This window comes from Mycobacteroides sp. LB1 (genome assembly GCF_013449725.1).
In the GTDB taxonomy this organism is placed as follows: domain Bacteria; phylum Actinomycetota; class Actinomycetes; order Mycobacteriales; family Mycobacteriaceae; genus Mycobacterium.
The window spans coordinates 57,672-172,317 of the sequence record NZ_JACCFF010000003.1; the positions used below are offsets into that span (position 1 = coordinate 57,672).

Here is a 114,646-nt window from a genome sequence, read left to right on the forward strand (position 1 = left end):
CCGCAGGCAGGAAATAGCATGAGTGACATCGATTTTCAGGTCGCGATCATCGGCGCGGGTCCCGGCGGTATCGCAGCCGCCCATTACCTGCTGGAACAGGGTATCGACGATTTCGTGATCCTGGACCGCGCCGACGACTTCGGCGGCACGTGGCGTGACAATACCTATCCGGGCCTCGGTGTCGACATCCCGGTCCTGTTCTATCAGTTGAGTTTTGCGCGAACAGGGCAGTGGAAGAGGCTGTTCGCCGACGGTGCCGATATCCAGCGTTATCACCTGTCGGTGGTGGAAAACCTGGGACTGCGCAGACATTTCCAGGGTGGCAGCGCGGTCACCGCGCAACGGTGGAGTGAAGACGGTGACCACTGGGAGCTGACGATCGCCGGGAGACCGGGCATCCGGGCCCGATATGTCATCAGTGCGGTGGGCGGATACATCGACGCCAAACCCGGACCCGATATCCCCGGTCTCGACGACTTTCGTGGCAGAACCATGCGGCCCAACGCGTGGGATCACTCGTACGATCACGCCGGCAAGCGCATCGCGGTCATTGGGACCGGCTCCAGCGGCATCCAGATTGCCCCCGCCGTCGCGGAAACGGCCGCATCGGTCACGACATTCCAGCGCACTCCCGCGTGGATCATTCCCAAACCCAACCCGGATCTCTCGCCGCGTGCCCAGCGGATCCTGAACGCACCCTTCATCCTGACCGTCATCAACGCGGTGATCGTCGCGGCCATGGACGCCGCGCAGGCCATGTTGTTCCACCTGCTGCCACTCCTACCGGAATCGATACTGCGCGTATTGATTCCCCGCTACGACGATATGGCACGGCGCTGGTACCGCGCGCTACTGCGCGGCACTGTCAGAGATCCCGCGCTGCGCGACGCCCTGATGCCGAGCTACGGAATCCTCGCACGACGCACCGTCCTATCGAACGATTTCCTGCAGGCGGTGGACGCCGGAACCGTGCGCCTGGTCACCGAACCCATCCTGCGGGTCACCGAAACCGGCATCGAGACAGCGAGTGGCGCGCAGCACGAGGTCGATCTCCTGGTCTTGGCCACCGGCTACGAGATATACACCGACCCGGAGCACTACAAACCGGGAACCATCGAGGGCCGCAACGGGTTCGACCTCGGCGAGTACTACCGCGACCATGAGATGCGGACCTACGGTGGCTCGGCGCTACCCGGCTTGCCCAATCGATGGGTGCTGGTAGGCCCCGAAGGCAACCAGGGGCAGGGGTGGCACGCCATGGTGGAGGCCAATGCGCGCCACGCCGCACGCGTCATCGCCGAATCGAGTCGCACCCACCGCGAGGTTGCGGAAGTCAGTCAGCGAGCCTTCGACAAGTGGGTGCGGCGAATGGCCCATCAAGGCAAGGCGATCCGGCTGTACGCCACCGACTGCCAGCCACCACTAAGCACCTATTTCGTCAACTCCAAGGGGGAGGCGCGGTACTACCGGCCCCAAACGGTGAGTGAAATGAACTGGTTTTCAAAGCATTCCCCGCTTTCCGACTACTCCTTCCGCCCCGCGACCATCCGAGAAAAGGTGTCCGATGACAGCCCAGTCAGCCCAGTCAGCCCAGTCAGCTCAGCGTGATAAGCCGCTCACCGGGCGGGTCGCCTACATCACCGGGGCTGGGCGCGGCCAGGGCCGTGCCCATGCCATCCGGCTCGCTGCTGACGGCGCCGATATCGTGGCCATCGACACCTGCGACAAGCCGTCGCCCTATAACGAATACCCGGCAACCACGGCCGAAGATTTCGACGAAACCGTTTCCGCAGTACAGGATCTCGGCCGGGAGATTATCGCCGAACGCATCGACGTGCGTGACCTCGCCGGACAGCAGAAGGTGATCAACGAGGCCATCACCCGATTCGGGCGCCTGGACATCGTGGTCGCCAATGCGGGCATCGCCAGCTGGGCGCGGCTCTGGGAGATCGAGCCCGACCAGTGGCGTGACGTCATCGACATCAACCTGACCGGTGTCTGGAACACCATAAAGGCGGCGGTGCCCGCGATGATCGAAGCAGGTAACGGCGGGTCCATCATTACGGTCAGTTCCTCGGCCGGGATCAAGGCCATGCCGGGCTGCGGACACTATGTCGCAGCCAAGTTCGGTGTCGTGGGTTTGACCAATTCGTTGGCAGTTGAGCTGGGGGAGTATGGGATTCGCGTCAACTCCATCCACCCGTACGGAACCAACACGCCACTGGCGGCCGACGAGTCGGTGTTGAGGATGTTCGAGAAGTACCCGGGATACCTGCAGAGCTTCAGCCAGACCCTGGTGGACAACGACAGGCTTGTCGAACCCGCGGAGATCGCCGAGGTGGTGGCCTGGCTTGCAGGCGATGCATCCGGCGTCATGACCGGCGCGCAGGTTCCCGTCGACAAGGGGTATCTCAAGCGATGACCGTCTGTCCGTTCGCGCCGGGGTTCGATTTCACCGACCCTGACCTCATTCAGCAGCGAATCCCCGTCGAGGAGTTCGCGTATCTCCGCAAGACCGAGCCCATCTGGTGGAACGCCCAGCCCAGGGGAGTCGCCGGGTTCGACGACGACGGCTACTGGGCGGTCACCAAACATGATGATGTCAAAGAGGTATCGCGCCTCAATGAGGTGTTCTCCAACAGTGCGAACACGACGGTGGTGCGCTACAACGAGGACATCACCGCCGAGCAACTTGACATCCAGCGCGAGAATTTGCTCATCGACATGGACGAACCCAAGCACCGGATCCTGCGGCGCATCGTGTCACCGCTGTTCACACCGAAGGCCGTCAATGGACTGCATGAACGGCTTGTCCTCCGCGCCCAGGACATCGTGGAATCGGCCGCCGAAAAGTCCAGCGGCAATTTCGTTTCCGATATCGCCTCAGTGCTGCCCATGCACGCTATCGCGGATCTGGTGGGCATCCCGGAGGCGGACCGCCAGCAGGTGCTGGACTGGACAAACCAGATGTTCGCCTATGACGACCCAGCCATCGGCAAAGATTCTGCCACCGCCGCAACTGTTTCCATGCTGGGTTACGCGTACGCGATGGCCGAAGAGCGGCAAAAGAATCCGCAAGACGACATTCTCACCGGGCTGGTCCAGGGCGCCTACGACGACCGTCCGCTGACCCCGCTGGAGTTCGCCTACTTCGTCATCCAGCTCATGGTCGCGGGCAATGAGACCTCGCGCAATGCCATCACACACGGGGTGCTCGCCTTCGCGGACAACCCCACCCAATGGGAGCTGTATCGGCAGCACCGTCCGCAGACCACCGCGGACGAGATCATCCGATGGGCCAGTCCCATCATCGCCTTCCAGCGCACCGCGCTGCAGGATGTTGAACTCGCCGCAGTGCACATCAGGAAGGGGCAACGTGTCGGAATGTTCTACGCCTCGGCCAACTTCGACGAGGAGGTATTCGACGACCCGTTCACCTTCAACATCGAGCGCGACCCCAACCCGCACCTCGCATTCGGCGGCCACGGGATTCACTACTGCCTGGGCGCGAACCTCGCCCGGCTGGAGATCGGCATCATGTTCGACGCCATGGCCGACAGGCTGCCGGACCTGACACCGACCGGTGCGGCCACCCGGTTCCGGTCGGGCTGGATCAACGGCGTGGTGTCGCTGCCCGCGAGTTACCTCGGCTGAGCGGCGACTTCGGTGCGCAACCGGTACGCGGGTCACCCCTTTTCCACCCCTACGCAGGAGATCGCCGCGGCTCTCGAGGCCGTTAGCATCCCCACTCTGTTGTTGTCTCTCGTGCACATCACCGGCGATCCGCGCTACATCCGCGAGTTCAAGCAGGCCGCCACCTTCCTCAACGAAGTCCAGGGCTTCATGTCCGAGGAGGATAAGGAGCGGGCGCGGAAGGTGGCCCTTGAAGCAATCGTCGAGTACCGGGAGCGGGGATGCCCGGAGCCGGCGCCACTGGATGCGGACCTTGTCCGAGAGATGATGAATTGGGCAGCATGCGAGGAGGTTCCGAACGAATATCTGCCGCTGATTCTGGAGGAACTCGATCTGGACGGTGTAGATCCACGACGCGCCGCGCCGCTGGATTCAGGCCACACCGACACGCTGCCCGTCGTGGTGATCGGCTGTGGGGAATCGGGGATCTTGGCGGGAATCAGGCTCGCACAGGCCAACATCCCCTTCACCATCGTCGAGAAGAACGCCGGTCCCGGTGGAACATGGTGGGAGAATACGTATCCCGGCGCCCGCGTGGACGTCGCCAACCATTTCTACTGCTACAGCTTCGAGCCGAGTGATGGCTGGAGCCACTACTTCGCCGAGCAGCCCGAGCTACGTGAGTACTTCCAGACCGTCGTCGACAAGCACGGTCTGGATGAGCATGTGCTGTGGGAATCCGAGGTCGAGTCGGCCACCTGGGAGGAACAGGACGCGCTATGGGTGGTCCGGGTCCGCGCGGCAAGCGGTGAAATACAAGAGCTTCGGGCACGGGCCGTCATCAGCGCGGTGGGTCAGCTCAACCGCCCGAACATCCCGGCCGTCGACGGCGCCGGCGCCTTCGCGGGTCCGGCCTTCCACTCCGCGCGGTGGGATGGCTCGGTGGATATCACCGGAAAGCGCGTCGCCCTTATCGGTGCGGGCGCCAGTGGATTTCAGATTGCGCCCGCCATCGCCGAGAAGGTCGAGCACCTCACGGTGTTTCAGCGCACCCCGCAGTGGATGTTCCCCAACGCCATGTACCACGACCAGGTCGAGGACGGCGTGCGATGGGCCATGAAGCATCTTCCGTTCTACGGCCGCTGGTATCGGTTCCTCCTCATGTGGCCCGGTGCCGATAAGGGGCTCGACGCCGCCGAGATTGATCCCGACTATCCCGACCAGGGCTATGCGGTCAGTGCGATCAACGCTGCGGCCCGAATGATGTTCACCGACTGGATAACCCGGCAGGTGGGCGACGACGAACAGCTTCTCGCACAGGTACTGCCCGATTACCCAGCGACCGGTAAGCGAACGCTCCAGGACAACGGAAGCTGGTTGCGAACCCTGCGTCGCGACAATGTCGAGCTGGTACGCACATCCATCGAACGGATCGAGCGGGATGGCGTCGTCACCGAGGATGGCACGATTCACCTCGCCGACGTGATCGTGTATGCCACGGGATTCAGGGCCACCGAGGTGCTGTGGCCGCTGCGGATCGTGGGACGTGACGGCGTCGAGCTGCGCAGCATGTGGGGTGACCGGCCCTACGCGCATCGCGGAATCACCGTCCCCGGATTCCCCAACTTCTTCATCATCTACGGGCCCGGCACCCACCTGGCGCACGGCGGGAGCCTCATCTTCCAGTCCGAATTGCAGATGCGGTACATCACGCAATGCCTCGAACGCTTGGCCGGTGAGAGCCGACTGGCGATGGAACCGGAGCCGCAGCCCGCGGCGGACTGGCACCGGCGCACGCAGGAGCGGATCAACAAGATGGTGTGGTCGCACCCGGCCGTCGAACATTCCTACTTCAAGAATGCAGATGGGGAGATACACACCGTCAGCCCCTGGCGTCTGCCCGAGTACTGGCACGCCGTTCGGCGTCCCGACTGGTCGGAGTACGTGTTCACCGGGGCCGGACGGCCCTGACCTGCGGTGTCGCTGGCACAGAGTGCGCACGATTGCAAGGGCCTAACTTTACTTTTCTCACCGAACTGTAAGCGGTAGCATCGCGGCATGTCCGAACACTTTGACGTGCTCATTGTCGGCGCCGGCATCTCCGGAATCAGCGCGGCCTGGCACATTCAGAACCGCTGCCCGTCCAAGACCTACGCGGTGCTCGAGGCCCGCGACGATATGGGCGGTACCTGGAACCTGTTCAAGTACCCCGGTATCCGGTCTGACTCGGACATGTACACCCTGGGCTTCCGGTTCTCGCCGTGGAACGACAGCCGGACCCTGGCAGACGGCCCGTCCATCCTCGACTACGTGCACAAGACCGCGGCCAACGCCGGTATCGACGGACACGTCAAGTACCGGCACAAGGTTTTGGGTGCGGCCTGGTCGACCGAGACTCAGCAGTGGACCATCCCGGTGGATCGCGACGGCGAAATCGTCGAATACACCTGTTCGTACCTGTTCTGCTGCAGCGGCTACTACGACTACGACCAGGGCTACCAGCCGGAGTTCCCCGGATTGGCTGATTTCAAGGGCACGGTGGTGCATCCGCAGCATTGGCCCGAGGACCTTGACTACAAGGGCAAGAAGGTCGTGGTTATCGGCTCCGGCGCCACCGCCGTGACATTGGTGCCGGCGATGGCGCCCGATGTCGGACACATCACCATGCTGCAGCGTTCGCCCACCTACATCCTGTCGCTGCCCAACGAGAACCCGATAATCAACGGTCTGCGAAAGATATTGCCGGCCAAGGCTGCTTACCCGGTTGCCCGCTGGATCAACATCGCACAGCTGATCTTTAGCTACCAGGCGAGCCGAAAGTTCCCGCGCGCCGCGCGGCGAATCATCATGCAGCAGGCCAAACTTCAGCTACCCAAGGGATACGACTACAAGACCCACTTCGGCCCCAAGTACAACCCGTGGGACGAGCGTCTCTGTGTGGTGCCGAACGGCGATCTGTACAAAGCCATCCGCAAGCACAGGGCCGATATCGTCACCGACCACATCGAGACCTTCGACGAGACGGGCATCAAGCTCAAGTCGGGCAAGCACCTCGACGCCGACATCGTCATCACCGCGACGGGTTTGAACCTGAAGTTCTTCAGCGGCGTCATTCCGACGGTCGACGGTGTGCCCGTGGACCTGCCCTCGCAGACCGTATACAAGGGCGCGATGCTCACCGGTGTCCCGAACATGGCGTTCACCATTGGGTACACCAACGCCTCATGGACACTCAAGGCCGACCTGGTGTCCGAGTACGTGAGCCGTTTGCTGAACTACATGGACGAGAATGGTTACGTCACAGCGGTTCCCGAGCTGGCCGACGAGACGATAGAGAAGCAGCCGTTCATGGACTTCACTCCGGGTTACGTGCTGCGTGCGCTGGAGGAACTTCCCAAGCAGGGCGACAAGCACCCGTGGCGTTTGAAGCAGAACTACGCCTATGACATCGGCATGATGCGGCGCAGCCGGATCAGCGAGGGCATGCGCTTCGGCAAGAGGAAGGCCGCGGCCACTTCATCGCCCGCTGAGTCGGTTGCTGTCAACAGCTAGGTGACCGAGCTCCGAACGGAGATTCGGGACGGGGTAGCGGTACTTACGCTGCACGGACCGGCGACACGTAACTCCTTCACCGCCGATCTTGGACGCGATCTCGGCGCCGCTTATCGGCGGCTCGACGAGGATGCCGCCGTGCGCGTCATCGTGCTCACCGGCTCCCCACCCGCATTCTGTAGCGGTGCACTGATCTCGTCCGACGCGGAAACATTTGCGGCGCCGGACAATCCGGACTTCTCGGCGTCTCCGGTGCGGCCCGCCGCGTTCGAACTGAGCACGCCCGTGATCGCGGCGGTGAACGGGCACGCCATTGGTATCGGGATGACACTGGCACTGCACGCCGATATCCGCATCCTCGCCGAGGAAGGTCGCTACGCGATACCCCAGGTGAGATTCGGGGTGGCGCCGGATGCCATGGCGCACTGGACGTTACCGCGTCTGGTGGGCACCGCGGTGGCGGCGGAGCTGCTCCTCACCGGCGCGCCCTTTTCGGCGCGGCGGGCAGTGGAGACCGGATTGGCCAACCACTGTCTGCCTGCCGAGAAGGTACTCGGGACCGCGCTGGAGATGGCGCACGATATTTCGGTTAATGTGGCGCCCCAATCCGCGGCTTTGACCAAGCGGCTGCTGTGGGACGCGCAGCTGACGGCGATGTCCGCGGCCGAGGTGGCGGCGCGGGAGACGGCCGATCACCTGCGGCTCATGGGGTCGGATGACGCGGTCGAGGGGCCACGCGCATTCGCGGAAGGCCGCGCGCCGCGCTGGATCGGGCGCTCGTAATACCAGGCAGGTGGGGCTTGAATCTTGGACCTCAACCCGCCTAAAGTATATCTGGGTACATATTGTACCCAGATAATTGACCTGGTCATTGGGAGTGCATCGTGGGAAAACACAACTCTCCCGTCGCCACGGACGACTGGCCCAGCGAGTTCGTCTGGGACAGCGAGATCACCGGGACATCCCCCGCAGTGATTGATTCCGACCTCGATTTCGTCCCGACACCGCCGCCCTGGTTCAGGGCCTGACGGGCCCCAGCAGCCGGCTGAGGTATCCGCCGCTGAACATGCCTGCGGGATCCAGCCGCGCGCGGACATCCTGGAATGTCTGCCACTCCGGATACCGCTCGCTCAGCTGATCGGCGGTGAGCGTGTGCCGCTTGCCCCAGTGCGGGCGGCCGCCCAGCCCGATCAAGATGGGCTCCAGGTCTCGGAAGTACGGTTCCCACTGGCCGTGAATCGTTTGATGCACCGCCAGATAGACGCTCTCGCGGCCATAGGCGGGGGCTAGCAGCGCATCATCGGCCTGAGTGAAGCGGACCTCCAAGGGAAAGGCCACGCGATGACGGTTCCGTTCGATCGTGGCCAGCGCGGTCTCGATCGCCTCGCCGGCATTGGCCAGCGGAAGCGAATACTCCATCTCGGTGAACTTCACCTTGCGGGGGCTCGCAAACACCGCGGCGCTCTCATCCTGCGACTCATTGGAACCGGCCAGGGCCGCAACAAGTTGAGATATCCGTGGGGCGGCGGCCGGTACCCGCCCGGCCGTCCACATCAACGCACCGAGCGCACCGTTCTCCACGAGGTCGCGCTCCACCCAATGCTTCACCGGGTGACGGGGCCACGGACTCTCGTCGGTGCGCGTCGATTGCAGTAGCAGCACCCGCCGCGTATGCGGAAACAGATACAGCTCAAGGTGATCGGTATCTGCTAGTAGCGCGGGTAGATCAGCCAGCACGGAGTCCAGATCGTGCACAGACTGGCGGCGGTACAGCCGGAACGACGGCACGCATTGCAGGGTGAACTCGGTGACCACACCCAGTGCACCCAGAGAGATCCGCGCCGCGCGCAGCTCGTCGCCGCCGGTGATCTCGTGAACCGTGCCGTCGGCGGCCATGATTCGCACCGACACGATGGTCTGAGAGATATTGCCGAACCCCAGGCCCGTCCCATGGGTGCCGGTGGCGGCGGCCCCCGCGAGAGTCTGGGTGTCGATATCGCCGAGATTGGGCAGCGCCAGCCCGTGCCGCAACAACTGGCGATTCAGCTCATGCAGGGTGATACCGGCCTGGACCCGCATCCGGTCCTGCTCGTCCACCGAGATGACGTGACGCAGTTCCGCGATATCGATCTGTACGCCGTCGGTGACGCACAGCTCGGTGAAGGAATGCGACGAGCCGATCGGGCGCACCGTCCGCCCGGCAGACCTTCTGAGGGTGAACGCCAGCTCATCCTCGGTGCGCGGGCGGGCCACCAGCGCTGGGGCACAAGATGTTTGCCCGCTCCAGTTACGCCACTCGCTCACAGGAACATCATTCCCTCACCGCGATACGTGGATACCGATCCGGCATGCTGACCGTCCTCGACAAGCTGTAGTTCGGTGAAGTGCTCACAGAGCTCACCGGCCTTGGCGTGCCGGAACCACACCACGTCGCCGATCTGCAGCTCGCGCGCCCCGCGTAACGGAGTCTGTACTTCGCCGGCGCCCTCGGATGTCTCGAATGACAAACCCGTGGGCCACGACGGCACCGGAACCCGACTCGGCCCGGCCGGGCCGCTGGCGATGTACCCGCCGCCGAGCACCGTGGCAAGCTCCGGCGCCGGCTTGCGTACCACGGGCAATGCGAAGGCGGCGGCCGGATCCAGGTCCAGGTTGCGGTAGTTATCGAAAAGGGCGGGGGCGAAGAAGCCCGAACCGGCGGCCAATTCGGTGGCGAAACCCAGTCCCGCGATGCGGGCCAGGCTGCCGGTTCCGCCGGAGTTCACCAGTTCTAGCGGCGGCGCCCCGGCGGCCCGTAGGCGGGCGGTCACCGCGTCCAGAACCCGGGGGAGACGGTCCCCGAGGTCGCGCAGCGAGGACGCCTGCATGCCACGAACCGCCAACTGGTACCAGGGATTTCCCGGGACGATATCGCCGACGCCGGCGATCTGCCCGTCGTAGGCCATGACCGCCGCCAGCCGCAGCCCGGGCGTGGCGCACACCAGATCGGTGAGTGCTGCCGCCTGCTCGGGGGTGCGCACTGGCGATCGCTTCGGACCCAGATGCACCGGGCCGCTGAGAGGCCGCCACCCGGCATCGATATCGAGGCATACCGGGATGGGCGCGTTGGTCTCCTGTGCAACGGCGGCGAGCAGACGCACGTGGTCGGCCGAATCGATCAGCGGGCGGATTACGGAGCGGTGCCGGGCCGCCGTCGCCAGTGCCCCACGGTCGACACTGGGGTAGGCGATGAGCAGGTCGTCCACACCGGCATCGGCGAGATGCACCGCCTCCGCTGGGGTGAAGGCCAGCACCCCGCGAAATCCGGGTATCTCCAGGAACTTCCGGATCAGTGCGGTGCTGCGTATCGACTTACTGGCCACCCTGATGGGTAGATCGGATGCCGCGCTGACCAATGCCGCGGCATTGGCTCGTGCGGCATCCATATCGACAGCGGCCAGCGGTACGGGTGCCCCTCGCAGCGCTTCCGCCAGCCGTCGTACCGACATCAGGCAGGAACCACCACGACGCCATCGTGGTCGGCGTAACAGATCGCCCCCGGCGTGAAGTCGACGCCACCGAAGGTCACGACGATATCGCGTTCCCCGGCACCGGTTTTGGTGCCCTTCCGGGGGTTGGTGCCGAGGGCCTTGACCCCGATGTCCATGGTGGCCAGGGTGGAGCTGTCGCGAACCACCCCGTTGATCACCAGACCGGACCAGCCGCTATCGACGGCGATCCCCGCGATGATATCGCCCACCAGTGCGCAGTGCAGCGAACCGCCTCCGTCGATAACCAGCACACCACCCGAACTAGGCTCTGACAGAATGGATTTCAGCAGTGCGTTGTCATGGTGGCAGCGCACCGTGGTGATTGCCCCGGCGAATACCGGCCGCCCACCGAACTGGGCGAGCTGAAGGTCGCAGCTGGCCATCTCGATGCCCAGCTCGTCTCCCAGGTCGGCGGTCGGTCGGGGGGTGATAGGTGCGGTCGTCATACCCCGAGTTTATTGCGCGGGCTCTACTCGGTGGCGGCCTTATCGTTCGAGGCGACTACGACATCGTGCAGCCACTGCGCCAGACCGGGCTCGGTGTCGTCGTAGTACACCCGGAACCGGTCGTCCTCGACATACATCTGTGCGAGACAGACCTGCATGTGCGGGGAGCAATCGAAGAACTCGTCGATGCTGTGCCGATGGGCCTGCGCCAAGGCATCGGCCCGTTCCGACCCCGGTTCGACGCCCTCGCGTTTGGCAGCCGCGAGGTCGGCGAGCAGGCGATCTCCCTCGGCCTTGATCCGGATCCAGTCCTCCTTGGTGTACCGGGCGGAGCGTTCCTGGCTCTGTTTCCAGACCGAGGTGCCGCCCCAGAGCTGCTCTGCTTCTACCGCGTACTCATCGACGAATCGACTGTCGCCGAAGATCTCGATCTGCTCCGCGACGGACAGCTGAACACCGCTTTTGTGAGCGTTCATCATGTTCTCCACTGCCGCGACCATGTGGTGCAAGCGGTCAATACGGTCCAACAACAGTGCGCGCTGGCTTTCCAGGTGCGTGCGCCTATCGGTATCCGGATCGTCGAGCAGGGCCGCTATCTGCTCAAGACCAAACCCCACCTCCCGGTACAGCAGCGCCAGATGGAGCCGCTCGATATCGGTATCGGTGTATCCGCGGTAGCCGACCGCGGTGCGGGCACGGGGTGCCACCAGGCCGATTTCGTCGTAGTGGTGCAGCGCTCGCACCGATAGACCGGTCAGCTCGGATACTCGGCCGACCGTCATGAGGTCGGTATGGCCGGTTGTGCGTGGGTTCGATTCCGCCGTGCTCATAGGGACACTGTGCGGCCTCCCGTGGCGTGAGGGTCAAGCCCTTTTCGACGGAGTCAGTCCTGGCGGGCAGCCGCCGCGGGATCAGTCCGATTCAACGGAGTCGCCGTTGCGGCGCCGGCGCCGCAGCAGCAACAAGATGAAGATCGCGAACGCGGCACCGACCGCGATCTTCAGGTTCGGCGATTGACGGCCCACTTCCGACGCGGGGCCGGGAATCGGTGGTGGAGCCGAGTCGACAGTCGACTTCGCCTTGGCGGCAGCCTCCCTGGCCGCCGCCACGAGATCGGGCTGGGCGGGCTCAGGTGTGGGCGCGGCGGTGGGAACTTCCGGCTTGGGAGCCGCGGCGACAGGCCTTGGTGCGGGTGCAGGCTTGGGGGCGTCGACCGCAGGCTTTGGTGCGGGGGGCACCTCGGGCTTGGGCGCGGCCGCTGCCGACTCCGCCGCGGGCTGGGGTGCCGGTGTTGCCGCGGCCGGGGGCTCGGGCTTGGAGGGCTCGGCGGGCGGGGGTGTCTCCGGTGCCGGTACCTCAGCGGGCTTCGCCTGTGCAGCCGGCTTCGGCGCCGCGGGCGGCTTCGGACCCGGAGCGGGTTTGGGACCGGAGTCGGCCTTGGGACCAGACTTCGGCGGTGCCGACGAGCCTGCCCGTTTGGCGGGCGCGCGTTTGGCCGCGGGACGCTTGGCGGCCTTCGCGGGCCGAGACGGGGCCGCGGGCGGTGACGCCTCGCCCGCAGCGGGATTCTCCGGTGTCGGGTCGGGCTCGTTAGCCGAATTGTCCTGGTCCGCCATGCGCCTGCTCCTTCGCAAGTTTCTGTCGTACTCGGGTGCTCGCGGCCACGATGAGCGGCTCACACCCGAATGTCTGCCGCCCTGCCGTCATCCATCATGCCGTTACGGCGGAAAAGGCCAGTCGAGCCCCCCAGAGATCTACGACCGACGACGCTGCGTCCAGAAGAGCGCGACACCCACCGAGACCACCACACCCACGACAAACGGCCACATGGGCATGTCCCCGTCGGTCGGATTCGGCGACGTCGCCGAGGAGCTCGCCGTTGTCGATGGCTGCTGCGACACCGCGGGCGCACCCGCGGAGGCCGGTGCCCCCGACCCGGTGATGGTGAACGGCCACGATCCATCGACCGCGTGCCCGTCCTCGGAGATCACCCGAAAGTTCACCGCGTACTTCCCGGCGGGGGCGTCAGACTTCATACCCACCGAAATCATCGCGCCGGATACCACCGGGTCGCCCGTCTGCCACTGATCGGTCTTGCCGTCCGGGCCGGTGACCGTAATCGCCGCGAAACGCTTTTGCAGCGGCTCGTTGAAGGTCGCACTGACCTGGGCAGGAGGCCCGGACAAGACGGCGTTCTCGGCCGGATCGGAGGCCACCTTGACCGCGTGCGCCGACGCCACACCTGGCAACGCCAGGCCCAATGCCATCGCTATGAACACCGGAAATATGAACGCGGAAAAGAGCACCGACACCGACTTGCGCAGAACTGTCATCACTGTTGCCTCCGCCGATTCGTCACTGCAAGCGCGAGTGCGCCGGCACCGAGGATCAACCCGATCCCGCCGAACCACCGAGCCGTCTTATCTATGTGGGTACCGTTCTCCCCGGATTCAGGGTTTGCCGATACCTGAGGCGCATGCGCCGAATGTCCGTCGTGGTCGGCCTTGCTTTGCGTCAGGTCCAATGCGGGAGCCGGGTGCTCCGGCTCGGCACCGCCGGGCTGCGCCTGCTGATCCCACCTGACGACCTGACCGTCGGTATATGTCTGGGTTGCCGGGAAGGTCACCTTCTCGGTGTCGGGCAGCTTGACGCGCACCCGGAACAGAGCGAACTGATCGGGCCCAATCCCGTTGCCGGCAACCGCTTTCCACGTCACCGACCGGACCGTGCCCTTGGCGGTGTCCCGATCGACGGTGCTGGTCCAGCCGGGTAGTAGCTCGGTGCTCGCCGAGCCGACATCGGGCAATTGGATGGTCAACTCAGTGGTCAGTGCCTTGGTCTGGGACTCGTTGGGAACCGAGAACTCCAGTGTCGCGTAGCCGCCGCGTGCGGTGTTGTCCGTGGTCACGCGTACGTGAGCGAAGGCCGGAACCGCAAGAGTCAACAGTGCGACAGCCGTTGCGGCCGACGCCACCAACAGCCGGGGGAGTACGCGCATCGGTTACCTCACTCCAAGTCGTGCCAACAGGTCGGCGTCAATGCCATCGAGCTCGCGGGCGATCGCCGAGTGCGCCGCACGACGACGGGTCGGCGGCATGTGCTCGGCGGCCCCCACTGCGGTACCCAACTCATCGAGCCGCGCACGGACGGCTGAGGTGAACTTCTTGGTCTCCGCGTCCTTGGGCGCTCGGTCCAGCACGGCCTGTACCGACTGCTCCGCCCCGGCGATACGAGCCGACAACTCCGCGCCGAACCCCGAGTACTGGCCAAGCTCAGCAAGCGGTATGCCGAGACGATCGGCGCGGCGCTGATCCAACACTCCGCGGGCCGCGATGGCCGCTTTGTACAGCAGCGGCAGCAGCACCGGAGCCAGCAGCCGCACCACCGTCAACGTGCGTTTGATCCGAGTGGGGGAGAGCAGCTTGCCTTCGCGGACCGCCCTGAGCTGATCCTGGGCGATCAGCCGCTGGGCCTTCAACGTCGCCAGATCGGTCTTGCGCGAGTCACGCCGGGCGGCAGATTCCGATCGCGCTTGTATGCGCATCCGCCGTCGGTCGTTTCGCGCCGCCAGCCTGGCTTCGAGCTTGGCCTTCGCCTTCAGCGCCTGAGCCTCGGCCCGTTTCGTCGAGCGGCTCTTGCGGCTGGTGAGTAAACCCATCCCAGCGGCCTCCGTTCATCGCGTTGCGAGTGTGGCGCTAACCCTAGCGCGCCGACCCTCGTCGTCCCCGTGCGGATGGGAGTCCTAATCCACCCCATATCGGTGAGGTCGTATGGCGCACTGCAAAGGTTCCCGACCGGTCCCAGCGAAATCCTGACGGCCGCGATTTGAGCGGTGCATAGGGTGTGAAGGCCTGGATCTGCGCTTGAGATTTGACCCGCGAGCAAATTCCCGTCATGCTAGTCGCCGTGGGGCGACATCGAGCAAAACCGAGCAGGCGAAGCCAGCAGCTGAAGCGTGCGTCGGCACGCGCGGCTGTGGTGACGGTGCTCAGCTCGGGGACGCTGATGGGGGGATTCGGGGTCTTCGCCATCAATACCCCGGCAGCGGATGCAAATCCGGGCGGTGGATCAGGTAATGACCATGACCACGACCACGGTTTGGCTGGTGCAATCCACAAGATCACCGGTGGCCTGTTCGGCGGCGGTGTCGGTGGCGGCGGTGGTCCGGGCAGCGGCGGCACCCGCAGCGCACCCTCATCCCCGTCATTCGGCAAGAGCCTGCACGGCGCGTCCGGATCGGACGGCGCCGAGGGCGGCAGTTCCAGCGACTCGGACAAGGGCAAGGGCGACAAGGACAAGGGCCCCGGAGCGAACGTTCCGAAGCCCGGTTCGGCGGGCGCCAACGGCAAATCGTCCGACAATGCCGCAGGCACCCCCGGTGCGGGCGGCAGCACTCCCAACAGCACGAACACCAACACGACCGGCACAGGCATCGGGGTCAACCTGCCGCACTCCGGCGGCGCCGCAGGCGTCCATACCGGCACCACCCCGAATGTCACCAGCCCGTCCGCCGAAAGCCTCTCTGCTGAAAACCCCAGGGGCACAACGACTCAGACCGAAGAGCATCCCAGCTTGAAGGGCGCCCTCGGCGCGGTGACCGGTGCGCTGGCCCCTAAGACTCAGACCGCCACGACGCCCAAGACGGATACCGCGACGTCACCGCACACCGCGACCGCACCGGGCGCGACGGCCGACTCGCCGGCCTCCGGCTCCACACAGACGGAGCACGAGGCGTCGTCCGAGGAGCCCAAGGTTCCGAGCGGCACCGTCACCATGGGTGGGCGCACCATCGTCATCTGGAAGAAGAAGCCGAGTACCGCCGCGCACACTCCAGGTGCCGGTGGCGGAACGACTCCCGTGCACGAATCCGAGGGTGACCACGATCACGTGATCACTCTGCCCGGGCTTCCCAACATCGGCGGCCTGCCGAATCCGGACGCTCCCTCCGGTGGCGCGGCCGGAACGCGACCCCCGAGCGGAAACCCCGGAATCCATACCGGCCCCATTTCTCCGCCGACCGTACCCACGCCCAAGACACCTGCCGTCGCGATCGCGACGCCACCCGCGCCGCCGGTCATCGCACCGCTGTCGCCCGTCGTGCCTCCGGCGCCGCCGGTCGTCACCATCAAGCAGGTCGAGGCTGGCCGCGGTGGCGATGTTGTCGTGACCGCGGGCGGCGACAAGCGACCCGAGGCGGTCACCAAGCCGATCGAGCAGTTCGTCGCGGCCGAGACCATCGCGCCCCGCACCGGCTATGGCGACTATCTCCGACTGACGAAGACATCCGAGATCGCCGCGATGGCCATTCCGGGTGCCGCCGGCATCGCGATGATGACCTTCATCGGAGCCGCGCTCGGATACCGGCAGGCCAAGGCCGGGCACACGGTTCGCGCCTCCGCTGCCGCCCGCTTCCTCGAATAGGGGAGAATCGATACAGCACCCCGCTAGGGGTCTGTCCGGGAAGGCACCGCAGGACCCGAGACAGGGTCCTGCGCAGGAAGGCACACGGTGAGGGGAGAGGCACATGGGCGCAAGCCGTCGTGTGACCGATGCCGTCAACACCGTCCTCGACTTGGCCCCGCGTAAGGGCGAGGTAACACTCACCGCCCTCGTGGAGGCCGTCGGCCGCGACCGTGACCGGTCCATTGAGATCATCTCCGCGGACCTACCGCCCGGTGTGTGCGGTCAATGGCGTCAATACGAGAACGAAGACATCTTCATCATCCAGCGCGGTCTGCCCACTTGGGACCGGACGCTCGCCCACGAACTTGGCCACGTCGTGCTGCGGCACGAGGGCGCCTCGGTGGTCGAGATGGCTAGGGACGAAGCCGAATTCGCCAGCGACGACCTCATCGCCTACATGCTGTCCCAGCGCACCGGATGCATGGGTGCGGCCGGTATGGAAGCCGAACAAGAGGCCGAGGATTTCGCGGCGCTGCTGCTGTACCGGCTGGGACGGCTGCCATCTGATCGCGCATCCATAGTTCAGGTAAGGCTCGGGGAGGCCTTTGGGTGATCGCCTGGGTAATTGCCGGGCTGCTGGGGATGGCGACGGGTTTGCGTATCGGGTGGGTGCTTGTCCACAAACAATCCCCGGTGAGCACCGGAATGATCGTCGCGCTGGGAAGTCTGGCTCTGGTATCGGCGCTGAACTGGGAACCGCTGACGATGCTGGTGGACAGCTCGTTGGGTTGGCCCAATATCTCGGTGGCTGTGAGCCAGGCCGCGCTGACGGCCTGCGCAGCGGGCAGCTGCGTGATGATCACCAGCATGTCCGCCAGCCGTACCTCGACTGCCAATAAGCGGTGGGCGCGTTGGCAGTACCTGGCCGCGACCGTAATCGCCGGTGCCAGCCTGGCCGTGTTCTTTTCCCGCGGTCCGCAGCCCGAGATGACGCCTCGCGAATTCCTCAAACACGACCTGGGCGGATTCGCTTCCGGCACGGCCTGGCTGATCCCGATGCTCTACATCGCGGTAGCGCTGTCGGTGGTGCTCTGGGCGGGAATGGCCTACTCCAACCGCACCCGTCGGGGTCGCGCCCTGTTCCTCTTCACCGTCGGGATCAGCCTGCTGGTGCTGGCTGTTTTGGTGGTAGTCGGTGTCGCGGTGGCGGAGTCGGAGTACGTGACGATCGGCACCGCGGCCACGCTGATCGGCTGTGCGATGGCGATGGTGGCGGTGGGGTCGCTGCTGCCGACCTTTGAGACCTGGCTAGTGGCGAGGCGCGAGATGTTCGTGCTGGCACCGCTGTACAAGGACCTCAAGAAGCGTCAGCCGGACGCCGCGATTGGGGTACGGCCGCGTGGTCCGTTGGCGTTCCAGGTGGCTGACCGGATGGCCTATATTTCCGATGCGCTCTTCCTGGAGGCGATGCATGCTCAGGGGCTTGACCCCGAATCGGAGGGTGAGGGCAATATCGAACTCGACGTGGAGCCAGTGCAGCTCGATGCGCTGCCCGATGAGCAGGCCCACGCGGTGGTGAAGTGGGTCATGACCGAGGGCGATCCGAAAGAGAATTTTCCAGGCCCAGAATGGCTACACCAGCCTGACGGATACTCCGATCGCGAATGGATCCTTGCGATCGCCTCCGAGTACCGCAGGCTGGTGCGTGCCGAACGTTCTTAAGTTGTGAACAGCTCCGTCCCCCTGTGCGTTCCAGCCGGCTCGACGAGCGGGTAGAACGCCAAACTGGCCGATCCCTCCCCGAGTGGACCGGCCAGGCAAGCGGTGGACTAGCTGTCGAGACCCTCTTTGCGACGGTATTCGTCGACGGCCTGCGTGATGCGATCCTGTGCCTCGACGGACAGCCCCACAGTGCGGGCTGCGATCCGGCGGACACCCTCGTCGCGCATATTGGCGAGCCAGGTCAGCTCCTGATCGAGCTTCTCGTAGTACTCGTCATCGGTGAAGTACGCCGGCTTGATCCGGAAGAAGTTGGCGAGCGCCTTCATGGTTGCCGAAGAAGGGTTGGTCCGGTTACCCGACCGCAGCTGCGACAGGTACGGCGCAGACATAGTGATGCCCTCCGAACGAAGGGCCGCGATCACCTCGGCAGAGGTGTGGGGGCCGCGCCCGGGGGGGTACACGGTGTCGAACAACCGATTCAAACGTGCGGTGAACGTGGTGCTCATCGAGCCTTACCTCCACAAACAGAGAAAGTTGCTAATTCGGGGGACGTATTTGCTGCCCATCGTAACCTTAGTTTTGCCTGCAGCCAAGCGCAACCGTCAAGTTCACTCAGGGTGGACGTGGTGTTCGGTTATCCAAACCTGCTAGCTCAGGTACATTCGTGCAGCGTCGAATGTTCATGACGATCTGGGAATCTTCGTTCTCAGGCAAATGATTGATGAATCCCCACGGCGACGGCGCAACGGCCCCGGCGCGGCCCGTGTGGATAGATCGCATTCGTTTCCTATGCAGACCAAGATCGGTGTCCAGCTGTATAACCTGCAGAGTTGCTACTCGCACCAGCACCGCGCTTTCTCCGCGCACGCCACGCTGACCTGGCACGATGTCATGTCCGTGACGATAACGGCAGCTTGCGATTATGGTGGGAATCGCCGCGCAGAGGTAACGGTTAAATAGTGGAACGTCGACCGCAAGTGTGGCCGTCAGCAGGGCATCCCCTCTGACCAGCGGTGAATCGGCGCCGACGGACTGTGATCAAGATCACAGCAACCATGGTGAACCCGATAAGCGTCACAGCCACCCAACGCAACCCGAGCGCGCCGTCGAAGATCATCCAGAACCCGAAGATCGCGAAGAGCACCGAGGCGATGTTCTGAAGCAGATGGGCCGGAAGTGAGCGGTGTAGTAGGGCGCCGACCAGAATGGCGACCGCGTCAGCGCACACCATGCCCGTCGTCGAGCCCAGCCACACGCCATTCCACTGATGGTCGCTGGCGAGTGCGACGGTGGCCAGCATGGTCTTGTCCCCGAGCTCGGCCAGAACGAATGACGAAATGATCGCCAGGAAGGCGAAACGAGTTGTGCGGGCGGTCGCTGGTTCACCGCCGTTGTTTGCGTTGTTCTCACGCCATGTCCAGATCGCGAACCCGAGAAACGCCAAACCCGCACAGAAGGCGATGGGCCGTTCGGGGAGAGTGGCACCGAGGAAGTGCCCGACGGCGACGGAGAGACCGTGAACCACGACCGATGACACCGCGATACCCGAGAGCACCATCCACCACCGATAACGCAGGGCGTAGGTCATGGCCATCAGCTGGGAACGGTCGCCAAGCTCCGCAAGGAATACCACGCCGAAACTTACTGCGGCGGCTGACAACATGGCGGACCTTTCGACAAGGCCAGGGTTAGCACCCGGGCAGTTGCCGAAGGTCTCGCCCACCGAATGTTATCGGTTCGCCGGCCGGGCGCGTGGCGCCAGTATGTCGACCGTGCGATTGGGGGCTACTCCCCTTCGCTTACTTCGCCACGATAGCGCCGTGAGACCGAAAATGCCAGCAGGGGAGATGGTTTCGGGTGCCCGAAACCATTGCTTCGAGTAGCGGGAAGGAGGGTTGTCGAAAACCGTTACGCGGCAAGCAGCATTGCCAATACGGCCGTGTCGGGATCGCTGATCGGATCGATGCCCACCCGGCTCACCACGGACGTCACAGTACCGTCCGACTCGGCCTCGACCCATGCCGCGCGATGTTCCAGACCCAGATGCGGCAATCCGGGAAGGAGTAGACAACCCGACGCTGCCCCAAGGCATTCCGGAAGGGTGGGGTTGGTCTCGGATGGTGGATGAAGCATGAGAAGTGCCGGGGGTTGGTGTTCCGCGAAATGCCCAGGAGTGACTGCCGATTCGCCGAGTACCGTGCCTTCTGCGATGACCAAACCGACCATACCGGGCATCGGGTCGTCGGGCAGGTCTTCGCGGGCGCCAAAAATTGTTGTGGTGGAGAGCAATCCGGGCAATGTGGCGATGCGCACCGTCACGATGAGTAGCTGCATCCATTCCTTGGTGGAATCGGGCCAGCGGCCGCACACCACAAATCCTCTGAGCGACCCGCCCGCATGGAAGGGCGCGATCTCGATCGGGAGATCGGAACCATTCGCCATATCTGCCTCCGCGACATCACAATCCACATTGCGCGACGCTGCTCACTCCAGGATTACCATGCGCGGTACCGCACCGCAATCGCTAGCGGACACGCCGGAAATACACTTGGGCCCCGGATTCGTAACGAACCCGGGGCCCAAGCGAAACCAACGCGATCAGCCGAAGATGAGACCCGACGTCTTGGTGGTGGCCGCGGTGTACCGGTCCTGTACGTCTGCCCAGTTCACCACGTTCCAGAACGCCTTGACGTAGTCCGCCTTAACGTTCTTGTACTGCAGGTAGAAGGCGTGCTCCCACATGTCCACCTGGAGCAGCGGGATGATGCCCAGAGGAACATTGGCCTGCTGGTCGTACAGCTGGAAGGTCAGGAGCTTCTGGCCCAGGCTGTCGTAGCCCAGCACGGCCCAGCCCGAACCCTGCAGGCCGTTGGCTGCGGCGGTGAACTGCGCCTGGAACTTGTCGAAGGAGCCGAACTGGTCGTCGATGGCGGCGGCCAGGTCGCCGGTGGGCTTGTCACCGCCATTGGGCGACAGGTTCTTCCACCAGATCGAGTGGTTCACGTGGCCGCCGAGGTGGAACGCCAGATTCTTCTCGTTGAGGAAGATCGCGGCGTGGTCGCCCTTGTCACGTGCCTCTTCTAACTTGGCGACTGCGGAATTGACGCCCGCCACATAGGCCGCGTGGTGCTTACTGTGGTGTAGCTCGTTGATCTGTCCCGAGATGTGGGGCTCCAGGGCGCCGTAGTCATAGTCCAAATCGGGCAGTGTGTACTCAGCCACGAGATTCCTTTCCGCTTGCTTCGTATCCGCGTGTGTGCAGATCCACTCAATAGAAGACACGGTCAAACCGGTTACTCCGGAGTGCCGGCCTACCGATTCAACCCTGCTCTATTGCGCAACGCGTCGCAAGGATGCAGACATCCCCGATTTGGTTACCGAATGTTTGACGGAGTGGGTGACCCTGCCGGATCGGCTAGATCAGGATGAGAAACGCGAGGCCGGCCGCGAGCACGAGAGCGATGACAAGGGCGCGGAATGCCGCAACGCGGTATGAGGTGTTGTAGCAGCGTGGCGTCAGCTGCCAGCCTGAAGTGGGCATCGATTCATGGCCTGCCGACTGCGCTGTCATCGCTGCCTTTCCTGCTAACTATTGCAAGCACCTCCACGGTGAGATGAGTCACAACATCTCTCGTGTGACGGTCATCATAGCTCCAAATCGCGGTGCGTGAAAATTCATGCTGCATATACCTGGAAACCCCAGCTAGACCAGCAAATCGGGGGCACACCGCGGCGTACCATCGAGAGCATGGCTTCTTGGGCGGATAACGTTCGCGATCAGATCTTGGGACGGCTCGATGTGGGGCTCAAACCGGGAAAACCGGCAATCGTCGAGGAGGGTGCAGCCCTGCCCGGGCGCTCCACCCCCATTCGGGTATCCGGCACACATTTCGTCAACGGGCACGTGATCGTGCCGCCCTTCCCCGAGGGGCTCGAGACCGCGGTGTTTGGGGAAGGGTGCTTCTGGGGGGCCGAACGTGGGTTCTGGAATCTTCCGGGCGTCTACTCCACCGCGGTCGGGTACGCCGGGGGTTACACACCCAACCCCACGTATGACGAGGTGTGCTCGGGGCGCACCGGCCATACCGAAGTCGTGCTGGTGGTGTTCGACCCTCGCGAGGTGACGTACGAACAGCTGTTGGTGCAGTTCTGGGAAAGCCACGACCCGACCCAGGGCATGCGGCAGGGCAACGATCGCGGCACCCAGTACCGCTCGGTCGTCTACACGACGAATGAGAGCCAGGCGGCCGAGGCTGCCGAGAGTGCCACACGCTACGGATCGGCCCTTGCTGACGCCGGATTCGGAGAAGTCACCACGGAGATAGCCCCATTGGATGGGCCGGTGGGGCATGCGTCCCGGCGCTTCTTTTACGCCGAGGAGTACCACCAGCAGTACCTGGCCAAGAACGCGAATGGATACTGCGGACTGGGAGGGACGTCGGTCTCCTGCCCGGTCGGCCTGGATGTGCCACCCGGCGATCCAGCACAAGCGTGAGCTATCCCACGGCAGCGGAGATGAATTCGCTAACTATGCACAGGCAGTGCTACGGTTCCCCGTCGCTCGCCCTGCTGGGCGGCTCTACGGAGTCCTGGCCAGCGCAAATGCAAATGAGCAGCCTGTGGTTTGTGGATCAACCTGTGGATACTGTGGATAAGCCGACATTGCTGTGGCGTGGGTCACACTGCGAAAAGTTGCAGGGCGCGCAGCTGCCCTACCGATCGAGCGACAGGAATAGACGATGAGTTCTCCCTCGGGCGACGAGGTTCCACAGGTCGGTATCGACGAGATCTCGGCCGCGTTGGATCTTGGTGTCAAGTTGCTTGACGTCCGCGAAGATGACGAGTGGGCGGCCGGCCATATCGACGGCGCGCAACATATCCCGCTCGGCGACGTGCCCTCCCGGATGGACGAGCTCGATCCGGATGCTCCGCTGTGGGTGATCTGCCACGCGGGCGGGCGCTCTCAACGCGCCGCCGCCTACCTGGACCGCAACGGTTTCGATGTCAGCAACGTTTCTGGCGGCATGCTTGCGTGGGTACAGGCAGGTAAGCCGACCATCAGCTGAGTTTCTGGCGACCTACCCCGCCGATTGGCTCCACTGCGCTACTCGCTGCCGGTTGCAGCCTCAGGCCGTTACGCTGGACGAATGATCCAGGTGTGCTCCCGCTGCAGTACCCAGTGGAACGTGCGTGAGCAGCGTCGATACTGGTGCCCGCGGTGCCGTGGCACTCTCCTTGAACCGGGGATGACCGCCCCGCCCCGTCTCTCCGCCTCCATGCCGCAGCCCTCCGCTGGGGCTCAGCTTCCTGGTGGCAAGTACTGGGTTCCGCCGACTCAGCAGACCTCCGTGGCAACGTCCGCAATGCGCCCTCCGGCCCGTCCCACACGGCTCCCTGCGGGGTACCGGTGGATTGCCGTACGCCCCGGCTCGCCCCCGACACCGGCGCGTCGGCGACGTCCGCTGGGACCGACGCCGCGCTACGGGTACATCCCCCGCTGGGGTCTGGTGGACCACATTGAGCCCGCAGGTTCGTCGCGGCAAGGGATAGCCGGGGGGCACATCCCCAGCCGTGTGCTCGAAAGGCTTCTACTCGCCACAATCATCACCCTGGCAATCGTTTCGTGTGCGCATTTTCTTCGATATGCGTTGATGGCTTACAACCGCGGAGCGCTGATCCCGCGGTTCGTCGCCAGCACGTCGAATGGGCTAGTGCTCCTCAGCGTGTCGCTGGCCTTTGCGGTCATGGTGGCCACCGCGTGGTTCCTCACCGACTGGATGATCGGGCGCCGCGCCGAGACGTACCGGGACCTCGGATTCGACGATCCGAGGCGTCCATGGGAGATCCGCGTGGGCTGCCTGGCACCCATTGTGAACATCGTGGGTGTGCCGCTGCTGCTCCTGGAGCTCGCCAAGATCGAGAACCGGTGGTACCGGCAGTACCGAAACATCGTCTGGTGGTCGATCTTGTGGGGCACCACATGGCTGTTGGTACTCGTGGCATGGATGGTCCGAGATTCGGCGACTGTGCAGGGAATCGCCGACAACGCACTGTTCACCGCCGTCGATTACGCGGTGGCAGCGGTCGCGGCGTGGTGGCTCCGCAGGGTGTACCAGGGCTTCACCGCGCCGGAGGGACATCACCGGGCGGTGCGCTGGCTGGCAGTGGAGTCGCTGCAGCGACCGGTGCCCATCGATGCCGATCGACCGGATGTACTGACGACACGCGAGGGCAATTCCGGCGCTGCGGTTGAACCAGCGGGGCAAGAACCGGCAGCATTGGAGCGTGACCGAGTCGTCGGAGCCTGGTGATGAGCCGCTTGCGCGAAGCGGCGAGGACATAGACGGCAGGGGCGAACGGCATCCGTTCGTCGTCGCGCATCGGGGCGCGTCGGCGGACCGGCCCGAACACACCCTTGCCGCGTATGAGCTTGCCCTCGAAGAGGGAGCCGACGGGGTGGAATGCGATGTCCGCCTGACTCGGGACGGACAACTGGTCTGTGTGCACGACCGCAGAGTGGACCGCACGTCCAACGGGACCGGCCTGGTCAGCGAGATGACGCTGAGTCAGCTGCGCGCGTTGGATTTCGGTGGCTGGCACCCCGGCGGTGTGGAGGCCGGCTCGGGCACCGGGCTGCTGACGCTCGAGGAGCTGGTTTCGCTCGTACTCGACTGGAACCGCCCGGTGAAGCTCTTCATCGAAACCAAGCATCCGGTCCGCTACGGGTCATTGGTGGAGAACAAGGTGCTCGCACTGCTGCACCGGTTCGGCATTGCTGCGCCAGCCTCGGCCGATATGTCGCGCGCGGTCGTCATGTCGTTCTCGGCTGCCGCGGTCTGGCGGATACGTCGTGCCGCACCCATGTTGCCCACGGTGCTATTAGGCGAGACGTCGCGATACCTTGGCGGCAGCGCGGCCACCACGGTGGGCGCTACCGCGGTCGGCCCGTCCGTGGCCACACTGCGTGAACATCCGGAACTCGTAGACCGGGCCGCGGCGCAGGGCAGGGCGACCTACTGCTGGACGGTCGATCATTACGAGGACGTCGAGTTCTGCCGGAGCATAGGTGTCGCCTGGATCGCGACCAACCATCCCGGCAGGACCAAGGCATGGTTGCAGCGGGGACTCACGGGTACCGCGCCCTAGCTGATCTCTCCACCCGGCAGTCCGCCAGCGAGGAAGACTTCGACTTCGAGTCCTTGCGCGGGCGAACCGATGAGGTCTGTATCCGCGCCTTTCCTAGTGCAAGTACGACACGGGCAGCGTGGCGGTAAGGAACCTGCGCTTGGCGAACTCCTCGGCGTAGGGCTCCAATTCGCCGCTGAGATGCTCACCGTATCGGTCCGCCAGCTCATGTCCAGTGGTCGTCTGTGCCAGCCAACCGTGCCCCGAGAGCCACTCGCTGGATCGTGTTCGCTCCTCATGCGTGTGAGCGCGCATGAGTTCCGAGGCGTTGAATGCCTCGGCCTCGAGTGCATCGCGTACATCCGCCCACGATTGACCGGATGGTGAGATCCCGTCAGTGTCGGTAGCGATGGTGCTGCCCAGTGCGGACAATTCGATGACCCGCTCAAAGAGAGCATCGTGACTCGGGCCCGGCAGATGGGAGATGAGTGCTTCGGCGAGCCATGCGGTCGGCAGATCGGGATCGAAACCTGCTGCCGTCAAATCAGACTGCCACGGCCCGCTCAGGAACGTGCCGACCTGCCGCCGCGTTGTACGGTGTGTCGCTCCGGCCTCCGCGAGAACGTGCTCCTTGAAATCGAGCAACTCCGGGTAGTCGACCTCGAATAGCGTTGTGTCATCGGGCCAGTCCAGCCGATAGGCGCGGGTGTCCAGCCCACCGGCCAAGAGCACCACCTGGCGGACCCCCGATTGCGCCGCGGCCTGGAGGGAATCGTCGTAGTGGCGTGTCATCAGGGCGCGGCAGCGGGCGATGAAGATGGTGCGGTCTGCCGCGGCGTCATGGGGAGAGTCGTCACGGGTCGACTCGAGAAGCGCCAGTGCGTAGGGATCGCCCGAGGCCAGTACCAACTGCTCGGCGAAGACGTCGACAAACAGGGGGAGTGCTCGGTGTGACTCGATCGCGCGGGACGCGGTCAGCGTCAGTTGAATTTGCCTACCGCGGAACAACCTTTGCACCCCTTTTCGCTGTGCCGGCAAAAGCGACTATCCCCGCGACCCGGTCAAGGTTATCGGAAAGACGCAGACAGCGAACATAGGTATTCGACAACCCGCGAAACAAAGATGTCCCCCACCTCGGCGACGGGCCGAAGTGGGGGACATCTTTGTTGAGTGCCTAGAGTGCGCCACCCGCTGCTGGGGGTGCAGTCGCATCGGCGGTTGACTCGACGCTGATCTCGCGGGCCACGAACTCTTCAAGGTCGAAGTAGTTATCGCCGGCACGCTCGGCGACCGTGAGCAGTGTGTCCATGAGGGCGACCTCTTCCACCTGTTCCTTGAGGAACCACTGCATGAACTGCTCGCCGATGTAGTCGCCTTCGTCCCGCGCGGTGCGCGCGAGCTCGGTGACCTGATCGGTGACTGTCTGCTCCTGAGCGAGTGCCAGAGCCAGCGGCTCACGCGGTGCCGTGAACCCGTTGGTCACTGCGCCGGCGCCGGGGATCTCGACCGAGACCCGCCGATCGATGAGATAGCGGATGATCATCATCGCGTGATTGCGTTCCTCGACCGCCTGCTTGTAGAAATGCGCGGCGAGCTGCGGGAGATCGGCGTCATCGAAATACGCGCCTATTGCAATGTATTGCTGTGAGGCGGTGAACTCGTGGCCAATCTGATCGTGGAGAAGCGCGTTGAATTTCGTTTTAGGAGTGTCCGTCGCGGTCATGGATTTGACAATAGACCAGGTCAGGGGCCTTGTCAGCCAAGGTCAGCCTTAATGAGGTTATCGTCACCTAAGTAATAGGCGGATATCGCGGAGGCTAATTGGATAAGTGCTTAACTTAACCAAAGTTAATTTCTGCGCATCGCTAATTGGAAATCGTCGTGCACAAAATTGATTAGAGTGCGCCCCCGGCGGCCGCGGGCGCGGTCGGATCCTGGCCGACGAGCCGATTGAGCTCGCGTTCCACGAAATTCTCCAGATCGAACAGGTCGTGATCGGCTCGGTCGACCACGGTCAACAGCGTATCCATGGTGGCGACCTCTTCCACCTGTTCCTTGAGGAACCACTGCATGAACTGCTCGCCGTAATAGTCGCCCGACGAGCGGGCCGCGCGAGCGAGTTCGGTGATCTGATCGGTGACGCGCTTCTCCTGTTCGAGGGCCAGGGCGATGGGCGCGCGCGCGTCGGCAAATTCGTTGACGACGGGATCGATGCCCGGGATCGCCACCGCGACGTTCTTGTCGATGAGATAGCGGATGATCATCATCGCGTGGTTGCGCTCCTCGACCGCCTGCGCGTAGAAGCGCTTGGCCAGCTGCGGCAGATCGGCGTCGTCGTAGTAGACCGCGATAGCGATGTACTGCTGGGAGGCCGTGAATTCATTGCGTATCTGGTCACGCAAGAGTTCGAGAAATGGTGAGGATGCACGCGCATGCAGATCGGTGGTAGCCACAACGAAAAGCCTAGTGCGTCAAGGGGTCGGTGTGGCCGGGTCGGGCAACAGGTCAGCAGGAACTTGTTGACCGGTGCGAAGGGCGTCGAACAGCCGCCCGGCGGCCTCCTCGTCCCAGGAAACGATGTCACCTGACCAATTCGAGGAGAATGAGCCGATGGGCATCGTCAGGTTCTGCACGGAACCTGCTAGGGCCCAGCCCAATTGGGCCAAGTTCCAGCTGTGATCGCCCTGAGCGATGGTGATGGCGTCGGCGGTCGATGTGGCGAGTGGATACCAGCGGAAGGGGTTGGCCCATACCGTCGGGCCGCTCACCCGGTGAAACAACGCAGCCATGAACTCGCGCTGATGCGTCATGCGGTCCAGATCGGCACGCGGCGTGGCTCGGCTGCGTACGTATCCAAGTGCATTGGGCCCGTTTAGCATCTGACACCCGGGCGCCACGTTGATCCCGGCCAGTGGATCGTCGATGGGCTCATCGAGGCACATCGAGACGCCGCCGACGGCATCGACGACCGAGGCGAATCCGCCGAATCCAATCTCTGCGTAGTGGTCGACGCGCAGCCCGGTGGCCTGTTCGACGGTTTGGGTGAGCAATGCCGGGCCGCCGAGCGTGAACGCGGCATTTATCTTGTCGCTGCCGTATCCGGGGATGGGTACGTATGAGTCGCGGGGGAGGGACACCATGGTGGTCGCTCCCCCGTCGTAGAACGCGGGTATGTGCACCAACAGGATGGTGTCGGTGCGTCCATCGCCGGTGTCTCCACCGGTGGCGAGCTCCGCCTCCTGCTCCGGGCTGAGGGCTTGACGGCTGTCGGAGCCGACGAGAAGCCAGTTGGTGCCGCTGCCGGGCGCGGGTCGTTCCGGATAGTCGGTGAGCGCATCCACGCGGTGCAACCGTCCGTCGATCCAGAACGCCGTACCGATGATTGTGCAGAACCCAACGAGCACGAAGGTCATTGTCAGGACGAATGTTCGTCGTATCCACTTGCCCCACTGCCTTTTACGCTGCGGACGCGGCGGTGGAGCGGGGGGAGGGGGCGGGGCTGGAGCCGCGGACCGCCGCGGCCGGGGATCACGGGACCTGGGCCGCGGTGGCGGCATTTGCCCTCGGCGAGGAGGTGGGGGACCCTGCCGCGGGAGTGGAGTGTCGCGTGGTGGTGCCGGTTGCGGATGCCGACGGATGACCTGGCTGTCCTCCTGTTGGCGGGGGTGCCGTCCACGGAAGGGGATGGTGGGTTCGGTCATTGGGCTCGTCTCATCGGTTACCACGAGGCTAATCGAGCCACCCCAGGTGTGTCCGGAGCAACGCGAACCCCACGAAGGCCACGGTGTCGATCACGCCATGGGCGACGACCAGCGGCCACAGCCGTCCGGTGCGGTGCCAGACATACCCGAAGACCAGACCCATCACCAGATTTCCGATCCCTGCCGAGACGCCCTGATATAGGTGGTAGCAACCGCGCAGCAGCGCCGACGACGTGATGGCGGTCGCCGCGCCGTATCCCAGTTGTCGCAGCCGGGTCTGCAGGTACGCGATAACCACGACTTCCTCGGCCCACCCGTTGGTGAACGCGGACAGCACCAGCACCGGTACTCGCCACCAGGTGTCATCGAGGGAGGCGGGAATTACTTGGACACTCAAGCCCATCCAGCGTGCGCCGACATACAGTGCCAGACCCGGAAGCCCGATGAGGGCCGCGAGTCCGAGCGCGCCAAGACCGTCGGCCCGCCAGCGCCAGCGGCCGAGCCCGATCGATGATGGACGGAATCCGCTGCGCCACAACAGGTAAACTGCCAGCGCGCCCCACGCCGCCAACCGTGTGATCGACACCAGGTTCAATCCGAGGTCGATCAGGCTGAGCTCGGCGCGCCGAGGGTTGAGCGCGACGGTTTGTTCGGACAGTCCCGCCAGGGCGGCCGCGGCGAACTGCAGGATGGCGCTGAGGGCGCTCATCCCGAAGGTGATGGCGAGCACGATCCCCATCTCGATGCGGATTGTGCGCGGTGACATATCCGATTCGGCCACGGCGCTCATTGTGGCTGGTATTGGTGGAAGAGTGTCCGATGTGGTGAGCACTCTCCGCTATGTGGCGTCGCCCGATGGGGTGCGGTTGAGTCTGACGGTGTCAGGTGCGGGTCCTCCGCTGGTGGTGGTGCATGGCGCGATGGATTCCGGATCGAGCTGGTCCGATGTCGCTGCGGCGCTGGACCGGGATTTCACCTGCTTCCTCATCGACCGGCGTGGTCACGGTGCGAGTACCGACGCGGAGGAACACAGCCTGGCGCGGGAGGCCGACGATGTGATCGCGGTGGCGGCCGCGGCGGGACCCGATGCGGTGATACTCGGCCATTCGTTCGGCGCCGTCGTCGTGCTGGAGGCGTTGCGCCGTGGACTCGATGCGGCGGCCGTGGTCCTTTACGAGCCACCGCTTCCGGTATCGGCTGGCGTGGCGGCGGCGAATCGGGAAGGGAGTGCGGCGGTTCGAGCGCGCTCGGTGACCGTCTCACGGGAGTTCGAGGCGCTGGATCGATGTGTCGAGGTGCTCGGTGAGTACACCCGGACGGTCACCCCGATGCTGCTTCTCGAAGGAATGAACTCGCCGCCGCAATTCCGCGAGCCGGTGGGGTATCTGGCTCGGCGGGTGGTTGGCGCGCGAGTGAAAGAGCTTGTGGGACAAGATCATTTTGCGCATCGGAATGCTCCGGCAATGTTCGCCGGGGTGCTACGTGAGCTGTTGCTGGGTTAGATCTTGCGCGCGCGCAACCCGTTGAGGAATGGGCAGCCGGCCAGGATACGCAGGGCCTGGCTCAGGCCCGCGGTGTCGTCGACGGGCTGGTTGAAGGGCAGCCGGACGTCGTGATCGCCGTCGGCGCCCTCGACCCGCAGCTGGATGCCGTAGCGATCGATGCCGAGTAGCCGCACCTCGCCGTGTTGCAGATTCAGCGGAAGCCGGCGCGCCAACCGTTCGACGAGATCCCGGTGGTCTTGGTCGATATGCGACAGCCACCCGGCCTCAAGTGCGCAGAAGGGATCGGGTCGGGCACCGAGTAGGGACGTGACGTCCACCGATTCGGCTCCTGTCGAATCGGCGACGACGACGGATTCCACGGTCAGACACAGCAGCACCGAGCCCGGCTCCGTGCGCAGCCGCATATCGGTGCGGATATCCAGGAGTGCCGGATCGGGTGTGCGGCTGGCGATGACATCGACGATGCCGCGAGCCTCCCGATCGGAGGCGGCTACCACGTTGCCGCGCACCCAGACCAGTGATCTGACCGGCTCACGCAGCGGAAGTGGCGCCTGATCGGTCAGTTCCAGGAGTGCTGGCATCCCTGGTCGGCCTGCGGTGATCACCGTCGCAGCGATGGCACTTTCCGATGGGACCGCGATGGCGAAGGTGCCGTCGTCGAACAGATGGTGCAGCGACGTGCCGACGACATCGGCACCGGCAATGGCGAGGGTTGAGCTCACGGCCCGTGCGCAGGCCGAACGAACGCGCTCGGCGGTGGTTGGCGGTGCTGCGGTCATGGTGACCCTTTCCTTTTCGAACCCTGAAGAACCCGACGAACTGAGGTAAGCCTAAGTTAACAACGGGCGGCGGAGAGTGCAAGGGACACCTGTGCTGCCGCCTGTGTCGAGGGTTCGCCGGGCGGTCGAACGCCTAAGGTTTGAAGTGTGCAGCGCATCACATACCTCGGGCCGCAAGGCACCTTCTCGGAAGCTGCGTTGACCAGGCTGCAGGCGTCGGGCCTCATCCCCGGGGCGGATTCGGTGGAGCCGGTCCCGGTCGTGAGCCCCCGCGAGGCGTTGGAGCAGGTACAGAAGGGCGACGCGTCCTATGCCTGCGTTCCGATCGAGAGTTCGCTTGAGGGACGAGTAGTGCCGACCCTTGACACGCTGGCGGGCGGTGCGCCACTGCAGATTTTTGCTGAGACCGTGCTTCCGGTGTCCTTCAGCATCGTGGTGCGACCGGGCACCTCGGCGGATGCAGTCAAGACCGTGGCAGCTTTTCCGATCGCCGCTGCGCAAGTGCGGGAGTGGTTGGCCATCAACCTGCCCGATGCGGAGTTGGTGCCCGCCAATTCGAACGCCGCCGCCGCCGAGGACGTGCACGCCGAGCGTGCCGACGCCGGCGTGTCTACGGAATGGGCCGCCCAGCGGTGGGGACTGCACACCCGCGCCAGCGGTGTGGTGGACGAGCCCAACGCACACACCCGTTTCGTGTTGGTAGGGCAGCCAGGATCGCCGCCTCCGGCCACCGGATCGGATCGGACCTCGATGGTCTTGGCGCTGAGGAATGTGCCGGGAGCTCTTGCCGGTGCTCTGAACGAGTTCGCAATCCGGGATATCGACCTGACGTTCATCGAGTCGCGGCCTACCCGCACCGGTTTGGGCGTTTACCGGTTCTTCCTGGATTGTGTCGGCCATGTCGACGACATCGCTGTCGGCGAGGCACTGAAAGGACTGCATCGTCGTTGTCAGGATGTGCGGTATCTGGGATCGTGGCCACGAGCGGCGGCATCCGGGGGGGCCAACCCACCGGTGCTGGATGACGCCTCGGAGTGGCTCAACGGGTTACGGGAAGGGGAGGTGCTGTGAGTGGACGCCTGATCCTGGTGCGGCACGGACAGTCATATGGAAATGTCGAGCGCCGACTGGACACCAAACCGCCGGGTGCGCCGCTGACCGAACTCGGAATGCAGCAGGCCCGTCTCTTCGCAGAACAGTACGAGGAGCGCCCACCCGCGGTGCTGGTGCATTCGGTGGCGTTACGCGCCATACAAACTGCCAGTGGAATCGCCGAACATCTTGGGGTGCCGGCACTTCAAGCCGAGGGTTTACATGAGGTGCAGGCCGGTGAATTGGAGGACCGCAGCGACCTGGAGTCCTTTGAGATCTTCGACCGGGTGTACGAGCGCTGGCATTTCGGGGATGTCGATGCCCGGATGCCCGGCGGAGAATCCGCTCAGGACGTGTTTGACAGGTATCTACCCGTGGTCGCCGATCTGCGTCGGCGCCATCTCGAAAACGACGCGTCAGGCGGCGACGTGGTGATTGTGAGCCATGGGGCGGCGATCCGATTGGTGGCCGCCGCGCTTGCCGGAGTTGATCCGGGCTTCGCGGTGAACCGTCACCTGCTCAATACGGAAGCGGTTGTCTTGGCACCGATTACAGACGGACGATGGAGCTGCGTGCATTGGGGCGAGGCGGCGGCGCCCTTCCCCCATCAGGAAGCGGCCAGTGCCGAGGAGTTGGCGCAGTCGGCCGATCCGATGGGCTAACCGGCCAGCTGTATCTGCCTACCGCAATCGCATTGTGCGGTAACGCAATCAATGACGAGGCTGTGCCGCAGTAGGTGCGGCCCGTCGCAGTCGAATGCGGTGCAGTCGGCGTGACGGTAAGGATGCACGATCAACGTGCCATGGCAATGGTCGATATCGCGGGCGCAATCGCGGCATGCGACACCGCAGTGGATGGCGTCGCGCCACTCCGGTGATTTCTTCATACCCGAGTTGTAGCACCGGATACCGACAAGTCGCGGTAGCCGAGCGGGCGGTTCTCCGGCTAGTAGGCGTCGACCGACGTGTTCGTGGTGTTGGGCGTGCGGTGTGTGCTGACCCTGTCGGTGCGTCCGAGATCCGCCAGGTCGTGGACTGCTGGCGCCGGGTAGCCCGCGCCACCTGCACGTAAGACCGACAAGATCATCGAGACATGGCAGCGCCTTCTCGCAAAGCGGCGGCCCCGCGGCGTGTTGTCCGCCTACTCCAGGCCGAGGCTTTTGAGCGCGTGCCCCATCCGTTGCGGGGTCGCGGGCGTCAACGTCGCCCACAGGGCGCCGTCGCTGGAGGTGCTCGGGGTGGCCATGATCCGCCCAAAGGCGGTGTCGTACACGGCAACTCCGCCCGGTGCGCGATCGGTCACGCCGTCGATCCGTCGGATCGCGGTGATCTCGGTCATCGCGCCGCGACGAGCCATCGCCTTCGCGACACTTACCGCGTCGACCTTGGTGGCGCCGAGCGCCATGAGTCGACGGGCCATATCGCCGGGCTCGGCATTGAGCGCCAGTGCCAGCTGCTCAGCGGGCGCGTTGATCGACCCGAACTTCAGCGGTGTGGCATCGCCCAGGTAGCGCCACAGTTCGGCGCCGAGTGAACCCGTCACCGACCGCATGGCGACACCTTCGCCGTCGTTGACCAGCAGCACATGCGCCTCGCCGTGTTCGACCAAGCACAGCCGCAGCATCTGCGATCCCGCCCAGCGCCGCACTGCCACCTGGCCGGTGGCCCTGCTGGCCGAGGTCAGCATGTCGCGCAGCGTCGGGTGAAGGTCCTCGCCCTTCAGTAGGTTGCGTTCCTTGAGCCTGGAACGCGCACCCTCCAGGGCATCTCGGTGAGCGACTTCGTCCTCGTGGCGCGGACCCGCTGCCAGCACAACCGGCAAGAGATCGTTCCCGGTGATCTCGCGGGTCAGTTCCAGTTCGTCGAAGTCCAGGCGGACGGTCACAGCTCCGCGCTCGCGCCGAGAACCGGTGGCGCCACCGCCCCCTTCGAGCCTCCGCGCTCGAACAGCGATGCGGCGTCGACACTTTCGAAATCGGCGACCTTATCGCTACCGGACTTGTTGGTCAGGATGTCCGGCAGCTCGACGGGCTTGCTCTCGTCACCCATGAAGACACCGGTGGCGCCGATGGCGGCGAGCTTCTCGTCGTCCTCGTTCTCATCCTTCTTGCCGCCACTGCCGGCCTTGATGCCCTTGCCTGCGCTGGCAGCCAGCGCACCACCGGCCATCATGCCGGCCATCGGGGCACCCATCCCGCCCATTCCAAAACCGCCGCCACCGGCGGAGATCGGGTTGGCAGTCATCGATACGGCCGCCGCGCGGGCGCTTTGCACACCGGGAATCGAGTCCGGGCTCAGCGGGCTCGGGCCCATCTCGGACAAGCCGACGCCTGCAGCGCTAACACCGGTGTTGCCGCTGTTGGCCTCGGACTTCTCTTCCGGGTACTTGATGATCTCCGGAGCGGGCGGGAATTCGACTACCTTGGCTGCGGGCTCGCTGGCCGACTCGTAGGTCTCCATGGCCTTGGCGGCCTGCAGATCGAGGTCCTGTTCCATGCCCTCGGTGGTGGCGGAGAGCCCGAAGAGCGGTCCGCCCGCAGACAGTGCCTCGGACTTGGCCTTCTCAAGCTGAGCCAGGTCGCTGATATGCGGCATATCGAGGACCGCGGTGCTGTACGACTCGGCGTACGTGTTCGCGGTGTCGCTGACCTCCTGGGTCAGTCCCGCCATCTTCTCGACCCATTCGGTGAACGGGGTCAGCTTGTTCAGTGCGTCCTCGGCGTGCGGCCCGCGGTACCCCTCCGTGAGCAGCTCGCTGACGCGCAGGCTGTTTTCGTGCACCTCGGCGAACGCGGTGCTGATCTCTTGCCAGGACAGCGCGCTGTCGACGACATGGGTCGGGCCTGCACCCGTGGTCAGGTCTAGGGCCAGCTTCTTTGCCTTGCGGGCCACCCAGTTGACACCAGTGAATCCGGTCATGATCTATTCCCCCACACCATTGAGACGGGCGGCATTGTTGCGTTCGAGGTCGACGAAGGCCTGCGAGTTCCGTCGGAATGCCTCGGCGATGCGCTTGAGCTGCTCGATGCCGTCCTTGGCGACCTTCTCGAAGTTCTCGTTGGTCTTCGCGGAGGCGTTCGCAACGGCGGTGGACACCTCGTCACGGCCCGCCGAGCCGAACTTCGCCGCCTCGAGCTGCTTGTCGAGAGCGTCCTGCAGTCGGTGCGCCATCGCGTCGTACTCGACAGCGGCATCCTTCATCACATCCGGATCGACCTGCAGAACAGTCCCCGGCTGGCTGGCCAGATCCCAACGGATTTCCTCACGCTGGGCGGGCGCCGGTACATCAGCCATCTTCTGTCCCCTTTCCCCCACTTGTCTCGCGTCGTCCTAAGGGCAGATTTGCCCTTTCACTAGAGAAGGACGGCGGATCCCTCTATTCGGTTCCATCATTCTCCAAGATTTTTGCGTTTTTTTCCAGCAAACCCCAGCCGCATCTTTAGCCCCAGCCCAGCTGGTGTAATCGCTCGTCGTCGATACCAAAATGATGAGCGATCTCGTGAATCACGGTGATCGTCACCTCATCGACCACCTCGTGTTCGCTGGAGCACATCTCCAGCAACGGCTCGCGATAGATCGTGATGGTGTCCGGAAGTGCACCGGCGTAGAAGCTGTCGCGTTCGGTAAGCGCGATGCCCTCGTACAGCCCGAGGAGGTCCGAATCCTCTGGATGACGGTCCTGAACCAGTACCACCACATTGTCTATGGCAGCGGCGAGCTTCGGTGGTACAGCGTCGAGAGCGTCGGATACCAGCTCCTCGAACCGTTGCTCGCTCATCTGGACAGGCATTAGGCGTCGGCGTCGGAGGCAGGCACAGCTAGGCCGGCCCGGGTGGCGGAGCCCCCGCAGGCGCCTGCCCCGGTACCGCTCCCTCCATCGGCGGCCCCTCCATGGGGGGACCGTCCATCGGTGGGCCAGCCGGCGGCGGTGGTGGACCCGCGCCCGGAGGCAGCGTCGTCACGATCGTGTTGCCGGGAGGGTTGCTGGGGTTCGGCGCGGCAGAGGATGTCGGTGGTTGAGACGTCCGTGTCGGCTGCTGCGTCGTCTGCTGTGTTGGTTGTTGGGTGCGGGTTGGCTGCTGCGTATACGTCGGCTGCTGCGTGTAGGTGGGTTGCTGTGTCGGAGTGGGGGCCGGGGTGGTCGACAGCGGGATCGGCGGCATGTTCAGCCGGTCTGCGGGGATATCCGGCGGCGGCACCGGCGGCTGCCCGTTGATCAGCAGTGGCCCGCTCTTGGCGCTGTTGACCAGGGTCGACCATGCGCCGTTACCCAAGGTAGAGCCAATATTGCAGCTCACCTGCCGGCTACCGGCGGTCCAGCTGGGCAAGGTGATTGTGTTGTACGACAGCGTCAGCGTGGTGGCGCGGAACCCATCTGGGTTGCCCATGTATTCGTTGGTCAACCGGGTGCAGTTGTCCTTGATGAACGCGTCCTGATCGGGCTCGGGCGGAACCGACCCCGGGAACTGTTCGGCCAGGCTCACCGTCCCGGTGATCTCCATGGCGTGGGCCTTACTGCAGTCCACCGGGAGCTCGGTGGGCAGATTCGTGGTGGAGTCGATGCCCAGACAGGTGCCCACCGGCCAGATCTTGGACTGATCCTGCTCGGCCACCCTGCCGCGGAACAGTTGTTGCTGGTTGTCGGCGCCGGGGAGTTGCAGTCCACACAGCACTCGGCGTTCACCCGCCTCGGACCAGCCCTTTTCGCCGGACCACAGCATGCCCATGGTGAAACGGCTATTCGGGTCGTACCGATCTGCCAGGTACCGGTTGATGGCGACTTGGCACTGCTCCTGGCTGATCTCCTGGATGCGACCCATCGTGGGTGGCGGTGAATCCGGGCCGTACTCCTTGCCCGGGAAAGTGCGCAGGTCAATGGATTCGGCAACCTCGAAGCGGTGATCGCTCACACAGTCGACGATGCTGACATCGGCGGTGGAGGCGGGCCAGTTGAGGCACTCACCGGCCTTGGCGGAGTTGAAGGTGCTGTTGCCCGGGGCGCCGGTACTCGGCACGGGGTTGGAGTCGATCTTGTTGACCAAACGGTCCGCCGAGGTCCAGCCATCCGGCAGCGCTTGGGTAAGGCCTGCGATGAACAGTCCGCCAAAGGTGACGAGCAGCAATGCGCGGTGTGTGGACCGCTCTTTGAGCCCCTCTTTCAAGCCTTCCCACCAGTGGGGTTTCTCGGATTTCGGCGCGGCGTCGTTCTGGTCCTCGAGCTCGTCGGCGTGAGCCTTGTCGGCATCGTGGATATCTGGGTATTCCAGGACTTCCGCCTGTGGCGATTCGGCGGCCTCGGCAGATTCGGTGGGGGTGTCTGAGGCTTCCACGGGCGGCGCGGCAGCATCCGGAGACTCGGCTGTGGAGTTTCCGGATGTGTCGTGGCCCAGCTCGTCGTTGGCGGATTCGCCCGCGGCGGACTCTTCCTGTTCGACGTTCGGCTTGGGTTCGGCTTCGTCACTCATACTGCAGTCATTGTTACAGGTGACGACAAGGGTTAGCCCAGCGATGCAGTCCGTATGCGCGGCTAGATTGAACTCTGTGACAACGATGGGACCTGACCGTTATGACGGCGACGACGCCGGGGACACTCCAGCGGGCGACGCAGAGCATCAGGCCCGCGTCGCCGAGCAGGTCGCCTCGCTCGCCCACGAACTGTTCGATATGGCCAGGGAAGGCAATGCGTCCACTCTGGCTGCCTACCTGGACTCCGGCGCACCCGTGGACCTGACAAATGAGGCCGGCGACACCTTGGTCATGCTCGCCGCCTATCACGGCAACACGTCAACGGTCCGGTCGCTGATATCGCGAGGCGCCGATGTGAACCGCGCCAATGACAAGGGGCAGACCCCGTTGGCGGGGGCGGTGTTCAAAGGCGCCGACGATATCGTCGAGATCCTTGTGAAGGCGGGGGCCGATCCCGCGGCGGGGACGCCGTCGGCTCTCGATGCGGCACGAATGTTCAACAAGGCCGAGTACCTGAGCCTGTTCGGGGCCTGACGTCCCCGTAGTCTTCAGTGCGTGATCGACCTGAAGTTTCTGCGTGAAAACCCCGACGCGGTGCGTGCCTCGCAGCGTCTGCGGGGCGAGGATCCGGCGCTCGTCGATGTGCTGCTCGATGCCGATGTCGCGAGGCGGTCCGCCGTTTCCGCGGGTGACACCTTGCGTGCCGAGCAGAAGGCCGCCAGTAAGAAGGTTGGCCAGGCGACGCCCGAGGAGCGCCCCGCACTGCTGGCGGCCGCCTCCGAACTTGCGGCGCAGGTGAAGGCCGCCGAGGCCGACCAGGTTGTTACGGAGGCCGCGTTCACCGAGGCGCACAAGTCGATCAGCAACGTGGTGATCGACGGAGTCCCTGCCGGCGGTGAGCAGGACTTCGTGGTCCGCGAGCTGGTAGGTGAGCCGACGGCCATCGAAAACCCCAAGGATCATGTGGAATTGGGTGAATCGCTGGGGCTGTTCGACATGGAGCGCGGTGCCAAGGTGTCTGGCGCGCGGTTCTACTTCCTCACCGGGTACGGCGCACTGCTACAGCTGGGCCTGCTGCAGCTGGCCGTACAGACCGCGGTGGCCAACGGCTGCACCCTGCTGATCCCGCCGGTGCTCGTCAAGCCCGAAATCATGGGTGGCACAGGATTTTTGGGTGCGCACGCCGATGAGGTGTACCACCTCGAGGCGGACGATCTGTACCTGGTAGGCACATCCGAGGTGCCGATCGCCGGGTACCACTCCGGGGAGATCCTCGACCTGGGTAACGGGCCGTTGCGCTACGCGGGGTGGTCAAGCTGCTTCCGTCGTGAAGCCGGCAGCTACGGCAAGGACACCCGCGGCATCATGCGTGTGCATCAGTTCGACAAGGTCGAGGCCTTCGTCTACTGCAAGCCTGAGGACGCCGAGGCCGAGCACGACAGAATACTGGGCTGGGAGCGGCAGATGTTGGCCCATATCGACGTGCCCTATCGCATAATCGATGTTGCAGCAGGTGATTTGGGTTCGTCCGCGGCGCGCAAGTTCGACTGTGAGGCATGGGTACCCACGCAGCAGGCCTACCGAGAGCTGACCTCCACCTCCAACTGCACCACCTTCCAGGCACGTCGGTTGGCGGTGCGCTACCGCGACGAGAATGGCAAGCCGCAGACGGCTGCGACTCTCAACGGCACGCTGGCGACCACCAGGTGGCTGGTGGCCATCCTGGAGAACCATCAGCTACCCGACGGCAGCGTCAGGGTGCCTCAGGCTCTGGTTCCGTTCGTCGGAACCGAAGTGTTGGAGCCCAAGTGATCGAGCTGGACCTCGGGGAACTGCGTACCTGGTTCGGCTTCGGGGTGGCCGGGAACTTTGCCGGCCATCTCGAACAGGCCGGGGAGTCAGCGGATTTCGTGAATGTCGTCACGGATACTCCCGCCGGGACATCCGCCCCCAAGGGGATCTTCCCCTGGTACGCCCCCGGCGATAGCGGGTTCTTGGGACACTTCCCGCTCTCGCACGACGCGACGGTGCTGCCGGAGAGCGATACCCCGCTGAACCTGCAGATCGAGCCCGAGGTGGGCTTGGCGTGCCGGGTGCACTGGCGCGGAGACATCGTCGCGTCATTGGAGCCGTTCGCGCTGGGTGCCTTCAACGACTGCTCGATCCGGCGGCCCAACGCACCGAAGATCAGCTATAAGAAGAACTGGGGTGCTGCGTCGAAAGGTGTTGCGCAACAGTTCTTTGAGGTTGGCGATCTCACCCCGGACGGGCCGACCGCCACCCTGCGGCTGAGCTGCCAGCTGCACACCGCGGATGGGCAGGAGCATGAGTACGGCGTCGACAGCCCGTTGCTCGGATACTCCTACTACGGTGAGGTTCTGCTGGACTGGATCACCGAGCGGCTGGACAACCAAAAGGGTTCTCCGGATACGCCGCTGGAGGACGTGGGCGCACTCATGGTGGCCGCCGGGCATCCGACGCATGTGCTGATCGGCATCGGCGCGACCAAGTACACACCGCTGGGGGAGTCCACGTATCTGCAGGCAGGTGACGAGGCGGTGGTGCGCGTCTACTCCACCGAATCCGATGAGGTGTCTGAGCTGCGGCAGCGGGTGCGAAGCGTCCACTAGGCGGGAGAGTTGACGCGGTGCGGCGGGGTTCCCGCTAGCGTCGACGCATGACCGAAGGTGTGACCTCGGATACCTACCGGGAACTTTCTGAAAGTGGTGTGCAGAAACACAATAACCGGATGATCAAGCTGCTCCGCGAGAACGGCGGCAAGCTGCCGGGAGTGCCGGACAGTGAGATGTCGGTGCTTATCTTGAGGATCACCGGCGCCAAATCGGGAATTGAACGGCTGACACCGCTGGGCTACTTCGAGCACCTGGGGCGCAGGTTCATTGTCGGATCCAATGGTGGGCAGCAGAATCCCCCGGCGTGGATCTTCAATGTGCGCGCCAATCCCGCGGTCAAGGTCGAGGTGGTTCCGGATACCTACGATGCCGTCGTGTGCGAGCTGAATTCGGCGCAGCGCGCGGAGATGTTCCCGGCGTTGGTGGCCAAGTACGCGTTCTTCGGCGATTATCAGTCGCGCATCGACCGGGTGATTCCGATGTTCGAGCTGGTCCCGAGCTAGCTGAGCCTCTTCGATCTGAGCTCGTGTCCCTTGGAGGTCAGGCAGCGGCCGTTCTCCAGGTTCCACTCCCACCCGTGCAGGTTGCACGTGAGCGTCTTTCCCTCCACCACGCCAAATTTCGACAAGTCGGCCTTGAGGTGGGGACAGCGGCGCTGCAGCTCCCAACCGTCGAGCGTGATCGATGAACTGTCGTCGTGGGCCTCGGCGAACCAGCCGTCGGCGTAGGCGATGCGTTCATTGGTGAGGCATTTGAAGAACGTGTACAAGTACTCGTTGTAGCCACCCACCCGCCAGGCCTTGAAACGGGTGGACAAGAAGATGGTGTTCACCCAGTCCGGCTCGTCATCCCGTAGCACCGTGCGCACCAGCTCGGGTGCGATCGCGAAGCCGTAACGGTACTTCTCATTGGGAATCGGCTCGCGGACAATGCGTTTGGGAAAGTCCAGCACCACCGTCTCGGCGCCGAGTCGCAGCTCCACCGGATAGCCGATGCCATCGCAGATCTGATCGGTCTGTGTCATGATCGGCTCGAATTTGGCACGCAGTGGGCCAAGCAGTGGCTCGCCCTCGGCGGGCGCCCAGGACGCCTTCTCGCCGGCCAGCACGGGAGCCATCCGTTGAGCGTATGCCTCGATGTATGCGGCCTTGCCTGCGCCGAAGATGTGTTCGGCCTCCTCGTCGGACACCGGGTGCGTCAACGAATTCAGTTCGGAGCCAGTGAAATCGGCGACAGTGCCCGGAATCATCAGCAAGCCCTTGTCGTGGCCGTGCCGGCGCATCTGGTCCAGGAAGACCAGCTGGTCCGGGAAGATGTTCGCTGGATCGTCCTGGTCGTCGTTCAAGTCGCGCAGCTCGGGATCCAGGAAGCATGGTGGCCCCGCGGATGGGATGACCCAGGTGGCGCCAACCTGTGCGATGTACTGACGGCACCGATCCATCTGGCGCTGGCGCTTCTGTGTGCCGAAGGCCTCTTTGGCGCGGGCGGGCATGTCGTAGACCATCGGGTACCAGATGGCACCCGAGTACTGCAGCATGTGCACGTCGATATGGCCGAATTCTTCGGCCAGGACGTCCAGATCCACAGGGCGTGCATCGTTCATGTTGAAAGCCGTTGTGGTGCCGTCGGATACTACGAGGCCGGAGTCCCCGATGGGCCCATCGGCCGGAGCCCTCAGCGCGATGATCATGATGTCCAGATCGCCCTTGGGGCCGCTGATGCGATGCTTCACCGAGTCCTGGGTTTCCACGAAGGTGTGGAAACCCAGCCCTTCGAGCTCGCGCCGAAGGTCCGGCACCGGGTAGTCGGGCAGCAGCACCACCGTGTCCTTGTTGACGTGCTCGGTGAGGTTCTTTGGGTCGTAGTGGTCCTTGTGCAGGTGCGAGACGTAGAGGTAGTCGCAGTTCCCGAGTCGGTCCCAGTCCAGGGTGCTGTTATCGGGGAACGGGAACCAGGAGGCGAAGTACGCAGGGTTGACCCAGGGGTCGCAGAGGATGCTGCCTGCCGCCGTCTCGATGAAGAATCCGGCGTGGCCGACACTGGTGACTCGCATGGCTCCCAGCCTATCGAGCTGCGGTTTCGGTGCAAAAGTGTGCGCGTACCGCGGGAAAATGCACCGAAATCCTCTAGACCAGAGATAGATGGTTAGAGAAGCTACGTAAAATTGGGTTCGTGACCACCACCGATGGCCTTACCGCCGACGTCCTTACCGTGATCGCGCGGCTCAACCGCTGGGTGTCCAGCCAGGCCCAGCTGCCCGTACCCACCGGACAGGCGCGGCTTCTCGCTCTCGTAGGTGAGATGGCGGACGCCCGGATCTCGGAGCTGGCGCTGGCCGATCACTGCAGCCAGCCGACCATGACGGTGCAGCTGCGGCGACTGCAGGACGCCGGATACGTCGAACGCCGTGTCGACCCCACCGATAAGCGGGCGCAGCGGATCACGCTGACCCCGGCGGGGGGTGAGGCCCTTGTCGCCATGCGCGCCGAGCGTCAGTCCGTTCTCGATCCGTGGCTGAGCACGTTGCCGTCCGATGAGCAGCGCACCCTCGCCGAAGCCGCCGCGATTCTCGAAGGCCTTACCCACCGGATGTCCGCGCAGTCGAGCGGCATTTAGCGGAGGAGTGCTGCGTCAGCAGAGCCCGGTCACGGCGCCTCGAACAGGTGGCGCAGATAGGACTGCGGATCGGCCAGGAACCGTTGCCAGTGGATCACCATCTCCAGGTTCTGCCAGTCCTGTCGCTGAACGCCGTCCTCGCTGAACTCCAGGATGGTGGCGCCGGGGAATGCCGCCAGAACGGGGGAGTGGGTCGCCATGATGACCTGAGACCCCGCGGCGACGACGGCGTCGAGCATCGCCATCAACTGCAGGCACGAGGTGAAGGAGAGCGCAGCTTCGGGCTCGTCGAGGATGAAAAGCCCGCGCTCCATATCCCGCTCGGCAAGGAAGGCCAGAAACGACTCACCATGAGAGCGCTCGTTGAGGTTGCCCGTGAAGATCTGCTGGGGGGTGCGCTGGTCGACCGTGGTGAAGTGCTGGTGCATGGCCTCGGCGCGCAGGAAACATCCCCCGCCGGGGCGTGGATGCTCGGCGTCGAATGTCACCGCCCACGAGAGATCGGTGTCTTCACGGCCGGGTGGTGGCGCCCAGTATTTGACCGCACCCGGAAGCCGCGTCGGGTTGCCTAGGGCGTCGATACCGCCCCATGACGTGGCCACCGCCTCCAGGAACGTGGACTTGCCGGAGCCGTTCTCCCCGACGATCACGGTGACGCCGGTGGTCAACCGCAGGGGCTCCGCTGCGATCTGCGCTATCGAGGGAATCGCCAAATACCAGGCGGCGGTCAGCCTTTCGCGCTCGATCGTGATCTGACGCAGGATCACTCGTAGCGCCCATACCCGGTGATGCCCAGGTCATCAGTGGCCGCATAGGTCGACAACCCCACTCCGCGGCCCTCGCCGCCCCCGACGGTGGTGAGGGTGCCGTTGTCGTTGATGAGCACGATGTTGACGTGCTGGCCCTTTGGGCTCGGTTCGTCGTACAACACCATGTCGCCGGGCCGCGGCGAGTAGTCGCGGGTCTCGTATCGTCCTTGGTCTTTGAGATACGAGGTCAACGTCAGCACCCCGGGGATGCGCCAGTGCCCTGAGTTCGGGTTGGCGAACGGCGTGCCCGACGCGCGCATCACCCAGCTGGTGAAGTCGGCACACCACGGCTCGTCGTTGCCCTCGGAGTACTTCGCCATTCCCGCCTGCTCGGCGTATTCCTGCCCGAGGATGCGGACGACGGCTGCGCGTCCCGGCGACAGTGCAGAGGTGTTGACGACGGGAAACGCCGGGGTTGCGGTGCGGGAACGGTAGAAGCCGATGGCACCGCTCGCCACCACCACAAGGGTCGTGACGAGTGCCAGCAGGAGCAATGCCCGGCGGGTCGGAGGACGCATGCACTCCAGATTACGGAGATTTGCCCGCCGCCCCGGGCACTAGTCCTCGGCATCCCAAAGCCGCCGGTAGTAGGCCATGCGTTCGGAGTCTGCTGTGACGCCGTAGGCCTCGAGGAAGGTCGCATCCCACCCGGCGCCGTAGTTCCATTCCAGCGACCAGCTGGCCACCGCGAGGTCGGCCCAGCGATCGGCGATGCCCAGGTCGCCGAAGTCCACATGCCCAGACCAGTTCCCGTAGTCGTCGAGGAGAGTGTTGGGCGCACAGGCATCACCGTGGCAGACCACCAGGTGATCGATCGGCGGGTGCGGTGTCAGGTCGGTGTGGTCCGCCACGCGGGCCAGTCTGTCGGCCACCGACCAGCTGTACGGACAGCCTTCGACGGGCAGCCGGTCGTGCAGGGCACGCAGCCCGGAACCGATGGCGCGGACTGCCGTTTCAGGGTTGTCGACCCAGCGGGGCGCCACCGCGCTATCTCCGGGGATGCCGGCGGTGTGCAGCCAATGCAGTGGTGTGTCGGTGTTGACGCCCAGCACGACGGGAACCGTCATGTATTGGCTCGTCCAGGTGAGCTTCTCGGCCTCAGCCTGTAGGTCGATCTCCGGGTGCGGCGCCGATACCTTCACGAACTCGCGGCTGGGCCCATCGCCGATTTGGAAGGTGCGACCGCCAATTTCGTTGTTCCACACCGGGAGTATCGAGCGTCCCGCCGCGAGCTGCGACACGATTTCGGGGATGGCCACCGGCTCGGTCGGAATCGTCACCGTTTCAGTCTGCCGGTTGTTGGCCAGCGAGTAGCGTGCCGAGCGTGAACCTCAATGACTTCCAAGCGCTTTACGACCTGTCGGGCCGCACCGCCATTGTCACGGGCGGTACCCGGGGAATCGGGTATGCGATCGCGGAGGCCCTCGGTGCCTGCGGGGCATCGGTGGTGGTGTCGAGCCGGAAGGCCGACGCCTGCACTCAGGCAGCGAGTGAACTGCACGACAAGGGGTATCGAGCGCTCGGTGTGCCCGCCCACATGGGAGATCTCGAGGATATCGACAGGCTGGTCGCGAGCACGGTCGACGAGTACGGCGGTATCGACATTGTGGTCAACGCGGCCGCCAACCCGATCGCGCAGCCCATGGGCGGTTACACGCCCGATGCGCTGGGCAAGTCGTTCGACGTCAACGTGCGTGGGCCGGTGTTCCTGGTGCAGGCGGCGCTGCCCCACCTGACGGCCAGCGAGCATGCCTCGGTGCTCAATGTGGTGTCGGTGGCGGCATTCCAGTACGTGCCGATGCTGTCGATGTATGCGGCGATGAAGGCCACGCTCATGTCGTTCACTCGGTCGATGGCGGCGGAGTACACGGGCCGCGGTATCCGGGTGAACGCCTTGGCCCCCGGCACCGTCGACACCTACATGCTGCAACAGAACCCGCAGGAGATCATCGATGCCATGGCCGCGCAGTCGTTCATGGGACGCCTGGCCTCTACCGACGAGATGATCGGGCCGGCGTTGCTGCTGCTATCGGATGCGGGTTCGTTCATCACCGGTCAGGTGATCGTTGCCGACGGCGGCGGGCTCGTGCAGCGCTAGGCCGCCGGTCCCTGTTCGGCCACCACTACAGAATCACGCCCGACATGGGCGGCCAGATCGCTGAAGAAGACGGCCGGATCGATGGCGGTCTCCGGCGGGTGCACACCCGGTGTGCGGGCGGAGTCGACAAGTAGTTGCGAAAGCCCGAGCGCCAGCGGAACTCCGGTGGCCTCGGCCATATCGGGCGGCATCGCGATGGGGTCGATATGGGCCACCGATGTCCAGGGTCGGCCCGCTTTGCGTCCGGTAGCGGCAGCGAAAAAGTGCGGCAGCGTGCCCGCGGTCGCGTACTGCCTCCCCTGCCATAGCGCGCGCATTCCGCGGACCAGCGTCGGCTTGTGGACGAGGCGGGCTGCGGTGTCGTTGGTGAGCAGGCCACGGTCGATATCGCGACGGATCGCGTCGAGGTACGCCGCGGTCGCGGGTTTGAGCAGCATCAGGTTGGCGGAGGCGCCGGTGGGCCGCAGGGTGCGGCTCAAGGTGATCGGCTCGGGGTGCCCCACCGTGTAGGCGGTGCCCGCGCGGTCACCCGGAAGCCCCAGCTGTATCGCCTGTAGCGGTGGCTCATGCGTCAGTGCGCCCGAGCGCACCACCGCGACTGTCCCGCTGATCTGCTGCATCCAGTGCAGTGCCGCCGCGGTGGGATTGCCGTCCGGGGTGGCGAACGGGTCATCGGAGTTGGCGGGCTGGGCGACGTCCACGGGCCAGGCGGTGTAGATGTCCTCGAGCGCATCGAGTTCGCGCGCGGCGTGGGTGGCCAGCAGGTTGGAGACGCCGGGGCTTGCGCCCATGCCGACAACGGCGCAGACACCGGCTTCACGCGCGGAACCGTCCAGCGCGAGCATCTCGATGGTGGGCTCCCAGTCGTCGCAGATGTCGATGTAGTGGGTGCGGGTCTCGATGGCCGCTTGCAGCACCGCGAGGCCGAACCGGTAGTACGGGCCGACGGTGTTGACGACGATGTCCGCATCGTCGAGCGCCGCGCGAAGCATTGCGGTGTCGGTGACGTCGACACGGGTGGCGCTGACGTGGGTGCTCGATTGCGAATCAAGCTGCGCAGCAAGGAGTTCTGCGGCGGCGAGGTCGCGGTCGGCGATGACGAGCTCGTCGATATCGCCGCGCAGTGCCGTGACACGCGCCGCTACTGCGCCCATGGCTCCCGGCCCGCCCAATGCGATCACCCTCATGTTGCAACCCTTCTCCAAATGATCAAAGTAAATACGATCGTATCAACTATGAACGATATAGGCTTGAGTGACCCTAGGACGGGTATCTCGAGTGCGCGAAGCGGACGGTCAGCGCTAGGCTCGTCACGTGGAGCCTGTCTATGGAACGGTGATCGGGCTTGCCCGCACCGTATGGGCTGTTCAAGGCCTGAAGTTCACCGTCACGGGTATCGAGAACCTGCCGACTGAAGGCGGGGCGGTGGTGGCGATCAACCACACCGGGTACATGGATTTCACCTTCGCCGGACTGCCGGCGTTCCTTCAGAAGAAGGGGCGCAAGGTGCGGTTCATGGCGAAGAAGGAAGTCTTCGACCATAAGATCGGTGGGCCGCTCATGCGCTCGCTCGGCCATATCGAGGTCGACCGCACCGACGGGTCCGCCTCGTACGCCGAGGCGGTCGAGAAGCTCAAGGCCGGTGAACTCGTCGGGGTGTACCCGGAGGCCACCATCAGCCGCAGCTTCGAGATCAAGGAGTTCAAGTCGGGGGCCGCGCGGATGGCCATCGAGGCCGGCGTGCCGATAGTCCCGCATGTCATCTGGGGCGCGCAGCGCATCTGGACCAAGGGGCACCCCAAGAATCTGGGGCGTAGCAACACTCCCATCTCTATCGCGGTGGGCACACCCATTCAGCCGACCCTGTCGGTCCCGGATCTGACCGCGCTACTTCATGCACGCATGCAGCACCTGCTGCTCGAGGTGCAGGACGATTACGGCCAGCATCCGGCCGGTGAGTACTGGGTGCCGCATCGGCTGGGTGGATCCGCGCCGACGCTGGCCGAGGCCGCCCAATGGGACGCCCAGGACGCGGCCGAACGTAAAGCTCAGCGCGCCGCACGTGAGGCAGAAAAGCAGGCCCAGAAGGAAATCTAGATGGAACCGGTTTACCGACTCCTCGAGATGACCGCCAACACAGCGGTCTTCCTGACCGGGGCCAAGATCGAATATCGAGGCCTGAAAGAGATTCCGGCCAGTGGTGGTGCGGTGATCGCGATCAACCACACCGGTTACGTCGACTTTCTCCCGGCTGCGTTGGCGAGCGTCGAGGCGGGCCGCCGGTTGCGTTTCATGGTCAAGGCCGAGATGCAGGAAGTATCGATCGTCAACTATCTGATCAAGCACACCAAGGCGATTCCCGTCGACCGCAGTGCGGGCCACGGGGCCTACGAGGCCGCAGTGGGCAGCCTCCGAAGCGGTGAGATCATCGGTGTGTACCCGGAGGCGACCATTAGTCGCAGCTTCGAACTCAAGGAGTTCAAGACCGGCGCCGCCCGCATGGCCCATGAGGCAGGCGTGCCGATAGTCCCACTCGTCGTATGGGGTGCCCAGCGCATCTGGACCAAGAGCCATCCAAAAAATCTGCGCCACAGCAAGATTCCTGTCAATGTGGTGGTAGGGCCGTCGTTGGCCGCAAGCGAGGATTTTGAAAGGACCACCACGGCATTGCGTAACGTCATGGAGCAGTTGTTGGAGCAGGCGCAGGCCGATTACTCACGTGAGCCCGGTGCCTACTGGTTGCCGCGTCGCCTGGGTGGCAGCGCGCCGACGCTGGAAGAAGCTCAGCTCTTGGATCAGGCTGAACTGGCAGAGCGTGCGCGTAAGAGGACAGACCCGGGTCGCCGATGACCCATCCCGCGCTCATCGCGTCCGACGTGGACGGGACGCTGATCGATTCCGACGAGGTGCTGTCCGGCCGGACTCGTGCCGTCATCACTGCCGCCGTCGAATCCGGCACCCACTTCGTGCTTGCCACCGGACGTCCACCCCGCTGGATCACCCCGATCGTCGATGCGCTCGGTTTTGCGCCAATATCAGTGTGTGCCAATGGATCCGTGTTGTACGACGCTGATAAGGACCGGATCATATCGGCGGCGACGCTGGAAGCAGAGGAGCTGGCCGTGCTCGCTGAACTCGTGCAGTCGGCCATTCCCGGGGCGGGTCTGGCGGTGGAGCGGGTGGGCCGTAGTGCACACGACGCCGCGACGCCGCAGTTTGTGAGCTCGCCCGGATACGAGCACGCCTGGTTGAACCCCGATAACACCGAGGTGTCCCTGGTCGATCTGCTGAGCTTTCCGGCGGTGAAGCTATTGGTGCGCAAGGCCGGAGCGCGCAGCTCGGATATGGCGGCGGTGCTGGAACCACTGGTGCTCGCGGCTGGTGCGGCCATCACCTACTCGACCGATAACGGGCTCATCGAGGTGATGCCCGCCGGGATCAGCAAGGCCAGCGGATTGGCCGCTGTATCGGATCAAGCGGGGGTGCAGCCGGATTCGGTCATTGCCTTCGGCGATATGCCCAATGATGTGGCCATGCTGCGCTGGGCCGGCCATGGAGTGGCGATGGGCAATGCGCACCCGGACGCGCGCGCCGCGGCAAACGAGGTCACGGCCACCAACGATGACGACGGTGTGGCTAAGGTTCTCGAACGCTGGTGGGGCTGAGGCGTTTACGCCCCGTCTCGCTTCCGGCTGATGCCTAGGCGGCGGGAACGAACTGCTCCATCGGCGGTGGCGGAGGCGGAGGGGCTGGCGGGGGTGGTGGCGGTGCCGCGGGGGGTGCGGGTGCTGAGAACTGTTCAGGTAAGCCGTTAGGCGCCACCGGTGCCACCCCGAGCACCTCACGGGTCTCCCCGCTGACCACACTCGATACCCGGCCACTGGCCCGGTCGTAGATCAGGGAGCCGTTCTGGAAGTTCTGCACGATGATGTTCGGCTCGCTCAATTCATCGGTCACCGGTAGGCCCAAAGGCCCACGTTCAAAATCTGTTTCGGCCCAGGCGTGGTAGATCGCCCCGACGACGGGATGCGTGCTGGTGCCGGGGGAGAAGTACATCGCGCCATTGCGGAAGGTGGCGAAGCGGGCGTCGCCGGCGGCTTGCTGCTCAGTGGAGGTGGGTGCACCAAGGTCGCTGTCGGTGCTGCCGAGCCGCATCCAGGTGTCGTAGATGGCGCCACCGCGCATCGAATCCACCAGATCGGGCGGGTCTCCATTGGCCGCACCCGCCGCGATATCGCGCAGCCGGGGCATCAGACGGTAGGCGGCCTCACCCGGGCATTCGGTGTTGCCAACGTCGCGGTGCGTGAAAATCGTTGGCAGCGTGACGACTTTTCCGCCAGGCACCATGGTGAACGGGCCGCCCTCCGAAGCCAGGTCCACTTGTCCGCGCGGATCCACCCCGGCCAGCCGCAGCCGCCAGCCCAGCATCCGGCCGGCGGATTGCAGCATCGCGGGGGAAGGCTCGTCACGGGTGAAGTCGCCGATCAGCGCGAGGCCCCAACTGTGCTCGTTGAATCCACCGGTGTGTGCGCCCTGCACATTGTTGGTGATCCCGCCGAAGCGGCCCTCGAAGATCTGGCCGTACTTATCCACCAGGACGTTGTACGCGATATCGCACCACTTGAGAGTTTTGGTGTGATACGCGTAGATCGCTCGGATGATGGCGGCCGAATCGTATGGCGAGTAGTTGTTGCTTCCGGCGGTGTGGTGGACCACCCCCGCGCGCACGTCCCTGTTGAAAACCGGTGGGCAGCGGTCCGATTCGTTGGCGCCCCATTGGGCGCGGGTGACGATCCGTGGTCCCGCTTGTGGCAGCGCCACCGGTGCCGACCACCGTTCTTCGAACCGTCCGCCGTCGGGTGCCAGCTTGGGGCTGATGAGGATGGCATCGAGTCCGGTGGTCAGCGGCTGCTCGATGCTCGCGGGCCGGTAACCCAGACTGGGCGCGGCCGCACCGGCGGCCTGCGCCTGGCCACTCGGGGGCTTGACGTTCGCGCCGTATTTGGGTTGCACCGCGACCTGCGCCGAATGGGTGGAGCCGACGAACACCGGTTCCGTCGCTGCGGGGATCCCCTTGTGCTCGGCGGTCGGATCACCGGATTCCACGGGATCGAGTTCGTACCACTGCCCCCATTTGCCGTCGGTCTGTTGTGCCCGTACCGACACGTCGACGGAGGCGAGGTCCCCGCCGCGCACCGCGATGAGGCTGAAGGAGTCGGCCTGATGAATGTCGTGCACGGTGGCCGGGGTGCTCGGGCCGGGCAGCCCCACCTCAGCGGTCAAGACGTCATGAGTCGCGGCATTCTGCAGTGACTGCGTGGTGATGGCGGTCTCGTCGGCCTGTTCGGTCTTGAGGTGATCGACCACGCTGACGGTCATTACCGTCGCGGTCGCGGCAACGGCCAGCGCAAGCTGCCGCTTCACGGGCATCTTGCTGAGTCGTACTGGTCGTACGCGCACGTCTTATCTCCTGGATGACACCGGACGTGTCACACGGAGTGACACGACCACCAGGAATGTTACGTATGAGACAAATGTGACTGGTGATTCGACACGCGCCAATGGGCGATCTTGATATTTGACGGGTTCATCACACGCAACGACACCGCAGAGCCTCTGTGCCCTGCGGTGTCGTTTCGCTATCTAGCTTGTGTGGATCAGCCGGCCGGAGCCGGAGCCGCCGCGGAGGCGGCCGCCGGGATGGCGCCCTTGATGAGGTCGACCGCCTGGGTGATACCCAGCTGGTTGACGGCCGACATGGCATCGCTGATCAGGCTGCTGCCGCCGCCCAGTCCACTGCCGCCGCCGAGCCCGGGGGTACCGAGGCCCGCAAGCGCGGGATCGGCCAGGGCCGGGTTGGTCAGGCCGGTGCCCAGCGCCGGGTTCGGCGTGATCGGGATTTCACCGGCGGGGGATGTCAGCCCCCCGGTCGCGGCCGGGTCGGTCAGAGCCGGGTTCACACCCGTCGCACCGGTACCCGCTGCGGGAGTGAGCCCCGCGGTCGTCGCCGGAGCGGCTGGGTTGGTGAGGCCGGGGTTGGTCAACGCCGAGTCGGTAAGACCCGGGGTAGTGGATCCGGTCGGACTGGTAAGGCCCGGGTTGGTCAGCGCTGGGTTGGTCAGCGCCGACGGGCTGGTCAGACCGCCCGGCGTGGTGAGGCCACCCGGTGAAATCGCCGAGTTGGCACCGCCAAGCGCGCCACCACCCAAACCGGGGATGTTGAGACCGGACAGACCGGGGATCTGGACGCCGAACTGCGACGTCATCTGTTGAACTGCACCCATGACCTCACCGGGCAGGTCGGACACGATCGCGGCCTGCACGAATTCCTGCTGCGAGGGCGCGGGCGCGGCGGCCTGGGTCATGTTGGTCGCGAGGGCGATGGCAAACGGACTTGCAACGGCCAGCGCGGCGACCGAGCTCAAGGCTGTCGAAAGCCGGCGGCGGCGACTATTAGGCACGGAAGTCTCCTCAATATCGGGTCGATCACTTATGGTGTTCTGCGGTTTTGCGTGTGATGTCGCGGGATTTCCCGCGGGTGTCGGATCGGCGGATCGGCACCGGAACCAACGCTTTCGATGGTAACCAGAGTTACTGGTGTTACTAGTGGGACGAAATCAAATCGTGAGCCAATTGCGATCAGATGGGTACGTCGCGCTGGCGGCCGCGAGCGAGCGCCCTGCCCGGCGATGGCAGGGGGGTCCAGTACCCTGACTGCACGTGACCGGAGAAAACCAACAGTTCGACCTGATCGTCGTCGGATCCGGGTTTTTCGGCCTCACCATCGCCGAGCGTGCCGCCACTCAGCTGAACAAGCGAGTGCTTGTCGTCGAGCGCCGCCACCACATCGGCGGCAATGCCTACTCAGAGCCGGAACCGCAGACCGGTATTGAGGTACACAAGTACGGCGCCCACCTGTTCCACACCTCTAATAAGAGGGTCTGGGACTACGTGCGGCAGTTCACCGACTTCACCGGATACCAGCACCGCGTCTTCGCGCTGCACAAGGGGCAGGCGTACCAGTTCCCGCTTGGTTTGGGGCTGGTGTCGCAGTTCTTCGGCCGTTACTTCACCCCCGACGAGGCCCGGGCACTTATTGCCGAGCAGGCCGCCGAGATCGCCACCGAGGACGCCACCAACCTCGAGGAAAAGGCGATATCGCTGATCGGGCGCCCGTTGTACGAGGCGTTCGTCAAGGCCTACACCGCGAAACAGTGGCAGACCGATCCCAAGGAGCTTCCCGCCGGGAACATCACCCGGCTGCCGATGCGCTACACCTTTGACAACCGGTACTTCAACGACACCTACGAAGGGTTGCCGGTCGACGGGTACACCGCATGGCTGCAGAACATGGCGGCCGATGAGCGGATCGAGGTGCGCCTGGACACCGACTGGTTCGAGGTCCGGGAAGACCTGCGCACGGAGTCGCCCAATGCGCCGGTCGTGTACACCGGACCGCTGGACCGCTACTTCGATTACGACGAGGGCCGATTAGGTTGGCGGACGTTGGATTTCGAGGTCGAGGTGCTCGATACCGGAGACTTCCAGGGGATCCCGGTGATGAATTACAACGACGCCGATGTGCCCTACACGCGGATTCACGAGTTCCGTCACTTTCATCCGGAGCGGGCCTACCCGACGGATAAGACCGTGATCATGCGGGAGTTCTCGCGGTTCGCCGAGGGGAGTGACGAGCCGTACTACCCGATCAATACCGAATCCGATCGGACCGTCCTGGCCGCCTACCGCGCCCGAGCGAAGCAGGAAACAGCTTCGGGCAGGGTGCTATTCGGTGGCAGGCTAGGTACCTATCAATATCTCGATATGCACATGGCGATTGCCAGTGCGCTGAGCATGTACGACAACGTGCTGGCGCCGCACCTGGCCGACGGTGCGCCCCTGTCCGGAGGTGACGACAATGAGTGACATCCCATTTGGCCCCATCGATTCGACGGAATCGCATGCGGTAAGCCTGCTGTCGCGGGTGATCTTGCCCCGCCCGGGTGAACCGCTCGACGTGCGCAAGCTGTACATCGTCGAGTCCGACACCAATGACAGACGGGCACACGCACCCACCCGCACCACGCTGGAGATCGGCGCGGAGTCCGAGGTGTCCTTCGCCACCTATTTCAACGCCTTCCCGGCGAGTTACTGGCGCCGCTGGTCGACGCTGGAAAACGTGGTGCTGCACATCGAGCTGTCCGGTGCCGGTCGCGTTGATGTGTACCGGTCCAAGGCCACCGGCGCGCGGATCACCGTGGGCGGCACTCAGTTCAGCGGGGCGAACACCGTGACTGAATTCGAGGTCGGCCTCGACGCGTTCGAGGACGGTGGCTGGATCTGGTTCGACATCACCACCGATACCGAGGTCGCGGTGCACAACGCGGGCTGGTACGCGCCGACGCGGGCACCCGGCCGGGCCAGCATCACCGTCGGCATCCCGACCTTCAATCGCCCCAATGACTGCGTAAATGCGCTCAAGGCGCTCACCTCGGATCCCCAGGTGGACAAGGTGATCACCGCCGTCATCGTGCCTGACCAGGGCACCAAGAAGGCCAAGGACCACCCCGAGTGGGATGCCGCCGCCGGGCCGCTCGGCGACCGGCTCCGGGTGTATGACCAGCCGAACCTCGGTGGTTCGGGCGGCTACAGCCGGGTCATGTACGAGGCGCTCGAGAACACCGACTGCGAGCAGATCCTTTACATGGACGACGACATCCGGATCGAGCCGGATTCGATCCTGCGGGCGCTGGCGTTGAGTCGTTTTGCCAAGTCCCCCATGCTCGTCGGCGGTCAGATGCTCAACCTGCAAGAGCCTTCGCACCTGCACGTGATGGGCGAGATGGTCAACCGCGACAACTTCATGTGGACCAGCGCGCCGTTCGCCGACTATGACCACGACTTCGCCGAGGAGCCGTTGGCGGAATCGCCGGACCTGCACCGGCGTATCGACGTCGACTACAACGGCTGGTGGATGTGCATGATCCCGCGCGTGGTCGCCGAGGAGCTGGGGCAGCCACTGCCGCTGTTCATCAAGTGGGATGACGCGGAGTACGGGATACGTGCCAACGAGCATGGGTTTGGCACCGCATCCATGCCTGGCACCGCGATCTGGCATATGGCCTGGAGCGATAAGGACGACGCCATCGACTGGCAGGCCTACTTCCACCTGCGTAACCGGTTGGTCGTCGCGGCACTGCACTGGGACAACAACATTCGCGGTCTGCTGGGGAGCTCACTCAAGGCCACCTTCAAGCACCTGCTGTGCCTGGAGTACTCGACTGTGGCCATCCAGAACCGGGCTATCGACGACTTCTTGGCCGGACCCGCGCACATCGCGTCCATCCTGGAGTCCGCGCTGCCCGATGTACGCAAGATGCGTCAGGAGTTCCCGGACGCCGTCGTGCTCCCGACAGCCACCTCGCTGCCGTCCCCGTCCGGACGCCGCAAGGTACACAAACCGCCGGTCTCCTTGCCCGCCATCGGGATCCGGCTCTCCCGTGGTGTGATCCACCAGCTCAAGAAGGAAGACCCCGCGCATCACGTGCGCCCGGAGCTGAATGTGGCGACCCAGGATGCTCGCTGGTTCCTGTTGTGTCGTGTCGATGGCGTCACCGTGACCACCGCCGACGGGCGGGGTGTGGTGTACCGCCAGCGCGACCGCGCCAAGATGTTTGCGCTGCTGCGCGCGTCGGTGCGCCGCCACCTGCAGCTGATGCGTAATTTCAACAAGATGCGCAAGACCTACCGCGACGCGCTGCCGACGCTGACCAGTAAAGAGCAGTGGGAGAACATCCTTGGCATTGGTAAGGACAACACGGCGCCGCAGTCCGTGAATCCTGGGGTGAGTGCATGACCGGTCTGCTGCCGGGCGAAGTCACCGCGCCGCAGGGAGAGACCGCGGTTCTCGTCGCCGTGCAGTCGGCACTCGCCGGACGGCCCGGGGTGCTCAGCACTGCCCGCGGGTTGTCGCATTTCGGCGAGCACAGCATCGGATGGGTGGCCGCGGCATTGATAGGCGCCGCCATCAACAAGCGCGACAAGCCCCTGCGGCGCAGCTGGCTGGCAGCGGGGGCCGGCGCCTTCGGTGCCCACGCCGCCTCGGTGATCATCAAACGTGTGGTGCGGCGTCGCCGTCCCAGTCATGAGGCGGTGCGGGTGAACGTCAGTACCCCGAGCCGGTTGAGCTTCCCCTCCTCGCATGCCACCTCGACCGCGGCGGCCGCTGTGTTGCTCGCGCCGCTGACGGGATTGCCCTTGCCCGCGCTGCTGATTCCGCCGATGGCGTTGTCGCGGTTGGTTCTTGGTGTGCACTACCCCACAGATGTGGCCGCGGGTGCGGCTCTCGGGGCGGTTATAGGGTTGGTCGTGCGTGAAGCAGACCGTCGGATTGCGTCCACGAAGGAGCAGCGATGAGTGAGGAATCCCCCGCGAGCGGGAGGGACCCCCAGGTTCAGTCTGCCGGTCCGCCGAAGAACCTCGCCTCGGGGCTCGTCAAGGCCGTGCGCCCCCGCCAGTGGGTCAAGAACATTCTGGTCTTCGCGGCCCCGCTGGCGGCCCTCGGCGATATCGCGCCGCACGACTACCGAAGCATTTTTATCCGGGTCGCCATTGCCTTTGTTGCCTTCAGCATGGCCGCATCCTCGATCTACCTGATCAACGATGCCCGCGATGTCGAGGCCGACCGCCAGCACCCCACCAAGCGTTTCCGGCCCATCGCCGCGGGTGTGCTACCGATACCCGCCGCATACGGGCTTGCGGTGGTGCTGGCCGCCGGGTCGCTGGGCATCGGATCTCGGGTCAACATCAATCTTGTCATCGTTATAGCGATCTACATCGCCATCCAGCTGGCCTATTGTTTTGGGCTCAAACACCAGCCGGTCATCGACATCTGCATCGTCTCCTCGGCGTATCTCATTCGCGCCATCGCCGGTGGCGTGGCGGCCGGGGTGTACCTGTCGCAATGGTTCCTGCTGATCATGGCCTTCGGTTCGTTGATGATGACTGCAGGTAAGCGGTATGCCGAGCTGCAGATCGTCGAGAAGACCGGTGCCAAGATCCGTAAGTCGCTCGAGGGTTACACCTCCAGCTATCTGCGATTTGTGTGGACGCTATCGGCCACGGCAATCGTGGTCTGCTACGGCCTCTGGGCCTTTGAGCGCGATCACCGCGCTGGATCGTGGTTCGTGGCATCGATGATCCCGTTCACCATCGCGATTCTGCGGTACGCGGTCGATGTCGACGGGGGCGAGGCGGGTGAGCCCGAGGAGGTCGCCTTGGGAGACAGGGTGCTGCAGTTCCTCTTCGTCGCATGGATCGGATCCCTCGGTGCGGCCTTCTACTTCTCCTAAAACTCAACCCGGCCCGGGTACGAACGGGCTGACACGCTTCACGGTGTGGGTCAGCGCCCTCACCGTGGTGGCACTGTTTGGATGTGGCGCTTGGCAGCGGCGCTGGATTGCCGATGACGGACTCATCGTGCTGCGTACGGTGCGCAATCTGTTGGCGGGCAACGGCCCTGTGTTCAACAAGGGCGAGCGGGTGGAGGCCAACACCTCCACGGTATGGACGTACCTGACGTACCTCGGGGGTTGGGCCGGCGGCGGTATGCGCCTGGAGTACGTGGCGCTGACGTTGTCGCTGGTGCTGAGTTTGGTCGGCGTCGTGCTCGCCATCTTCGGCACCGCTCGGCTCTATGCGCCGTTACTTGCCGGGCGTGCGGCGGTGATGGTTCCTGCCGGAATGCTGGTGTACATCGCCATTCCTCCGGCGCGCGATTTCGCGACCTCCGGCCTCGAAAACGGTTTGGTGCTGGCGTATCTGGGTGGGCTGTGGCTCATGATGGTGATCTGGGCGCAGGCGGTGCGCATGCCGGTGACCCTCGATCGACGCGGCGGCCCACATCAGCCGGTGGACCCCCGAATCGTTCATACCGATCGAAAAGACCGGAAAGATGTTGTCGGCAAGCGGTTCACGATAGGGCTGGCCTTCATGGCCGGGCTGAGTGTGCTGATCCGCCCGGAGCTGGCGCTTATCGGCGGCGGCTTCCTGGTGATGATGCTGATCGCCGCGCGAGGGTTCACCAGTCGGGTGTACATCGTGATAGCCGGTGGCGCGCTGCCGGTGCTGTATCAGGTCTTCCGGATGGGCTATTACGGCCTGATCGTGCCGAGTACGGCGATCGCCAAGGACGCCTCCGGCTCCAAGTGGGGTCAGGGTTTCGTCTATCTGCAGAACATGAACTCGCCGTATCTCATCTGGATTCCGACGGTTCTTCTCATCGCGCTCGGCGCGGCGGCCTTCCAGGCCCGTCGCGGCCAATGGTGGGTGCGTCAGGTGGCTGCCCCCGGCTACGGCTGGCTGGCGCGGCTTGTTCAAAACCCCACGGCTGTAGTCATTTTCATGCTTGGCAGCGGTCTCATCCAAGGCGTCTACTGGATACGTCAGGGTGGGGACTTCATGCATGCGCGCGTGTTGTTGACCCCGGTGTTCTGCCTGCTGATCCCGATCGCGGTGGTTCCACTGGCGGCTCCAGACAGTGCGGCCTTCACCCGCAGGCAGGCCGGTCTGCTCACCGGGCTCACCGTCGGGTTGTTCGCTGGTATTGCCGGTTGGGCGGTGTGGGCGGCCAACTCTCCGGGAATGGGCGGTGACGGCACCAAGGTCACTTACAGCGGCATCGTCGATGAGCGGCGTTTCTATGCACAGGCGACCGGTGTCGCACATCCGCTGACCGCCGCGGACTACCTGAACTACCCGCGTATGCGCGCGGTATTGGTGGCGATCGACAACACGCCAGATGGAGCGCTACTGCTCCCGTCGGGGAACTACGACCAATGGGATGTGGTGCCGGCCATCCCGCCGCCGCCTCCGATTCCGCACGGGTATCGCGGGCCGCACGCGGTGCTGTTCACCAACCTGGGCATGCTCGGCATGAATCTGGGGCTGGACGTGCGGATTGTGGACCAGATCGGCCTGGCGAATCCGTTGGCGGCGCATACGGCGCGCATCACGGACGGGCGTATCGGCCATGACAAGAATCTCTTCCCGGACTGGGTGATTGCCGACGGGCCCTGGCTCAAGCGCTATCCATATATCCCTCGGTACATCGATCAGGACTGGGTGGCGGAGGCCGTGGAGGCGCTCAAGTGTCCTCAAACGGACGCGATGCTGAGTTCGATCCGTAAGCCGCTGTCACTACGGCTGTTTGCCTCGAACCTGCTACACGCCTACGAGTTCACCACCTATCGGATTGACCGTGTTCCGCGCTTTGAGCTGGTCCGATGCGGTTTACCGGTACCGAAATTGGATACTCCTCAGTACACTGGCCTACCGGCAACCGGCCCTTAATCGCGCGCGTATAAGACCACGGCCTGCGGATTTCCGTGTCCGATTTGAGATCCCAATTAGGTAACGCCGCGGCCCCGCTGCGGCGATACGAAGACGACCGTGTCAGACACTTCAGATGCAATGGTGCGTGACAGAAGTGACTGTTGTGACTTTCCCCGAATGAAACGGATGGACCCCAGATGAGCGTGCGAGTGAAAACCCGCCGCGTGCTGACGGCCCTGTTGGCGGCCTTTGTGATGCCTGCGGTGGTTGTCTCGGGCTTGGTTGTTGTTCCCGCGACTGCGCACGCTTTTTCACGTGAGGGACTTCCGGTCGAATACCTGGACGTCTACTCGAACTCGATGGGGCGCAATATCCGCGTCGAATTCCAGGGCGGTGGGCCGCATGCGGTCTATCTACTGGACGGGCTGCGTGCCCAGGACGACTTCAACGGCTGGGATATCAACACCGCAGCATTCGAGTGGTTCTACCAGTCGGGTATCTCGGTGGTCATGCCCGTCGGTGGGCAGTCGAGTTTCTACACCGACTGGTATTCGCCCTCGGCGCTCAACAAGCAGCCGTACACATACAAGTGGGAAACTTTTCTTTCACAGGAGCTGCCCGCGTACCTTGCCACTAATAAGCAGGTGGCAGCCACGGGCAACGGAGTCGTAGGGCTCTCGATGAGTGGCGGCGCGGCACTGATCCTGGCCGCATATCACCCGGCTCAGTTCAAGTACGCCGGCTCGCTGTCGGGGTTCCTGAACCCCTCGACCATCTTCATGGCCAACGCGATCCGGGTCGCCATGCTCGATGCGGGCAGTTACAGCGTCGACAATATGTGGGGTCCGCCCTGGGATCCGGCGTGGAAGCGCAATGACCCCACGGTGCAGGTCCAGGCGCTGGTCGCATACGGGACCCGCCTTTATGTCTACTGCGCTCCTGGTGGCTCGACACCCATCGACGAAAACGGCGATGCCGGTGTGGCCCTGAGCGCTAGCAGCTTGGAGTCGCTGGCGGTCAGCGGTAACAAGAGGTTCCAACAGGCGTATGCCGCCGCCGGTGGCAGCAACGCCACATTTGTCTTCCCCGCGTCCGGGAACCATTCCTGGCCGTACTGGGGACAGCAACTGCAGGCGCTTAAGGGTGATCTGATTGCCACTCTCAACAGCTAGGGCCTCTCGTCGGATTGAGGGGCCAGCAGGCGTACATAGTGATGGTTTTGGCAGGTCCAGGGATGTGGTTGACTACCGCCGAGCATGCGGTAGGCATCCATCAAGCTCGTTGGCCTGACGTGGGAAATCGATTGAAACAGATGGGAATACGAAGTAAATGAAGCTCTTTTCGAAGATGCGCGGTGCTTCCGCGCGCCGACTGGCTGTTGTGGCGACGGCCGCGGCCGTGCTGCCGGGTCTCGTCGGCGTTGCCGGCGGTTCGGCTGTTGCGGGCGCCTTCTCGCGTCCGGGGCTTCCGGTCGAGTACCTGCAGGTGCCGTCGGCGTCGATGGGCCGCGAGATCAAGGTCCAGTTCCAGCCCGGTGGCGCCAAGGCCGTTTACCTGTTGGACGGCCTGCGTGCGCGCGACGATTTCAACGGCTGGGACATCGAGACCACGGCGTTCGAGGACTACTACCAGTCCGGTATCTCCATGGTGATGCCGGTCGGCGGGCAGTCCAGCTTCTACACGGACTGGTACAACCCGGCCAAGGGCAAGGACGGCGTCTGGACCTACAAATGGGAGACGTTCACCGCTCAGGAGCTCCCGGCGTACCTCGCTGCCAACAAGGGGCTCTCGCAGACCGGTAACGCGGTCGTCGGCCTCTCGATGGGTGCCTCGGCCGCGCTGACCCTGTCGGTCTACCACCCGCAGACGTTCATCTACGCGGGGGCGCTCTCGGGCTTCCTGAACCCGTCGGACATGAAGTTCCAGATCGGCCTCGCCATGGGTGACGCCGGCGGCTTCAGCGCCTCCGACATGTGGGGCCCGGATAGCGACCCGGCCTGGCAGCGGAACGACCCGTTCGTGAACATCCAGAAGATCATCGACAACGGCACTCGCCTGTGGCTGTACTGCGGCACCGGTGACTCCACCGACCTGGATGCCAGCCGTAACGGATTCGAGAACTTCACCGGCGGCTTCCTCGAGGGTATGGCCATCGGTTCGAACAAGAAGTTCATCGAGGCCTACAACGCAGCCGGTGGTAAGAACGCCCATATCGAGTTTCCTCCGGGCGGTATCCACAACTGGACCTACTGGGGTCAGCAGCTGAAGGCGATGAAGTCTGACATGGTCGCCTACCTGCAGAGCCACTAGTACTAGCAATCGCCGAAGCGGTGGTCACCCTGTTGCAGGACGGGGGGACCGCCGCTTTGCGGTCTCCGGGGTTTGCGCTATGTCACCGCTTAACATCGGTCTTGTTGCAGAGGGCCAACAATGCAGTAGGGTGCTGTCGGCTCTTAGTCCGATGTGGTTGACTACCTCGGGGAACCCATAGGGATGTCCATCGGCCTGACATGTAATGTAACGCCGGCTGAAGAAGACGGGATACTGAGGTAATGAAGCTCTTTTCAAATATGCGTGGTGCCACTGTGCGCCGAGTTGTGACGGTGGCCGCGGCCGCCGCAGTTTTACCAGGACTCATCGGTGTCACCGGTGGTTCGGCCGTTGCGGGCGCCTTCTCGCGTCCCGGGCTTCCGGTCGTGGACCTGCAGGTGCACTCGGCGTCCATGGGCCGCGACATCAAGATTCAGTTCCAGGGCGGCGGCTCCAAGGCCGTTTACCTGTTGGACGGTCTGCGTGCGCGTGACGATTTCAACGGCTGGGACATCGAGACCACGGCGTTCGAGGACTACTACCAGTCCGGCCTCTCGGTGGTCATGCCGGTCGGCGGCCAGTCCAGCTGGTACACCGACTGGTACCAGCCGGCCAAGGGCAAGGATGGTGTTTTCACCTACAAGTGGGAGACCTTCCTGACCCAGGAGCTGCCCGCCTACCTGGCAGCCAATAACGGCGTGTCCAAGACCGGTAACGCCGTAGTCGGCCTGTCCATGGGTGGCGCATCCGCCATCACGCTGGCCAACTACCACCCGCAGCAGTTCATCTACGCAGGTGCGCTCTCCGGCTTCCTGAACCCCTCCGATATGAAGGGGCAGGTCGGCATGGCCATGGGCGACGCCGGTGGCTTCAGTGCAGAGGACATGTGGGGCCCGGACGGCGATCCGGCGTGGGTCCGCAACGACCCGTTCCTCAACATCGACAAGACGGTGGCCAACGGCACCCGGCTGTGGATCTACTGCGGTAGCGGTGACTCCACCGAGCTGGATGCCAGCCGTAACGGCTTCGAGAACTTCACCGGCGGCTTCCTTGAGGGCATGGCCATCGGTATCAACAAGAAGTACGTCGACGCCTACACCGCTGCCGGCGGCAAGAACGCCCACGTGGAGTTCCCCCCGGGTGGTCTGCACAACTGGACCTACTGGGGCAACCAGCTCAGGGCGATGAAGTCCGACATGGTGAGCTACCTCGGTAGCCACTAGGCATAACAGCAGTCAACGGACGGCGGCGGTCACTTCGGTGGTCGCCGCCGTTGTCTGTTCGGGGCACAATCGAGTAACGAAATTCGCGCCGTAGCGATCATTTGCGCAGGTGCAGGCCGCAGTGGGTCATTAACTTCGCTGCGGACTGCCGGTACCGTGGAAGCGATTACGCGCGGTGTGACGCGTGGACGGGCTAGGGAGACAGATGAGCAAGACGACTAAGCCGAGTGCGAACGGGAAACGGCACAGGATTCTCGGATTGGCCGCGGCGCTTGCCGTTGCCGTCGTCGTCATCCTGGTGATCGCGATCGTCGTCGTGATCGTCCGCAGGCCCGACGATGTCACACCCGGTCAGGGGCAGGTGACCACGACGACGCCGCCGCTGACACGACCCGGCCAGAAGCCTCGGCCCGCGTTCCAGAGCGCCGACTGCCCCGATGTGCAAGCACTCATCATCCCGGGCACCTGGGAGTCGTCGCCCACCGAAGACCCGCTCAATCCCACCCAGTTCCCGCGCTCACTGCTGCTGAACGTCTCCCGGCCGATCGCCGAGAAGTTCGACAAGGCGCGGTTGGAGACGTGGACGGTGCCGTACACCGCGCAGTTCCACAACCCGTTCGCCAATGACAACCAGATGTCGTACAACGACAGCCGCAAAGAGGGCACCGACCGGGCGCTCAAGCAGCTCACGGAGATGTACGAGCGCTGCCCGCTCACCGGCTACGTCATCGTCGGTTTCTCGCAGGGCGCGGTGATCGCCGGCGACATTGCCAGCCAGATCGGAAACGGCGAGGGCCCCGTCGACCAGGATCTGGTGCTCGGCGTGACATTGATCGCGGACGGCCGCCGCCAGGATGGTGTTGGGCAGTCGCCCGGACCCAACCCGCCCGGACAGGGCGCCGAGGTCACCCTCGGTGATCTGGGGGTCCTGGAATCGTTCGGGCTGAAGATGTCCGGCCCACGCCCCGGCGGGTTCGGTGAGCTCAATGACCGCACCAATCAGATCTGCGGTACGGGGGACCTTATCTGCGCAGCACCCCCGGACGCATTCAACATCTCCAATCTGGGCAAGACACTGGATGTTTTGTCCGGTGGCGCCGGTGCGCCGGTGCACGCGCTGTATGCCACGCCGGAGTTCTGGCAGATCGACGGCCAGCCCGCGACGGTATGGACCACCAACTGGGCCGACGGGCTCATCGACAGGGCGCCCCATCCCAAGCACGGATGAGCCGCTTGCGCGAAGACCACCGCTCCGGATGGGGGTCCGTACTCGCTCGTGCGCCGGCCGCTTAGATGTCATCTCGGCAACAGGGCGCCGGGGCATTTGGCGGGCGCTGTACGCTCACCTAAGATTAAGAGAAAAATAAGACCGTAAAGCCGTTCGCGAGGTCGACGGATTTTGGCTCGCCGACACCGACCGATAATCTCGTCGCGAATGGCCGCCTGAGCTGCCGTAGTACGCGATTGCCTCTCGGTACGATCGTCGTGGATCTTGACGTTCGCGATGGCGCGTACTCGCGAATGCCTCAGGCCCGCGACCACCGCGCACCGGCGCGCCGTCATAGGAGAAGAAGCACACATGGCGTTCGTCAACCCGTTCATCGACACGGAAGGCCGGATCAAGTTCCCCGAAGACGGGAGCATCGTCGGTCACGTCGAAGGCTGGGCGCAGTCACAGGCTGACACCCTGGCGTACAGGTTCCTCGACTTCTCCACCGAGCGCGACGGCGCGTATATCGACATCACATGGTCGCAGTTCGGCGCGCGCAACCGTGCCGTGGCCGCTCGCTTGCAGCAGGTAACCAAGCCGGGCGACCGCGTCGCCATCCTGGCCCCGCAGAGCCTCGACTACCTCGTCGCGCATTTCGGTGCGCTCTATGCCGGTGCGATCTCGGTGCCGCTGTTCGACCCCAGCGAGGCCGGCCATGCGGGCCGCCTGCACGCGGTGCTCGACGACTGCCAGCCGGCTGCGGTCCTCACCACCACCGCATGCGCCGAAGGTGTGCGTAAGTTCTTCCGGAACCGTCCTCCCAAGGAGCGTCCCCGCGTCATCGCCGTCGATGCGATTCCCGCGGAGGTCGCGCAGACCTGGGTGGAGCCCGTGGCCACCAGGGACACCATCGCCTATCTGCAGTACACCTCCGGCTCCACCCGTGCCCCGGCCGGTGTGCAGATCACGCACTTGTCGCTGGCCACCAATCTGCTGCAGCTGGTCGATGCGTTGTCGGTGAAGGAAGGCCAAGACGGTTCACGCGGGACCACCTGGCTGCCGTTCTTCCACGATATGGGTCTCATCACGGCGATGTTGCCGTCGATGATCGGTCGCCACATGACGGTGATGAGCCCGGCGGCGTTCATCCGCCGCCCCATCCGGTGGCTGCGGGAGATGGGGGTCAAGGGCGACGACCGTGCCGGAACCTATTCGGCGCTACCCAACTTCGCCTTCGAGCATTGCGCGACGCGCGGTGTGCCCAAGGAGGGTGAGCCGCCGCTGGACCTGTCCAACGTGTACTCGATCATCAACGGGTCCGAGCCGGTGTCGACGTCATCGCTCAAGAAGTTCTGCGAGGCCTTCGAGCCGTATGGCTTCGACCCCAGGGCTATTCACCCGTCCTACGGCATGGCCGAGGCCACCCTGTTCGTCTCCTCGACCATCTGGAACTCGGATACGGCGCGCGTGCTGCATGTGGACCGCACCGAGCTGAACGCCGGGCGTATCGCGCAGGTGGAACCGGATTCGGAAAACTCGCTGACCCAGGTGTCCAGCGGCCGGATGGCCCGCGACGAGTGGGCGGCGATTGTCGACGGTGAGACCGCATCTGAGCTGCCCGACAACCAGGTCGGCGAGATCTGGCTGCACGGCAACAACATCGGCTCGGGCTACTGGGGCCGCCCGGAGGAGACGCGCGAAGCGTTCCAGAACACCCTCAAGTCGCGGATCAGCGAATCGCACGCCGAAGGTGTGCCGGATGACGCAATGTGGCTCAACACCGGTGACCTGGGGGTGTGGGTAGACGGCGAGCTGTACATCACCGGTCGCGTCAAGGACCTCATCATCGTCGACGGCCGTAACCACTACCCGCAGGATATCGAGTACACCGCGCAAGAAGCCAACAAGGCATTGCGCCCGGGCTATGTCGCGGCCTTCTCGGTACCGGCAAATCAGTTGCCCCAGGAGGTCTTCGACAACCCGCACGCGGGTCTGAAGTATGACCCGGAGGATTCCTCGGAGCAGCTGGTCGTCATCGGCGAGCGGAGCGTCGGCGGACACAAGTCGGACAACCAGACGGTGGGCGACGATGTGCGCGCCGCCGTCGCGGTGCGGCACGGTGTGACCGTCCGCGATGTGCTGTTGGTCCCGGCCGGCTCCATCGCCCGGACCTCCAGCGGCAAGATCGCCCGGCGTGCCGCCCGGACCAGCTACCTGGATGGCAGCCTGCGTGGCGGCTACCAGCAGACCGCATTCCCTGACGACAAGCAGTAGAGCAGATAGCACAGCTGATCGTCGATCAGTGCACGCAATACCCCGGAGAGGGCTCGAACATGACTGATATACAACAGGATTCGACACCAGAGACCGGGCTCGAGGCTCCAAAGGCGACGGAAGACGGCGCTAGCTCCGACACTGCTGGCGTAAGCGGCTCAGCGCAGGGCGATCTGACCATTCCCGAGATGCGCGAGTGGCTGCGCAACTGGGTCGCCAAGGCCACCGGGGTGAGCCCCGATCGCATTGACGAATCGGCACCGATGGTCGAGATGGGTTTGTCCTCACGCGACGCCGTCGCGATGGCAGCCGATATCGAAGACCTCACCGGGGTGACGCTGACCGCCACCGTGGCTTTCCAGCACCCCACGATCGAGTCGCTGGCCACCCGCATCGTCGAGGGCGAGCCCGCGCTGCCGGATGCCGGTGACGAGGACTGGTCTCGAGATCCCGCAGGCGAATTCGATATCGCGGTGATCGGCCTGGCGGCGCGCCTGCCTGGCGATGTCAACTCTCCGGCGCAGCTGTGGGAGGCACTACTGGAAGGCCGGGACGCCATCACCGACCTGCCCGAGGGGCGCTGGGAAGAGTTCACGGTCGACCCGCGTATTGCCGAGCGGGTGGCACAGGCCGCTACCCGCGGGGGATACCTCAAAGACATCAAGGGATTCGATGCCGAATTCTTCACGCTGTCCAAGATGGAGGCCGACAATATGGATCCGCAGCAGCGGATCGCGCTCGAATTAACCTGGGAGGCACTGGAAAACGCTCGTATCCCGGCATCCAGCCTCAAGGGCGACAGTGTCGGCGTCTATGTCGGCAGCACCAACAACGACTACGTCTACCTGACGGTGGCCGATCCCGCCAACGCCCACCCGTACGCCATCACCGGTAACGCGAGTTCGATTATCGCCAACCGGGTCTCGTACTTCTTCGACTTCCGTGGGCCGAGCGTTACGGTCGACACGGCGTGTTCTTCCTCGCTGGTCGCGGTGCACCAGGGTGTGAAGGCGCTGCGGTCAGGTGAGGCTGACGTGGTGGTGGCCGGTGGTGTCAACGCCATCATCACCCCCGTCGTGACTATCGGTTTCGACGAGGTGGGTGGCATTCTGGCGCCTGACGGGCGCATTAAGTCCTTCTCCCAGGACGCCAATGGGTACAGCCGCTCCGAGGGTGGCGGCATGCTGGTGCTCAAACGTCTCTCCGATGCGCGCCGCGACGGTGACCCGATCATGGCGATCATCGCCGGCTCCGCGGTCAACCACGACGGCCGCTCCAACGGCCTACTCGCACCGAATCCGGATGCTCAGGCGGAGGTGCTGCGTAAGGCCTACAAGGACGCGGGAATCGATCCTCGCACCGTCGATGTCATCGAGGCGCACGGTACCGGCACCATCCTCGGCGATCCGATCGAGGCGGACGGGCTGGGCCGGGTGGTCGGGCGTGGCCGCGACGCCGACAAGCCGGCGCTGCTGGGTTCGGCCAAGTCGAACTTCGGACACCTGGAGTCTGCGGCCGGCGCCGCGAGCCTGTCGAAGATCGTGCTCGCCTTGCAGAACAACAAGATTCCGGCATCGATCAACTACACCGGGCCCAACCCCTACATCGACTTCGACGCCATCCACCTGAAGGTCGTTGACGAAGTCTCCGACTGGCCGCGCTACAGCGGACATGCCATCGCCGGTGTCTCGGGCTTCGGCTTCGGCGGAGCCAACGCCCACATCGTGGTGCGCGAGGTGCTGCCCATCGATCTGGTAGAGCCGAGTGAGCCGTCCGAATCCGAATCCGAAGGCGATGCGGACAAAAACGGCAAACACGCTGTGGCAGAGGCGGATACCGAAGACGATGTCGACTCCGGCGCGTCACGATTTGACGAGTACGGCGAGTTCGTCGGTGGCTATTCCGACGAGCCGGTGGAACTGCCCGGGCTCACAGACGAGGCCAAGCGTTTGAAAGAGGAAGCGCTTGCTGCTCTTTCGGATGAAGAGCCGGTGACTCCCGTTGTCCCGCTGTTCATCTCGGGCTTCCTGTCCTCTCGCAAGAAGGCCGCTGCGGCCGCGCTGGCAGATTGGATGGAGACCGAGGAGGGCCAGTCCTACTCGCTGGAGTCCATCGGCCGCTCGCTGTCGCGCCGCAACCACGGCCGTTCACGTGCGGTGGTGCTGGCCCACGACCACGAAGAGGCCGTCAAGGGTCTGCGTGCGGTGGCAGAGGGTAAGCAGAAGCCTTACGTCTACTCCGCCGACGGGCCCGTCACCAGCGGCCCAGTCTGGGTGATGGCTGGTTTCGGTGCACAGCACCGGAAGATGGGTAAGAGCCTGTACTTGCGCGATCCGCTCTTCGCCGAGTGGATCGACAAGGTCGACTCGTATGTGCAGGACGAGCGGGGCTACTCCGTTGTCGAGCTGATCCTCGACGACTCACACGAATACGGCATCGAAACCAGCAACATCGCCATCTATGCGATCCAGATTGCGCTGGGCGAGGTGCTCAAGGCGCATGGCGCCAAGCCCACCACGGTGATCGGACAGTCGCTGGGCGAGCCCGCGGCGGCCTACTTCGCCGGGGGGCTGTCCCTGGGTGATGCCACCCGCGTCATCTGCTCGCGCGCGCACCTGATGGGTGAGGGCGAAGCGATGCTGTTCGGCGATTACATCCGGCTGATGGCCCTGGTCGAGTATTCGGCCGACGAGCTCAAGACGGTGTTCGCCGACTTCCCGGACCTAGAGGTGTGCGTGTACGCCGCACCGTCGCAGACCGTCATCGGCGGTCCGCCGGCGCAGATCGACGCGATCGTGGCCCGTTGTGAGTCCGAGGGCAAGTTCGCCCGCAAGCTGCAGACCAAGGGTGCCGGCCATACCTCACAGATGGACCCGCTGCTCGGCGAGTTCGCTGCCGAGTTGCAGGGCATCGAGCCGATGACCCCGAACATCGGGATTTTCTCGACGGTGCACGAGGGCACATATATCCGCCCAGGCGGTGACCCGGTCCATGATGTCGACTACTGGAAGAAGGGGATGCGGCATTCGGTCTACTTCACCCACGGCGTCCGTAACGCCGTCGACGCCGGGCACACTACGTTCCTGGAGCTGGCCCCGAATCCAGTGGCGCTCATGCAGGTTGGGCTCACCACTATGGCCTCGGGACTTCCCGACGCGCAGCTGATCGCGACGCTCGCCCGCAAGGAGGACGAGGTCGAATCCATGGTGAAGACCATGGCCCAGCTGTATGTGTACGGCCACAGCCTGGATCCGCGGACGCTGTTCAGCAAGGCGGTCAAGTCGTCCGATTACGCGTCGATCCCCGCGACCGAGTTCAAGCGCAAGCCGCATTGGCTTCCGGCGCATTTCAGTGCCGATGGTTCACGCCGGATCCCGGGTACGCACGTGTCGCTGCCCGATGGCAAGCATGTGTGGGAGTGGAGCCCGGGAGCCGCCGAGGTCGATTTCCCCGAGCTGGTGAAGGCCGCTGCGGTATCGATTCTTTCGGATGCTCAGCTCACCGCCTCGGAGCAGCGGGCCATCCCGGGTGAGGGTTCCACGCTGGTGACCACGCTGTCGCGGCATCCGGGTGGAGCCACCGTGCAGGTGCACGCCCGAATCGGCGAATCCTTCACGCTCGTCTACGACGCGGTGGTTTCCCGGGCCGGGCAGGGCGGCGCACTACCGTTCGCGGTGTCGTCCGGCCGGGCCGAGGGAACCGCCACGAATGATTCCACCTTTGTCGGTGGCCCGGTGGCAGGCGCAGCCGTCGCTGTCGTGGAAGACGAAGTGCCCGAAGAGATTCACGACCATCTGCTCTCCGGGGCGGGTGCGGGTGCCGACTTCAAGAAGTGGAGCAAGGAGTCCGGGGAGCCCGTCATCGAGCGCCTTGCGGCCATCGTGTCGTTGGCTATGGGCTACGAGCCCGAGGACGTACCCCTCGAGGTGCCGCTCATCGAGCTGGGCCTGGACTCGCTGATGGCAGTGCGCATCAAGAACCGCGTCGAGTTCGACTTCAGCCTGCCGCCCATTCAGCTGCAGGCCGTACGCGATGCGAACCTGCACGATGTCGAGCGGCTGGTCGTCTACGCGCTGGAGAACCCCGACGCGGTAACTGACCTGCACGCGTACCAGCAGACCGACGAGTTCAAGGATGCTGCGCCGGGTGCTGGGGTGCTGTCCAAGGCCGATATCGAAAAGGCGCTGGAGAACACGCCGGCCGTTGTCCCCACCCCCGCGCAAGATGAGACCGACGCGGGCGAAACACCGGAATCAGCCGGCGCAGATGTCATCTCGGCGGAGACTTCTGAACTGGCACGGGCCGCGGCCGTGATGAATCAGGAGGCCATCGCCGAGGCATTGAATGCCGATGTGCCACCGCGTGATGCCGCCGAACGTGTCGCCTTCGCAACGTGGGCCATCGTCACCGGGGAGTCGCCGGGCAGCATCTTCAACGCGCTGTCCAAGATCGACGACGCGACGGCGGATAAACTCGCCGAACGCCTTTCGCAGCGTGCCGATGGCGAGATCAGTGCCGAGGAGGTCAAGCTCGCGCCGACCATCGAGGCACTGGGCGAGGTTGTCCGCAGCCGGCTGGAGGCGGGGAAGATCGACGGTTTCGTGCGGATCCTGCGCCCCCGGGCCGAAGGCACCGCGACCGTTCCCGTCTTCGTATTCCATCCGGCGGGCGGGTCGACAGTTGTCTACGAGCCGCTGCTGAAGCGTCTGCCCGAGGACACGCCGATGTTCGGTCTCGAGCGCGTCGAGGGCACCATCGAAGAGCGGGCTGCCCAGTACGTCCCGAAGCTCTTGGAATTGCACAAGGGTCCGTTCATCCTTGCCGGATGGTCACTCGGTGCGGTGCTGGCGTACGCCTGCGCGGTGGGCCTACGGGCAGCCGGTGCGGAGGTCGCGTGGGTCGGCAATATCGATGGTGTGCGCCCGGGAACGCCGATCCTGCAGACTCCTGAAGAGACTCGCAAGCGCTGGGATCGGTACGCCAAGTTCGCGGAGAAGACGTTCAACGTGCAGATTCCGGCGATCCCGTACGAGCAGCTGGAGGAGCTCGACGACGAGGCCCAGGTGCGGTTCGTGCTGGAGGCGGTCAAGGCCAGCGGTGTGCAGATCCCGGGCGGGATCATCGAGCATCAGCGCACGTCGTATCTCGATCAGCGGGCCATTGATACCTCGAATCCGGTGCCGTTCGACGGGCATATGACGCTGTACATGGCGGACCGTTACCACGACGACGCCATTACGTTCGAGCCTGCGTACGCGACTCGGCAGCCCGATGGCGGCTGGGGTGAGTTCGTCGCGGATCTTGAGGTGGTTCCCGTCGGTGGGGAGCACATCCAGATAATCGACGAACCGGTCATCGCTAAGGTCGGTGCACATATGAGTCAGGCGCTGCGCACCATCAACGCCCAGAACCAGGAAGGTTAGGGATAGTGCCTCCACACACAACCGCCGAGAAGCTCGCCGACCTGCGTGAGCGGATGGCGCTCACCCAGGAGCCGGGTGATCCCAAAGCCATCGCCAAGCGTGACGCCAAGGGCATCCCGAGTGCCCGGGCCCGCATCCACGCGCTGCTCGACAAGGGCAGCTTCATGGAGATCGACGCGTTCGCCCGCACACCCAATGATCCCAACGCGCCGTATACCGACGGTGTGGTGACCGGCTTCGGCCGCATCGACGGTCGTCCCGTTGCGGTGTTCTCGCACGACCAGACGGTGTTCCAGGGCAGCGTCGGGGAGATGTTTGGCCGCAAGGTGGCCAAGCTCATGGAATGGGCGGCTACCAACGGCTGCCCCGTGGTCGGGATCAATGACTCGGCGGGTGCCCGCATCCAGGACACCGCCACCTCGCTGGCCTGGTACGCGGAGCTGGGCCGCCGGCATGAGATGCTGCGCGGTATGGTCCCGGAGATCTCCTTGATCTTCGGGAAATGTGCAGGCGGAGCGGTCTATTCGCCGATTCAGACCGATCTGGTGGTCGCCGTGCGCGATCAGGGCTACATGTTCATTACCGGCCCGGACGTCATCAAGGACGTCACCGGCGAGGATGTCACGTTTGATGAGCTGGGCGGCGCCGACGTGCAGGCGCAGCGCGGCAACATTCACAAGGTGGTCGAGTCGGAGGCCGCGGCGTACCAGTACGTGCGCGACTACCTGGGCTTCTTGCCCGCCAACACCTTTGACTATCCGCCGATCGTCAACCCGGGTCTTGAGCCCGAAATCACCGAGGACGATCGGTATCTCGACACGATCGTCCCGGATAGCGATAACCAGGGCTACGACATGATGGAGATCCTGCTGCGGATCTTCGACGATGGTGACGTCTTCGAGATTGCCGACCAGCGCAGTCCTTCCATGATCACCGCGTTCGCTCGCGTCGACGGTCACCCGGTCGGGGTGATCGCTAACCAGCCGATGCACATGTCCGGTGCGGTGGGTAATGAAGCCTCCGATAAGGCGGCCGGCTTTATCCTGTTCTGCGACTCGTTCAATCTGCCTTTGGTGTTCGTGGTCGACACCCCGGGCGCCATGCCGGGCGTGGAGGAGGAGAAGGCCGGCGTCATCAAGCGTGGCGGGCGCTTCTTCAACGCCGTCGTGCAAGCCGACGTACCGAAGGTGACTGTCATCATTCGCAAGGCCTACGGCGGCGGATATGCGGTGATGGGCTCCAAGCAGCTCTCCGCCGACCTGAACTACGCGTGGCCGACCGCGCGGATCGCCGTGATCGGCGCCGAGGGTGCGGCGCAGCTGCTGGTGAAGCGGTTCCCCGATCCGACGGCGCCGGAGGTGCAGAAGATCCGCCAGGACTTCATCGAGGGCTATAACGCCAACTTGGCCACGCCGTGGATCGCCGCCGAACGTGGCTACATCGATGGTGTCATCGAACCGCATCAGACCCGGCTGTTGCTGCGCAAGTCGCTGAACCTGTTGAAAGACAAGCAGATCAGTCGCGTGCAGCGCAAACACGGGTTGACCCCGATCTAACGATTCATCGCACGAAACCCCCGCACGCACAGCGTGGCGGGGGTTTCGTGTTTGGCGGGTTAGTCGCTGGGTTAGTCGCGCAGTACCAGGGCGCGGCTACCCGCATGCGCCCACACCATGGCCGCACCGATTGCCACCACCACCGTCACCCAGGAGAACCAGGTGACGTCGACGCGTGGGCCGGAGATGAAGCTGTCCTGTACGGCCGGCCAGTACGTCGGCATGAGGTGCACATAGCCGAGCCCGAGGACGCTGGCGGTGCCGACGACCACAGTGGCCTCCGGCGCGTGCTTGCGGTGGCGCAGGATCATTGTGACCGCGACTGCGATGAAAAGTGCATGAGTACCGGCGAGGTAGGTGAGGACCAGCGGGGTAGCGCTCGGGCCGCGTCGCAGGTGGTCGACGAGGTCCAACCCCCAGCCGATGATGAAGGCGATGGTGGCCGCCCGCAGAAACGCGTCGGCGCGAGCGGCGAGTGGTGACATCGTGACCTCCGTCGGTCTACTACAAACGATAGTAGATCCCTAACCGGTGCTCGGCAAGGTGCTTTCGTCCGCGCGGTACGGCTTTCCATGGGGGTCGAGGCAGTGCTCCGATGTCTCGGTGTCCTCATGATCGACCTGCAATGTCGTGTGGTCGATGTCGTACTGCTCATGTAATAACCGCTCGATATCACGCCGTATTCCGTGGCAGTCCGCTTGCGGCGCCACCAGCATGTGCGCGGACAGCGCGGGCTGGCCGGACGTGATCTGCCAGATGTGCAGATCGTGCACCTCGGTGACGGATTCAACGGATGCGAGCTGAGCTCCGATGGCGTCGGGGTCCAGATTTGCGGGAGCGGCTTCCATGAAGATGCGTCCCGATTCACGCACTAACCCCCATCCGGCCTTGAGCATCAGCGCGGCGACGACGAGGGCGGCGATGGCATCCGCACGGGTGAACCCGGTGAGCCATATGACTGCACCCGCGACGGCGGTGGCGATGAATGCGTACAGGTCGTTGAGGATGTGTTGGAAGGCGCCCTCGACATTGAGGCTGGACCGGTTGGCCTTGCTGATGCACCAGGTGGCCGCCACGTTGACGGCGATTCCCGCGAGGGCGGTGACGAACACAAGCAGCCCCGAGACCTCCGGCGGTGTGATCAGGCGGCGGATACCTTCGTAGATGAAGAAGGCGGCAAGTAGGAACAGCGTGGCGCCGTTGGCCTGTGCCGACAGGATCTCGGCCCGCTTGAGGCCGTAGGTGTAGCTGCCGCGGGCAGGGCGTGCTGCCAATCGGATGGCGATGAGTGCCAACACGATCGATGCCGCATCGGTCAGCATGTGTCCGGCGTCGGAGATCAGGGCCAGTGATTGGGCGATGACGCCGATGACGACCTCTATGGCCATGAATCCGCCGATCAGGACCAAGGCGATGGTCAGCCATTTCCGATCGGCGTTCGCGCTGACACCGTGGCTATGCGAGTGCCCGGATCCGTGCTGGTGTGCGTCCGCTGCCATGTTCACTCCTTCTCATAACTCATGCAAACATATGCATGCTAGCATGTGTAATGACAAACGTTCAGCCCCTGACATGCCCCAAATGTGAGTCGCAGATGCTGTCGACGAAGTGGTTCGGCGTGCGCACCTTCCAATGCACGGGATGCGCCGCAGTGCTCCTGGAGCAGGACAGCCTTCAGCAGTTTGTAGACGGCGCCGCTCGGTTCGGCCCGTCGGCGCATATCGACCAGTCGCCGTCGCAGCCCTATCCACCCGCGCCGCCGCAGCGGGACTACCGCGGCATCATGGGCGGGCTGTTTGGCGGCGGCAGCCATGGCAATCGTCGCCGCGGACACCACTAGCCCTTACCGACCCGCCGAGCGCGCACTTACGCACAGCGTTACTCGTGCAATGCCTGCCTGAGTGCGCGCTCGTTGAGGTGAACTACGGCTTGATGCGGATCTTGTTCGGCGTCCACAATCCGCTGTGCACCGCTGATCCGTATTCGATCTCCGCCGGCTGGGCATCGGCGATGGTGTCGAACTTGCGCAGCGAGCCCCAGTCCCTGCCCCAGTCTTTCGACAGGTAGGTCGGCATCACGTGCGCCCGCAGCAGCAGATCGGTGACACCGAGTAGGCCACCGTTCTCGCCGTCCTGCCAGGTATCGGTGTCCTTGCGCTTCTGGTCGTAGTCCGGGGTGATCCGGAACTCGGGAATCTCGGTAATCCCGTTCCGGTGCAGCATCGGCTGCTGGCACGGGAAGACAAGTCCCACCGTCCAGTCCAGGAGCACAGGCTTTGTCCGACCCACGTACTCCTCCAACGACTTCAGCTCGGGTAGCCGAGGCGGGGCGAAGGCCAACCAGTCGCCCGGGGTCAGCGATCCGTCGACCGCCACGATGCGCACGGCGGTGGCGGTGTCGGGGATATCCGAACGGGCGAAGCGCAGATTGCGCCACGACGGTGCGGGTCCCAGGTCATAGGGCGTGAGGCGGCCGGCCGGTGTGAACGCACCGCCGGACCCAGGTGTGCCGTACTCCAATTGCAATGTCTGGCCGGATAAATCGCCCTTGACGTTCTTGGCGGCGATCGTTCCGGCCGCCGTCACCACGACGAGCGGATGGGCGGTATCGCGTGCCGGCAGCTGGTACCAGTCAGAGGTCACCTTCGCCTGTTGTTGTGGGCCCACTCGATAGGAGCCCACAATCGGTACCCGGGCCGGATCCAGCCCGTACGGCAGTCGCACCGTGGAGCCGTTGACGCCCGGTGTCGTGTTGCGATCCTTGGAATCCCAGTCGTAGTCGGTACCGGGCCGTGAGTCGGTCATTCGGATGGCTTCGGCGACGATCTTGTCGGGGACGCCGTCGGGAGTGAACCCGACCGGGTTCGTACCACCCAGCGGTCCCAGCGGCCCGGCCGGGCCGGGTACCGGCGCCAGCGCACCGGCATTCGGGTCCGGTTCTACCAACACGTCATCGGCCAGCCCACAGCCGCCTGCCAGTTCGCGGATATTGGCCCAGCCGTTGGAGTATGTCGGATACTGCCGAACTACTCCGATCGCCAACGAGCCAATGAACGTCAGCACCATGAACCCGGCGGCCCAGGCCACCGGGGCAGAGGTGATGGACCTCGTCACGCGATTTTCGGTGCGCCCGGGCGAGAAGTGCAGCCAGGCGGCATAGGCCACCGCGAGTGCGAAGAGCGCGAAGAATATTGTGCTGACACTTATTCCGGCGACCTTGGGCATGCTGCTGTTGAACGGGATTCCGAAACTTGAGACGTACCACCAACCGGCCGCACTGGCCCAGCTCAATGCCAGCACGAAGAGCACCGCGGCCACGACCGCCATTCGGTTGCGACTCCAACGCAACACTTGTGGCGATACCAGCACCGTGGCCAAGGCTGCCACGGCCGCACCCAGCGCGGCGAACAGCCCGAAGTGGTGCACCCACTTCGTCGGCGCGAACATCAGGAAGAAGATGGTGCCGAAGACGACGCCCAGCACCCGCCAGGCGGGCCCGCGTGCGACTCCGGGAACACGCTTGCGGCGCAACAGAATGAACATCGCGATGAACAGGCACAGCAGGATCAGCAGGAACCCGAACCGTCGGGATACCGAACCGTCCACGGTCGGCAGGAACAGGTAGTAGTACCGCAGGTTATCGGTGTACCAGGCCTGTGCCGGGCCGATGGCCGTGCGAATTCTGGTGGCTTCCAAGACCGTTGCCAGGGTTTGGTCGGAGAACACCACGGGCAGGATGACCGTTCCGGCGGCCAGCATGGGCGCCACCACCGGCCAGGTGCCCACCTGGCGATGCTTCTTTACGATGATCCGCAGGATGGGCCGGCCACCGGCGAGCAGCGCTGCCACGGCGATCAGTCCCGTCGGCTGTATGCCAAGGGTGAAGGCCGCGGTGATTGTGGCCAGCGCGGCCGGGGTCAGCCGTCTGGAGGTGATGGCCCGCTCGACGAGCACCCAGGTGATCAGCGATCCCACGGCAATCTGGCCTTCGGGGCGCAGACCGTTGTTGAACGGGAACCACGACGCCAGCAGCACGAAGCCGGCGGCCCACGCCGCGGGTTGGCTGCGCGCGACGGCAGGACCCAAGCGGGGCAACACTTCCCGGCTGATCAGCAGCCAGCAGACCAGTGAGGCGATGAGGTCGGGCAGCCGGATCCACAGGCTGATATCACTGACCTTCGTCATGATGGCCAGCAGGTTGTAGTACCAGCCGAACGGGTCCTCGGGGCTACCGAACCAGCGGAAGTAGTTGGCCATGTACCCCGCATGCTCGGCGGTACGGGCCATGCCCATCTGGTAGCCGTCGTCCGATGACCCCGCCCCGATGACGTACCAGACCACCAGGCTGCCCATGATGACGGTATCGGTGAGATCGAACCGTCGCCAGCGGGTGGGGATGATCCGTTGCATGCGATGGCCGTCGGTCTGGTCGATCCGCCACAGCGCCAGCAGCGCGATGATGGTGGAGATGACTGCGCCCACCATCGCAATGAGTTTGAGAAACGTTGGGCTAGAAGAAAATCGGGTGTCGATATGTGCGGTGAGGCTCAGCCCCGCGGGGGCGGGACCGTTGAGCTGGGTGAAGACGCCGACGATCTGTGGACGCAGGTTGGGATCGGGGAACCCGCTGGTGAGCTCCTTGCCGGTTTTTTCATCCGCGTCTCCCCGAAGACCTTCGAACGTTGCGAATGTGCCCTTGTCCGTGGACGTGATGACGATCTGTCGGCAGTCCGGTGAGGCCACCTTGGTGCGCGGAACGCTGGCGATCACGACATTGCGGTCGGTGATGTCGACGCGTTCCTTGGACACCTTGACGAACAGGCCCTGCAGCGCAGCCTCTTTGCCTTCGGGAGGCGCGGTACCCAAGATCACCGCGCCGTTCGCGGGCGCGGAGCGGACCATGTCGCACGGCACCGTCACCGTGACATCCATGGGTGTCTGGGCAATCAGTGGCGCGGTGACGCTGTTCAGCTGACCCTGCTGCGGCCAGTTGAGGGTCGCGGTGGACACCTTGACCGGTAGCAGTGGGATGGAGATGCAGAGCACGAACCCGAGCAGACCGAAAACGGTTGCCGTCCATCGTGCGATATTCAGCTTGCGGGCCTCAGGGGAGACGTCTGTCACGGATTTCTCTGTCATGGCAGGGCTCGAATCGGTCCTTGACGGGTCCAGCCGTTCACGACGACGGTGCCCTCGGTGAGTTGGGCGTTGGGTGCTAGATCAGGCCCGAGGACGGGCACGTATTTCTCGATCGAACCCCAGTCGCGGTACCAGTCGTTACGCAGATAGGTAGGGACCGACGAGGTTCGCAGCAGCGCGGTCGTGAACATGAACGGCCCGCCGTCCTCGGCCGACATCCACATGTTCGACGATGTCGCAACCTGCTTGTGCTCGGGCAGTATCCGGAACTTGGGCAGCTCGGCCACTCCCAGGCGCTCGCCGAACGGCCGCTGGCACGGGAAGTTCTGTGCCACAGCCATGTCCAGCAGTACCGGGGTGTCGGAGCCCAACAGATCCTGGGTGGTCTTGAGGGTGGGGACACGAGGTGGGGTGAATGCGAGCCACTGGTCGCTGGAGAGGTTGGGGTCATCGGCGACGATCCGGACCACGTTGGCCGGCGGAGCGGTCTTCATGGGGAATCGCAGATTGCGCCAGACCTTTTGGGGCCCGATGTCGATGGGCAGATCCTGGCGAACAGCCTTGACCGCACCATCGGGACCCATGGTGCCCCACTCCAGCTTGAGCGGCTGACCATAGTTGATCTCGGGGTTGAAGGTGCCGTCCTGCTGGAATGACCAGATCGCACCGGCAGCCGAGATGACCACCAAAGGCCGATCCGGACTGGGGGGCGGGAGCTGGTACCAGGACGACTTGAGGTGCGCGGCAATCGAGTTCTCGCCGTAGCTGCCCATCACCGGGGTGCGAGCCGGATCGAGGCCAAACGGCAACAGCGCGCTGGAGCCGTTGATTCCGGTAGGGCCGATACCGCCGGTGGTACCGGCCGCGTCGCTCACCTCCATGATCGGCGCGTTCGGTGAGGCATCGGAGTTCACCAGGCCCGGCTTGCCGATGACGGGCAGCGACGTCATGCCGGTATCCACGCCATCGGGGATGAAGCCGACGGGATCCATGCCGCCGAGTGGGCCGTACTTGCCTGCCGCTTGTCCCGGAACCGGTTGCAGTAGACCGTCATTAGCATCTGCTTCGACTAGCACGTCGCGGGCCATGGCACACGGATCGCTACCAGTCAGTGCCAATAGGTTGGCCTTGCCGGTGGTGTAGGTGTCGCTGCGCGCGTAGACACCCTTGGCCATGGACAAGACCTCGAGGATCACCATGATCGCGGCGACGATCATCAGTGGGGTGGAGGCGAGGAGCCGGTTGCGGCGATTGTTCTCGACCTCGGTGTGCCCGGTGTAGTCCAGGCGGAAGTGCTGCCATGCGGCGAGCAGTGCAGTGACGATCGACAAGGCCAGGAACATAGTGGTGACCGGGTGTCCGGCGATAACCGGCTGTTTGTCGAACCACGGCACGCCGTAATTGCCGACGTAGAACCAGCCGTTGATACCGGAGGTCGCCCACGCCAGGATGAACAGCAGCGCCGTCACGTACAGCGTGAGATTGCGTCGAGAATGCAGTCCCACCCGGGCGAAGGTGAAGGCCGCGACAGCGCCGAGGGCGCCGGCCAGTCCGGCGAAGATGCCGAACTGGATGGCCCACTTGGTGGGGGTGAAGGTGAGCAGCAGCAGCCCGATCGCGGTGCTACCGATGAGGCGCCATACCGGCCCGCTGGCCAGGCCGGGCAGCATGCCACGGCGTAGCAGGACCGCCAGTGTGCCGAAAAGGCAGAGCAGCAGGATCAATACCGCGATGCGTCGTGTCAGCGACCCGTCGACGTTGGATTCGACGGTCAGGAAGTAGTAGCGCAGGAACTCCTGGTACCACGCGATCGTCGGGCCGACGACGTACTTGATGCGGGCGGATTCGGCGACGGTGGCCAGGGTCTGGTCCCGGAACGTGAAGGCCAGCACGCCCGCGACCGATGCCGCCAGCACCGCGATCGGGGTGAACCGTCCGTATCGCAGGCGCCGCGCGGCGACGACTTGGGCGATGGCGCGTCCACCCGCGAGCAGTGGCCCGAGCGCGATGAGCCCCTGGGGGGCGACGGTCGCGGTGAGGAGCGCGGCGACGATCGCCAGTGCGGCGGGGGATAGGCGGCGGGTCGCGATAGAGCGCTCCACCAGAATCCAGGCGATCACGGTGCCGAACACGATGATCGGTTCGGGCCGTAAGCCGTTGTTGAAGGGGAGCCAGGCGGCGAGGAAGACCAGTGCTGCGGTCCACACGGCGGTCCGGCTCGCGGCGAGCTGCCCACCGAGCCCGGGCAGCATCTTCTTGCGCAGGATGTACCAGGTGCCGATGCCTGCCAGGGTTGCGGGCACCCGCATCCAGACGCCGACCGTGCTCACCTGCGTGAGCCAGTTCAAAAGGGTTGCGTACCAATCGAATGGGGACGCGGTAGCGCCGAAGTAGCGGTAGTACTCGGTGACGTAACCGGCCTGGTCCGCCACTCTGGCCTCGGTGAGGATGTTGCCGTCGTCGGAGGTGATGGCGCCGATGACATGCCAAAGAAGCAGTGTGCCAATGACTCCGATATCGGCGACCCCAGTAGTCAGCAGGGTCGCGCGGTCGGGCAGACGGAATGAAAGCCGAGCGGGCCGACGTCCGCCGCGCTCCAGCGTGGCCAGCGCTCCGATCGCGACCGCCACCGCGGCGATACCGAGCAGCATGGCCGCCAGCTTCAGTGCGGTCGGGCTGGTGATGAACCGGGTGTCGATCACCACGTGGGCGGTCGGTCCGCCCGCTGCGGGGACCTTGAGGTCGGTGAACAGGCCGGTCACCTGAGGCTTGTTCTCGATGGACAGGGTCCCGGTGGCATTGGGGAGTCCGGCGAAGTTCGCGCCCACGCCGGTGGCGTTGGCCCAGATGTCCAACGTGGTGCAGCCGCCGGACTCCACTGCCTTGCGCGGGGCGACAGTCGCGACGTTATCGCGGAAGGCGACTACCACCAGGTCCGATGTCGCGCGGACGAACAATGCGTGCCTGCTCGCCTCGAACCCACCGTCGGGGCTGGTGGAAAGCACGACGCCACCGTTGGCGGGCAGTGTCGCGATGGCGGTGCATGGAATGTGCGCCTCGAAGGACAGCGGCGCGCCCGACACCAACGGTGCGGTGATGCCGGTGATGTTCCCATCGGCCGTGGCGCCCTGTGGCCAGGTGATCTCGGCGGTGGATTGACGGACCGGCAGCAGTGGGACGAGCACGCACAGCAGCACACCGATGGTGGCCGCGGCCAATGAGATCAGACGTGCCCGCTGGGCTGCACCTGCTGTCCCGCTTCTCGACGATAGGGATTCAGACGGCAATGGCACGAGGGCGATGGTATGTGACGAAGCTTCAGGCACCTGAATGCAGCGCGGCCGATTGGCCGGATTGAGACATCGCAACCCGATACCAATCGATACATCAGCGAAAGTATCGAAAAGTATCCGGGATGTCGTACCCGCCTGATACCTATTGATACAGCCCCATGAAGTATCAAGTGAGGATTCGGTATGCAACCCAGCCCGTACACACCCGGCCAGGTGGCACGTGAGGTGGTTGGTCGCGCCGAACAGCTTGCCGAGATCGGCGAGCGACTGATGTACATGGCCGAGCTCGGCCGGCTGATCGGGCGCATCCGTGTCGACACCGGCCCGCGCGGTGTGGGAAAGACCTCACTGTTGCGTGAGGTCCAGCGTGATGCCGAGGCTCGCGGGGTGGCGACGGTGTGGGTCACCGCCGGGGGCGACGAGCCGCTCGCGCAGGCCATCGCGACCCAGATCCGTGCGCGCGTCGCAGGGTGGAAGAAGAAGTCACGCGGCCGACTGCTGCGCGCCATTGATCAGGTGAGCATCACCGCGGGCGTGCCCGGTGTGGCCCAGGTCGGCGCGACTGTCAAACCGGCATTGGGCACGGCTGGGTCTGAGGGGTCAGCGGGGTCATTGTCAGAGCCGTCGTTCAAGGAACTGATCATCGAGACCGCCAACGCGGCGCGCGAGGAGGGACACCGCGGTCTGGTGCTGCTGATCGACGAAGTCCAGGACGCCGACCGGCAAGGGCTGCGCACCCTGGCCGTCACCTGGCAGGACCTGCAGGCCGAAGCCGATACCCTGCCCGTCGGGGTCTTTGCAGCGGGTCTGCCACAGACGCCGGAGATCATCAGTGCCGCGGCGACATTCAGTGAGCGGTTCGCCTACCGCACGCTGCATCGCCTCGGCCCCGACGCGTCTCGGGTGGCGCTCGTCAAACCCGCCGGCGAGATCGGAGTCACCTGGGCGGAGGACGCGCTCGATGCCGTCATCGCGCAGACGAACGGGTATCCGCACACCCTGCAGCTGTATGCGGACGCCGCATGGGCGCGCGCCGGCTATCCGGATCCGGGCGGCCAGATCCGGAAAGCCGATGTCGAGCACGCGGCCGGCCGGGTCGCCGAAGACATGGACGCTCTCTTTCGTGCGCGCTGGAACAACGCGACTCCGGTGCAGCGAAGATTTATGGCCGCGATGGCGCAGTCACTGACCGATCAGCGGTTGGCCGGCCGGTCAGATATCGCCGCCGTCATGGGCCGGGATTCGCGGGCGATCAGTGCCGCCCGCGCAGGCCTCATCGATAAGGGCTTCATCGCCGTCGCGGGCCATGGGGTCCTGGAGTTCACCATTCCTGGATTCGCGGAATTCGTTCGTGCACAAGAGGACTGATTTTGCGAAACGTGCCGAAACCGTAGTCTCGGCACGCTATCCGTTATGAGGTGATTTCTCCCGGATCGCGCCCGAGCGTTCGCATTTCGGATCGACCTTGACGGGGTGATGGGGGCAGGGCTCGTCGTCATCGGGTTTCCCGTGCGTCGGAAGGGTCGTCACCAGGTACGACACCATGGATACGGTCACCAAGAATTGCCAAGCGATTTGTCGCAGCATCGCCGCACCTTCCTCTGGGATCTCTTAATGACAACCCCAATTGAAGTCGGCGAGACTGCTACTGGCTTCCGATAAGTTGCCAGTTCCTATCGAGAATCAGCCAACGGCCCTGTCTCGGCCGGCGGATGTTAACGACTCTTGCGCAGCGGTCCGGGCGTCCAGAGCCCGCTGTGCACAGCGGTTCCGAGCTGCAGCTGTGCCTCGGTGGCGTTCTTGTAGTACGGCGTGAACTTCTGCAGCGCACCCCAGTCGCGGAACCAGTCGTTCTTCAGATAGGTCGGCACCGGGGTCGCCTTCAGTAGCAGCTCGGTGATACCCAGCGGGCCGCCACCGAGGTAGTCCATCACCGGCGAGTTCGCCTCCGCGCCAAAGCGGTCGGGGAGAATGCGCCATTTTGGAATCTCGATGACTCCGTTCTTGTGATCGAATGGCCGCTGGCATGGGAAGGCAAGCCCGACGAGCCAATCTAGAAACACTGGTTCGGAGCCCACGACTTCCTGCAGTGAGCGCAGCGACGGAACCCGGGGTGGGGTAACCGCTATCCAGTGTTGTGGCGCCAAGTCCTCGTCGGCGACCAGCAGCCGGATTCGGGTGGCGTCCGTCGGGATGGCATCGCGGGACATTCGTACGTTTCGCCAGGCCGGGGCCGGACCAAGGTCGGCAAACGAAATGGCGCCCTTGACCTTCCCGTCCTCGCCGGCGAACTGCACCTGAAGCTCGTACGGGTCGAACCGGCCTGCGGCCGACAGCACGATCAGCGGCTTAGTAGCGTCCTTGGGGGGCAGTCGGTACCACGCTGACTGCAACCGAGCCGAACGCTGACTGCCAATCTGATAGCTGCCCATCACCGGTGTGGTCTCGGGTTTGAGGTCGAAGGGCAGGCGCGCCCGCGATCCGTTGACACCGGCGACCACGGTGGTGCCGCCCTCGGTGCCTTCTTGGCTCCCTGGGGTGTTGCCACCCTTGTCGCGTTCGACGAAGCTATCGGAGCCCTGTGGGTTGTTCTCCTCATCGGCCGATACATCCGACGGAATTCCGTTGGGATCGAACAGAATGTTGGTATCGGCGGCTAGTGCCTGCCCGATCGGGGCATCGATTGGCTGCAACATTCCGGCGTTGGGGTCCTCCTCAACCAGTACATCGTTGGCCAACCCGCAGCCGTGTCCACGCAGCGCGTCGAGGTTGGAACGTCCGACCGACCAGGCGGGATACTGATTGACCATGCCCGCGGTCAGCGAGAAGACCGACCAGATCACAACGATCCAGGTGCCTACGGCCAGAGGAGATTCGGCGATGCGGGCCAATACCGGAGGTACGGGCGTGCTGCCCGGGTGATCGCGGCCCGTGAAATGTATCCACGCCGCGATCAACAGGGCGAGCACCGAGAGCCCGAAGAACACGGTGCTGATGCCGAAATGCCACTGCGGGAAGGAATTTGACCACGGAACCCCGAAATTGGAGACGTACCACCAGCCGTTCACGCTGGAGAACGACAGCGAGAGGACGAAGAGCACGATCGCGGCGTACAGCGTGCGGTTGCGTGGCGAGCGCATGGCTGCCGCGGTGACCGCCACCGCGGCCAGTGCGCCCAGCGAGCCGGCCAGGCCGGCGAACACCCCGAAGTGGTGGGTCCACTTGGTGGGGGTGAACATGATCGCGATGAACGAGATCAGGGTGATGCCGATGATCCGTCGGCTGGGTCCACTCGCGGTGCCGGGAATTTTGTTCTTGCGCAATGTCATTGCCACGGCTACGCCGAGCGCGGTGATGAGGGCCAGCACCGGGAACCGCCGGGAGATGGCGCCGTCGGTGGTGGGCAGGAACAGCCGCTCGTAGCGGACGTGCTCGTCGAACCAGTTCAATGACGGGCCGACGGCCGACTTGAGCGCATTGGCCTGGATCTCCCCGATGAGGGTCTGATCGCGGAAGATGACGATCAGCGTCACCAGTCCGGCCGCCAGGATCGGTGCGAGCAATGCGGCGTAGCCGAATCGTTTGGCGCGCTTGGCCACGATGGTGCGCAGCGGCCCGATCGCAACCAGCAGCGCACCGATCGACGCGATACCTGTCGGACCGGAGAACAAGGTCAGCGCCCCGATGATGCAGGCCGCGGCTGCGGGCAGCAGCCTGTTGGTGGCGATTGTTCGCTCGACCGAGCACCATGTCAGCAGGATGCCGAGGGCGATGATCGGTTCGGGCCGTAGGCCGTTGTTGAACGGCAGCCAGAACGCCAGGAACATCGCGGCCGCCGTCCAGGGCACCACGAGATTGGTGCGGGCGGCGTGGCCCAGCCGGGGAATCACCTCGCGACTGATGACTGCCCAGCACAGCAGGCCCATGACCAGGGTGGGCAGCCGCATCCAGACGCTGGAGGTGCTGATATGTGCCCAGATGGTCAGCAGGTCGTAGTACCAGCCGAACGGTGATTCGGGTGTGCCGAACCAGCGGTAATAGTTGGCCATGTAGCCCGAGTGCTCTGACACGCGGGCCATGGTGAGGATGTAGCCGTCGTCGGAGGTGTTGGCGCCGACGAAATGCCACCACACCAGCACCGCCCCGACGAGCGCGTCCAGCGGGCGCGGTTTCCACCAGCCCTCGGGCAGGAAGCGCTTGTGCCTGCGCCCGTCTGCCGCATCGAGAGTGTGTAGGGCGACCAGCGAGACGGCGGTCAGCAGGACACCCAGGATCATCGCGATGAACTTGATGAACGTGGGAGAGCTGCTGTACCGGGTATCGATGGTGGCGGAGAGTTTCAGGCCTTCGGGAGCGGGTCCGGAAAGGTCGGTGAAGACGCCGACGATCTGCGGTCGGAAGTCATAACCACCGCGTTCCCCGGCGCGGGGCTGCCCGGGTTGGGCATCCTTGGGCCCCTGGGTGAGGCCGACGAACTTCCCGGTGACCTTGTCTGAGTGTGCGGTTACTTCGAGTCGCTGGCAGTTGGGGCCGGTGACCTCGGAGATCGGCGCCGTCACCACCGGCACGTTGCGCACGATCACCACGAGGTCGCCGCCCGTGCGCTGGATCAGCATGCCGCGGTCGACGGCATTGGGTGCCTGCTTGGGCACGGTAGAGAGCAGCACGCTGTTGTGTCCGTCGAGCCCCTTGGCTGCCGCACAGGGCACCGTGATGGTGAGGTCGGTGGCGACGTATCCGATGAGGGGGGCGTCGACGCTTGCGAGGGTGCCGTTCTGCGGCCAGTTCAGCTGCGCTGTGTCCTGCTGAACGGGAAGCAATGGAGTGGCGATGGCCAGCAGTGCACCCAGGAAGCCGGTGACGATAGCGGTCAGCCGGGCCCTGCGGTATTCGCCGTCGCCGTTGTTGGCGACCTTCTCCGTCGCGTTTCCCTGAACCGTCACGGAGGAAGATGTTAGTTGGCGTGCGATGAGCCGCTTGCGTGAAGAGCCTTAAGCGTGCGGTGGAACCCGCACAACCAGGACGAAGGGCCCGATGGTCCGCACGGTGAACCGCGGGTCAGCGAACAACTGCTTGTTCAACGTGACGGTGTATCGCTTCACATTCGGCTGGTTGGGGTAGACATCCTTGGCAAGCCGCAGGGAGTAGTTGTCACCGGACTGGCGCATCAGAAAGACGGTCGGGGACCGCCAGGGCAGCGCATCGAGCGCGCGGACCATCTCGTCGGCCGTGTGCAGGTCTTCCCAGCCCTTGATTGCCGCCGCGCGCTTGTCGAACTGTGCCAGTGGGTTCGCGTAGTGCGGGGTGAGGCCCTGGAATCCGTAGTAGGGATAGAACGCCAGGAAGCTGTAGTCGGCGGTGAGCACCACGGTCTCATCGCGCGGTTGGCCGGTGATCTCGGTGATGGCCTTGTCGATGGCGGCGTAGTGACTTTCTGGGCCGGGCGGACGGCGGTCGGCGCGTTGTCCGGTGCCGTCGGTGTCGGCGTAGGCGATGACGATGTCCGAACGCAGTACATCGGGTATGTCCTGGCTGAATGCCAGTGCACCGGCCAGACCGATGGCGGTCGCCACGAGCGTCGCGGCCTTGGTGCGCTGGGCGGCCCAGGCGGCCACCTCGATGAAGGCGAACACGCCCGCGGCGGTGAGCAGCACGGTGAGGGTGGGCACGAGCCGGAAGGACAGCAGGGTGGTCTTGGCGAGGGTGGCGAGCATGGACAGCAGCGACCACAGATAGACGGATACCACGCCGATCGCGAGCGCCCCGGCACGTACCGAGGTCCGTGCCCGCACCACCAGCCACACCGTCCCGATCAGGCACAGACCACCAAGCATGGTGGGCTGCAGCATGGGGAAGGACAGCTCGGCGCCGTCATTGGGCAGGTAATGCTGCGCCGATGCCGCGTTCTCCGGCGAATCACGCAGTGCGGCAAGCAGGTAGGGTCCCCAGAACACCAGGGCGATGACGATTGCGATGCCGATGATGGCTAGCCAGCGCAGCAGCGGTTCCCGGATGGCCCGCCAGCCGTCCCGCCGCCATCGGGTTATCGCGACGACCTTGGCCACGACGGTGATGGTCAGCCCCGCGTACCCGAATAGCAGTGTGTAGGCCAGCGCCGAGAAGCCTAGGAACACGCCCGTCCCGATCACCGCCATCCAGCCGGCACTCCCGGTCGCGCGCAGCGCGCTGTAGCCCAGCACCAGCACGGGTGGCAGCAGCACAGTCACGATCGCGCCGTACGGTTCGGTGGAAGTGAGCGCCAGTGTGACGGCCGCGGTCGCGGTGGTCACGATGAGCGCGTACTCAAAGCGAATCATCTTGTTCCACAGGACGAATGCCGCACATACCGCAATGGCCAGCGATGCGATGGCCCATGGCTTGTACATCTCCCAGCCGGTGGTTCCGGTGAGTGCCGCGATGCGCCCACCGATCCAGAACCAGCCGGCCGGATAGAACGGTGGCATATCCGAATAGGTCATATCGTGCAGCGCGGGCGCATCGGTGAACCGCGTCAGATACTCGGTGCGGAATTGCTGGTCCACCGAGATTCCGAACAGGTAGAGCTTGGTGGCGCCCAGCGGCATACCGAGAGTCACCACGGTGAACACCGAAAGAAAGAGCAGGGAAAGCACTTTCGCGAGCAGCTCGCGGCCCGACCGCCAGGCGAGGCCCGCTAGCAGCAGCCCGGCGATGGCCCCGAACTGGCCGACCGTGGTCAGGGCGTGCAGTTGGTTGGAAGACCCGAAGGCCGGCCACTCCACCCGCGCAATCGCCATGAGCGCGACGGCACTGACCGAGGTGGCCATGACAACAGCGAGCGTCAGGTCTTTGATGGTGTCCAGCACATGCCGACGTGACTTCAATGCCATCTGGGCTGTCATTTCGACGGGGTTACACGGGCAACTTGCGGAAAATGGGGCGCGGAACGTGGCGCAGCACGGACATCACATAGCGCCACTGGCCCGGCGCCCAGATCAGGTCCTTGCCCGCGGCGGCCGACGCCACCACCAGCTCGGCGATCTCCTCCTTGTCGACCGTGAACGGCGCCTCCTTGGCGCCGGTGGCCTTCCAATGCTCGATCGTCGTGGTGGTGCGCACCTGACCCGGCCGTACCACCAGCACGCGTACACCGAACTCGCGCAGCGCTTCTCCGAGGCCCTGGTAGAAGCCGTCGAGCCCGGCCTTGGTGGAGCCGTAGACGAAATTGGAGCGGCGCACCCGCTCACCGGCAACCGAGGACATCGCGATGATCTGGCCGAAGCCCTGCGCCTTCATCCGCTGGCCGATGAGCACCCCGACGGAGACCGCGGCGGTGTAGTTGACCTGTGCGCTCAGTACCGCCTTGGCCTGGTCCTGCCAGAGCTCTTCGGCATCCCCGAGAATGCCGAAGGCGACAATCGCGACGTCCACATCGCCCTGCGCCCAAGCGGATTCGATGAGTGTCGGGTGGGTCTTGGTATCGACGGCATCAAAATCCAGATACTCGACCGATTTGGCTCCTGCGGCCTTGATCTGCTCGATGGCCGCCTCGCGCTTAGGAGCGTTCGGTAGGTCGGCCAGGATTACCCGTGCCTTGGCGTTCTTGAGGTAGCGCTCGACGATGGCCAGGCCGATCTCCGAGGTGCCACCCAGCAGCAGGATGGTCTGCGGGTTTCCGGTTGCGTCAATCATGTTGTCAGTCCTTGTGGTATTCCAGCGTGAAAAATCAGAGCAGTTCGAGTCGGCGGGCCATATCGGAGGCGAACACGCCCTGGGGGTCGGCCTTGCGTCGGGTGGCGATCCACTCGTCGACGCGCGGGTACATCTTGTGGAACTTCTCTGCGTTCACCCGCGAATCCTTGGCGGTATAGACCCGTCCGCCGAACTCCATCGCGCGCTCGTCGAGCTCGTTGAGGAACTCGTTGACACCGGGCTTGTTGGGGAAGTCCATGGCGACATTCCAGCCCTTCATCGGGAAGCTCAGCGGCGCCTTGTTTCCCGGACCGAAGAGCTTGAAGACATTGAGTGCCGAGTAGTGACCCTGGGTCTGGATCCACCGGATGATGCCCTTGAACTCGTCAAGTGCGTCGGGCGGTACCAGGAACTGATGCTGCGCGAAACCTGCTGGGCCATAGGCGTATTGCCAGCCAGTCGTGATGTCCAGCATGTGGTAGAACTGCGTCAGGTTGACGATCTTGCCCTGGTAGTTCCCACTCATCCGGTAGAACGCCTCGCCGACCATGCTCAGCGACAGCTTGTTCATGACGCTGACCGGGAAGAGATCGGGGAAGCCCGGCAGCTGTGGCGCGCTGAACCGCAACGGGTCTTTCGCCAGCTTCGGCGGCAGCTGGTCCACTCTGGCCAGGCGGCCGCGGCTGACGGCTGCGCGGCCCAGCTTGGGCGGCGGGTTGATCAGATCGAACCAGGCACTGGAATAGGTGTAGTTATCCTCGCTGCCGTCCTGGTGCACGGCGACGGTCTCGTCCAGGTCCGCGGTGGCGATCCCGTCGGCGATGAAATAGGCGCTCTCGGTGCGCGTCATGGCGATCCGGGCCCGAACCACGATGCCGGTCAAGCCGTTTCCGCCGACCGTGGCCCAGAAGAGCTCGCCATCGGGGCCGTCCGGGGCGATGGTGCGCACCTCGCCGTCGGCCATCAGCAGATCGAGGGACAGCACGTGGTTTCCGAAGCTGCCCGCGCTGTGGTGGTTCTTGCCGTGGATATCCGAGCCGATGGCGCCGCCGATGGTCACCTGCCGGGTGCCGGGTAGCACCGGCACCCACAGACCGAAGGGCAGCGCGGCCTTCATCAGCTGGTCCAGGCTCACGCCCGCGTCCACATCGGCGATCGCGGTATCCGCGCTGATCGAATGCACGGTGTTGAGCGGGGTCATGTCGACGACGATGCCGCCGCCGTTGCAGGCGTGGTCGCCGTAGGAGCGGCCCAGACCGCGCGCGACGATACCGCGGCGCAGATAGCTGGGACTGCCGGAGCCGGCGTCGGCGACCTGGCGTACCGCTTCGGCAATGACGGCGACGTCGGGGGTGGAGAGCACCTGCGCCACGGTCGGGGCGGTGCGGCCGAACCCGGTCAGCGTGCGCGGAGTGAGGGGTAGCGCGGACTTCGGAGTTGTCATCGTTGATTGAGCGTAGCGGCTCACCGTATCCGGAAGATCACAGCGCGCTGCACGATGAAATTGATGACTGTTGCCGTCCCCTGTGCGATGACAAAAGCCACTGGCACTCGCCAGGGTTTGTCCTCAAACTGCATGTAGAACAGGTAGTTGATGCCGACCTGGACGGCGTACGTCAGACCGTAGAGCGCCATTACCGCGATGAATTTGGCTCGGTTCGGTTCGGCCTGGAACGTCCAGCGCCGGTTGATCAGGTAGGCCGTGGTGGTTCCCGCGACAAAGCTGATGGATTTGGCGATATTGACCTGCAGGCCGAAGTGCAGCAGCAGTACATATAGTCCGAAGTCGACGATGGCCGAGAGTCCGCCGGTGATGACGAAACGGGTGGCTTGAGTGGTCAGCGACAGCGGCGCCGGTGCTGGGCTCGACACCGCGTCGGACTTCGGGGCATCCTGCACGCGGCAGAGCCTATGCCACCGGTCACTGCGCGCCGCAGCGTGCGTGTGTAAGGTCGCGGCAGATTCTGTAGCTGGATTGCTGGAACATTGATGCGTTGAGGGGAAGCTATGACGACTCCAGAGCACGGAAAGCACGAACGGGCCGAGGGCGAGGGCGTCGATCCACTGATCGATCTGTCACGTGATCCGAACCCCGGAGTCGCCGATCACGCCAAGGACGACGAGTAACGCGTCTTCGCGTCCTCCGAGTTTGAGCGCCTGTGCTCACACTCGTTGCGCTACGAACGTCTCGATTTCGCTGACCATGAGCTCGGGTTGGTCCTCGCTGACAAAGGCGTAGCTGTCTGGGACCTCGACGAGTTTTGCGTCGGGCAGTAGCTGCGCCCAGCGTTCCGCGTGCGCGAACGGGAAGAACGGCAGCTTGCGTGGCCAGAGCAGCAGGACCGGTTTCTCGAAGGTCCGCAGCGTCTCGGCGGCGTCCAGTGTGTCGTGGTAGTCGATTCGGCTGAGAAAGGCGCGTACATCGCGTCGGACCGCCTTGTCCTGTAGCAGGGGGCCTACCCACTCACCCAGCACTTCGTCGGGAATCGAGTGTTTGGCGAGGGTCTTTCCGAGGGCACGTTGCGCGAATCTGAACGTGAACGGACGCAGCACGAAGTCGGTACCGGGAACGCGCGCCCAGTATTGGAAGATGCGAATCGATTTCGGCAGGAAGTTGTCGAAGGAATCGCAGGGCGTCAGCACCACCCGGCCAATCCGGTCGCAGCCGCCGGCCAACAAAAGCTGGGTGATCGCCCCGCCTGTATCGGTGGCGACCACGGTGACGTCATCGAGATCGAGCCTCTCCATCAGCTCGCGAATCAGCCCCGCGACTGCGTGTGGGCTTAGGTTGGCGTCGGGGTTCATCGGAGTCCGGTGTGCGCCGAGCGGCAAGTCCGGCGCGATGCAGCGGAAGCGCTCGCTGAGTGGATCGATCACCTTCCGCCACATGGTGCCGGTGACGAAGAGCCCGTGCACGAAGACGATCGGTGGACCGTCCCCGCTATCGCGGTAGTGGATGGCGCCGGCGCTGGATTCGAAAGTAGGCATACCTCGACGATCGCCCTGACCTGCTGCCATCGCGAGACATGGCACTGCCAGTCGGTGCCATCCGGGGGCGGACAGACCTTTAGAGGCCCGTGGCCGCCAGCACGCCGCATAGCGCGTCGACGGCGGGCGCGAAACCGTGGTCGGCCGGGGTGCCGAAGCTGACCACCACCCCGTCCGGGTCGGGGATATGCGGGCCGGCGAGTGGATGGCGCAGCCGCGACAGTCCGGCCAGCGCCACTCCTGCCGCACCGGCGCGGTACAAAACGTCGGGCTCCGCGCCGTCGGGCAGCGTCAGCAGTAGGTGTAATCCGGCCGATAGTCCGCGGACGCCGACGTCATAGTCCGCCAGCCGCTCGACGAGCAGGTCGCGTCTTCGTCGGTACCGGCTGCGCATGCGCCGGATATGCCGGTCGTAGTGTCCGTTGGCGATGAAGTCCGCCATGGTCAGCTGCGAGATGGCGTCGACGTACCACTGCGCCCCACCCGCGGCCGCCACCACCGCGTCCACCAGCTCAGGTGGCAGCACCATCCATCCCAGCCGCAATGCGGGTGCCAGGCTCTTACTCGCCGAACCGAGATACACGACGTGGTCGGGATCCAGGCTCTGTAGCGCGCCGACGGGCTGACGGTCGTAGCGGAACTCGCCGTCGTAGTCGTCCTCCAGGACGTAAGAGTCGGTGCGGCGCGCCCAATCCACCACCGCGGTGCGCCGCGACGGGTGCAGTGGCAGCCCGTGTGGGAAGTGATGGGCGGGGGTGATCAGGGCCGCGCGCGCGTCGAGGGTGTCCAAATCACTGACGACGGCGCCCTCTTCGTCGAAGCCGATCGGTGTGCTGGAGCCACCCGCGGTGTCTATACAGTCACGAAAGATGAAGAGTCCGTACGCTTCTACGGCGATCGGCCGGGTAAGCCCGTATATCCGGGTGAGGATTTCCACGGCGTGCCGGGTGCCCGCACAGATGAAGACCGAATCTGGGGTAGTTCGCACACCGCGTACTCGGGCCACGTATTCGGCGACGGCGGAACGCAATTCGGGCCGACCGCGCGGATCGCCCATGCGCAGGGCCTCATTGGGCGCGTTGCTCAGCGCGCGGCGGACGGAGGCGAGCCAGTCCGCCCGGGGGAAGGCCGTGACGTCCCCGGACCCAGGCATGAGGTTGTGCGGTGGGGGGGAGCCCGCCCCACGCGGCCGCGGTGGCAGCTGGTCTTGGCCACGACCGACCACGCGGGTACCGGAGCCCTGTCGCGATTCGAGCCAGCCCTCGGCGACGAGTTCTGCGTAGGCCTCCGCGACGGTGTTCCGCGCCAGGCCTAGGTCACTGGCGAGGGTTCGGGAGGGCGGCAGCATCGCCCCCACCGTCAGGCGCCCGGACCTGACGGCCTCGCGTAGCGCGGAGATCAGCAGGTCACGTACGCCCCGGGCCCCCGGAGTGATGGCGTGGCGCAGGTCGAGATGCAGGTCGTGGCTGAGGGGACGCGGCTCTGTTGTTCCCAAATTGGCCCACGAACTCATGCCTGAATTGAACCATGAGAATGGGTCTTTCCGGTTCTAGAGTTGATGACATGACAAACACACTTGGACACACACTGACGACTCCCCGCCTCCGCATGGAGAAGGTCTCGCCCGAGGTTTACGAGGCCGTGATGGCGCTGAGCATCGCCTCGGCCAAGGATGTCGATCCCGGCCTCGCCGAGCTCATCAAGATCCGTGCCTCTCAGCTCAACCACTGTGCGTTCTGTCTCGATATGCACACTCACGATGCCCGCAAGAACGGTGAGACCGAGCAGCGCATCTATCTACTGAACGCCTGGGCCGAGGCCGGCGATATCTACACCGAGCGGGAGAAGGCCGTGTTGGCCCTCACCGAAGAGGCAACCGTGCTTTCCGCTGGTGAGCACGTGTCCGATGCCACCTACGCCCGCGCCGCCGCGGTGTTCACCGAACGCGAGCTGGGACAGATCATCGGGATGATCCTGACGATCAACGCGTGGAATCGCATCGCTGTCACTACCCGCAACGCACCTCCACGCCGTGGCTAGATTTGCCACATTCTTTGTCGTCGGCGTGACAGAAGCGTGATCGTTTCGTAATCTAGCCCTGTGATCTTGGCGAGATGGCGTGCAAAGCACGGGGAGAAGAGGCCCGCGATGCCGACCTCTCGCGTCGCGGGCCTCAGCCTGTCTCTCGTTGCCGGAGCCGCGGCTATGGGGATCGTGAGCGAAGTCGGACCGCACGATGTGCAGCTTCCGATCAAGCCCGAACAACACGCCATTGCGCTTATTACCGACCTGCCACGTGCACAGCGGGACCGGCGTTTCATCTCGGGCGAGGCGTTGGCGATGGAGGCCAGGGCCAAGGCCATCAAGCCATGCTCATCGGTGCTGGCTGGTGCGCAGCCCGCCGTCGCCCAGGCGGGTAACGCCCTCAAGACGATGTTCGGCATCTCCAATATCGGTGGCTCGAGTGGTCGGGGTGGTGGCGGCGACCACGGCCGCGGTCTGGCCCTGGATTTCATGACGAACTCCAACACGACCGGGACGGCACTCGCGAACTTTGTTCTCGCCAACCGTGAGCGGCTGGGGGTGACGTACGTGATCTGGCAGCAGCGGTACAACGACGGCAACGGCTGGTCGATGATGGAGAACCGCGGCAGCGCCACGGCCAATCACTACGACCACGTGCATGTGTCGTTCCGGGCGGGTGCTCAGGTCGCTGTCAGCTGCTGACCTCAGCGATCGATACCGCCGGCGGTCCGCCGCGGATATGTTGAATGGCATGGGTTTCTTGCCTTCTCGGAATTCTCTCCGTGGTCTGCGGCAGATCGGTGCTGGTCTAGGCACGCTCGACCGTGAGGTGTTCGACGCGGTCGCGGAGTCCCCGAGCCCGCTGCTGGACACGGTCATGCCGCGGCTCACGCGCGCCGCGGACCATTCCAAGCTCTGGATCGGGATCGGTGCCGGGCTGGCGATATTCGGCAAGCCGGCGATGCAGCGCGGTGCCACGCGTGGGCTGCTGTCCTTGGCGATGACAAGCGCGGTCACCAATCAGGTGGCCAAACGGCTGAGACGGCGTACGCGGCCGGACCATATGTCGGTGCCGCTCGTGCGTCGCAGCCGACGGCTACCCACGTCTTCGTCGCTGCCCTCGGGCCATTCGGCGAGCGCCGCGGCCTTCGCGGTGGGGGCGGGGCTCGAGAGCCCGCCGCTAGGCCTGGGACTCGCGCTGCTGGCCGGGCTGGTCGGCCTGTCCCGGGTGGCTACCGGCGTCCACTACCCCGGCGATGTGTTCGCGGGATTCGGGATTGGTGCCGGGATAGCGGTCTTGGGTGCCCGGGTGGTGCCGCCGATTACGCAGACGGCGGTACCAGCGGCGGACCCGCTGCGGGTGGATACCGCCCCGCGTCCCGACGGCGCGGGCGTCGTGTTGGTGGTCAACCCGGCCTCCGGTGACGGGACCGGGCAGCGGATTCTGGATCAGGTACGAAAAGCATTGCCCCGTACCGAAATCGTCGAACTGAACAAGGGTGACGACGTGATCGAGGTGATGCGCAGTGCGGCGCGCCGGGCCGAGGTGCTGGCGGTGGGCGGCGGTGACGGCACGGTGGCATGTGCCGCAGGTGTGGCGGCGGAGACCGATACACCGCTGGCCGTCTTTCCCGGCGGCACGTTCAACCACTTCGCCAAGGACATCGGCTGCGAGAGCGTGGTCAAGACGGTCGATGCCATCCGCCGGGGTAGCGCCAGCCGCGTCGATCTGGTCTACCTGAACGAGAGCCAGGTGGTGATCAACACCGCCAGCATCGGCTCCTATCCGAAGTTCGTGCAGATCCGCGAGAAGCTCGAACGTCGGATAGGCAAGCCGCTGGCCAGTGTGTACGCGATGTTGCACATCGCGCGCCGCGATCATCCGGTGCGTATCCGCTTCGATAACAAGACCGTCCAGACATCGCTCTTCTTCCTGGGCAATTCGGCTTATCTGCCATCGGGTTTCGCCCCTTCGGTGCGGCCTCGTCTCGATGACGGCCTCATCGACGTGCGCATCCTGGAAACCGGGCGCAAGTTCAGCAGTGTGCGGATCCTGACGGCACTGGTGCTGGGGCGGCTACCGCGCAGCCCGCTCTACCACGAGCTGCAGGTGCCCGAGTTTTCCTTCACCGCGGTGGACGGCCCGACTGTGCTCGCACGTGACGGCGAGGCGGGGGACACGTACACGGATGCCAGTTTCAAGGTTCGTTACCGGGCGTTGAGTGTGCTCCGCCCGCTGCCCTGAGGGGCCACGGTGGCAGCACCAGCAGACAGGCCACGAAGTACGCGTAGCCCAGTGCCCATCCCGCCACCACATCTGAGGGGTGGTGGACGTTCAGCAGAACTCGACCGACACCGATCGCGAGAATCAGTACCGTGCCGAGCATCCCGCCCCAGAGGCGTAGCGTGGCACCTGCTTTCGGCATGAACACGGCTAGCAGCGCAAGCACACTGACAACTGTGCCGACGGCATGTCCGGAGGGGAAGGACGATGCGTAGGCGCCGACCAGAGCGGTTTCCGGGCGCGGCCGATTCACCAGCAGCTTGGCCAGTTCGGTGACCACCGCGCTGAGTTCCACGGTGAGCACCAGGAACACGGCCACTCGCGGCTGGCGTCGTACCAGGAGCACGATGACAACCACCGCGACGGCGAGCCGGAATGCGGTGGGGCCCAAGACGGTGCAGAACACGTCCCACGCGGTGACCCAGCCGGGATGGGCGACGCCGTACTCGTGTGCGGGATCCAGCGCCGCGGCATCGAGCCCAGCGAGCCAGCTCCACTGCCGCACATAGCCCAGCCACAGCAGTGCGTATATAAGGAGGGCTGCGCCGGCGGATACCGGCAGCCAACGGGAATCCTGGCCGGTGGTCCTCGGCATGCTCATACCCAGTACGGAACCCTGGCGCGGTATTGGCGCATCACCACGAGAGCGATAATCCAACCGACGATGGTGATGGTGCCCGCGATGACCCAGTGGTGGACCTGCTGATCGAGCCCGAGTAGTGGATCGCGGACGATGGCCAGGAAATGCACGAATGGGTTGAGCTGCACCACGGTGGCCAGCTTCCCGACCCGCTCGTTGAGCATGTTCTCGTTCCAGATGATCGGCGTCATGAAGAACAACAGCTGCACCAGGCTGCCCAACAGCGGCGCAATATCGCGATAGCGGGTGGCCATGACCCCGAAAACCAGTGAAACCCATACGCAATTGAGCGTGATCAACACCAGCGCGGGGATGAAACTGAGATCGGAGTAATGCCAGTGCGGCGGATACACAGCGATGACGATAAGAAAGATGATGATGTTGTGCGCGAACAACAGGAGCTGCCGCCACACCAGCCGGTAGACGTGGACGCTGAGCGGCGTCGGCAACTGCTTGATCAGGCCCTCGTTGGCGACGAAGACGTCTGAGCCCTCCAGGATCGCGGCGTTGAACAGATTCCAAACGATCAAACCGATTGTCACGTAGGGCAGATGTTCGGCCAGGGGGAGTTTGAACAGCTGCGAGTACAGGATGCCCATCGCCAGCGCAGTCGATCCGGTGGCGATGGTGATCCAAAACGGTCCCAGTACCGAACGCCGGTAGCGCTGCTTGATGTCCTGCCAGCCCAGCTGTAACCACAGCTGGCGATGCTCGAAGCCCTCTGCCAGGTCACGCCACGCGCGTTTGAACGTCCGGGAGTCCGAAGATAACCCCAGTAGTTCCTCACTCATTGTCACTCTCCTGTACCGAAGGCGTCGGGTTGCCCGGCCGCCCGAACTGCTCACGTCGGCCCAAGCCTCGCAAGGCAATCCATTCACGCATGCCGGAAAGATCCCGTCGGGTGATCAGGAAGTACCAGCCGAAGCGCACCCATTCCTGGGGCAGCAGCTTGCGCATGCCGGGCTGGGACATCAGGTAGCCGCGGTTGCGGTAGGTGAAGTAACGCTTGGTGGCATCGTCGGGGTACTGAGTGTGCATGCGGCCGCCCAGGATCGGTTTGAACTCGGCGGCGCCATTGGGATGCAGATACGTTGCGTCCAAACAGGTTCCGAACGGCAGGCCGGAGCGCACGAGTCGCCGGTGCACGTCTACCTCGTCGCCGCGCACGAACAGGCGCAGGTCGGGAACGCCCACGGCTTCCAGGGTTTCGGCACGAAACAGCGCACCGTTGAACAGCGACGCGATACCCGGCAAGAGGTCTTGGCCGGCTTCGGTGCGAAGTTCCTCCACCCGCCGGCGCCACACCAGGCCGCGGCGCAACGGAAACGCCAACCGACCGGGATCGTCGATATCGCAGACCATCGGCGATACCTCGGCGAGGCGATGCCTGCGGGCGCAGGCCAGCAGGGTTTCCAGAACTTCGGTCCCGCCGGGGCGGCCGTCGTCGTCGGCAAGCCACACCCAGTCGGCGCCCAGGGTGAGTGCATGCAGCATGCCGAGGGCGAATCCCCCTGCACCCCCGAGGTTTCGGCGCGATCCCAGGTATGTCGTGGCGATAGGCTGGCCGTCGACCAGGGCCTTGACGGCGGGGTCGTTGTCGTTATCGACCACGATGAGGTGTGTCGGCAACGTGGTTTGAGACGTGACGATCTTCAGCGACTCGGCAAGCTCGACCGGGCGCCGATAGGTGACAACGACAGCGACGACCGCGTTAGGCATGCTGGTCGTCTTCGGCGAGGATCTGGGCCACGTGATCCGCGGCCTCATTGCCCTCATAGGCGCGGACTACATCCTCGATACCGCCGCTCATCTTGATGGTGCCGTGGTCGATCCACATTGCCGTGTTGCACAGGCGGGCCAGGAATTCGTTGGAGTGGCTGGCGAAGACGAGCATGCCGGACCGTTTCACTAGCTCCTGCAACCGGATTCGGGCCTTTTTCATGAATTCGGCATCGACCGCTCCGATGCCTTCGTCGAGCAGCAGGATCTCCGGGTCGATGCTGGTGACTACGCCCATGGACAGGCGAACGCGCATACCGCTGGAATACGTACGCATCGGCATGGAGAGGTACTCGCCCAATTCGGTGAAGTCGGCGATCTCTTCGACCTTGGCCTGCATCTGCTTGCGGGTCTGTCCTAGGAACATGCCGCGGATGATGATGTTCTCGTACCCGGAGATCTCCGGATCCATGCCCACACCCAAGTCGAAGACGGGCGCCACCCGACCCTGGACGTACGAGCTGCCCCGGGTGGGTTCGTATATTCCCGAAAGAAGCCGCAGCAGAGTCGATTTACCCGCGCCGTTGTGGCCGACGAGCCCGACTCGATCGCCCTCCTTGAGTGAGAGCGTGATGTCCCGCAACGCCTCGATGACCACCACATTCGAGGCGTTGCGTCCGATGGCGCCACCGGCCTTGCCCAGGAACGCCTTCTTCAGCGAGCGCGACTTAGCGTCGAAAATCGGAAACTCTACCCACGCCTCGTGGGTCTGGATACTGACCACGCTTACAGGTACTGGCCGGTGCCGCTGCCACCCTGTGCGGGCACCGAAAGACCCGGCGGCAGCGCCCCTTGACGCATCTGCTGAAGCTGTGAGCGGGCGGCCATCTGCTGAGCGAAGAGCGCTGTCTGAATGCCGTGGAACAGCCCCTCTAGCCAGCCCACCAGCTGCGCCTGGGCGATGCGCAGCTCGCCGTCCGAGGGAACGGTGTCCTCGTTGAACGGCAGGGCGAGACGCTCCAGCTCCTCACGGAGCTCGGGGGCCAACCCGTCTTCCAACTCACGAACGGACTTGGCGTGGATCTCGCGCAGTCGGGTGCGGCTGGCGTCGTCGAGGGGAGCCGCTCGCACCTCCTCAAGCAGCTGCTTGATCATCGTGCCGATCCGCATCACCTTGGCGGGTTGTTCCACCAGGTCGGTGATCGACATGTCGTCGTCTGCGGCATCGGCGCCCTTGTCGGAATCCTCCACGCCCAGAACGATTACCTCGTCCTCGCTGTCGTCAGAGTTTTCACCGTGACCGGGATGGGTCATCTGTCACCTTCCGCATCTGATTTCCGGTCGCCCACCCATTCGTAGATGCGGGCGGCGCCGTTGTCGTACAGCTTTCTCCATGATCGGGATCTGTCCAACGACCTTAGTCCGTCGGGAACCTTGAACCCCTGGACCACAGGAGTGCTGGTCATGACATAGCGAATGTTCAGTGCATGCACAGCTTCTGTCACGCGCCTGTCGGTATCGGCGTCGTCGGCGTAGGCCCAGAAGATGTACCGGTGATAGCCCGGTCCCTCCTGCTGTGGGTAGTCATAGTGCGTCCACAGCGGATGCAGGCCCGCTACCGCGTACATCCACCCGGAGCCGTCGACGTTTCCGTCGCCGATGGTGGAGTCCTTGGCATCGGGCAGGGTCGCCAAGTAGGCCATCGCGGCGAGCTTCTTGGGGCCGATCATCACCTGGTCGTACTTGGCGCTGACGAGGTACTTATGCGGCAGGAAGTAGTGGCGGGCGGAAAAGCTGCACACCAGGGCCAGCGCGATGGCCGTGGCCACTAGCGCCCATCTTCGTGTTCGCTCCCCTCGCACCCTCTTCAGCACGGCGTACGCCAGAGTGAACAGACCGATCCCGGCGGCCGGGGCCAGTAGCAGGCAGACGATGGCCGACAGTCGGCGCGGGTCACTGTAGAACGCGTCGGAGAACAGGGCCACCGCATGGCCTACGAACCCGCCAAAGGATCTGGAGGAGTGGACAATCGCGACGATCAACAGCAGCCAGACGGCGATCGGCCAGTACACTCGCTTCACGATCAACACGATGGCGCCGAGTGCTGCCAGCCACAGCAGCGCGGACTGCACCGGGTAGTCGGCCAGGTGCCGGGTGTGCTGGGTGAGGGCATTCAGCAGCGCGCGCTTCTTACCCCACGGTGTGCCGAATTGATGCCCGGCGATGATCTCGGACAGCTGTAGCAGGGTGCGTAGCTGCGGGTAGAGCAGCACTAGCGAGCCCATGCCCGCGACGGCCAGCGGCACGAAGCCATTTCCCAAGCGGCGTACTGATTTTCGTTCCGTGCCACTGCTCCTGCGTCGGGATAGTGGTGCCAGCACCCACCACGCCGCCACGAAGACGACCACCACGATGGCGCCCGAGGTATGCACGGAGGCGATACCCACGAATGCCACGATCGCGACCGGTACGCGGCTGCGATCGGCGACGACGCTGGTGATGGCGATCATCACCGGGCCCACCAGGGCGAAGGAAACCAGGTTCGGGATGGCCGCGACGTGGAATTCGACATAGGGCAGCGCGGTGAACGATGCCGAGAGTGCGGCGGCAGTGGCCGCGGAGCCGGCCTGGAAGGTGAGGCTGCTGCGGCCGCGCAGCATCTGCCATGCCAGCGTCGCCGCCGAGAGCGGGAAGAGCAGCGACCCGGCGACCGCGTAGAGCGTGTAGCTCGTGGTGGGGGCGGCCCCGGTCAGCTGGCAGAGCACCGCGGCCAGCCCGTGGAAGGCCGACGGGTAGTAGAGGGTGGCGTGGGTCTCGACGTTGCGGAGGTCGCCCATGCGGGTCGACGATGCTTGCCCGGTGTCGAGGATGTAGCGGATGGTGTTTCCGTGCCACATCGAGTCCCAGGTGCTCGGAATCGACTGCCAGTTGGTGAGCCCGCGCAGGAATGCGTAGGCGATGAGCGCGGTCCCGATCACGATGCCGAACGTGACGGCGATCAGTGCCGCCCGATTTTGTGACGGAGATTGTTCAGCGTGCTCTTTCGGCCGCAGCCACCGCCAGAACAGCTGCGCGATGACGATCGCACCGAGAAGCGCAAACCCGGCGGAAACTGAGTTCCACGGTATGCCGATTGAGCCAAAGACGACTATGCAGAACCCAACTAGCCCGTAGGTCAATGCAGGTGCGGTGACGGCGGCTGAATGCGTTGGTAGCCCGAAGGCTCGGCCAATCAGCCAGCCCGGGACGAACAGCAACAGCAGTGCCGCAGCCACCCCGAAAGCAAGCGACATTGTTCTAGTATGACTACACGAGACGGCGCCGTTGACCCTCGTCCGTCGGCGCGTGGTGCAAGGACGGGTTCAGTGCCGTGACCTGTAGTGAGCATCTAAGGTGTCTGGCATGGCATATGACGTCGCCCGGGTGCGCGGTTTGCACCCGACACTCGGCGACGGATGGGTGCATTTCGACACTCAGGCCGGGATGCTCATCCCCGATGCGGTTGCTACGACTGTATCCACAGCCTTCCGCGGATCCTTCTCCGACACGCGCGGACCCCACCCCAGCGCGCGCCGCAGTGCAGCCGTGTTGGAGGCCGCCCGGCAGGCCGCTGCCGACCTGGTGGGCGCCGACCCGCGTGGTGTGGTGCTGGGCAGCGATCGTGCCGTTCTGCTCAACTCGTTGGCCGAGGGGTCGTCCTCCAAGGCGGGGCTGGGCTACGAGCTGGTGGTGTCCAGGCTCGACGAAGAGGCCAATGTTCAGCCCTGGCTGCGTTCGGCCAACCGGTATGGAGCCAAGGTCAAGTGGGCCGAGGTGGACATCGAATCCGGCGACCTGCCGTCCTGGCAGTGGGAGTCGTTGCTTACCAAGCCGACTCGGTTGGTGGCCGTGACGGCGGCGTCGTCGACCCTGGGAACGGTGCCTGACCTGCAGCAGGCCACGAAGCTTGCGCACGCGGTCAGCGGCATCGTGGTGATGGACTGTTCGAGCCTGGTGCCGTACCGGGCCGTGGACATCGAGGCTCTCGACGCCGATGTTGTTGCGTTCAACGCGACGGCTTGGGGTGGACCCCCGGTTGGTGTGTTGGTGTTTCGCGACCCTGCGCTGCTGGATTCGATCAGTTCGATATCGCTGGATCCGTACGCGAGTGGCCCGGCACGGCTTGAGCTGGGCGGGCATCAGTTCGCGATGCTGGCCGGACTGGTAGCGAGCGTGGAGTACCTGGCGGGTCTTGACGAGTCCGCCTCGGGTACCCGGCGTGAGCGGCTGCTGACGTCCTTGAACTCGGCAGGTGCATATCTGGACTGGCTGTTCAGATATCTGGTGAGCGCGCTGCGGACCCTGCCGCGTGTCATGGTCATCGGAGCTCCCGAGGATCGGATCCCTGCGCTCAGCTTCACCGTCATCGGGGTTCCGGCGGATCGGGTGGTGCAGCGCCTGGCCGATAACGGTGTGTGCGCGATCGCGAACACCAGCTCGCGGGTGCTCGACGCGATCGGTGTCAACGAGATCGGTGGCGCGATAACGGTCGGGTTGGGGCACTATTCAACGGCTGCCGAGGTTGACCAGCTGGTCCGCGCGGTCGCCTCACTGGGCTGAGGGCCCACGCTCTTCGCGCAAGCGGCTCATCGCAGCGTCAGTAGCACCTTCCCGACTACCTCGCCGCTCTCCAGCAGACGATGCGCTTTCGCGGCCTGGCTGAGGGGGATCTCGGCACCCACGACCGGCCGGACCTTTCCTGCCTCGACGAGTGGCCACACGTTCCGCACCACGGAATCCACGATCGCCGCCTTGCCGGATGGGCCGTCGACGGGCCGGGCTCGCAGGGTGGTGGCGGTGATCGAGCCGCGCTTGGCGATCAGCTTGGCGATGTTCAGCTCCGCGACCACACCGCCCTGCATGCCGATGATGACGAGGTGCCCGTCATTGCCGAGGGCATCGACATTCCGGTCCAGGTATTTCGCTCCCATGATGTCCAGAATTCGATCGACACCCGCACCGCCGGTGAAACTGTGAACAGCCTGTACAAAATCGGTGTCGCGATAGTTGATGGTTAAGTCGGCGCCAAGATCACCGCAGGCCTCGAGTTTGTCGGGTGTGCCGGCGGTGACCGCAACCCGCACACCGAGCGCCTTGGCGACTTGAATGGCGTGGGTGCCGATACCACTGGCGCCGCCATGAATCAGGATGGTTTGTCCGCCAGTCATTCTCGTTGTCATCACCAGGTTCGACCACACCGTGCACGCGACTTCGGGTAGCGCGGCCGCTACGTCAAGGTTGATATTTGAAGGAATTGGTAGCAACTGGCTAGCGGGCGCCACCACTTTTTCCGCATAGGCACCGCCGGATAACAGCGCGCAAACGGGTTGTCCCACAGCCCATTGCGTAACTTTCTCACCGAGTGCGCTGATGACGCCCGAACATTCGAGACCCAATATGGAGCTTGCTCCAGGTGGCGGGGTGTACAAACCCTGACGTTGCAGCAGATCCGCGCGATTAACTGCCGCGGCGGCCACGTCGATCAAGATCTCGCCCGGACCTGGGATTGGATCGGGAACTTCGGTCCAGCACAGCGCTTCTGGCCCACCCGGATTGTCAACGGTGATAGCGTGCATAACATCCAGAATATGCCGAGCTATCGGGCGCCGGGACACAGCGGGTGGAGGCGCGGTCGAGGCAATGGGATGGTCGGTGGAAGGGGGGATGGCGTATGAGTACGCGTTCGGAGAGTGAAGTCCCTGGACTTGATCTCGCTGAATTTCGTTCGTGGCAAAACTTTTGGGTGGCCACTAACAGGCTGTACTTTTTGCTGAATCGCAAGATGGTTGCAACACACAACATTTCATTGACAGATTTTCACGTGCTGCAGCAGCTACTACGGTCTGCCAACGGCAGCTGCCGGATGGGGGATATCGCCAACGGCCTGCTGGCCTCGCGTAGCCGCATCACCCATCAGGTGCGTCGCCTGGAGGAGCAGGGCCTGGTGAAACGGGGGTCGATGCCCCAGGACCGCAGGGCAGTGCTGGCGGCGCTCACCGAGCAGGGCCGCACGCTGGGCGAGGCGGCGATGCTCACCTACTCCGAGTGTGTGCGTGAGCACTATCTGGCTCGGCTGACGCGACCGCAGCAGGCCGCCGTCGCCGAGAGCTTCCGGCGGGTGGGTGAGGGTGCCGAGGAGGCGCTCAATGAGCCCAAGGGTCGCGTCGGGGAGTAGCCCGCCACACGGAGCCGCTAGGCTTGCCGACGGTGGCGTGGCAGAGCGGCCTAATGCACTCGCCTTGAAAGCGAGAGTCGGCTAACACCGACCGGGGGTTCAAATCCCTCCGCCACCGCTCTTATGCCCGTCCCGGATGCGCGTTGGGCTGGCGACTTAGTGCCCTTCGATGACCGACTCAGGCGTATCACGGCGAATCTCTGATATCCGTCCCTGTTGGGTCTGGACGCTGGCTGCTGCCGGTGCCAGGCTGGCGGTTGTGAGGGACGTCGATCAGGGTGGGCTCCGGTGAGCCGACGTGGCCACCGCGCCGTGGTCTGCGGCGCAAGTATGGCCGGATTGCTTACCGCACGTGTGCTGGCGGAATTCTATGAGCATGTCACGCTGGTGGAGCGTGATGTGTTTCCGGAGAAGGTGATTCAGCGTAAGGGAGTGCCCCAGGGCAGGCATCTGCATCAATTGCTGAATCGTGGCTCGACGGTGTTGAGCGAGTTGTTTCCCGGCCTGTTCGATGACCTCGTGGCAGCCGGTGCGCACATTGTCGACGACCCATCGCTGGCCTATGCGCATATTGGTGACCATGCACTGGCCCAACACGGTCAATTCATAAATCGCGAAGCAATGGTGGCGTACACCGTGAGTCGGCCATTACTGGAGGCTCGTGTCCGGCGGCGGGTGCAGGCCATCGAGAACGTGACATCCCTCGAAGGGCATGATGTCGTTGAGCCGATTCTCGGCCCGGACGACCGCGTTATGGCCGTTCGGCTGGTGAGTCGCGAAACCAAGCAGGAACAGGTGCTGGACGCGGATTTAGTGGTTGACGCCACCGGTCGGGCTGGTCGAACTCCCGCATTCCTCAGGGCGCACGGCTTCGAGAGCCCGGCCGAGCAGAGTTACTCGGTGAACTTGCGCTACTGCAGCCAGTTTTTTCGAGTGCCGCACGGACTGCTCACCGAGAAGGTTGCCTTGGTTGCACCCACTCTTCAAAGTTCTACGGGCGCAGGATTTTTGGCCTACGAGGACGATACCGCGGTCCTGACGTTGATCGGTATCGCAGGACACAGACCACCGGAGGGCCTCCCTGGGCTTCTCTCCTCGGCCGCAGAGCTCCTGCCCGCCCGTTTTGTCGCCGCACTTCGGGCCGCAGAACCGATTGGCGAGATGTCGGCGCAGCAGTACCCGGCAAGTGTGTGGCGCCGCTACGACAAGTTGCGCCACTTTCCCCGGGGTCTGCTCGTCCTGGGCGACGCCTTCTGCAGCTTCAACCCGGTGTACGGCCAAGGCATGACCTCGGCCGCGTTCCAAGCGAAAGCATTGCGACGCTGTCTGGCCCAGTCCAATGATGACGATCTGAGCCGGCGCTACTTTCGGGCGGCCGCCAGGAGTCTGACTCAGATTTGGCAGGCCAACAGATTCAACGACTTCATGGTGCTGCCTGCCGACGATTGGCGTTTGATACCCAAGCGGTTGTTGAACTGGGGTACGAACAGGATGGCGGCCGCGGCCACCGAGGACATCGTCGTAGCCGAAACATTCATGCGGCTGGTGCAACTCCATGATGGGCCTACGCGCCTACTGCGGCCCGCACTCTTGATTCGCATCATTAAGGGAAATCTGCGTCGCATAAGCACATCGACGCGCTAGGTCTTAGCTGTGAGCTATGCCGAAATGATCAGCTGAGTGTGCACTGGGGTGGTGCCGGTGGTCAGATCCAACACCGGGCAGTGCGCGTCCACGGCTTCCTGAAGTTCGCGGTACCGCTCGTCGCTGTCCGGTCCGGAGACCGTGACGGTGACGCGGATCTGCTGGAAACCGGGCCGGATGCCGTCGTCTAGGCCGAAGAAGCCCCGCACATCGAGGTCACCCTCGGCGCTCGCGCTGAGCGAATCAACCTGAATGCCTAGCCTTTCCGCCCAGAAGCGGTAGGTCACCACCTGGCAGGACAACAGCGACGCCAGATAGAACTCAACGGGGTTGGGCGCCGTGTTCTGCCCGCCAAGGCTCGGTGGCTCGTCGACATGGACGCTGTACTTACCGAGGGTGATTTCACTGCCGACCGTGCCCTCCGGTTGGGCGGACGCCTTGAACACCACCGTCGCTGCGGCCGGCTTGTCGGCGACTGCCGACCGGGTCGCAGCGGTGATCGCGTTGAGGGACGTTGTCGAAGCAGTCATGCGCGATAACGCTAGTCGCATCGCCTCCGCGGCTGGACGGTTGCGCCCGCGGTGAATCCAACCGGTGACAAGACCGGATTCTGCGGGCGGCTGATGCGGCAGCCCGCTTCGCTAGGCCTTAGGCCCTCCGCTTTCCGCCAGCCTGCGCACCGCGTCGATGAAGACGTCGATCTCGTCGAAGGTGTTGTAGAAGGCGAACGACGGCCGCACGGTCTGTTCCAGCCCGAGGCGTCGCAGGATCGGCTGTGCGCAGTGATGCCCGGCCCGCACCGCGATACCGTCGGCATTAAGCGCCGTGCCGACGTCCACAGGATCGTGCCCGTCGAGCACGAACGACAGCACCGATGCCTTGTGGTCGGCGGTACCGACCAGCCTCACACCGGGAATCGCCGCCAACAACGGAGTGGCGTACTCCAGTAGCGCGTGCTCGTACTCGGCGATCCGGTCGATGCCGATGCGCTCCACGTATCGCAGCGCCTCGCCCAGCCCGACGGCGTCGGCGATGTTTCCGGTACCCGCCTCGAACTTGTTGGGCGGACCCTGGAACACCGCGCGCTCCAATGTCACGTCGGCGATCATGTTGCCGCCACCCTGCCACGGCGGCGTCTCCGCCAGGGCGTCCTCGCTGCCGTACAGCACACCGATTCCGGTGGGTCCGTAGATCTTATGGCCCGAGAAGACGAAGAAATCGGCACCGAGCTCCTGCAGATTCACCGTCAGATGCGGCACCGACTGTGCGCCGTCGATGAGTACCCGCGCACCATAGCGATGCGCGATATCGACGATCTGCTTGGCGGGCGTCACGGTCCCCAATGCGTTGGAAACCTGGGTGGCCGCAACCAGTTTGGTGCGCGGACCGACCAGGTCCTCCAGCTCGGAAAGCAGCAGGTTGCCGGCATCGTCGACCGGGGCCACCTTGATGACGGCGCCCGTCTTCTTCGCGATCAGTTGCCACGGAACGATATTGGCGTGGTGCTCCAAGTGGGTGATGACGATCTCATCCCCGTGCCCGAGATTCTTACCGCCCCAGGCATGTGCCACCAGGTTGATGGCTTCGGTGGCACCGCGCACGAAGATGATGTTCTCGTCGGCCTCGGCGCCCAGGAACTTGCGGACCGCACCGCGTGCGTCCTCGTAGGCGTCGGTGGCCCGTGCTGCCAATTCGTGTGCGGCACGGTGGATATTCGAGTTCTCGTGCTGATAGAAGTGCACCAGCCGATCGATCACCGACTGCGGTTTCTGCGTGGTGGCGGCGTTGTCGAACCAGATCAACGGCTTACCGTTGACCGTCTCGGACAGGATCGGGAAGTCCCTCCGGATCGAGGCGACATCGAAGGCCCGCGCATCCTCATGGATGGGTGCCGCTGCCGGTGCTCCGCCCAGGAAGTAGTAGTCCGCCTCGTTCCCACCTGTAGGAGCCGCCGGAGCACCCCAACCGAGGTCGGGAACCGCGAGCCCCTCCGAGTGCGGCGCCACTCGTGGAACCGAAGGTGCCGCTGCCACGGCCGGTGTGGCGAGTACTCCCGGAATCGTCGGCACTAAACCAGCGGGAATGCCGAACGGATCCACCACGCCTGCAGCCGGGTACGTCGCTGCGGCATGTGCGGCCGATGTCCCGGAGGTCAGATCCCCGCCCCCGCCGCGCGGTGCGACCGGTGCGGTGCCGGGGACGCTATCCGGCAGTGTTGCCACCGGACTGAACGACGCGATCGGGGGAGCCACCGCAGCCGAGGAAACCGCGTCCTGGACAGGTACGGGTGCGTAGGGACTCGCCAGTGCCGCGGCGGTTGCCGCCACCGACGTGCCGGCCGTTCCGTCGGGAACTGTCCCGCGTGGCCCCACAGGAACCGCAGGCCCCGGGGTGTCGATACCCGGAGCGCCGGTAGGCGTTGCCTCCCAGAACAACTGGGTGGCCAACGCCGACAGCTCCGCCGCGGACGGGAAACCCGGCGGGCTGTCCGCTACTGGAATCGCATCACTTGTAGACATGGAACTTGTCCACCTGCACGTCGTCGAGAACGGCCAGTGCGTCATCGGTCAGCACAGCCAGCGACGAATACAGGGTGACGAGGTACGAGGCGATGGCCGACCGGTTGATTCCGGTGAACCGCACCGACAGGCCCGGTGCCTGCTCGCCCACGAGTCCGGGCTGGAACAGGCCGACGACGCCCTGACGCTCCTCGCCGGTGCGCACCAGCAGGAACTTGGTCTTGCCGTCCTTCACCGGAACCTTGTCCGACGGGATGATCGGGATACCGCGCCAGGTGATGAACTGTGCGCCGAACAGGCTCACGACCACCGGCGGCACGCCACGGCGGGTGGCCTCGCGGCCGAACGCCGCCACACCCAGCGGGTGAGTCAGGAAGAACCCGGGGGTCTTCCACACCTTGGTGATCAGGGCATCCAAGTCGTCCGGGGCGGGCGGGCCACCGAGGGTCTTGATGGTCTGCTCCGGCGTCGCCTGGGCGAGCAGGCCGTACTCGGCGTTGTTGATGAGCTCGCTTTCCTGACGTTCCTTGATGGACTCGATGGTCAGGCGCAGCTGCTGGGCGATCTGGTCATGCGGGCTGGAGTACAGGTCGGAAACCCGGGTGTTGATATCGAGCAGGGTCGAGATGGTCCGCAGCGTGTATTCGCGCGGGTTGGTCTCGTAATCGACGTAGGTCTGCGGCAGCGGGGCCTCGCCCTCGCCCTGCTCCTCGCTGTGGATGGCGACCTTATCGGGGTTGATCACCCGGTTCACCCGGTAGATGCCCGCTTCGACGGGAACCCAGTTCAGCAGATGCAGCAGCCACCGCGGGGTGATCGTCGACAGCTGGGGGACGGTCTTGGTGGCGTTGGCTAGCTGCCGTGCGGCAAGGTCACCGAGAGCCTGAGATTCATTCTTGGCAGCGGGCACAGCAGATTCCTCCTCGGAAATGGGAACAAGACCGGACGAGTGGAAGCCTAATCGCGATCACCGCGGCGCATCAGGTAACTAACACCCGTGCGCCAAACTCCGCCGCGCAGACGGCGTGGCGCCCCGGCCCGGTCTGCCCGGCGCGCCTCCGATGTCGACACGCCGCATCGCGGCGGGTTCGTATCGCACGTGCTCACCGCAAGACGGAGTGTCGGCGCGGGAGGGCGCACGTAGACTTGTTGCATGCAGCATCTCGCAGAGTCTCGCCGCCTCTCGGCGACCAGCGGGCTGCGTGCCGAGATCACCGGGGCGCGCAGCGCCGCCGTGTGTTGCTGTTGTTGTTGATCCCCTAACCCCGCCCCTGGCATCCCAGCTCACCGTCATTCGACGATGCCGAGCTTCTGGGCTGCAATACACCGGCATAAGGATCAACCAACCCATGACCACTCATTCTTTGCTATCACTCGTCGAATGGCCGTCTGCCCGCATCACTGGCAGGCGCCGCGGTCATAACACGAAGGCGCTCCCGCAGCGTCTGACGAGGTACCGCGGCGGCACCTATTCCTCGACTGTGGACGAGGTTGTGTTCACTGACGGAACTTCTGCTCGCACAGATTTAATTCGCCTCAACCCCAGCATCGCGGCGTACTCGCTAGATATCGCGGGTATTGCCCCGAACCTGCCATCGGGCTACCAGGTGGCGGACTGGCTGTCGGTGGCCAACCTCAGGGCCCGAACCCGCGAGACACAGGTCGCGTGGATTCTGGCCAACTCTTTCCCTGCGCTGTCGACGGCGCAGCTGAGCCGCCGGTTGCGTGCGGCGGGCTATTTGGGTGAGGCCAATATCAAGGACCACGAGGCCATCGCCGGCACTCAGGCGGCCATCTGGTTCCTCACCAATGGGGTGGAGCTCGATACCGCCGCGCGCAATGTGCCCACGGCCACGCGAAAATCCCCCTCCTTCATCGAGTTCGAGTTCGATGAGCGTCCGCAGCTGGGTGGTTTTGTGGTGCGTACCGGTGCGGCGCAAGGGCCGGCCAGTGTTCGGCTGCATGCATCGGTCAACGGTGCGGTGTGGCGCGAGGTGTCCTCGTCGGAGTTGAGTTTCACGGCGGGCGAGACCCGATACGTGAAGGCGTTGGGTGTGGGCGCGACCGTTGCCGAAACCCGCCATGGTGCATCGGATCTGGGGTACCGCTTCTATCGTCTGTACGTCCAGGGCGGTACTGCTGAGGTCGAGGGCGTCGACTTCTGGTTGCACGATGCACGCAACCATCGCAATGCCGACCGTGTCGTGCAGCTGTACCGGTACTTGCTGGAGCGGTCGTCGATCGCCGCCGGCCAGGTGGAGCATTCTGTCGCGATCGATGATTCGCAGGCAGTGATGGCTGCGGGTCTGATGGGGCCTTTCGTGGTTGATTCAGCACGCCCGGTTATTCTTTCGTTGTCCGAGGGTGCAAAGGCGATGGACATCTCCGGCGCTGAGCTAGCGGGTTCGGTGAACCCGGGTACGCGTTTCTATGTGCGTCCTGCGGAGTGCATCGCGGCGGTGACGGTCTCCGTGTCCGATCCCACCGCGGCGGCTCGTGTGCTCACTGGGGTGGCCCAAGGTCCTTTGACTCCACTGGCTTTGGTGCTCCCGGATGCACAAGAAGTTGTCGAGTTCACCGTCGAGTGGGCCGAAGCCGCGGAACTTTCGCGGGTGAGTTAGCGCCAGGCGCGCGCGAACTCAAGGAAGGCGTCGTTCTCCTGCGGTGCCCCAATTGTGACCCGTACGCCATCAGTTCCGAAGGGGCGCAAGATGATTCGGGCTTCAGCTGAGGCCTGTGCGAATTCCGTGGAACGTTCGCCCAGTGGTAGCCACACGAAGTTCGCCTGTGAGGGCGGCACCTCGTACCCTGCTTCTCGTAGCGCGCCGGTCACCCGGGTGCGCTCGGCGACAACGTTATTCGTGCGGGCGAGGAGTTCCTCGGCGGCGCCGAGTGAGGCCACGGCCGCGGCCTGAGCGAGGCTGGACGCGCTGAACGGCACGTACACCTTGCCGAGCGTGGTAATCACGTCGGGATCGCCGATCGCGTAGCCCACGCGCAGGCCTGCGAGGCCGTATGCCTTCGAGAAGGTGCGCAACACAACCACATTGGAGTGCTCGCGGACCAGCGCGAGGCTATCGCTAAGATCCTCGCGCACGTACTCGATATAAGCCTCGTCGATCGCGATGAGGATGTGCGACGGTACGGTCTCCACGAACCGCCGTAGATCGGCTGGCGGCACCACGGTGCCGGTCGGATTATTCGGGTTGCACACGAAGATCAGTCGGGTGGCGTCGGTGACCGCGGCGGCCATGGCGTCGAGGTCGTAGGTGTAGTCGATCAGCGGCACCTGCACCGGGGTCGCCCCGGCGACCCGCACCACCAGCGGGTAGGTCTCAAAGGATCGCCAGCCGAACAGCACCTCGTCGCCGACCGTCGCCGTGACCTGGACCAGCTGCTGGCACAGGCTCACGGATCCGCATCCCACGGCGATGTGTTCGGGTGGCATGTCCACGTGTTTGGCCAGGTGAGAGCGCAGCTCGGCGTACCCGTTGTCGGGGTACCGGTTGATCAGCGAGGTGGCCTCGGCGATGGCGGCGCGGACGCTCGGCAGTGGCTCGTGGACGGTCTCGTTACTGGCGAGCTTGATGGCGCCGGGGACACTGCGGCCCGGGGTGTAGGCCGGCAGGTCGGTCAGCTCGGGGCGAAGTCGCGCAGGCACGGTCATCAGAGTATCGGTGCATGTAGGGCTGGATGACGACCCACGGCTTTGCCTTCCGGCCGCGCGGGCCTGTACTCTGTGCCCTCGGCGGTTCGGGATCCATTTTATGGGTTCCGGTACCCTCGGGAAGTTCAGGAGGCGTGCCAGAGCGGCCGAATGGGACTCACTGCTAATGAGTTGTCCCCTTTACGGGGGACCGGAGGTTCAAATCCTCTCGCCTCCGCGTCGGTCTGCAGGCCAAACCTGTTGACCTACAACAATTGAATAGTAAGCGCCCGTAGCTCAACGGATAGAGCACTTGACTACGGATCAAGAGGTTAGGGGTTCGAATCCCTTCGGGCGCACCACACATTCGCAGGGGGTGCGCTATGACTCGAGTGCAGCGCTACATTCCCCATCCGCCCCATCGCGTATGGGACGCGGTACTCGATCCCACGAGTTGGTGGGAGGCTCCCGAACGTCCGATCGAAGTTGTCGTGGGCGCCCGCTTTGATCTCGAGACGGTCCCCATCGTGGGTACCCGCTTCACCGGAGCGTTCGAGGTGGAAATTCTGGACGCCCTGCGCGGTGAAAGGTTGAGGACGAGTCTGGTGGCGCTGGCGCAGCCGGGCTCACCTGCCGAATGGGAGCGGCACACGACGTTCCGCGAACATGAGGGGGGCACGCTGCTGAACGTCGCCAATGTCGGTGTGAGCATGCGCGACCGCGATGAGCGGCTGCTGTTGCGCGCCGTCAAGGACATCCAGGAATGGGAGCTGCACGGCGTGGCCGAGCTGCTGGACCGCGCCCGTCCCTAAGCCTTCTCAAAGCGAAGCAGTGGCGCCGTCGCCAATGTCTGGTGGGCGTCGAACTGGATGAAGGTTGTTATAGCTTCGAATCCCAACCGCCGCAGCAGGCTCAGAGACCGTGTGTTGGCACTCTGGGTCACCACGATCACGGGCTGGTCGGCGAGCTCCGCGGCAGCGGCGCCGAGTAGCGCGAACGCTGCCCGGTAGGCCCAGCCCTTTCCCCATGAATCGCGGCGGAACACGTAGGACAACTCCAGTTCGTCTCCGTCCGGAAGAACGTGGCCGGGGAGGTCCGAACGTCTGCGACCGAGTGTGATGGTTCCGGTGAACCGATCGTCGGTCTTATCGGCCACAACGAAGGCCCCCGGTGTCGCCGTGGCGGCCGGAGTTCTCGACGAACCCGCCGCGGTCGGCGTCATGCGCCTTGCGGAGCACCACGTCACCTGCGTCGATCCGGTCGGCTTTCAGCGTCATATCAGTCCGTCACGCAGCTGCTGGAAACCTTGGGCGACAAGCTCTCCGGGATCTCTCGGTAGCTTGGCATCGGATACCGCCAGCTGGATGACCGTCCCGAGGACCGCGTAGGCCGCGTTGCAGACCAACCGCGGATACAGGTCGACGTCAG

General features: G+C 64.5%; 107 protein-coding genes, 3 tRNA genes and 1 pseudogene (2 of these 111 only partly in view). 53 read left to right on the top strand and 58 right to left on the bottom strand.

Translation table 11 applies throughout. From position 1 onward, the window contains the following. From MLB1_RS13900 to MLB1_RS13935, 8 genes are all read left to right on the top strand, one after another. Nucleotides 1-17, top strand: the 3' end of a protein-coding gene (locus MLB1_RS13900; RefSeq protein WP_180750438.1) for a TetR/AcrR family transcriptional regulator. 592 nt of this gene lie to the left of the window's left edge; only the last 17 of its 609 coding nucleotides appear in the window; its start codon lies beyond the left edge, outside the window; it ends in the stop codon at nt 15-17. 1 nt (nt 18) lies between these two features. Next, nucleotides 19-1,608, top strand: coding sequence for an NAD(P)/FAD-dependent oxidoreductase (locus MLB1_RS13905; RefSeq protein WP_180750439.1), 1,590 nt, complete (start codon nt 19-21; stop codon nt 1,606-1,608). After that, nucleotides 1,565-2,422 (top strand): mycofactocin-coupled SDR family oxidoreductase, encoded by an 858-nt coding sequence (locus MLB1_RS13910; RefSeq protein WP_180750440.1) that lies wholly within the window; start codon nt 1,565-1,567, stop codon nt 2,420-2,422. Before MLB1_RS13905 ends, MLB1_RS13910 begins: the two co-directional genes overlap by 44 nt. After that, a complete protein-coding gene (locus tag MLB1_RS13915) occupies nt 2,419-3,654 on the top strand; it encodes a cytochrome P450 (RefSeq protein WP_180750441.1) in 1,236 nt (411 codons plus the stop codon). Before MLB1_RS13910 ends, MLB1_RS13915 begins: the two co-directional genes overlap by 4 nt. 12 nt (nt 3,655-3,666) lie before the next feature. Beyond that, on the top strand, nt 3,667-5,604 hold the full coding sequence (locus MLB1_RS13920) for an NAD(P)/FAD-dependent oxidoreductase (protein ID WP_180750442.1): 1,938 nt from the start codon (nt 3,667-3,669) through the stop codon (nt 5,602-5,604). 87 nt (nt 5,605-5,691) lie between these two features. After that, a complete protein-coding gene (locus MLB1_RS13925; protein WP_180750443.1) occupies nt 5,692-7,185 on the top strand; it encodes an NAD(P)/FAD-dependent oxidoreductase in 1,494 nt (497 codons plus the stop codon). Further along, nucleotides 7,186-7,968, top strand: coding sequence for an enoyl-CoA hydratase-related protein (locus MLB1_RS13930; protein ID WP_180750444.1), 783 nt, complete (start codon nt 7,186-7,188; stop codon nt 7,966-7,968). It begins immediately after the preceding gene. Between the two features lie 101 nt (nt 7,969-8,069). Further along, a complete protein-coding gene (locus MLB1_RS13935) occupies nt 8,070-8,213 on the top strand; it encodes a hypothetical protein (RefSeq protein WP_180750445.1) in 144 nt (47 codons plus the stop codon). On the opposite strand, the gene MLB1_RS13940 is transcribed toward MLB1_RS13935, so the two are convergent. From MLB1_RS13940 to MLB1_RS13975, 8 genes are all read right to left on the bottom strand, one after another. After that, nucleotides 8,203-9,489, bottom strand: coding sequence for a D-arabinono-1,4-lactone oxidase (locus MLB1_RS13940; RefSeq protein ID WP_180750446.1), 1,287 nt, complete (start codon nt 9,487-9,489; stop codon nt 8,203-8,205). The two genes, MLB1_RS13935 and MLB1_RS13940, sit on opposite strands and share 11 nt — an antisense overlap. Further along, complete coding sequence (locus MLB1_RS13945) at nt 9,486-10,673, bottom strand: amino acid deaminase/aldolase (protein ID WP_180750447.1); 1,188 nt, start codon at nt 10,671-10,673, stop codon at nt 9,486-9,488. Before MLB1_RS13945 ends, MLB1_RS13940 begins: the two co-directional genes overlap by 4 nt. Next, nucleotides 10,673-11,161, bottom strand: coding sequence for a ribonuclease E activity regulator RraA (rraA, locus tag MLB1_RS13950; RefSeq protein WP_180750448.1), 489 nt, complete (start codon nt 11,159-11,161; stop codon nt 10,673-10,675). The genes MLB1_RS13945 and rraA overlap by 1 nt, the downstream gene beginning before the upstream one ends. Nucleotides 11,162-11,184: 23 nt before the next feature. Further along, on the bottom strand, nt 11,185-11,991 hold the full coding sequence (locus MLB1_RS13955; RefSeq protein ID WP_180750449.1) for a MerR family transcriptional regulator: 807 nt from the start codon (nt 11,989-11,991) through the stop codon (nt 11,185-11,187). 81 nt (nt 11,992-12,072) lie between these two features. After that, a complete protein-coding gene (locus tag MLB1_RS13960; protein WP_180750450.1) occupies nt 12,073-12,777 on the bottom strand; it encodes a hypothetical protein in 705 nt (234 codons plus the stop codon). Between the two features lie 138 nt (nt 12,778-12,915). Then, nucleotides 12,916-13,494, bottom strand: a complete 579-nt coding sequence (locus tag MLB1_RS13965; protein ID WP_180750451.1) for a copper resistance CopC family protein — start codon at nt 13,492-13,494, stop codon at nt 12,916-12,918. Continuing rightward, nucleotides 13,494-14,159: a YcnI family protein gene (locus MLB1_RS13970; RefSeq protein ID WP_180750452.1), complete on the bottom strand. Its 666-nt coding sequence runs from the start codon at nt 14,157-14,159 to the stop codon at nt 13,494-13,496. The genes MLB1_RS13965 and MLB1_RS13970 overlap by 1 nt, the downstream gene beginning before the upstream one ends. Nucleotides 14,160-14,162: 3 nt before the next feature. Then, entirely contained in the window at nt 14,163-14,819 is a 657-nt protein-coding gene (locus MLB1_RS13975) for a DUF6474 family protein (protein ID WP_180750453.1), read from the bottom strand. A 317-nt stretch (nt 14,820-15,136) separates the two neighbouring features. Here MLB1_RS13975 and MLB1_RS13980 point away from each other — a divergent pair, with 317 nt between their 5' ends. From MLB1_RS13980 to MLB1_RS13990, 3 genes are all read left to right on the top strand, one after another. Beyond that, nucleotides 15,137-16,582 carry a hypothetical protein gene (locus tag MLB1_RS13980; protein ID WP_180750821.1) on the top strand — a complete coding sequence of 482 codons (1,446 nt, stop codon included), beginning with the start codon at nt 15,137-15,139 and terminating at the stop codon, nt 16,580-16,582. A 103-nt stretch (nt 16,583-16,685) separates the two neighbouring features. Next, nucleotides 16,686-17,177, top strand: a complete 492-nt coding sequence (locus MLB1_RS13985) for a DUF955 domain-containing protein (RefSeq protein ID WP_180750454.1) — start codon at nt 16,686-16,688, stop codon at nt 17,175-17,177. Beyond that, nucleotides 17,174-18,286: a hypothetical protein gene (locus tag MLB1_RS13990; RefSeq protein ID WP_180750455.1), complete on the top strand. Its 1,113-nt coding sequence runs from the start codon at nt 17,174-17,176 to the stop codon at nt 18,284-18,286. The genes MLB1_RS13985 and MLB1_RS13990 overlap by 4 nt, the downstream gene beginning before the upstream one ends. A 107-nt stretch (nt 18,287-18,393) precedes the next feature. On the opposite strand, the gene MLB1_RS13995 is transcribed toward MLB1_RS13990, so the two are convergent. The 5 genes from MLB1_RS13995 to MLB1_RS14015 form a co-directional block, all read right to left on the bottom strand. Further along, nucleotides 18,394-18,792, bottom strand: coding sequence for a secretion protein EspR (locus tag MLB1_RS13995; RefSeq protein ID WP_030096169.1), 399 nt, complete (start codon nt 18,790-18,792; stop codon nt 18,394-18,396). A 446-nt stretch (nt 18,793-19,238) separates the two neighbouring features. Then, nucleotides 19,239-19,949 carry a TMEM165/GDT1 family protein gene (locus MLB1_RS14000; RefSeq protein WP_180750456.1) on the bottom strand — a complete coding sequence of 237 codons (711 nt, stop codon included), beginning with the start codon at nt 19,947-19,949 and terminating at the stop codon, nt 19,239-19,241. Nucleotides 19,950-20,194: 245 nt separating this feature from the next. Next, on the bottom strand, nt 20,195-20,728 hold the full coding sequence (locus MLB1_RS14005; protein WP_180750457.1) for a peptidase: 534 nt from the start codon (nt 20,726-20,728) through the stop codon (nt 20,195-20,197). 156 nt (nt 20,729-20,884) lie between these two features. Then, nucleotides 20,885-21,508 carry a superoxide dismutase gene (locus MLB1_RS14010; RefSeq protein WP_180750458.1) on the bottom strand — a complete coding sequence of 208 codons (624 nt, stop codon included), beginning with the start codon at nt 21,506-21,508 and terminating at the stop codon, nt 20,885-20,887. 193 nt (nt 21,509-21,701) lie between these two features. Then, nucleotides 21,702-21,857, bottom strand: coding sequence for a hypothetical protein (locus MLB1_RS14015; RefSeq protein WP_180750459.1), 156 nt, complete (start codon nt 21,855-21,857; stop codon nt 21,702-21,704). Between the two features lie 177 nt (nt 21,858-22,034). Here MLB1_RS14015 and msrA point away from each other — a divergent pair, with 177 nt between their 5' ends. The 4 genes from msrA (at nt 22,035) to MLB1_RS14035 (ending at nt 25,432) form a co-directional block, all read left to right on the top strand. Further along, nucleotides 22,035-22,781 carry a peptide-methionine (S)-S-oxide reductase MsrA gene (gene msrA / locus MLB1_RS14020; RefSeq protein ID WP_180750460.1) on the top strand — a complete coding sequence of 249 codons (747 nt, stop codon included), beginning with the start codon at nt 22,035-22,037 and terminating at the stop codon, nt 22,779-22,781. A 244-nt stretch (nt 22,782-23,025) separates the two neighbouring features. Continuing rightward, nucleotides 23,026-23,352 carry a rhodanese-like domain-containing protein gene (locus tag MLB1_RS14025; RefSeq protein ID WP_180750461.1) on the top strand — a complete coding sequence of 109 codons (327 nt, stop codon included), beginning with the start codon at nt 23,026-23,028 and terminating at the stop codon, nt 23,350-23,352. A gap of 282 nt (nt 23,353-23,634) precedes the next feature. Next, the gene (locus MLB1_RS14030) at nt 23,635-24,597 is read left to right on the top strand and encodes a DUF4328 domain-containing protein (protein ID WP_371750624.1); all 963 of its coding nucleotides are present in this window, start codon (nt 23,635-23,637) and stop codon (nt 24,595-24,597) included. Beyond that, nucleotides 24,572-25,432 (top strand): glycerophosphodiester phosphodiesterase, encoded by an 861-nt coding sequence (locus MLB1_RS14035; protein WP_180750463.1) that lies wholly within the window; start codon nt 24,572-24,574, stop codon nt 25,430-25,432. The genes MLB1_RS14030 and MLB1_RS14035 overlap by 26 nt, the downstream gene beginning before the upstream one ends. 93 nt (nt 25,433-25,525) lie before the next feature. Here MLB1_RS14035 and MLB1_RS14040 read toward each other — a convergent pair whose 3' ends face one another. The 4 genes from MLB1_RS14040 to MLB1_RS14055 form a co-directional block, all read right to left on the bottom strand. Beyond that, a complete protein-coding gene (locus MLB1_RS14040) occupies nt 25,526-26,449 on the bottom strand; it encodes an SAM-dependent methyltransferase (protein WP_180750464.1) in 924 nt (307 codons plus the stop codon). Between the two features lie 136 nt (nt 26,450-26,585). Beyond that, nucleotides 26,586-27,134: a ferritin gene (locus MLB1_RS14045; RefSeq protein WP_180750465.1), complete on the bottom strand. Its 549-nt coding sequence runs from the start codon at nt 27,132-27,134 to the stop codon at nt 26,586-26,588. A gap of 172 nt (nt 27,135-27,306) precedes the next feature. Continuing rightward, entirely contained in the window at nt 27,307-27,864 is a 558-nt protein-coding gene (locus MLB1_RS14050) for a ferritin (RefSeq protein ID WP_180750466.1), read from the bottom strand. Between the two features lie 18 nt (nt 27,865-27,882). Next, nucleotides 27,883-28,824, bottom strand: coding sequence for an LCP family protein (locus MLB1_RS14055; protein WP_180750467.1), 942 nt, complete (start codon nt 28,822-28,824; stop codon nt 27,883-27,885). A gap of 62 nt (nt 28,825-28,886) precedes the next feature. On the opposite strand from MLB1_RS14055, the gene MLB1_RS14060 reads away from it, so the two are divergent. Further along, nucleotides 28,887-29,051, top strand: coding sequence for a hypothetical protein (locus tag MLB1_RS14060; protein ID WP_180750468.1), 165 nt, complete (start codon nt 28,887-28,889; stop codon nt 29,049-29,051). An 89-nt stretch (nt 29,052-29,140) separates the two neighbouring features. On the opposite strand, the gene MLB1_RS14065 is transcribed toward MLB1_RS14060, so the two are convergent. Then, nucleotides 29,141-29,902 (bottom strand): CPBP family intramembrane glutamic endopeptidase, encoded by a 762-nt coding sequence (locus tag MLB1_RS14065; protein WP_180750469.1) that lies wholly within the window; start codon nt 29,900-29,902, stop codon nt 29,141-29,143. 22 nt (nt 29,903-29,924) lie between these two features. Between MLB1_RS14065 and MLB1_RS14070 the strand changes: the two genes are divergently transcribed. Continuing rightward, nucleotides 29,925-30,614 carry an alpha/beta fold hydrolase gene (locus MLB1_RS14070; RefSeq protein WP_180750822.1) on the top strand — a complete coding sequence of 230 codons (690 nt, stop codon included), beginning with the start codon at nt 29,925-29,927 and terminating at the stop codon, nt 30,612-30,614. On the opposite strand, the gene MLB1_RS14075 is transcribed toward MLB1_RS14070, so the two are convergent. Then, nucleotides 30,611-31,396, bottom strand: a complete 786-nt coding sequence (locus MLB1_RS14075) for a DUF2470 domain-containing protein (protein ID WP_180750470.1) — start codon at nt 31,394-31,396, stop codon at nt 30,611-30,613. The two genes, MLB1_RS14070 and MLB1_RS14075, sit on opposite strands and share 4 nt — an antisense overlap. A 147-nt stretch (nt 31,397-31,543) precedes the next feature. Here MLB1_RS14075 and pheA point away from each other — a divergent pair, with 147 nt between their 5' ends. Continuing rightward, nucleotides 31,544-32,467: a prephenate dehydratase gene (gene pheA, locus MLB1_RS14080; RefSeq protein ID WP_180750471.1), complete on the top strand. Its 924-nt coding sequence runs from the start codon at nt 31,544-31,546 to the stop codon at nt 32,465-32,467. After that, entirely contained in the window at nt 32,464-33,150 is a 687-nt protein-coding gene (locus MLB1_RS14085; RefSeq protein ID WP_180750472.1) for a histidine phosphatase family protein, read from the top strand. Before pheA ends, MLB1_RS14085 begins: the two co-directional genes overlap by 4 nt. Here the strand turns inward: MLB1_RS14085 and MLB1_RS14090 are convergent. The 7 genes from MLB1_RS14090 to MLB1_RS14120 form a co-directional block, all read right to left on the bottom strand. After that, nucleotides 33,147-33,374 (bottom strand): hypothetical protein, encoded by a 228-nt coding sequence (locus MLB1_RS14090; protein ID WP_180750473.1) that lies wholly within the window; start codon nt 33,372-33,374, stop codon nt 33,147-33,149. The two genes, MLB1_RS14085 and MLB1_RS14090, sit on opposite strands and share 4 nt — an antisense overlap. A gap of 59 nt (nt 33,375-33,433) precedes the next feature. Beyond that, complete coding sequence (locus MLB1_RS14095; RefSeq protein WP_180750474.1) at nt 33,434-33,574, bottom strand: hypothetical protein; 141 nt, start codon at nt 33,572-33,574, stop codon at nt 33,434-33,436. A 54-nt stretch (nt 33,575-33,628) separates the two neighbouring features. Further along, complete coding sequence (locus tag MLB1_RS14100) at nt 33,629-34,372, bottom strand: ESX secretion-associated protein EspG (RefSeq protein WP_180750475.1); 744 nt, start codon at nt 34,370-34,372, stop codon at nt 33,629-33,631. Then, nucleotides 34,369-35,406: a PPE domain-containing protein gene (locus MLB1_RS14105; protein WP_180750476.1), complete on the bottom strand. Its 1,038-nt coding sequence runs from the start codon at nt 35,404-35,406 to the stop codon at nt 34,369-34,371. Before MLB1_RS14105 ends, MLB1_RS14100 begins: the two co-directional genes overlap by 4 nt. Nucleotides 35,407-35,409: 3 nt before the next feature. Continuing rightward, a complete protein-coding gene (locus MLB1_RS14110; RefSeq protein WP_180750477.1) occupies nt 35,410-35,781 on the bottom strand; it encodes a PE family protein in 372 nt (123 codons plus the stop codon). 145 nt (nt 35,782-35,926) lie between these two features. Next, on the bottom strand, nt 35,927-36,277 hold the full coding sequence (locus MLB1_RS14115; protein ID WP_180750478.1) for a metallopeptidase family protein: 351 nt from the start codon (nt 36,275-36,277) through the stop codon (nt 35,927-35,929). A gap of 28 nt (nt 36,278-36,305) precedes the next feature. Next, the gene (locus tag MLB1_RS14120) at nt 36,306-37,952 is read right to left on the bottom strand and encodes a septum formation family protein (protein WP_180750479.1); all 1,647 of its coding nucleotides are present in this window, start codon (nt 37,950-37,952) and stop codon (nt 36,306-36,308) included. An 85-nt stretch (nt 37,953-38,037) separates the two neighbouring features. Between MLB1_RS14120 and MLB1_RS14125 the strand changes: the two genes are divergently transcribed. From MLB1_RS14125 to MLB1_RS14140, 4 genes are read left to right on the top strand one after another with little or no spacing between them, the layout of a single operon-like run. Further along, a complete protein-coding gene (locus tag MLB1_RS14125; protein ID WP_219603151.1) occupies nt 38,038-38,487 on the top strand; it encodes an ankyrin repeat domain-containing protein in 450 nt (149 codons plus the stop codon). Nucleotides 38,488-38,508: 21 nt separating this feature from the next. Further along, entirely contained in the window at nt 38,509-39,765 is a 1,257-nt protein-coding gene (serS, locus tag MLB1_RS14130; RefSeq protein WP_180750481.1) for a serine--tRNA ligase, read from the top strand. Further along, nucleotides 39,762-40,583, top strand: coding sequence for a DUF5718 family protein (locus MLB1_RS14135; protein ID WP_180750482.1), 822 nt, complete (start codon nt 39,762-39,764; stop codon nt 40,581-40,583). Before serS ends, MLB1_RS14135 begins: the two co-directional genes overlap by 4 nt. Before the next feature lie 47 nt (nt 40,584-40,630). After that, nucleotides 40,631-41,089 (top strand): nitroreductase/quinone reductase family protein, encoded by a 459-nt coding sequence (locus MLB1_RS14140; RefSeq protein WP_180750483.1) that lies wholly within the window; start codon nt 40,631-40,633, stop codon nt 41,087-41,089. Here the strand turns inward: MLB1_RS14140 and MLB1_RS14145 are convergent. Continuing rightward, nucleotides 41,086-42,639 (bottom strand): MBL fold metallo-hydrolase, encoded by a 1,554-nt coding sequence (locus MLB1_RS14145; protein ID WP_180750484.1) that lies wholly within the window; start codon nt 42,637-42,639, stop codon nt 41,086-41,088. The two genes, MLB1_RS14140 and MLB1_RS14145, sit on opposite strands and share 4 nt — an antisense overlap. Nucleotides 42,640-42,758: 119 nt before the next feature. On the opposite strand from MLB1_RS14145, the gene MLB1_RS14150 reads away from it, so the two are divergent. Beyond that, on the top strand, nt 42,759-43,202 hold the full coding sequence (locus MLB1_RS14150; protein WP_180750485.1) for a MarR family winged helix-turn-helix transcriptional regulator: 444 nt from the start codon (nt 42,759-42,761) through the stop codon (nt 43,200-43,202). A gap of 29 nt (nt 43,203-43,231) precedes the next feature. Here the strand turns inward: MLB1_RS14150 and MLB1_RS14155 are convergent, their stop codons facing one another. The 3 genes from MLB1_RS14155 to MLB1_RS14165 are packed head-to-tail and all read right to left on the bottom strand — an operon-like array spanning nt 43,232 to nt 45,291. After that, nucleotides 43,232-43,969 carry an AAA family ATPase gene (locus MLB1_RS14155; protein ID WP_180750486.1) on the bottom strand — a complete coding sequence of 246 codons (738 nt, stop codon included), beginning with the start codon at nt 43,967-43,969 and terminating at the stop codon, nt 43,232-43,234. After that, entirely contained in the window at nt 43,966-44,529 is a 564-nt protein-coding gene (locus MLB1_RS14160; RefSeq protein ID WP_180750487.1) for a CHAP domain-containing protein, read from the bottom strand. The genes MLB1_RS14155 and MLB1_RS14160 overlap by 4 nt, the downstream gene beginning before the upstream one ends. A 39-nt stretch (nt 44,530-44,568) precedes the next feature. Then, nucleotides 44,569-45,291: an aminoglycoside 3'-phosphotransferase gene (locus MLB1_RS14165; protein ID WP_180750488.1), complete on the bottom strand. Its 723-nt coding sequence runs from the start codon at nt 45,289-45,291 to the stop codon at nt 44,569-44,571. A 44-nt stretch (nt 45,292-45,335) separates the two neighbouring features. On the opposite strand from MLB1_RS14165, the gene MLB1_RS14170 reads away from it, so the two are divergent. Next, nucleotides 45,336-46,109 carry an SDR family oxidoreductase gene (locus MLB1_RS14170; RefSeq protein ID WP_180750489.1) on the top strand — a complete coding sequence of 258 codons (774 nt, stop codon included), beginning with the start codon at nt 45,336-45,338 and terminating at the stop codon, nt 46,107-46,109. Here the strand turns inward: MLB1_RS14170 and MLB1_RS14175 are convergent. Then, the gene (locus MLB1_RS14175; RefSeq protein ID WP_180750490.1) at nt 46,106-47,296 is read right to left on the bottom strand and encodes a saccharopine dehydrogenase NADP-binding domain-containing protein; all 1,191 of its coding nucleotides are present in this window, start codon (nt 47,294-47,296) and stop codon (nt 46,106-46,108) included. The genes MLB1_RS14170 and MLB1_RS14175 overlap by 4 nt on opposite strands. A 127-nt stretch (nt 47,297-47,423) precedes the next feature. Here MLB1_RS14175 and MLB1_RS14180 point away from each other — a divergent pair, with 127 nt between their 5' ends. From MLB1_RS14180 to MLB1_RS14190, 3 genes are read left to right on the top strand one after another with little or no spacing between them, the layout of a single operon-like run. Further along, nucleotides 47,424-48,206, top strand: a complete 783-nt coding sequence (locus MLB1_RS14180; protein ID WP_180750491.1) for a 1-acyl-sn-glycerol-3-phosphate acyltransferase — start codon at nt 47,424-47,426, stop codon at nt 48,204-48,206. After that, on the top strand, nt 48,207-48,959 hold the full coding sequence (locus MLB1_RS14185; RefSeq protein ID WP_180750492.1) for a lysophospholipid acyltransferase family protein: 753 nt from the start codon (nt 48,207-48,209) through the stop codon (nt 48,957-48,959). Continuing rightward, on the top strand, nt 48,956-49,774 hold the full coding sequence (locus MLB1_RS14190) for an HAD family hydrolase (protein WP_180750493.1): 819 nt from the start codon (nt 48,956-48,958) through the stop codon (nt 49,772-49,774). The genes MLB1_RS14185 and MLB1_RS14190 overlap by 4 nt, the downstream gene beginning before the upstream one ends. A gap of 34 nt (nt 49,775-49,808) precedes the next feature. Here the strand turns inward: MLB1_RS14190 and MLB1_RS14195 are convergent, their stop codons facing one another. Both MLB1_RS14195 and MLB1_RS14200 read right to left on the bottom strand, forming a co-directional pair. Further along, on the bottom strand, nt 49,809-51,539 hold the full coding sequence (locus MLB1_RS14195; protein ID WP_180750823.1) for an N-acetylmuramoyl-L-alanine amidase: 1,731 nt from the start codon (nt 51,537-51,539) through the stop codon (nt 49,809-49,811). Between the two features lie 227 nt (nt 51,540-51,766). Further along, nucleotides 51,767-52,570, bottom strand: coding sequence for a hypothetical protein (locus MLB1_RS14200; protein WP_180750494.1), 804 nt, complete (start codon nt 52,568-52,570; stop codon nt 51,767-51,769). 259 nt (nt 52,571-52,829) lie between these two features. Here MLB1_RS14200 and glf point away from each other — a divergent pair, with 259 nt between their 5' ends. The 12 genes from glf to MLB1_RS14260 all read left to right on the top strand — a co-directional run bounded on the left by glf (nt 52,830) and on the right by MLB1_RS14260 (nt 73,437). Next, nucleotides 52,830-54,035 (top strand): UDP-galactopyranose mutase, encoded by a 1,206-nt coding sequence (glf, locus tag MLB1_RS14205; protein ID WP_358146783.1) that lies wholly within the window; start codon nt 52,830-52,832, stop codon nt 54,033-54,035. Beyond that, nucleotides 54,028-55,965: a glycosyltransferase gene (locus MLB1_RS14210; protein ID WP_180750495.1), complete on the top strand. Its 1,938-nt coding sequence runs from the start codon at nt 54,028-54,030 to the stop codon at nt 55,963-55,965. The genes glf and MLB1_RS14210 overlap by 8 nt, the downstream gene beginning before the upstream one ends. Next, entirely contained in the window at nt 55,962-56,525 is a 564-nt protein-coding gene (locus MLB1_RS14215) for a phosphatase PAP2 family protein (protein WP_180750496.1), read from the top strand. The genes MLB1_RS14210 and MLB1_RS14215 overlap by 4 nt, the downstream gene beginning before the upstream one ends. After that, entirely contained in the window at nt 56,522-57,460 is a 939-nt protein-coding gene (locus tag MLB1_RS14220) for a decaprenyl-phosphate phosphoribosyltransferase (protein WP_180750497.1), read from the top strand. Before MLB1_RS14215 ends, MLB1_RS14220 begins: the two co-directional genes overlap by 4 nt. Then, on the top strand, nt 57,345-59,459 hold the full coding sequence (gene zomB / locus MLB1_RS14225) for a flagellar motor control protein ZomB (protein WP_371750625.1): 2,115 nt from the start codon (nt 57,345-57,347) through the stop codon (nt 59,457-59,459). The genes MLB1_RS14220 and zomB overlap by 116 nt, the downstream gene beginning before the upstream one ends. Before the next feature lie 179 nt (nt 59,460-59,638). Beyond that, nucleotides 59,639-60,613 carry an alpha/beta hydrolase family protein gene (locus tag MLB1_RS14230; protein WP_180750498.1) on the top strand — a complete coding sequence of 325 codons (975 nt, stop codon included), beginning with the start codon at nt 59,639-59,641 and terminating at the stop codon, nt 60,611-60,613. A gap of 157 nt (nt 60,614-60,770) precedes the next feature. Continuing rightward, the gene (locus MLB1_RS14235) at nt 60,771-61,751 is read left to right on the top strand and encodes an alpha/beta hydrolase family protein (protein ID WP_180750499.1); all 981 of its coding nucleotides are present in this window, start codon (nt 60,771-60,773) and stop codon (nt 61,749-61,751) included. Nucleotides 61,752-61,993: 242 nt separating this feature from the next. Continuing rightward, complete coding sequence (locus MLB1_RS14240; RefSeq protein WP_180750500.1) at nt 61,994-62,974, top strand: alpha/beta hydrolase family protein; 981 nt, start codon at nt 61,994-61,996, stop codon at nt 62,972-62,974. Nucleotides 62,975-63,179: 205 nt separating this feature from the next. Next, nucleotides 63,180-64,202 carry a cutinase family protein gene (locus MLB1_RS14245; RefSeq protein WP_180750501.1) on the top strand — a complete coding sequence of 341 codons (1,023 nt, stop codon included), beginning with the start codon at nt 63,180-63,182 and terminating at the stop codon, nt 64,200-64,202. Between the two features lie 351 nt (nt 64,203-64,553). Continuing rightward, on the top strand, nt 64,554-66,458 hold the full coding sequence (gene fadD32 / locus MLB1_RS14250) for a long-chain-fatty-acid--AMP ligase FadD32 (protein WP_180750502.1): 1,905 nt from the start codon (nt 64,554-64,556) through the stop codon (nt 66,456-66,458). Nucleotides 66,459-66,646: 188 nt separating this feature from the next. Then, nucleotides 66,647-71,881, top strand: a complete 5,235-nt coding sequence (pks13, locus tag MLB1_RS14255; protein WP_371750636.1) for a polyketide synthase Pks13 — start codon at nt 66,647-66,649, stop codon at nt 71,879-71,881. Nucleotides 71,882-71,886: 5 nt separating this feature from the next. Then, on the top strand, nt 71,887-73,437 hold the full coding sequence (locus MLB1_RS14260; RefSeq protein ID WP_180750504.1) for an acyl-CoA carboxylase subunit beta: 1,551 nt from the start codon (nt 71,887-71,889) through the stop codon (nt 73,435-73,437). A gap of 71 nt (nt 73,438-73,508) precedes the next feature. Here the strand turns inward: MLB1_RS14260 and MLB1_RS14265 are convergent, their stop codons facing one another. Both MLB1_RS14265 and MLB1_RS14270 read right to left on the bottom strand, forming a co-directional pair. Continuing rightward, a complete protein-coding gene (locus MLB1_RS14265; RefSeq protein ID WP_180750505.1) occupies nt 73,509-73,922 on the bottom strand; it encodes a hypothetical protein in 414 nt (137 codons plus the stop codon). A gap of 39 nt (nt 73,923-73,961) precedes the next feature. Continuing rightward, nucleotides 73,962-74,936, bottom strand: a complete 975-nt coding sequence (locus tag MLB1_RS14270; protein ID WP_180750506.1) for a cation diffusion facilitator family transporter — start codon at nt 74,934-74,936, stop codon at nt 73,962-73,964. 95 nt (nt 74,937-75,031) lie between these two features. Here MLB1_RS14270 and MLB1_RS14275 point away from each other — a divergent pair, with 95 nt between their 5' ends. Next, on the top strand, nt 75,032-75,277 hold the full coding sequence (locus MLB1_RS14275) for a hypothetical protein (RefSeq protein WP_180750507.1): 246 nt from the start codon (nt 75,032-75,034) through the stop codon (nt 75,275-75,277). Between the two features lie 82 nt (nt 75,278-75,359). Here MLB1_RS14275 and MLB1_RS14280 read toward each other — a convergent pair whose 3' ends face one another. Both MLB1_RS14280 and MLB1_RS14285 read right to left on the bottom strand, forming a co-directional pair. Next, nucleotides 75,360-78,575, bottom strand: coding sequence for an arabinosyltransferase domain-containing protein (locus MLB1_RS14280; protein WP_180750508.1), 3,216 nt, complete (start codon nt 78,573-78,575; stop codon nt 75,360-75,362). Next, nucleotides 78,572-81,862 carry an arabinosyltransferase domain-containing protein gene (locus MLB1_RS14285; RefSeq protein ID WP_180750826.1) on the bottom strand — a complete coding sequence of 1,097 codons (3,291 nt, stop codon included), beginning with the start codon at nt 81,860-81,862 and terminating at the stop codon, nt 78,572-78,574. The genes MLB1_RS14280 and MLB1_RS14285 overlap by 4 nt, the downstream gene beginning before the upstream one ends. A gap of 189 nt (nt 81,863-82,051) precedes the next feature. Between MLB1_RS14285 and MLB1_RS14290 the strand changes: the two genes are divergently transcribed. Then, on the top strand, nt 82,052-83,236 hold the full coding sequence (locus tag MLB1_RS14290) for an ATP-binding protein (protein ID WP_180750509.1): 1,185 nt from the start codon (nt 82,052-82,054) through the stop codon (nt 83,234-83,236). Nucleotides 83,237-83,272: 36 nt separating this feature from the next. Here the strand turns inward: MLB1_RS14290 and MLB1_RS14295 are convergent, their stop codons facing one another. The 8 genes from MLB1_RS14295 to MLB1_RS14330 form a co-directional block, all read right to left on the bottom strand. Further along, nucleotides 83,273-83,455 carry a hypothetical protein gene (locus MLB1_RS14295; protein ID WP_180750510.1) on the bottom strand — a complete coding sequence of 61 codons (183 nt, stop codon included), beginning with the start codon at nt 83,453-83,455 and terminating at the stop codon, nt 83,273-83,275. A gap of 128 nt (nt 83,456-83,583) precedes the next feature. Next, the gene (locus MLB1_RS14300) at nt 83,584-86,838 is read right to left on the bottom strand and encodes an arabinosyltransferase domain-containing protein (protein WP_180750827.1); all 3,255 of its coding nucleotides are present in this window, start codon (nt 86,836-86,838) and stop codon (nt 83,584-83,586) included. Between the two features lie 21 nt (nt 86,839-86,859). After that, on the bottom strand, nt 86,860-88,749 hold the full coding sequence (locus MLB1_RS14305; protein WP_180750511.1) for a galactan 5-O-arabinofuranosyltransferase: 1,890 nt from the start codon (nt 88,747-88,749) through the stop codon (nt 86,860-86,862). A gap of 10 nt (nt 88,750-88,759) precedes the next feature. Next, the gene (locus tag MLB1_RS14310) at nt 88,760-89,539 is read right to left on the bottom strand and encodes a decaprenylphospho-beta-D-erythro-pentofuranosid-2-ulose 2-reductase (RefSeq protein WP_180750512.1); all 780 of its coding nucleotides are present in this window, start codon (nt 89,537-89,539) and stop codon (nt 88,760-88,762) included. Nucleotides 89,540-89,573: 34 nt separating this feature from the next. Next, nucleotides 89,574-90,983 carry an FAD-binding oxidoreductase gene (locus MLB1_RS14315; protein WP_180750513.1) on the bottom strand — a complete coding sequence of 470 codons (1,410 nt, stop codon included), beginning with the start codon at nt 90,981-90,983 and terminating at the stop codon, nt 89,574-89,576. A gap of 20 nt (nt 90,984-91,003) precedes the next feature. After that, nucleotides 91,004-91,411 (bottom strand): GtrA family protein, encoded by a 408-nt coding sequence (locus tag MLB1_RS14320; protein WP_180750828.1) that lies wholly within the window; start codon nt 91,409-91,411, stop codon nt 91,004-91,006. Nucleotides 91,412-91,702: 291 nt separating this feature from the next. After that, on the bottom strand, nt 91,703-92,557 hold the full coding sequence (locus MLB1_RS14325) for an alpha/beta fold hydrolase (RefSeq protein ID WP_180750514.1): 855 nt from the start codon (nt 92,555-92,557) through the stop codon (nt 91,703-91,705). A gap of 49 nt (nt 92,558-92,606) precedes the next feature. Next, a complete protein-coding gene (locus MLB1_RS14330; RefSeq protein WP_180750515.1) occupies nt 92,607-94,040 on the bottom strand; it encodes a PLP-dependent aminotransferase family protein in 1,434 nt (477 codons plus the stop codon). A 95-nt stretch (nt 94,041-94,135) separates the two neighbouring features. Between MLB1_RS14330 and MLB1_RS14335 the strand changes: the two genes are divergently transcribed. The 3 genes from MLB1_RS14335 to MLB1_RS14345 all read left to right on the top strand — a co-directional run bounded on the left by MLB1_RS14335 (nt 94,136) and on the right by MLB1_RS14345 (nt 96,797). After that, the gene (locus MLB1_RS14335; protein WP_180750829.1) at nt 94,136-94,567 is read left to right on the top strand and encodes a carboxymuconolactone decarboxylase family protein; all 432 of its coding nucleotides are present in this window, start codon (nt 94,136-94,138) and stop codon (nt 94,565-94,567) included. Between the two features lie 108 nt (nt 94,568-94,675). Continuing rightward, nucleotides 94,676-95,254: a hypothetical protein gene (locus MLB1_RS14340; protein WP_180750516.1), complete on the top strand. Its 579-nt coding sequence runs from the start codon at nt 94,676-94,678 to the stop codon at nt 95,252-95,254. Nucleotides 95,255-95,303: 49 nt separating this feature from the next. After that, nucleotides 95,304-96,797, top strand: coding sequence for a diacylglycerol kinase family protein (locus MLB1_RS14345; protein ID WP_180750517.1), 1,494 nt, complete (start codon nt 95,304-95,306; stop codon nt 96,795-96,797). Here the strand turns inward: MLB1_RS14345 and MLB1_RS14350 are convergent. From MLB1_RS14350 to MLB1_RS14375, 6 genes are read right to left on the bottom strand one after another with little or no spacing between them, the layout of a single operon-like run. Continuing rightward, nucleotides 96,751-97,431: a phosphatase PAP2 family protein gene (locus MLB1_RS14350; RefSeq protein ID WP_180750830.1), complete on the bottom strand. Its 681-nt coding sequence runs from the start codon at nt 97,429-97,431 to the stop codon at nt 96,751-96,753. The two genes, MLB1_RS14345 and MLB1_RS14350, sit on opposite strands and share 47 nt — an antisense overlap. Before the next feature lie 2 nt (nt 97,432-97,433). Then, nucleotides 97,434-98,267, bottom strand: a complete 834-nt coding sequence (locus MLB1_RS14355) for an ABC transporter permease (RefSeq protein ID WP_180750518.1) — start codon at nt 98,265-98,267, stop codon at nt 97,434-97,436. Next, complete coding sequence (locus tag MLB1_RS14360) at nt 98,260-99,195, bottom strand: glycosyltransferase family 2 protein (RefSeq protein WP_180750519.1); 936 nt, start codon at nt 99,193-99,195, stop codon at nt 98,260-98,262. The genes MLB1_RS14355 and MLB1_RS14360 overlap by 8 nt, the downstream gene beginning before the upstream one ends. After that, on the bottom strand, nt 99,188-99,979 hold the full coding sequence (locus MLB1_RS14365) for an ABC transporter ATP-binding protein (protein WP_180750520.1): 792 nt from the start codon (nt 99,977-99,979) through the stop codon (nt 99,188-99,190). The genes MLB1_RS14360 and MLB1_RS14365 overlap by 8 nt, the downstream gene beginning before the upstream one ends. 2 nt (nt 99,980-99,981) lie before the next feature. Then, nucleotides 99,982-100,509 (bottom strand): bacterial proteasome activator family protein, encoded by a 528-nt coding sequence (locus MLB1_RS14370; protein WP_180750521.1) that lies wholly within the window; start codon nt 100,507-100,509, stop codon nt 99,982-99,984. Then, nucleotides 100,506-102,488, bottom strand: coding sequence for a DUF6541 family protein (locus tag MLB1_RS14375; RefSeq protein WP_180750522.1), 1,983 nt, complete (start codon nt 102,486-102,488; stop codon nt 100,506-100,508). Before MLB1_RS14375 ends, MLB1_RS14370 begins: the two co-directional genes overlap by 4 nt. A 109-nt stretch (nt 102,489-102,597) precedes the next feature. Here MLB1_RS14375 and MLB1_RS14380 point away from each other — a divergent pair, with 109 nt between their 5' ends. Then, complete coding sequence (locus MLB1_RS14380; RefSeq protein WP_180750523.1) at nt 102,598-103,794, top strand: cysteine desulfurase-like protein; 1,197 nt, start codon at nt 102,598-102,600, stop codon at nt 103,792-103,794. 26 nt (nt 103,795-103,820) lie between these two features. Here the strand turns inward: MLB1_RS14380 and MLB1_RS14385 are convergent, their stop codons facing one another. After that, the gene (locus MLB1_RS14385) at nt 103,821-104,810 is read right to left on the bottom strand and encodes an NAD(P)H-quinone oxidoreductase (RefSeq protein WP_180750524.1); all 990 of its coding nucleotides are present in this window, start codon (nt 104,808-104,810) and stop codon (nt 103,821-103,823) included. A 95-nt stretch (nt 104,811-104,905) separates the two neighbouring features. Between MLB1_RS14385 and MLB1_RS14390 the strand changes: the two genes are divergently transcribed. The 3 genes from MLB1_RS14390 (at nt 104,906) to MLB1_RS14400 (ending at nt 107,053) form a co-directional block, all read left to right on the top strand. Then, nucleotides 104,906-105,409: a MarR family transcriptional regulator gene (locus tag MLB1_RS14390; protein WP_358146801.1), complete on the top strand. Its 504-nt coding sequence runs from the start codon at nt 104,906-104,908 to the stop codon at nt 105,407-105,409. Nucleotides 105,410-105,440: 31 nt separating this feature from the next. Then, nucleotides 105,441-105,527 (top strand) — tRNA-Ser (locus MLB1_RS14395). Between the two features lie 170 nt (nt 105,528-105,697). Further along, nucleotides 105,698-107,053, top strand: coding sequence for a 2-polyprenyl-6-methoxyphenol hydroxylase-like oxidoreductase (locus MLB1_RS14400; RefSeq protein ID WP_180750526.1), 1,356 nt, complete (start codon nt 105,698-105,700; stop codon nt 107,051-107,053). Nucleotides 107,054-107,067: 14 nt separating this feature from the next. On the opposite strand, the gene MLB1_RS14405 is transcribed toward MLB1_RS14400, so the two are convergent. The 3 genes from MLB1_RS14405 to MLB1_RS14415 form a co-directional block, all read right to left on the bottom strand. Further along, nucleotides 107,068-107,583, bottom strand: coding sequence for an OsmC family protein (locus MLB1_RS14405; protein WP_180750527.1), 516 nt, complete (start codon nt 107,581-107,583; stop codon nt 107,068-107,070). Between the two features lie 111 nt (nt 107,584-107,694). Then, nucleotides 107,695-109,572, bottom strand: coding sequence for a family 2A encapsulin nanocompartment cargo protein cysteine desulfurase (locus tag MLB1_RS14410; protein WP_180750528.1), 1,878 nt, complete (start codon nt 109,570-109,572; stop codon nt 107,695-107,697). Next, nucleotides 109,559-110,482: a family 2A encapsulin nanocompartment shell protein gene (locus MLB1_RS14415; protein WP_180750529.1), complete on the bottom strand. Its 924-nt coding sequence runs from the start codon at nt 110,480-110,482 to the stop codon at nt 109,559-109,561. The genes MLB1_RS14410 and MLB1_RS14415 overlap by 14 nt, the downstream gene beginning before the upstream one ends. 439 nt (nt 110,483-110,921) lie before the next feature. On the opposite strand from MLB1_RS14415, the gene MLB1_RS14420 reads away from it, so the two are divergent. Next, a complete protein-coding gene (locus tag MLB1_RS14420) occupies nt 110,922-112,193 on the top strand; it encodes a thioester domain-containing protein (protein ID WP_180750530.1) in 1,272 nt (423 codons plus the stop codon). Here the strand turns inward: MLB1_RS14420 and hisC are convergent. After that, entirely contained in the window at nt 112,190-113,233 is a 1,044-nt protein-coding gene (hisC, locus tag MLB1_RS14425) for a histidinol-phosphate transaminase (protein WP_180750531.1), read from the bottom strand. The genes MLB1_RS14420 and hisC overlap by 4 nt on opposite strands. Before the next feature lie 134 nt (nt 113,234-113,367). Here hisC and MLB1_RS14430 point away from each other — a divergent pair. From MLB1_RS14430 to MLB1_RS14440, 3 genes are all read left to right on the top strand, one after another. Further along, a tRNA-Ser gene (locus tag MLB1_RS14430) sits at nt 113,368-113,456 on the top strand. Nucleotides 113,457-113,504: 48 nt separating this feature from the next. Next, nucleotides 113,505-113,580 (top strand) — tRNA-Arg (locus tag MLB1_RS14435). A gap of 21 nt (nt 113,581-113,601) precedes the next feature. Then, on the top strand, nt 113,602-114,030 hold the full coding sequence (locus tag MLB1_RS14440; RefSeq protein WP_180750532.1) for an SRPBCC domain-containing protein: 429 nt from the start codon (nt 113,602-113,604) through the stop codon (nt 114,028-114,030). Here the strand turns inward: MLB1_RS14440 and MLB1_RS14445 are convergent. Then, nucleotides 114,027-114,495: pseudogene (locus MLB1_RS14445) on the bottom strand (GNAT family N-acetyltransferase). The gene MLB1_RS14440 and the pseudogene MLB1_RS14445 overlap by 4 nt on opposite strands. Beyond that, nucleotides 114,492-114,646, bottom strand: the final stretch of a protein-coding gene (locus MLB1_RS14450; protein ID WP_180750533.1) for a TetR family transcriptional regulator. The gene runs 439 nt beyond the window's last position; only the last 155 of its 594 coding nucleotides appear in the window; the start codon falls outside the window, past its right edge — the gene reads right to left on this strand; its stop codon occupies nt 114,492-114,494. The pseudogene MLB1_RS14445 and the gene MLB1_RS14450 overlap by 4 nt, the downstream one beginning before the upstream one ends.

Excerpts from the sequence above, each read along its gene's own strand:
- MLB1_RS14235 (WP_180750499.1), top strand. The coding sequence starts at position 60,771 with ATGAAGCTCTTTTCGAAGATGCGCGGTGCTTCCGCGCGCCGACTGGCT.
- MLB1_RS14220 (WP_180750497.1), top strand. The coding sequence starts at position 56,522 with ATGAGTGAGGAATCCCCCGCGAGCGGGAGGGACCCCCAGGTTCAGTCT.
- zomB (WP_371750625.1), top strand. The coding sequence starts at position 57,345 with ATGTCGACGGGGGCGAGGCGGGTGAGCCCGAGGAGGTCGCCTTGGGAG.
- MLB1_RS14385 (WP_180750524.1), bottom strand. The coding sequence starts at position 104,810 with ATGCACGCTATCACCGTTGACAATCCGGGTGGGCCAGAAGCGCTGTGC.
- MLB1_RS14275 (WP_180750507.1), top strand. The coding sequence starts at position 75,032 with ATGCTGTCGACGAAGTGGTTCGGCGTGCGCACCTTCCAATGCACGGGA.
- MLB1_RS14355 (WP_180750518.1), bottom strand. The coding sequence starts at position 98,267 with ATGAGTGAGGAACTACTGGGGTTATCTTCGGACTCCCGGACGTTCAAA.
- MLB1_RS13905 (WP_180750439.1), top strand. The coding sequence starts at position 19 with ATGAGTGACATCGATTTTCAGGTCGCGATCATCGGCGCGGGTCCCGGC.
- MLB1_RS14240 (WP_180750500.1), top strand. The coding sequence starts at position 61,994 with ATGAAGCTCTTTTCAAATATGCGTGGTGCCACTGTGCGCCGAGTTGTG.
- MLB1_RS14095 (WP_180750474.1), bottom strand. The coding sequence starts at position 33,574 with ATGATCTTGTCGGTCTTACGTGCAGGTGGCGCGGGCTACCCGGCGCCA.
- fadD32 (WP_180750502.1), top strand. The coding sequence starts at position 64,554 with ATGGCGTTCGTCAACCCGTTCATCGACACGGAAGGCCGGATCAAGTTC.
- MLB1_RS14360 (WP_180750519.1), bottom strand. The coding sequence starts at position 99,195 with ATGCCTAACGCGGTCGTCGCTGTCGTTGTCACCTATCGGCGCCCGGTC.
- MLB1_RS14340 (WP_180750516.1), top strand. The coding sequence starts at position 94,676 with ATGCCGACCTCTCGCGTCGCGGGCCTCAGCCTGTCTCTCGTTGCCGGA.
- MLB1_RS13960 (WP_180750450.1), bottom strand. The coding sequence starts at position 12,777 with ATGGCGGACCAGGACAATTCGGCTAACGAGCCCGACCCGACACCGGAG.
- MLB1_RS14195 (WP_180750823.1), bottom strand. The coding sequence starts at position 51,539 with ATGCCCGTGAAGCGGCAGCTTGCGCTGGCCGTTGCCGCGACCGCGACG.
- MLB1_RS14305 (WP_180750511.1), bottom strand. The coding sequence starts at position 88,749 with ATGACAGCCCAGATGGCATTGAAGTCACGTCGGCATGTGCTGGACACC.
- MLB1_RS13995 (WP_030096169.1), bottom strand. The coding sequence starts at position 18,792 with ATGAGCACCACGTTCACCGCACGTTTGAATCGGTTGTTCGACACCGTG.
- MLB1_RS13985 (WP_180750454.1), top strand. The coding sequence starts at position 16,686 with ATGGGCGCAAGCCGTCGTGTGACCGATGCCGTCAACACCGTCCTCGAC.
- MLB1_RS13970 (WP_180750452.1), bottom strand. The coding sequence starts at position 14,159 with ATGCGCGTACTCCCCCGGCTGTTGGTGGCGTCGGCCGCAACGGCTGTC.
- MLB1_RS14370 (WP_180750521.1), bottom strand. The coding sequence starts at position 100,509 with ATGACCCATCCCGGTCACGGTGAAAACTCTGACGACAGCGAGGACGAG.
- MLB1_RS14280 (WP_180750508.1), bottom strand. The coding sequence starts at position 78,575 with ATGACAGAGAAATCCGTGACAGACGTCTCCCCTGAGGCCCGCAAGCTG.
- MLB1_RS14120 (WP_180750479.1), bottom strand. The coding sequence starts at position 37,952 with ATGAGTGACGAAGCCGAACCCAAGCCGAACGTCGAACAGGAAGAGTCC.
- MLB1_RS13925 (WP_180750443.1), top strand. The coding sequence starts at position 5,692 with ATGTCCGAACACTTTGACGTGCTCATTGTCGGCGCCGGCATCTCCGGA.
- MLB1_RS13910 (WP_180750440.1), top strand. The coding sequence starts at position 1,565 with ATGACAGCCCAGTCAGCCCAGTCAGCCCAGTCAGCTCAGCGTGATAAG.
- MLB1_RS14185 (WP_180750492.1), top strand. The coding sequence starts at position 48,207 with ATGGAACCGGTTTACCGACTCCTCGAGATGACCGCCAACACAGCGGTC.
- MLB1_RS13915 (WP_180750441.1), top strand. The coding sequence starts at position 2,419 with ATGACCGTCTGTCCGTTCGCGCCGGGGTTCGATTTCACCGACCCTGAC.
- MLB1_RS14000 (WP_180750456.1), bottom strand. The coding sequence starts at position 19,949 with ATGTTGTCAGCCGCCGCAGTAAGTTTCGGCGTGGTATTCCTTGCGGAG.
- MLB1_RS14065 (WP_180750469.1), bottom strand. The coding sequence starts at position 29,902 with ATGAGCGCCGTGGCCGAATCGGATATGTCACCGCGCACAATCCGCATC.
- MLB1_RS14295 (WP_180750510.1), bottom strand. The coding sequence starts at position 83,455 with ATGCTGCGACAAATCGCTTGGCAATTCTTGGTGACCGTATCCATGGTG.
- MLB1_RS14375 (WP_180750522.1), bottom strand. The coding sequence starts at position 102,488 with ATGTCGCTTGCTTTCGGGGTGGCTGCGGCACTGCTGTTGCTGTTCGTC.
- MLB1_RS14335 (WP_180750829.1), top strand. The coding sequence starts at position 94,136 with ATGGAGAAGGTCTCGCCCGAGGTTTACGAGGCCGTGATGGCGCTGAGC.
- MLB1_RS14325 (WP_180750514.1), bottom strand. The coding sequence starts at position 92,557 with ATGGCAGCAGGTCAGGGCGATCGTCGAGGTATGCCTACTTTCGAATCC.
- MLB1_RS14440 (WP_180750532.1), top strand. The coding sequence starts at position 113,602 with ATGACTCGAGTGCAGCGCTACATTCCCCATCCGCCCCATCGCGTATGG.
- MLB1_RS14330 (WP_180750515.1), bottom strand. The coding sequence starts at position 94,040 with ATGAGTTCGTGGGCCAATTTGGGAACAACAGAGCCGCGTCCCCTCAGC.
- MLB1_RS13945 (WP_180750447.1), bottom strand. The coding sequence starts at position 10,673 with ATGTCGGTACGACGGCTGGCGGAAGCGCTGCGAGGGGCACCCGTACCG.
- MLB1_RS14190 (WP_180750493.1), top strand. The coding sequence starts at position 48,956 with ATGACCCATCCCGCGCTCATCGCGTCCGACGTGGACGGGACGCTGATC.
- MLB1_RS14210 (WP_180750495.1), top strand. The coding sequence starts at position 54,028 with ATGAGTGACATCCCATTTGGCCCCATCGATTCGACGGAATCGCATGCG.
- MLB1_RS14350 (WP_180750830.1), bottom strand. The coding sequence starts at position 97,431 with ATGCCGAGGACCACCGGCCAGGATTCCCGTTGGCTGCCGGTATCCGCC.
- MLB1_RS14055 (WP_180750467.1), bottom strand. The coding sequence starts at position 28,824 with ATGACCTTCGTGCTCGTTGGGTTCTGCACAATCATCGGTACGGCGTTC.
- MLB1_RS13975 (WP_180750453.1), bottom strand. The coding sequence starts at position 14,819 with ATGGGTTTACTCACCAGCCGCAAGAGCCGCTCGACGAAACGGGCCGAG.
- MLB1_RS13965 (WP_180750451.1), bottom strand. The coding sequence starts at position 13,494 with ATGACAGTTCTGCGCAAGTCGGTGTCGGTGCTCTTTTCCGCGTTCATA.
- MLB1_RS14290 (WP_180750509.1), top strand. The coding sequence starts at position 82,052 with ATGCAACCCAGCCCGTACACACCCGGCCAGGTGGCACGTGAGGTGGTT.
- MLB1_RS14410 (WP_180750528.1), bottom strand. The coding sequence starts at position 109,572 with ATGTCTACAAGTGATGCGATTCCAGTAGCGGACAGCCCGCCGGGTTTC.
- MLB1_RS14125 (WP_219603151.1), top strand. The coding sequence starts at position 38,038 with ATGGGACCTGACCGTTATGACGGCGACGACGCCGGGGACACTCCAGCG.
- MLB1_RS14230 (WP_180750498.1), top strand. The coding sequence starts at position 59,639 with ATGAGCGTGCGAGTGAAAACCCGCCGCGTGCTGACGGCCCTGTTGGCG.
- MLB1_RS14245 (WP_180750501.1), top strand. The coding sequence starts at position 63,180 with ATGAGCAAGACGACTAAGCCGAGTGCGAACGGGAAACGGCACAGGATT.
- msrA (WP_180750460.1), top strand. The coding sequence starts at position 22,035 with ATGGCTTCTTGGGCGGATAACGTTCGCGATCAGATCTTGGGACGGCTC.
- rraA (WP_180750448.1), bottom strand. The coding sequence starts at position 11,161 with ATGACGACCGCACCTATCACCCCCCGACCGACCGCCGACCTGGGAGAC.
- MLB1_RS14215 (WP_180750496.1), top strand. The coding sequence starts at position 55,962 with ATGACCGGTCTGCTGCCGGGCGAAGTCACCGCGCCGCAGGGAGAGACC.
- MLB1_RS14160 (WP_180750487.1), bottom strand. The coding sequence starts at position 44,529 with ATGCGTCCTCCGACCCGCCGGGCATTGCTCCTGCTGGCACTCGTCACG.
- MLB1_RS14310 (WP_180750512.1), bottom strand. The coding sequence starts at position 89,539 with ATGATTGACGCAACCGGAAACCCGCAGACCATCCTGCTGCTGGGTGGC.
- MLB1_RS14115 (WP_180750478.1), bottom strand. The coding sequence starts at position 36,277 with ATGCCTGTCCAGATGAGCGAGCAACGGTTCGAGGAGCTGGTATCCGAC.
- pks13 (WP_371750636.1), top strand. The coding sequence starts at position 66,647 with ATGCGCGAGTGGCTGCGCAACTGGGTCGCCAAGGCCACCGGGGTGAGC.
- MLB1_RS14090 (WP_180750473.1), bottom strand. The coding sequence starts at position 33,374 with ATGAAGAAATCACCGGAGTGGCGCGACGCCATCCACTGCGGTGTCGCA.
- MLB1_RS14105 (WP_180750476.1), bottom strand. The coding sequence starts at position 35,406 with ATGACCGGATTCACTGGTGTCAACTGGGTGGCCCGCAAGGCAAAGAAG.
- MLB1_RS14025 (WP_180750461.1), top strand. The coding sequence starts at position 23,026 with ATGAGTTCTCCCTCGGGCGACGAGGTTCCACAGGTCGGTATCGACGAG.
- MLB1_RS14345 (WP_180750517.1), top strand. The coding sequence starts at position 95,304 with ATGGGTTTCTTGCCTTCTCGGAATTCTCTCCGTGGTCTGCGGCAGATC.
- MLB1_RS14175 (WP_180750490.1), bottom strand. The coding sequence starts at position 47,296 with ATGAGGGTGATCGCATTGGGCGGGCCGGGAGCCATGGGCGCAGTAGCG.
- MLB1_RS14045 (WP_180750465.1), bottom strand. The coding sequence starts at position 27,134 with ATGACCGCGACGGACACTCCTAAAACGAAATTCAACGCGCTTCTCCAC.
- MLB1_RS14265 (WP_180750505.1), bottom strand. The coding sequence starts at position 73,922 with ATGTCACCACTCGCCGCTCGCGCCGACGCGTTTCTGCGGGCGGCCACC.
- MLB1_RS14420 (WP_180750530.1), top strand. The coding sequence starts at position 110,922 with ATGACCACTCATTCTTTGCTATCACTCGTCGAATGGCCGTCTGCCCGC.
- MLB1_RS14380 (WP_180750523.1), top strand. The coding sequence starts at position 102,598 with ATGGCATATGACGTCGCCCGGGTGCGCGGTTTGCACCCGACACTCGGC.
- MLB1_RS14405 (WP_180750527.1), bottom strand. The coding sequence starts at position 107,583 with ATGACTGCTTCGACAACGTCCCTCAACGCGATCACCGCTGCGACCCGG.
- MLB1_RS14015 (WP_180750459.1), bottom strand. The coding sequence starts at position 21,857 with ATGACAGCGCAGTCGGCAGGCCATGAATCGATGCCCACTTCAGGCTGG.
- MLB1_RS14140 (WP_180750483.1), top strand. The coding sequence starts at position 40,631 with ATGACCGAAGGTGTGACCTCGGATACCTACCGGGAACTTTCTGAAAGT.
- MLB1_RS14145 (WP_180750484.1), bottom strand. The coding sequence starts at position 42,639 with ATGCGAGTCACCAGTGTCGGCCACGCCGGATTCTTCATCGAGACGGCG.
- MLB1_RS14390 (WP_358146801.1), top strand. The coding sequence starts at position 104,906 with ATGAGTACGCGTTCGGAGAGTGAAGTCCCTGGACTTGATCTCGCTGAA.
- MLB1_RS13955 (WP_180750449.1), bottom strand. The coding sequence starts at position 11,991 with ATGAGCACGGCGGAATCGAACCCACGCACAACCGGCCATACCGACCTC.
- MLB1_RS14270 (WP_180750506.1), bottom strand. The coding sequence starts at position 74,936 with ATGGCAGCGGACGCACACCAGCACGGATCCGGGCACTCGCATAGCCAC.
- MLB1_RS14315 (WP_180750513.1), bottom strand. The coding sequence starts at position 90,983 with ATGACAACTCCGAAGTCCGCGCTACCCCTCACTCCGCGCACGCTGACC.
- MLB1_RS14110 (WP_180750477.1), bottom strand. The coding sequence starts at position 35,781 with ATGGCTGATGTACCGGCGCCCGCCCAGCGTGAGGAAATCCGTTGGGAT.
- MLB1_RS14075 (WP_180750470.1), bottom strand. The coding sequence starts at position 31,396 with ATGACCGCAGCACCGCCAACCACCGCCGAGCGCGTTCGTTCGGCCTGC.
- MLB1_RS14005 (WP_180750457.1), bottom strand. The coding sequence starts at position 20,728 with ATGGCGAATGGTTCCGATCTCCCGATCGAGATCGCGCCCTTCCATGCG.